The organism is Bariatricus sp. SGI.019 (assembly GCF_050315235.1).
GTDB lineage: Bacteria > Bacillota > Clostridia > Lachnospirales > Lachnospiraceae > JAFBIX01.
In genome coordinates, this window is sequence record NZ_JBNPOQ010000004.1 from 1 (window position 1) to 115343 (window position 115343).

A 115343-nucleotide genomic window follows, 5' to 3' on the forward strand; every position below is an offset into this window, starting at 1 on the left:
GAAGAAGTGTTGTAAAATCAGAAAAATGGCTTGACAAACCCAATTTCAAATGATAATTTAATAATCAGTGATAGCATGTTACTTGTTTTTTTGAAAAACGAGGCATTAACTATACATAAATGTAAAAGATATTTATGTGTGTTAGTGCCTTTTTTTATACCATTTTTTATGGAATCTACTCTCTTACTGATGCACATAGATGTCTGAACGCAAAAAGGAAAAGGAGAAAAAAGATGAAAGACAAAATTTTTGGTGTGCTGCAGCGCGTGGGAAGATCCTTTATGCTCCCGATTGCTATCCTGCCTGTAGCCGGACTGTTACTGGGAATCGGTGGTTCCTTCAGTAACGCAACGATGCTCGCAACATATGGATTGGACGGAATCCTGGGTGAGGGAACCGTATTTAACGCCATTTTTCTGGTTATGAAGGATGCGGGAAATATTGTTTTTACGAATCTTCCGATTATATTTGCCATGGGTGTGGCGATTGGTATGGCGAAGAAAGAGAAGGAAGTTGCTGCTCTTGCGGCTGTTATCGCTTTCTTCATCATGCATGCATCCATTGGTGCGATGATTGAGATTGGCGGCGGAGCAGAGACCTTGCTGAATGGAGCGACAACATCTGTATGTGGAATTACATCTCTTCAGATGGGAGTGTTCGGAGGTATGCTCGTAGGACTTGGAGTGGCAGCTCTCCACAATCGTTATTACAAGATTGAATTGCCGCAGGTTCTTTCGTTCTTCGGCGGTACAAGATTTGTTCCGATCGTGTGTTCTTTGGTGTACACTGGAGTTGGTATCGCAATGTATTTTATATGGCCTGTTGTGCAGAGCGGAATCTACGCAATCGGTGATGTGGTATTGAATTCTGGGTATTTTGGAACCTGGGTCTACGGATTGATGGAACGTCTGTTGATTCCGTTCGGTCTGCACCATGTGTTCTATCTTCCGTTCTGGCAGACGGCATTAGGCGGCACACTAGAAGTTGCAGGACAGACGATTGAGGGTGCACAGAACATTTTCTTTGCACAGCTTGCAGATCCTGCGGTAGAGCACTTTGCAGTGTCTGCGACAAGATTTATGTCTGGTAAGTTCCCACTTATGATCTTTGGACTTCCAGGAGCAGCTTTGGCGATGTACAAAACAGCGAAACCGGAAAAGCGCAAAGAAGTAGGCGGCCTTCTGCTGTCGGCAGCATTGACATCCATGTTGACAGGAATTACGGAACCATTGGAATTCACCTTCCTGTTCGTAGCACCTCTTCTATATGGAATTCACTGTGTGTTTGCAGGACTTGCGTATATGTTGATGCATGTCTTTAATGTCGGAGTGGGAATGACATTTTCGGGCGGACTGATTGATATGTTCTTGTTCGGTATTCTACAGGGGAATGCAAAGACCAATTGGATATGGATCGTAATCGTGGGAATTGGATACTTTATTGTATATTACTTCCTCTTTGGTTTTCTGATTCGAAAGTTGGATCTAAAAACACCGGGAAGAGATGACAGTGAAGAAGTGAAGTTATATCGAAGAAGTGATGTGGAAGCAAGAAAGAAAGGGGAAGGTTCAGCGGCAGGAACTACTGTGGATGAATTGTCACAGACAATTTGTCAGGGCCTTGGAGGCAAGAAAAATATCTCAGATGTGGACTGTTGTGCTACCCGACTTCGCTGTACGGTCTATAAAGCGGAACTGGTGAATGATGCGCTCTTGAAATCAACAGGAGCGTCTGGAGTCGTTCATAAAGGAAACGGAGTACAGATTATCTATGGACCGAGAGTTACAGTTATTAAGTCTAATCTGGAAGATTATCTTGAGACAGCACCAGATGAAGAATATGTGGCTGATGTTCAGGAAGAGACGGTAAAAGAGAACCAGAATGAAGAAAAAGAACAGAAAGTTGTGACGACGATCACTATCTCCAGCCCGGTAACGGGTGTTGCAGCTGATCTTGGGACAGCACCGGATGAGGCTTTTGCCGGAAGAATGATGGGCGATGGTGCGGTTGTGACACCGAAGGATGCATATGTGTGCGCACCGGAAGACGGAGAGGTGTGTTTTGTATTCGAGACGAAGCATGCGATTGGATTCCAGACAGATTCTGGAATTGGTCTTCTGATTCATATGGGAATTGATACCGTTAAATTAGAAGGAAATGGATTTGAAGTGTTAGTCGAGAACGGACAAAAGGTGAAAAAGGGTGAGCCGATGCTTAAGATGGATCTGGATTACCTGCAGGCAAATGCACCATCTATGGCATCACCGGTACTTTGTACGGAACTGGAGGAAAATCAGAAGATCCGCCTGTTGAAGGAAGGCGAAATTCAGGCGGGTGAACCGCTTTTTGCAGTGGACTTCTGCGAATAAAGAGAAAGTGTGAGTGGGGAAAAGTATGTACAGGATAAAAAAGGTGTTGAATCATAACACGATCATAGGAATTCAGACCGAGAATCATCAAGAATATCTTATCATGGGCAAGGGAATCGGTTTTGGGAAAAAGGTGAGTGAAAGAGTGGAGGCAAGAGAAGAAGATGCCATCTATTCTCTTCAGGCATCCACAGACCGTGGAGATGCACGTGAACTGGTGAAAGAGATCTCGCCGGAGTGTCTGGAGATTGCGAATGAGGTTCTGGATGAGGCAGAGAAAATATTTGGAAAGATTGACAGAAGTATACTTTTCCCCATGGCAGACCACATTGAGTTTGCAATAAAGAGAATGAAAAACGGTGAGCAGATCAGCAATCCGTTAACGGAAGATATCCGAATTCTGTTCCATATGGAATTCAAGGCTGCAAGCTGTATTGCACCGATCCTGGCAAGAAAAATGAATCTTCGGATCGATGAAGATGAGGTGGGCTACATTGCACTTCATATTCATTCGGCGATTGAAGATGAGAAAGTGTCGCAGGCTATGCAGATGGCTCGCGCAGTCCGGGAATGTATTTCGCTGGTGGAAGAAGAGATTGGAAGGCCAATCGATGTCATGTCGCTGTCTTACAATCGTCTGATGAATCATATACGATATATGGTTGCAAGGGCAATCAGTGGAGAGCAGCTTAAGGTGAACATGAATGATTACATGGGAATTAAGTTTCCACAGGCTTTCCGGACAGCGAAGGTTATCTGCGAGCGGGTTGGAAAAAGTCTGAAGTGTAATCTAAGTGAAGTAGAGATTGGATATCTGGCTATGCATATTGAAAGAGTAACAAGTGATGAACGAGAAAGTTCTGATAATAAATAGGAAAGAATAAAAACAAAAAGGAGATTAAAATTATGAAGACATTTAATTACGTTATTACAGATGAAGTGGGAATCCATGCAAGACCGGCAGGAATGTTGGTAAAAGAAGCAAAGAAATATGAATCACAGATTATGATCAAAAAAGGAGACAAGCAGGCCGATGTCAGAAAACTGATGATGTTGATGGGCATGGGGGTAAAATGTGGCGAAGAAGTCACTGTAGAAGTTAACGGCGCAGATGAAGAAGAGGCATGCGCAGCAATGGAAGCATTTTTCAGGGCAAACTTATAATCAGAAAAGACCAGAGGTAGCAGAGATGGAAGTTTATCAGGGAAAATCAATATTGAAAGGCATTGCCATAGGCAAGCTCTTCTTCTACCAGAAGGGAGAACAGTCCGTAAAGAGAGAGAAGATCCAGGATACTGCAGCAGAGCTCCGGAGATATGAAGCGGCACGGGAAGAAGCGATCGCACAGCTGAATGTTCTGTATGAGAAAGCAGTCAAAGAGGTAGGAGAGGTCAATGCAGCTGTCTTCGAGGTTCATGCCATGATGCTGGAAGATGATGACTATGTAGATTCTATAGTAAATATCATCGAAACACAGCAGGTCAATGCAGAATTCGCGGTTGCGACGACTGGGGATAACTTTGCTGCAATGTTTGCAGAGATGGATGATGATTATTTTAAAGCCAGAGCAGTGGATGTCAAGGATATATCCGAACGGCTTGTGAATGTCCTGAGTGGGAGAAATGATGGTGGGGATCTGGGAGCAGAACCTGTCATCGTTGTGGCGGATGACCTGGCACCAAGTGAGACGGTGCAGATGGACAAGGAGAAGCTGTTGGCATTCGTTACCCGCTATGGTTCTTCTAATTCGCACACGGCAATTCTTGCAAGAACCATGAATATCCCGGCGCTGATCGGAGTAGAGATTCAGGAAGACTGGAATGGAAAACTGGCAGTAGTGGATGGCTATGAAGGAAAACTATACATTGAGCCGGAAGAAGAAGTGCTTACAAAGATGCAGCAGAAGCAAAGAGAAGATCTGGAAGCCAGAGAATTGTTAGAGAAGCTCCGGGGAAAAGAAGATGTAACCCTGGATGGAAAGAAGATTCGTCTGTATGCGAACATTGGAAGTGTGAAGGATGTTGCTGGGGTGTTGGCCAATGATGCGGCCGGTATCGGCCTATTTCGAAGTGAGTTTTTGTATCTGGAAGCTGACGATTATCCGGATGAAGAGGCACAGTTCCAGGCATATAAGACGGTTGCAGAAAATATGGCGGGCAAAAAAGTGATTGTCCGGACGCTTGATATCGGTGCGGATAAACAAGTGGATTACTTCCATATGGAAGAAGAAGAGAATCCGGCTATGGGCTATCGTGCGATCCGCATCTGTCTGGATCGACCGGAAATATTCAAGACTCAGCTGCGAGCCCTTCTTCGTGCAAGCGCATATGGCAATATTGCAATTATGTATCCGATGATTATCTCCGTCGATGAAGTGAGGCAGATCAAGGCGATTGTAGAAGAGATTAAGCAAGAACTGGATGCAAAAGAAATTCGTTACGGAGAAGTTGAGCAGGGGATTATGATAGAGACGCCGGCAGCGGTCATGATCAGTGATCTGCTGGCACAGGAAGTTGACTTCTTCAGTATCGGAACGAACGATCTGACACAATACACACTTGCGATCGACCGCCAGAATATGAAACTTGATAATATCTACGATGCACACCATCCGGCAGTGCTTCGTATGATTCAGACAACCATAGATAATGGACACCAGCATGGCTGCTGGGTAGGTATCTGCGGAGAACTTGGCGCAGATATGACATTGACAGAGACGTTCCTGAAGATGGGAATCGATGAACTGTCCGTATCACCATCATTCGTATTACCGATCCGTAAATTAATCCGGCAGATACGTCTGTAGCAGGGAGGAGGGGCGGGGTTTTTAAAAACCTCCGCCCCTTTTTTGAAAAAATAAAAAAAGTGATTGACAAGCTCGAAAAGTTTATGATATAGTAAAAAATGCGCTATTGTGGAAAGTTATACCGTGATATCGTTCGGAATCTAGTTAAAATATAAATGAGGAGTGAAACGTCAATATGGAGAAAAACAGAATTCGTCCTATCAAAAGTGGAAAAAGTTCACGCATGAGTTATTCCAGACAAAAAGAAGTTCTTCAGATGCCTAACTTGATCGAAGTCCAGAAGGATTCCTATCAGTGGTTCCTGGATGAAGGGTTGAATGAAGTATTTGATGATATTTCCCCGATTACTGATTACAGTGGTCATTTAAGCCTGGAATTTGTTGATTTCACTTTGTGTGAAAAAGACGTGAAGTACACAATCGAAGAGTGTAAAGAGCGTGATGCGACTTACGCGGCACCATTAAAAGTAAGAGTAAGACTTCATAACAAAGAGACAGACGAAATCAACGAGCATGAAATCTTCATGGGAGATCTGCCGTTGATGACCAGTACAGGTACGTTTGTAATTAATGGAGCAGAACGTGTTATCGTAAGCCAGTTAGTGCGTTCCCCAGGTATCTATTATGCAATTGCACATGATAAAGTAGGTAAGAAACTGTATTCATCTACTGTTATCCCGAACCGTGGTGCATGGCTGGAGTATGAGACGGATTCCAATGACGTTTTTTATGTACGTGTAGATAGAACAAGAAAAGTACCGATCACCGTGTTGATTCGTGCGCTGGGAATTGGTACAAATCCAGAGATTGTTGAACTCTTTGGAGAGGAGCCGAAGATCCTTGCAAGTTTTGAGAAGGATGCGGCTACAAACTATCAGGAAGGTCTTCTGGAATTATATAAGAAGATCCGTCCAGGCGAACCGTTGGCAGTGGACAGTGCAGAGAGTCTGATTACCAGTATGTTCTTTGATCCTAGACGTTATGACCTTGCAAAAGTAGGAAGATATAAATTCAATAAAAAGCTGGCTCTTAAGAACCGTATCTCTGGTCAGGTGCTGGCAGAGGATGCTGTGAGTCCAATTACAGGAGAAGTAATTGCAGAAGCCGGAACTAAGATTACCAGAGAACTGGCAGATCAGATTCAGAATGCAGCCATTCCATATGTATGGATCGAAAGACCGGAAGAAGAGAGAAATATTAAGGTTCTTTCTAATATGATGGTTGATCTTGCAGCAATCGTAGATATTGATCCGAAGGAAGTCGGAGTTACCGAACAGGTATATTATCCGGTTCTGGCAGGTATCTTGGAAGAGACCGCCGGTGATGTTGATGAGCTGAAAGATGCGATTAAGAGAGATATCCATGATCTGATTCCAAAGCATATCACAAAAGAAGATATCCTGGCATCTATCAACTACAATATTCATCTGGAATATGGTCTTGGAAATGATGACGATATCGACCACCTTGGCAACAGACGTATCCGTTCCGTAGGTGAGTTGTTACAGAATCAGTACAGAATAGGTCTTTCCAGACTGGAAAGAGTTGTCCGTGAAAGAATGACAACCCAGGATCTGGAAGGTATCTCACCACAGTCACTGATCAATATTAAGCCTGTTACAGCTGCTGTGAAGGAGTTCTTTGGTTCTTCTCAGTTGTCACAGTTCATGGATCAGAACAACCCACTGGGTGAGTTGACCCATAAGAGACGTCTGTCTGCTCTTGGTCCAGGTGGTCTGTCAAGAGACCGTGCCGGATTCGAGGTTCGAGACGTTCACTATTCACATTATGGAAGAATGTGCCCGATTGAGACACCTGAAGGTCCGAACATTGGTCTGATCAACTCTCTTGCCTGCTATGCGAGAATCAACCAGTACGGATTTATTGAGGCACCATATCGTAAGATTAATCATGATGATCCGGCCAATCCGGTCGTAACAGAAGAAGTTGTCTATATGACAGCTGATGAAGAAGATAACTATCATGTAGCACAGGCCAACGAGCCGTTAGATGCAGAAGGACATTTCATCCATAAGAATGTATCCGGTCGTTACCGTGAAGAGACACAGGAATATGAAAGAAGAATGTTCGATTACATGGACGTATCTCCAAAGATGGTGTTCTCTGTTGCTACAGCATTGATTCCTTTCCTGGAAAATGATGATGCGAACCGTGCGCTGATGGGATCCAACATGCAGCGTCAGGCAGTGCCTCTTATGATGACAGAAGCACCAGTTGTAGGTACCGGTATGGAAGAGAAGTCTGCGGTTGACTCCGGTGTATGTGTTGTTGCAGAAGCAGGCGGCGTTGTAGAACGCTCTACTTCTACAGAGATCACCGTTCGTCAGGACGATGGAAGTCTTAAGAAGTATAAATTAACCAAGTTCCTCAGAAGTAACCAGAGCAACTGTTATAACCAGAGACCGATTGTATTCAAGGGTGAACGGGTAGAAGCCGGTGATGTAATTGCTGACGGACCATCTACATCTAATGGTGAGATGGCTCTTGGTAAGAACCCTCTGATCGGATTCATGACCTGGGAAGGTTATAATTACGAGGATGCGGTATTATTAAGTGAAAGATTAGTACAGGAAGATGTCTATACATCTATCCACATTGAAGAATATGAAGCAGAAGCACGTGATACCAAGTTGGGACCAGAAGAGATCACTCGAGACATTCCGGGTGTTGGTGATGATGCCCTGAAGAATCTGGATGAGAGAGGTATCATCCGTATTGGTGCAGAAGTACGTGCCGGAGATATTCTGGTTGGTAAAGTAACTCCGAAGGGAGAGACAGAACTGACTGCAGAAGAGAGACTGCTCCGCGCAATCTTCGGTGAAAAAGCACGTGAAGTAAGAGACACTTCCCTGAAAGTGCCACACGGAGAATATGGTATCGTTGTTGATGCAAAGGTATTTACAAGAGATAATGGTGACGAACTGTCTCCGGGAGTGAACCAGTCTGTTCGTATCTATATTGCACAGAAGAGAAAGATCTCTGTTGGTGATAAGATGGCCGGACGTCATGGTAACAAGGGTGTCGTTTCCCGAGTACTCCCTGTAGAGGATATGCCGTTTTTGCCAAACGGACGTCCTCTGGATATCGTGCTGAACCCATTGGGTGTGCCTTCACGTATGAATATCGGACAGGTATTGGAGATCCACCTGTCTCTGGCAGCAAAAGCATTAGGATTTAACATTGCAACACCGGTATTTGATGGTGCAGATGAAAATGATATTATGGATACACTTGACCTGGCAAATGATTATGTAAATTTAAGCTGGGAAGAGTTCGAGGCAAAGCATAAGGAAGAATTGCTTCCAGAAGTGCTTCAGTATCTGTCCGACAATAGAGATCACAGAAAATTATGGAAAGGTGTTCCGATTTCCAGAGATGGAAAGGTTCGTCTGCGTGACGGAAGAACCGGAGAATATTTTGACAGCCCGGTAACTATCGGACACATGCATTATCTGAAACTGCATCACCTGGTTGATGATAAGATCCATGCACGTTCAACCGGTCCTTACTCACTGGTTACACAGCAGCCGTTAGGTGGTAAGGCACAGTTCGGTGGACAGCGTTTCGGTGAGATGGAGGTATGGGCACTGGAGGCCTATGGTGCATCTTACACATTGCAGGAAATCCTGACTGTGAAGTCAGATGATGTTGTCGGCCGTGTGAAGACTTACGAGGCAATCATTAAGGGTGAGAATATCCCAGAGCCAGGAATTCCAGAATCCTTCAAGGTATTGTTGAAAGAATTACAGTCTCTTGGATTGGATGTACGTGTACTGCGTGATGACAATACAGAAGTAGAGATCATGGAAACTGCCGATATGGGTGAAACTGATTTCCGCTCATTAATTGAAGGAGACAGAAGGTACCATCAGGATGATGATCTTGGGGCACATGGTTACACAGAACAGGAATTCCAGGGTGAAGAACTGGTAGATGTGGAAGAAGAGCCTGAAGATGATGACTTCGATATGGAATTTGAAGAAACTGATGACTATGGATATGACGATATGTCAGATAATGAATAGGAAGGGGTGCCAGTATGCCAGAAAACAATAAGGAACAAACATATCAGCCAATGACTTTTGATGCAATCAAAATCGGTTTGGCATCGCCTGAGAAGATTCTGGAATGGTCAAGGGGAGAAGTTACAAAGCCTGAGACAATTAATTATAGAACCTTAAAGCCAGAAAAAGACGGCTTATTCTGTGAAAGAATATTTGGACCTAGCAAAGACTGGGAATGCCACTGTGGTAAGTATAAGAAGATCCGCTATAAAGGTGTAGTCTGCGACCGCTGTGGTGTTGAGGTCACCAAAGCAAGTGTGCGTCGTGAGCGTATGGGGCATATCGCCCTTGCTGCTCCGGTATCACACATCTGGTACTTCAAAGGAATTCCAAGCCGTATGGGTCTGATTCTTGACCTGTCTCCGAGAACTTTGGAGAAGGTACTGTATTTTGCTTCTTATATCGTATTAGATAAAGGGGAGACAGATCTTCAGTATAAACAGGTGTTGTCTGAGCAGGAATATCAGGAAGCGAGAGAAAAATGGGGCAGTGCATTCCGTGTAGGTATGGGTGCGGAATCCATCAAAGAGCTCCTGGAAGCAATTGACCTGGATAAGGAATACAAAGAATTATCTGAAGGACTGAAAGGTGCAACTGGACAGAAGCGTGCAAGAATCGTAAAACGTCTGGAGGTCGTAGAAGCTTTCCGTGAGTCTGGAAATAAGCCGGAGTGGATGATCATGACAGCAATTCCGGTCATCCCACCAGATCTTAGACCAATGGTTCAGCTGGATGGCGGACGTTTCGCTACCTCTGACCTGAATGATCTGTACCGTAGAATTATTAATAGAAATAACCGTCTGAAACGCCTGCTTGAATTAGGCGCACCAGATATTATCGTTAGAAATGAGAAGAGAATGCTGCAGGAAGCTGTAGATGCTCTGATCGATAACGGACGTCGTGGACGTCCGGTTACAGGACCTGGTAACAGAGCTCTGAAGTCCTTGTCAGACATGCTGAAAGGTAAGTCCGGACGTTTCCGTCAGAACCTTTTGGGTAAACGTGTTGACTATTCTGGACGTTCTGTTATCGTCGTAGGACCAGAACTGAAGATTTATCAGTGTGGTCTTCCAAAAGAAATGGCAATTGAGCTGTTCAAACCATTCGTCATGAAAGAACTGGTTCAGAACGGAACTGCTCATAACATTAAGAATGCCAAGAAGATGGTAGAAAGAGTACAGCCAGAGGTGTGGGATGTACTGGAAGATGTTATCAAAGAACATCCGGTTATGCTGAACCGTGCCCCCACACTGCACAGACTTGGTATTCAGGCATTCGAGCCAATCCTTGTAGAAGGTAAGGCGATTAAGCTTCATCCATTGGTATGTACTGCATACAATGCCGACTTCGACGGAGACCAGATGGCTGTCCATCTTCCGTTATCTGTAGAAGCACAGGCAGAATGCCGTTTCTTACTGCTGTCACCAAACAACCTGTTGAAACCATCTGATGGTGGACCGGTTGCCGTTCCTTCACAGGATATGGTACTTGGTATCTATTATCTGACACAGGAAAGACCTGGGGCAAAAGGAGAAGGAAAAGCATTTAAGAGTGTGAATGAAGCAATCCTTGCTTATGAAAATGATGCCCTGACGCTTCACTCACGTATCAAAGTACGTGTATCTAAGACAATGCCAGATGGAACTGTGAAGACAGGAACCATTGAATCTACACTGGGAAGATTTATCTTTAACGAAATCATTCCTCAGGATCTTGGATTTGTAGACCGTGAAGTAGAAGGCAATGAATTACTGCTGGAGATTGATTTCCACGTAGGTAAGAAGCAGTTAAAACAGATCCTTGAAAAAGTTATTAACACCCATGGATCCACTGCAACCGCAGAAGTTCTGGATGCAGTAAAATCCATCGGTTACAAATATTCCACCAGAGCGGCTATGACCGTATCTATCTCAGATATGACGGTACCTCCGCAGAAGCCAGAGATGATTCAGAAGGCACAGGATACCGTGGATAAGATCACAAAGAACTTCAAGCGTGGTCTGATCACAGAAGAGGAACGTTACAAAGAAGTTGTTGAGACATGGAAGGCAACGGATGATGCTCTTACAGAAGCACTGTTGTCTGGACTTGATAAATACAACAATATCTTCATGATGGCCGATTCCGGAGCCCGTGGTTCTGACAAGCAGATCAAACAGCTGGCCGGTATGCGTGGTCTGATGGCTGATACAACCGGTCGTACCATTGAGTTGCCTATTAAGTCAAACTTCCGTGAAGGTCTGGATGTATTGGAGTACTTCATGTCTGCTCATGGTGCTCGTAAAGGTCTGTCCGATACAGCGCTTCGTACCGCCGATTCCGGATACTTGACCAGACGTCTGGTTGACGTATCACAGGAACTGATCATTCACGAAATGGATTGTGTGGAAAAGGGTGCTGAGATTCCAGGAATGTATGTAAAAGCGTTCATGGATGGTAATGAAGAGATTGAAAGCTTACAGGAGCGTATTACCGGACGTTATCTGTGTGAAAATATCGTAGATAAAGATGGCAACATTCTTGTAAAAGCGAACCATATGGTAACACCAAAGCGTGCAGAGCTGATCATGAAGAAAGGTGTGGATGAGAACGGGGAACCACTGAAGAAGATCAAGATCCGTACGATTCTGACCTGTAGATCTCACAATGGTGTTTGTGCAAAATGTTACGGTGCTAACATGGCAACCGGTGAGCCGGTGCAGGTTGGTGAAGCAGTAGGTATTATTGCGGCACAGTCTATCGGTGAGCCTGGTACACAGTTGACCATGCGTACATTCCATACGGGTGGTGTAGCCGGTGATGATATCACACAGGGTCTTCCTCGTGTCGAAGAGCTTTTCGAGGCAAGAAAGCCGAAGGGTCTTGCAATCATCACAGAATTTGCAGGAAGAGCCACCATTAATGATACAAAGAAGAAACGTGAAATTATTGTAACCAATAACGAGACCGGAGAGTCAAAAGCATACTTGATTCCTTACGGATCAAGAATCAAGATTCAGGATGGTGTAGAGTTAGAGGCCGGAGATGAATTGACGGAAGGTAGTGTGAACCCACATGATATCCTTAAGATCAAGGGTCTGAGAGCTGTACAGGATTACATGATTCAGGAAGTGCAGCGTGTATACCGTCTGCAGGGTGTTGATATTAACGATAAGCATATCGAGGTCATTGTACGTCAGATGCTGAAGAAGGTTCGTGTGGAAGAAGCTGGTGATACAGAATTCCTGCCAGGAACTAATGTAGATAGACTGGAATTTGAAGATGTGAACGCGGCATTAATTGCAGAAGGTAAAGAGCCGGCAACAGGAGAGCAGATTATGCTTGGTATTACAAAAGCATCACTTGCAACGAACTCCTTCCTGTCAGCTGCATCCTTCCAGGAAACAACGAAGGTACTGACAGAGGCAGCAATTAAGGGTAAGATCGATCCGCTGGTTGGTCTGAAGGAGAACGTAATCATCGGTAAGCATATCCCGGCTGGTACAGGTATGAGAAAATATCGCGATATCAAGCTCGATACAGAGATGTCCATGGATGATGAAATCATGTTAGATGAAGACATGGATGATATGGAAGAAATGATTGATTTCGTAGAAGAATAAAAGATAAAAAGCGAGAAGCCATAAGGTTTCTCGCTTTTTTTGTGGAATATCGATGAGCCAAATACCGATCCTATTTCGTTATTGATAAATCTTATCGTTAACAATATTGACAATCGGTATCAATAAGAATATAATTCCAATGTAAATGATAATCAGTATCAAATCAAGAGGGATGAAATATGAGCCAGGAAGAAAAGGTTGAAGAAGTAATCAGCCAGTTGAAAGAAAAAGGTTATCGAATTACAGATCAGAGAAAGATGTTGCTTCGTATTATTTTGGCAAACGAATGTTCCTCCTGCAAAGAGATATATTTCGCCGCAAAGAAAATTGATGACAAGGTGGGTATTGCTACCGTCTATCGGACAATACAATTGCTGGAGGATATGGAACTGATTCATAAAGAAATGGTAGTGCGGATATAAGAGCCAAATAAGGAAGAAGGAGTGATTATGATGCCACTGACAATGTTAGGTTCAGGCGAAACCGCTTCGATTAAAAGAATCGGCGGACATGACGAAGTGAAAAAATTTCTGGAAAATCTGGGATTTGTGACAGGGGAACAGGTGAAGATTGTGTCGAGTAATGGAGGCAACATAATCGTTCAGGTAAAGGACTCCAGAGTTGCGGTAAGTAAAGGGATTGCGAATAAGATTATGATATAGGAGGAGAAGAGAGGATGCAGACATTAAGAGATGTGAAATGTGACCAGAACGTAAAGGTCGTGAAACTGCATGGTGAAGGAGCAACAAGACGCAGGATCATGGATATGGGAATCACAAAAGGAACAGGAATTTATGTCAGAAAGGTTGCGCCATTGGGGGATCCGGTGGAGGTGACTGTTCGAGGATATGAACTTTCCCTTAGAAAAGCAGACGCAGAGATGATTGAAGTAGAATAGATGAGTCGTACAGGAGGAATGAAAATGGGAGTAAGAATTGCACTTGCCGGTAATCCGAACAGTGGAAAAACAACATTATTTAATGCACTTACAGGCTCTAATCAGTTTGTGGGTAATTGGCCAGGAGTAACCGTAGAGAAAAAAGAAGGTAAGTTAAGGGATAACAAAGATGTCACCGTCATGGATCTGCCGGGAATATATTCCCTGTCACCGTATACACTGGAAGAAGTAGTGGCAAGAAACTATCTGATTACAGAACGCCCGGATGTGATATTAAACATTGTAGATGGAACCAACCTGGAACGTAATTTATATCTGACTACACAGTTGATGGAGCTTGGAATTCCAGTAGTGATGGCAATCAATATGATGGATGTGGTGAAAAAATCTGGTGACCAGATCAACACGAAGGAGCTTTCTGAAAAACTGGGATGTGAAATTGTAAGCATATCTGCTTTAAAAGGAGAAGGTGTAAAAGAAGCCGCAGCGAAAGCAGTAAAACTTGCAGAAAAGAAAGCATCTGCACCAGTCCATGAATTTGCAGCGGAAGTAGAATCCGTGTTAGATGAGATTGAAACCGTGCTGACGAATGTGCCGGAAGAGCAGAAGCGTTTCTATGCGATCAAACTTTTTGAGCGTGATGACAAGATTCAGGAACAGTTAAAACAGGCGCCTGATGTTGAAAATATTGTTGCAGCAGCTGAGAAAGCATTTGACGATGATGCAGAAAGTATCATTACAAATGAGCGTTATGCATACATATCTTCTGTGATAGGTGACTGTCTGAAGAAGGCAAATAAAGAGAAGTTGACGACATCTGATAAGATTGACAGAGTCGTTACGAACCGTTGGCTTGCACTTCCTATTTTTGCTGTCGTTATGTGGATTGTGTATTATGTATCCGTTACAACAGTAGGAACTTTCGTGACGGATTGGACCAATGATGTGCTGTTTGGTGAGATCATTCCGCCGGCAATCGAAAGCTTCCTTGTAAGCATTAACTGTGCAGACTGGCTGCAGGGATTGATCCTGGATGGTATTGTAGCCGGGGTTGGAGCAGTGCTTGGATTCGTACCACAGATGCTTGTATTGTTCATCTTCCTGGCATTCCTGGAATCTTGCGGATATATGGCTCGTATAGCGTTTATCATGGACAGAATTTTCCGTAAATTTGGTTTATCCGGTAAGTCCTTCATCCCAATGCTGATTGGTACCGGATGTGGAGTTCCTGGAATTATGGCCTCTCGTACAATTGAAAATGAGCGCGACAGAAGAATGACGATCATGACGACAACTTTCATCCCGTGCGGAGCAAAATTACCGATTATTGCATTGATTGCAGGTGCATTGTTTGATGGAGCATCCTGGGTTGCGCCAAGTGCATATTTTGTGGGAATCGCTGCAATTATCTGCTCTGGAATCATTCTGAAGAAGACAAAGATGTTCGCGAGAGATCCGGCACCGTTTGTAATGGAGCTTCCTGCATATCATCTTCCAACTGTAGGAAATGTCCTTAGAAGCATGTGGGAAAGAGGCTGGTCATTTATCAAGAAAGCAGGTACCATCATCTTACTGTCTACGATCTTCGTATGGTTTACTTCAAACTTCGGCATTGTAGACGGACACTTTGGTATGGTAGATGATTTGAGCCAGGGATTTTTGGCAAATATCGGAAAAATCTTTGCATGGATATTCATTCCGCTTGGATGGGGAGACTGGAAAGCAGCCGTTGCGGCAATTACTGGTCTGGTAGCAAAGGAAAATGTCGTGGGTACATTCGGTATCCTCTATGGATTCGCTGAAGTAGCAGAAGATGGTTCTGAGATCTGGGGCACTCTGGCAGCAAGTATGACAACGATCGCAGCATATTCCTTCCTGGTATTCAACCTGCTGTGTGCACCTTGCTTTGCGGCAATCGGAGCGATCAAGCGTGAGATGAACAGTGCAAAATGGACCTGGTTTGCAATCGGATATCAGTGTGTATTTGCTTATGCAGTGTCATTGTGTATCTATCAGTTTGGCTCTCTCTTCACTGGTGGAGGAGTTGGAATTGGAACGATTGCAGCGGTTCTGGTAGTTATCGGATTCCTCTATCTGTTGTTCAGACCGTATAAAGAGAGCACTTCACTGAATATGAACATATCCAGCGTCAAGGCAAGAAAAGCAAAGGCATAATAAGAGGATTATTTAGATAGAAAGAAGGAGATTCTATGGCATTAGCAGTAAGCAGTATCGTGTCAACAACAATTGTAGGAGCTGTATTATTAGTAATTGTTGCGCTGATTATCAGAAGTATGTGGAAAAAGAAAAAATCAGGCGGAGGATGTGGCTGTGGGTGTAGCGGCTGTTCTGGACAGTGCCAGGGGAAAGATCTGGAGAAGGATAAGTTATAAGTGAATTATATCTTAAGAATAGACAGATGAAGCAGGATTATTATGATCCTGCTCCATCTGTCTGTTCAGTTAAAGTTTGGTTAGCATTCAGATGAATACAAAGACGTGTATCTCCCGGTGAGCTTTCAACAGATATTCCATATTCTATTCCTTCATATAATCGAATTTTATTATGAATATTGATAATTCCAATTCCTTCGGATCCATTAAATGAGGCATTGATATCCGCCGGGGCGTCTTGTGTCAGTATCTTATTCAATTCTATTAATATATTTTCATCAAATCCAATTCCATTGTCTTGCAGAAGAATATAAAGTTCTGAGCCTTTACGGTAAGCAGATATCTTAATCATTCCATTGTTCTCGATAGAATCCAATCCGTGAAAAATAGCATTTTCTACAAGTGGCTGAAGAATCATCTTAGGAATCAGACATTGCTTTGTATCATCATGAATATCCAGACTGTAGGAGATACGATCTTGAAACCGTACCTGAATCATATAGAGATATTTATCAATAATTGTCAATTCATCATTCAGAGGGACCAGAAATGCTCCTTTAATAGAGTAGCGAAAAAGATCTGCCATATTAGTACATATTTGTGCAACCTCGGGTATGCCATGGATTAAAGAGATGCCTCGCATACATTGAAGCATATTATATAAAAAATGTGGATTAATCTGGCTTTGATAGGCATAAATCTGAGTCTGCTTTTTACTGATCTCCATTTCATAAAGCCGGGCCTGCGAAGTGATATTTTTTTGATTCAGTGAAGCGATTCTTGTAAGAAGAGCATTAATATGGGAAGCAATAGAGCCGATCTCATTATTCAGTTTTGTGTGAAGCTGAAGTTCGTGCTGCATATAATCGGTAGACTCGATTGCTTCGTTCAATTGATGAATCGGTTTGATAATTATATGGTGAACGGCAATTGAAAGATAAAGGATGCAGAAAAAGAGCAAAAATGCCAAGGCAATCAATAATTCGGATTGTTCGTCTTTGAATAGATGTAATTGCTCATTATAAATGGTGCCGGTAACAGACAGATTCGTATTCGGTATGTTTTCGATTTCATAAAAAAGTTCTTGGGTTGTAGCCTTAGAGAAGGAACTTTCGGGACTATTTGAATATAATATATTGCCTGTTGTGTCATCTGTGATATTTAGAGACATATCTGTTGTCGAGTTCACAAGCTGGTTCAAAGTATCTGTTTTACAGATAATAGCAATATTACCAAGATGTTTTCCAAAATCTTTTGAAAAAGTTGTCATATATATTGGGCTGAAATAGATCATATAAGGCGTATTTGTGACAGGTTGGATATAGAACTCAAAATAACTTTCGGTGTTTCTTTGTTCATCCATAAAATGTTCAACCGTAAAATCTTCCATATCAGCAGGAATATAACTGACCATACTTGTTGGAGAGTTCTTGTCCCAGACTATGATATCTACAAGACCAGGCGTATAGGAGTGTGCCATGCCGATCAAGGTGGAGAATGATTGCCGCTGTAATTGATGCGTATCTGTAGATGCACTTAACAGATAAGACTGGGTTTCTTCTTGCGAAGCAAATATAGTGGAAGTTTTTTTCATGCTGGTAGTCATGGAAACAATATTTATCTTGACATTCTCAATTGTTGAAGAGCAATATCCCTTTAAATTCTCAGTTTGTTCATCTAGCATCTGAAACATCGTATAGCTGCTGAATGCCAAAATGATAAGAAGATTCCGTATCTTTTCAATTGTGGTTTTACCTCTTACAGTGCCTGGGTTAGTGGCAACCGGAATTTTTTCTTTTATTAATGGGTGGAACGAATATCTATTTGCAAGTACTTTTATGAAAAGTTATGAGAACTGGACATTGCCTGTTGGTATTGCCAGTTTTCAAGGACAGTATACGACGAATTGGGGAACGCTTATGGCGGGTGCAGTTCTGATTACAATACCAGTTGTAATTTTGTTCTTGCTTTTGCAGAAGCATCTGGTAAGTGGAATGACTGCCGGTGCCGTAAAACAATAATGATAATGAAAGAAGGAAAAGAATATGGAGATTAAGCAGGTTCGAATGGGAATTGTTGGGGCTGGAACATGGGGCGAGACACACGCTTCAATCTATGCAGAGCATTTGTTCGCAGATCCAGTCGCTATCTGTGATATGAATGAACAACGGGCAAGGGAGATTGCAGAAAAATATGGTATTAGAAAAGTATATACAGATTATCATGATCTGGCAGCTGATGAAGAAGTAGATGCAGTTGCGATTGTAACCCCGGATTTTGCACATGCAGATATTGCTGTGGCAATGGCAGATGCAAAAAAGAATATTTTGATAGAAAAACCATTGGCAACGACAAGGGAAGACATTGCAAGAATCTGTGAGGCAGTGGAGAGAAATCAGGTACGCTGTATGGTGGATCTGCATAACCGCTGGAATCCTCCGTTCAATACGGCAAAACAAGAGATCTCTTCGGGTAAGTTAGGAAAGCCGTATACTGCCTATATTCGGCATAGTGATGTGAAGTGGGTAGCTACAGATATGCTTTCGTGGGCATCAAAATCATCTATTTTATGGTTCCTTGGAAGTCATAGCCTGGATTCGCTTAGGTGGCTGCTCGATTCAGAAGCAAAAAGAGTATACTCCGTAAAAAAAGAAGGAATTTTGAAAGAACTGGGAGTGGATACTCCAGATGTGTATTTAACAACGATTGAATTTGAAAATGGTGCAATCGCACATATGGAAAATGGATGGGTTACACCAAATGGAAATCGGAATATCAATGATTTTCGATGTAGTGTAATGTGTACAGAGGGAATGATCAGTTTGGATCTTTCCAGTCATAATCTGATAGAAGAAGTGACTGAAGAAAAGGCAAGTGTACCTGATATATTGGTGTCTAATATGGTCTTTGACAGGTGTAAAGGTTTATCGTATGAAAGCATCCGAGATTTTGTTGATCGTTTAGTAGATGGAAGAGAATTTCGTGTGACATTAGAAGATGCAAGAAAGACCGCATTGGCTATTATCGCTATACATGAATCAGCAGATACAGGAGTGCCGGTTGATATCGAATATTAACTTGATTATCTCACAATATAGTTTGTTTTTTGCTTTGTAAAGAAGGGGAGAGTTCATCTTCTCTTCTTTGCAGTTGCGATGTGTTTATTATAGAAGGAATATGTTAAAATAGATATCAGAAAGGGGTGGCCTACATGATTGACGGACATATTCATTATGCCAAAAGTATTGGTTTGGATAGATTACAGCATGTAATCCAAAAGTATCATTTCTCAGCAATTGCACTCCAGTGTATTCCAGGAGGAAATGGAATGGCTGTTGAGCAGGATGCATTTGAATTCAGGAAGAGCTGCAAAATTCCGGTGTATATATTTGGAGGCCTGGATCGGAGAATATATAGTCTACATCCTGATCGGATGCAGGAGGCGCTTCTTCAGGAAGCGGACAGGCTTATGAAGATCGGGTGTGTTGGAATCAAGATGCTGGAGGGAAAACCGAATGTTCGAAAGCAATATCCGATTCCAGATTTTGACAGTGCATTGTGGGAAGATTATTGGGAGTATCTGGAAGAAAAACAGGTACCTGTGTATATGCATGTGAATGATCCGGAGGAGTTCTGGAATCCGTTAGAAGTGTCAGAGTTTGCGAAAAAGGCTGGGTGGTTTTATGATTCCACTTATATCAATAATGAAGAACAGTATCGACAGATTTTGCAAGTGTTGGAAAATCATCCGAAGCTTCGCATTTTATTTCCACATTTTTTCTTCCTGTCTAAGCAGCTTGACCGACTTTCGGAGATATTAGACCGGTATCAGAATGTTTACATAGACATTACACCAGGAATAGAATTGTATTATAATCTGTCAGCACAGCAAGAGAAGGCAAAGCGATTTTTTGACAGATATCAGGAGCGGATTTGCTTTGGTACGGATATTGGCGCACGTGCAGTGATAAAAAAAGAACCCACATTTCTTTCTATAGAAGAGTGTGAATCCAGAATGCATCTGATTACGGGATTTCTTGAGACAAAAGGACCATATATTTTGAAACCGGATGGATATTATGTGGCGGGAAATGAGGAACGGCAGATGTGCGGATTAGGATTACAGGAAGAAATCCTTGACAAAATATATGAGAAGAATTTTTTGAGATTTGCAGCAAAATGATGATAATGTAGAAGATAAATTGACTTTTTTTGTACAACAGTCTATAATAGTCTCTAGTAGAAATCGGCAGAGATGGTCTGCCGGTTTCCTAACGTTTAATATTTAATATTAGAAAGGTTGGGGAAAATAATGGACCAAAACAAAGTGGCAAGAGTATTAAAATCAATGGAGGAACATGAGATCCCACAGATGATCGTATCAGATCCAGTGGCTATTTTCTATCTTACTGGAAAATGGATTATCCCAGGAGAAAGATTATTAGCATTATATCTGAATGTAAATGGCAATCATAAACTGGTAATTAATAAGCTATTCCCACAGGAGAAGGATCTTGGAGTAGATCTTGTATGGTATGATGACATCGAAGACGGTGTTGAGATCTTAAGCAGATTTGTAGAAAAAGATAAAGTTATGGGTATCGACAAGACATGGCCGGCAAGATTCTTGATTCGTCTGCAGGAGCTGGGCGGAGGAAGCAAGTTTGTAAATGGTTCTCCGATCATCGACTATATCCGTATGGTAAAAGATGAAAAAGAACAGGAATTGATGAGAGAATCTTCCAGACTGAATGATATCGCTATGGAAAGATTAATCCCATGGGTTGTAAAAGGATTAACAGAAAGAGAACTGAATGCTAAGATTCGTGAGATTTATAAAGATCTTGGATGTGAGGATGTATCCTTTGATCCAATCACAGCATACGCAAAAGGTGCTGCAGATCCACATCATGTAACAGATGATTCCAAGGGAAAACGCGGTGATTGTGTAATCCTTGATATCGGAGCATTCAAAGACAACTATGCATCTGATATGACAAGAACAGTATTCATCGGTGAAGTATCTGACCGTGCAAGAGAAATCTACGATATCGTTGTAGAAGCTAACAGACGTGGTATCGAAGCTGCAAAACCAGGCAACAGAATGTGCGATGTTGACCTCGCTGCAAGAAATTACATAGAAGAAAAAGGTTACGGACAGTACTTTACACACAGAACCGGACACTCCATCGGTCTTGAAGATCATGAATTCGGTGATGTATCTTCTGTAAATGAAGATATCATCCAGGTTGGACAGTGCTTCTCTGTAGAACCAGGTATCTATATCGCAGAAGAAGGTATCGGTGTTCGTATCGAAGATCTTGTTATCATTACAGAAGATGGATGCGAAGTATTGAACAGCTTCACAAAAGATCTGATCGTAGTACCAGAAGAGTAGAATATCAGAGAGTATTATTAAAGAGCAGTCACTTGGTTGACTGCTCTTTTTGAAGTTATAGAGATAAAATTGTGAATTACACTTAATATAATCCTGCAACTTTGCATCCCAGTAATACAAGAACGAGCAGGATACTTGGCTTGGCAATCTTACTTCCATTTTTCATAACAAGACCGGCTCCGATATATCCGCCCAACATATTGCAGACGGCAGCAGCAAGACCGAGTGGAATCAGGACTTGTCCGTTGAATAAAAATACAACCAGCGAAGTAATATTTGTCGTCAGGTTGATGACCTTAGCCTGCGCGTTGGCTGTCTTAATACTTAATTTTGCAAATATTGTAAATGCAATGATCAGAAATGTTCCGGTTCCGGGGCCATAGAAACCATCATAACAACCAATGATAAAAGCAGCGAGTGTAGCTGTCAGGTAAGTACGTCGATCCAGTGTAATCTCGTCAGATCCTTCATCGTTGAACAGCTTCTTATTCAACACCAGGAAAGCGGATATGGGAAGAATGATAATTAACACATAAGATAATATTTTCTCCGGGATCATCAGGGAAAGATGAGAACCGATGAATGAACCGATAATTGCTGCAGCCACAGAAGGTATGGATAATCTCAGATTGATCAGACGATTGCGGGCAAATCGAAAAGTAGCAAGCGCCGTCCCAAAAGGAGAAGACATTTTATTAGTAGCCACTGCGGTGTGAGGAGGCAGCCCTGCAATCAGATAAGCTGGCAGAGAGATTAATCCCCCACCGCCGCCGATAGCATCCACAAGGCCTGCAAGGAATACGAGAGGACAGACGATTGCAAAAGTGTATATTGACAATTCCATGATAGGTTCCTTTCTATTGTAAAAATCTTACAAATCATTATTTTATAGTAAGAACACAGTAGAATCAAGCAGATATTATAGTCGTGAAAAAGTTCACATTTTATCAGGGTTATGTTACAATAACATACAAGCGAATTTTTTGAAACACAAGATCAGGAGGATAGGAATATGAACAGGGAACAAGCACATGATATCTTAATGAAATATATGAAAGGTGAGAATTATATTACCCATTCGTATGCGGTGGAAGCAATTATGAAGGGACTGGCGAAACGCCTTGCACCGGATGAAGTAGAATATTGGGGAATCGTAGGTCTTCTTCATGATCTGGATGAAGAGCAATGCGACTGGCAGCACGATCTGAGCGTGCATGGACCAACATCTGTAGAGATTCTGAAAAAAGAGGGAATTGATGATAAGGTATTGTTTGATGCAATCTGTGCACACAATCCAAAGAGTGGAGTAAAAGCAAAGACGAATCTTCAGTACGCAGTTCTGGCGGCAGACCCAATGAGTGGATTTGTGAAAGCTGTCGCACAGATTTATCCGGATAAGAAGATTGCAAGTGTAAAGCACAAATCCGTAATGAAGCGTTTTAATGAAATGCGGTTTGCAAAGGGTGCTAACAGAGATTATATGGAAGCGATTGAGTTTACCGGACTTAGTCTTGATGATTTAATTGACGTTGCGTTAGAAGAGATGGGCGCAATTGCAGATGTATTGGGATTATAATCAGAAATCCATGAAAAAAGTGATATTTACATTGCTGGTAATTCTGTGGATGGCTGTAATCTTTTCTTTTTCTGCAAAACCAGCGGATCAGTCTGAAGAGATGAGCCAGTCTGTAGGGCGTAAGATTGGTGAGCTGTTTGAACCAGGCTTTGAAAAGTGGCCGGAATCCGAACAAATGGCTTATGCAGAACGGATTGACTATCCGGTCCGCAAATGTGCCCATGCTACAGAATATATCATTCTGGGAATTCTACTTATGGCAGTGGGTGAGAGTTATCGTATTGGCAAGAAGTTACGGCTGGCTTTCGTGATTGGCGCAGCCTATGCTTGCAGTGATGAGGTCCATCAGTTGTTTGTGCCCGGACGAAGCGGACAGGTCACAGATGTGTTGATTGACTGCGCAGGATTGTTGGTCGGAATTATATTTGTACTGATGATTCAGCACATATACAATATATAACAAGAAACAAAAAACAATAGTGAAAAAATGTAAAAACCCTTGACAATAAGGGAAATTCGTAATAAACTGATTGAGCGTGCATTGGAATGCATAGTATTTTTTTGCGCGTAAATATTTACACATTAAGCAACTTATTATAATCGTAGGAGGTGAAAGAGAATGCCAACATTTAACCAGTTAGTAAAGAAAGGACGTCAGACATCTGTAAAGAAGTCTACAGCTCCAGCGCTTCAGAAAGGGTATAACTCTTTAAGAAAGAAGAGTATCGATGCATCTGCTCCTCAGAAGAGAGGCGTATGTACAGCAGTTAAGACAGCTACACCAAAGAAGCCTAACTCAGCACTTAGAAAGATCGCCAGAGTACGTCTTTCTAACGGTATCGAAGTAACAAGCTACATCCCGGGTGAAGGACACAACCTTCAGGAGCATAGCGTTGTTCTTATCCGTGGAGGAAGAGTAAAAGACCTTCCAGGTACAAGATATCATATCGTTAGAGGTACACTTGATACAGCAGGTGTTGCCAAGAGAAGACAGGCACGTTCTAAATACGGTGCTAAGAGACCAAAAGACGCTAAAAAATAATGCCTGAACAGTTAGTGAATGCGAGTGATAAACGAAGCATGAACTTAATGTGAGGGTAGTTCTTCGGAATGTAATGACGAGGAACTTCAGTATCTAATGTAGTCACAAACAGAACTATGATTAAGTAAGTTGCAGGTATATAGATTGTATGCCCAGCACTACACAGTATCATTAGAAAGACACATGTGAGTACCGATGAATTAATCAGAATGTTTAAGGAGGGAAGAACCGTGCCACGTAAAGGACATACTCAGAAAAGAGACGTATTAGCAGATCCATTATACAACAGCAAAGTGGTAACAAAACTTATCAATAACGTTATGTTAGACGGTAAGAAAGGTGTAGCACAGAAGATCGTATATGGAGCTTTTGAAAGAATCGCAGAGAAATCCGACAAGCCGGCAATCGAAGTATTCGAAGAGGCTATGAACAACATCATGCCAGTACTTGAAGTAAAGGCAAGACGTATCGGAGGAGCGAACTACCAGGTACCAATCGAAGTCAGAGCTGACAGAAGACAGACTTTAGCACTTCGCTGGCTGACATTGTATTCTCGTAAAAGAGGAGAGAAGACAATGGAAGAAAGATTGGCAAATGAAATCCTTGATGCAGCTAACAACACTGGCGCATCAGTGAAGAAGAAAGAAGACATGCACAAGATGGCTGAAGCAAATAAAGCATTTGCTCACTATAGATTCTAGGAGGCAACAATGGCTGGAAGAGAATATCCATTAGAGAGAACTAGAAATATCGGTATTATGGCACATATTGATGCTGGTAAGACCACACTGACAGAGCGTATTCTTTACTATACCGGTGTTAACTATAAGATTGGTGATACTCATGAAGGTACTGCTACCATGGACTGGATGGAACAGGAGCAGGAGAGAGGTATCACAATTACTTCTGCAGCTACAACATGTCACTGGACACTGGAAGAAAACTGCAAGCCAAAACCGGGTGCATTAGAGCATCGTATCAATATCATTGATACCCCAGGACACGTTGACTTTACTGTTGAGGTTGAACGTTCACTTCGTGTACTGGATGGTGCAGTTGGTGTGTTCTGTGCTAAAGGTGGTGTTGAGCCGCAGTCAGAAAACGTATGGCGTCAGGCTGACACATACAACGTACCTAGAATGGCATTCATCAATAAGATGGACATTTTGGGTGCAGATTTCTACAATGCCGTTGAGCAGATTAAGACAAGACTTGGAAAGAATGCAATCTGTCTGCAGCTGCCAATCGGTAAAGAGGATGACTTTAAAGGAATCATTGATTTGATGGAAATGAAAGCTTACATCTATAATGATGACAAGGGTGATGACATTTCTATCGTAGATATTCCGGAAGATATGCAGGATGATGCAGAACTCTATCGTTCAGAGCTGGTAGAGAAGATCTGTGATCTGGATGATGATCTGATGATGGAATACCTTGAAGGTAATGAACCATCTGTTGAAGATATGAAGAGAGTACTGAGAAAAGCAACTTGTGAATGTACAGCAGTTCCGGTATGCTGTGGTTCTGCTTACAGAAACAAAGGTGTACAGAAGATGCTGGATGCAGTTATCGAGTATATGCCTGCTCCAACAGATATTCCACCAATTCAGGGTGTTGATGAGGATGGAAATGAAATCGTAAGACATTCTTCTGATGAAGAACCTTTCTCAGCTCTTGCATTCAAGATTATGACAGACCCATTCGTTGGTAAGCTGGCATACTTCAGAGTTTACTCTGGTACAATGAACTCCGGTTCTTATGTACTGAATGCAACAAAAGGTAAAAAAGAACGTGTTGGACGTATCCTTCAGATGCATGCCAACAAGAGAGCCGAACTGGACAAAGTATATTCCGGTGATATCGCTGCAGCAATCGGATTTAAGTTCACTACAACAGGTGATACGCTTTGCGATGAGCAGCATCCAGTAATTCTGGAGTCTATGGAATTCCCAGAGCCGGTTATCGAGCTCGCTATCGAGCCAAAGACAAAAGCTTCCCAGGGTAAACTTGGAGAATCTCTTGCAAAACTGGCAGAAGAAGACCCGACATTCCGTGCACATACAGATCAGGAAACAGGTCAGACGATCATCGCTGGTATGGGTGAGCTTCATCTGGAAATCATCGTTGACAGACTTCTTCGTGAGTTCAAGGTAGAAGCTAACGTAGGTGCTCCTCAGGTTGCTTACAAAGAAGCATTTACAAAACCAGTTGACGTTGACAGCAAATACGCAAAACAGTCAGGTGGACGTGGACAGTACGGACACTGTAAAGTTAAATTTGAACCAATGGATGTTAACGGTGAGGAGACATTCAAGTTCGAGTCTACAGTCGTAGGTGGAGCTATTCCGAAGGAATATATCCCAGCTGTAGGAGAAGGTATTGAAGAGGCTATGCAGTCTGGTATCCTTGGAGGATTCCCGGTTGTTGGTGTTAAGGCTAACGTATACGATGGTTCTTACCACGAAGTCGATTCAAGTGAAATGGCATTCCACATTGCAGGTTCTCTTGCATTCAAGGATGCTATGAAGAAGGCATCTCCGGTACTTCTTGAGCCTATTATGAAGGTTGAAGTAACAATGCCGGAAGAGTACATGGGTGATGTTATTGGTGATATCAACTCACGTCGTGGACGTATTGAAGGTATGGACGATCTTGGCGGTGGTAAGATTGTTCGTGGATACGTTCCATTGTCAGAAATGTTTGGATACTCTACAGATCTTCGTTCCAGAACACAGGGACGTGGAAACTACTCAATGTTCTTCGAGAAATATGAGCCAGTTCCGAAATCTGTACAGGAAAAAGTATTATCAACCAAAAATGATTAATTAAATGTTAAAAAGGCTTGAAAAACCGTATGATTTGAAATATAATCAGAGATAGCCGAGCAAACGTAAATTATTAAATATGCCTTTGAAGGCGCTATAATAAGGAGGATATTCAAAATGGCAAAAGCTAAATTTGAAAGAACAAAACCACATTGTAATATCGGTACCATTGGTCACGTTGACCATGGTAAAACAACTCTGACAGCTGCTATCACAAAAGTTCTGTCTGAGAGAGTAGAAGGAAACGCTGCTGTAGCATTCGATAACATCGATAAAGCTCCAGAAGAAAGAGAACGTGGAATCACAATTTCTACAGCTCACGTTGAGTATGAGACAGCTAATCGTCACTATGCACACGTTGACTGCCCAGGACATGCTGACTACGTTAAGAACATGATCACAGGTGCTGCACAGATGGATGGAGCTATCCTTGTTGTAGCTGCTACTGATGGTGTTATGGCTCAGACAAGAGAGCACATCCTGCTTTCTCGTCAGGTAGGTGTTCCTTACATCGTTGTATTCATGAACAAATGTGATATGGTTGACGATGAAGAACTTCTTGAATTAGTAGAAATGGAAATCCGTGAACTGTTAGATGAGTATGAATTCCCAGGAGATGATACTCCGATTATCCAGGGTTCTGCTCTGAAAGCTCTTGAAGATCCATCTGGAGAATGGGGCGACAAGATCATGGAACTTATGGATGCTGTAGACAGCTACATTCCAGATCCACAGCGTGCAACAGATCAGCCATTCCTTATGCCTGTAGAGGACGTATTCTCTATCACAGGACGTGGAACAGTTGCTACTGGTAGAGTAGAGCGTGGTGTTCTTCATGTATCTGACGAAGTAGAAATCGTTGGTATTCACGAAGAGACAAGAAAGACTGTTGTAACAGGTGTTGAGATGTTCCGTAAGCTTCTTGATGAGGCTCAGGCTGGTGATAACATCGGTGCACTTCTTCGTGGTATTCAGAGAACTGAAATCGAAAGAGGACAGGTTCTTGTTAAACCAGGTTCAGTAACATGCCATAGAAAATTCACAGCTCAGGTTTACGTTCTGACAAAAGATGAAGGTGGACGTCATACTCCATTCTTCAACAACTACCGTCCACAGTTCTACTTCAGAACAACAGACGTAACAGGTGTCTGCAACCTTCCAGAAGGTGTAGAGATGTGTATGCCTGGTGATAACGTAGAGATGACAATCGAACTGATTCACCCAGTTGCTATGGAGCAGGGACTTCGTTTCGCTATCCGTGAAGGTGGACGTACTGTTGGTTCAGGTCGTGTTGCTACAGTTATCGAGTAATACAATCTGAATATAGATTTGTTATCGCAAGATAACGTTGTGTCCAAACGTAAGATACCCGTAGAACTTCGGTTCTACGGGTTTTTCTGTTGCCTGGAAATATATAAAAGGGCAGAAAAGAATAACGAACAGTATAGAAAAACGGTTGCCGGGAAAGAGTCCTGACAACCGTTTGTGATAACAGAATGATAACAAAATTTTGAAAGTTGATTGACAAATTTGAAATCAATGCTATACTACCACTATAATTAAGTTAGCAATAGGTTCTGGTTCGATTCCAGATATCGCCACCATATTAGGAATTCTTTTGAGTTCTATGATTTCGGGAATAGTATATGACATCGAAAAGTGCATTTACAAGAAAGGAATTGATATTATGAAAAAAGAAATCTTATTAGTAGGTTTGGGTATTTGCGGCGATATGGTGTAATGGTAGCATGGAATAATAAGCAATTCCCCCAGACCACCAAAAATAAAGAGCTCTTCGTGAGCTCTTTTTCTTATGCACAAAATTAAGTCAGATCATATGTCTTGATGTCATTGCCTTCAGTGCCCTTCTTAACGATAGTATGGCAACCTATCGTAGTTCCCATAGCACGCAGTTTCCATTCTTCCTGGGTAGCGTTGAGCTTATCCAGTTCTTCCTGTCTTTTATCTTCATCTTCAATAGCTAATATTTCAGCTTTTTCCTTTTCATAGACACTTTTAAATTGACACCATTTCCTGAAAAAGTCCTGCATTGTAGGATTATCAAAAGTCAGTGAAATCTTCTGCTCAGGTGTCTCGGCAAGTGAGAGGTTCACTGAATTATCAATAGAAAACAACAGAGAGAGTACATCTCCGACTGTTTCAATATTAAAATCCAGAAAAACACTTACATTTAATCCCAGCGCAGTTGCTATCTTTTCTAACTGATCCGGTTTTGGATTTCGGATTCCAAGTTCATATTTTCTGATCGTACCTACGTTAATGCCGGACAGCTCGGCTAACTGTATCTGACTGTATCCTCTGAATTCCCGGTATGCCCGGATTTTTTTACCTACCATAACATGCTGCCTCCTTAATAATATTTGTGCTTCTATTCTAGCACAAAAGTGAATGATACAAAAGAGTGAGATTTAACAAATTGCTGATACGCAAGCAATATGCATGGAATTGAAAAAATAAATTCGCAAATGTTTATTGACAAATTCACAAAAGTGAATTATTATAAGAGAACAACGTAAGAGTCACAAAAGTGACTGGAAAGGAGGACGCTATGAGAACTAATTATATGATGAATGTTGATGATGTCATGGAAGAATTAGGTGTGAAACGCAGTAAAGCATATTCTATTCTGAAGCAGCTCAATGATGAACTGGCAAAGGAAGGATATGTAGCAGTTCGTGGAAAGATTCCACGTCCCTACTGGGAAACAAAATTTTATGGATGCTCTCAGAGAGCAGTATGAAGGAGGAGTTAAGATGTCAGCTTACAAGGACAAAACACAGGGAACCTGGTATGTGAGTTTCCGTTATATTGACTGGACAGGAAAGAAAACGCAGAAGCTGAAAAGAGGGTTCAAGACAAAGAGAGAAGCATTGAATTATGAAAAGGAATTCATGAGAAAGACTGCAGCGGATATGAAAATGGAGATGGGAAGTTTCATTGAAGTTTATTTTGAAGATAAGAGAAAAGAACTCAAAGAAAATTCAATCCGAAATAAGCAGCACATGATGGAGAAGCATATTGTTCCATATTTTGGAACAAGAAAAATGAATGAGATTACACCGGCTGATGTAATCCAGTGGCAGAATACCATTCAAGAAAAAGATTACAGCAAGACTTATGAACGCATGATTCAGAACCAGTTGAATGCATTGTTTAATCATGCACAGAAAATTTACAATCTGAAGGAAAATCCATGTAAGAAAGTAAAAAAGATGGGAAAATCGGATGCAAATAAGCTGGAATTCTGGACGAAGGCAGAATACGACAGATTTATTGCCGGGATTGAGCCGGGGAGTGAAGATTATCTGATATTTGAAATTCTTTTCTGGACAGGAATCAGGGAAGGAGAACTTCTGGCATTGAGTCTTTCGGACTTTGATATGAGCGGAAATCTCCTGCATATCAATAAAACTTATAATCGGATTAGGAAAAGAGATGTGATTGATACTCCAAAAACAGAAAATTCTGTACGTACCATTGATATTCCCAATTTTCTTAAGGAAGAGGTACAGGAGTATTCGAAGAAGCATTATGGATTTCCGGAAGATCAGCGGTTGTTTCCGATTGTAGCAAGAACACTGCAGAAACGACTCAAGAAATATGAAGCATTGACTGGTGTAAAATCAATCAGAGTGCATGACATCCGGCACAGTCATGTGGCATATCTGATCTACCAGGGCGTAGAACCACTGATTATCAAGGAAAGACTGGGGCACAAGGATATTCAGATGACATTGAACACTTATGGACATCTTTACCCGTCACAGCAGAAAAAAGTAGCTGAGATGCTGGACAATAAACGTTAATACGGAGGAAAAAGCAAATGAAAACAAAGAAAGTAGTCGGAAAAATATTTGATGCAATTAATTACAGTAAGAAGTTGAAGATAAGTTCCATTTTACCGGATCAGGATTCAGATTATGTGATTCTTCTTGAATTAGAGGATGGAAGCAAATTTGAAATCATCATTATTCCTACAAGGAGATTTGTGTAAGGAGTGGAGCTATGGCTACTGACAGACAAAAAGAAAAAGCCCAGACAAAATATCTGAGCAAGTTCTCTGATAATCAGATTCACTGATATATCATCTTGGCAGATTCAGTATATCACGAATTGAAAGATACAACAATTCCCGAATATCTGTTCATCAGAGACTTGCCTGGAGGGGCAGGAGGTAGAAGTGACATTATTTGAACAGGTAAAAGAATGTGTGACAGCCAGACAGGCTGCGGAGCATTACGGGATTAAAGTAAAAAGAAATGGAATGGCGTGTTGTCCGTTTCATAAAGACCGACACCCAAGTATGAAGGCCGATAAAATATATCACTGCTTTGCATGTGGAGTGGGCGGTGATGCGATAGATTTTACAGCAAGGTTATTTGGAATATCACAGTATGAAGCTGCGAAAAAGATGATAGAAGATTTTGGACTGGATATAAAAATCGAAGACAGAAACAAATACAAAAGGATGCACCAAAGCAGGAATACTTTGATATCAAAGAAACCTAAAGTTGTGATGATCAAAGAAAAACTGGAGCAGTGGTTGAAACATGCAACAGACGTGCTGATCAGATATCTGAAATGGATTCAGTTCTGGAAAGAGATTTACAAACCAGAACCAGATGAAGAGTGGCACGAATTATTTACGGAGGCATTGGCAAATGAAAGAAAGATAAATGACTATCTGGACGTGCTGATGTTTGGAACAGGAGAAGAGATTGTAGAGTTTTTCAAGATGAAGAGAAGGGAGGTTGAAAAAATTGAAGAAAGAATTAACGAATATCAGCGAGAAGTCCTTGATGGAATTAGAAGATATTGTGAACGAGGAAATGCTTACAACAGAAGATGTCAATAATATGCTGGAGCACACCGATAAAGGAAGAACAAAGCAGACAATCAGAAATTGTGTAACCGTATTACAAAAAGATCCAGTGCTGAAAAAAGCGATTAAACGAAATGAGCTTTCCGGAAGAATGGACATTGTAAAAGAGGTGCCCTGGGAACGGAGAAATAACAGTCCTACGGTTACAGATACTGATGAAAATAATCTGAAAATGTATCTGGAAGAAAATTATGAACTGACAAGTGAGCGTGTGATCAAAGCAGGAGTAGATATTGTTTCCAATGAAAATAAATATCACCCAATCAGAGATTATCTGGAAAGTCTGGTCTGGGACGGGGTTCCAAGAATAGAAAATATGCTTCCGCATTTTCTGGGAGCAGAAAAGAGCAAATACACAATCGGAGTAATGAAAATGCACATGCTGGCAGCGATTTCAAGAATTTATGAACCGGGAATAAAATATGACATTATGCTGTGCCTGGTGGGAAGTCAGGGAGCCGGAAAGTCTACGTTTTTCAAATATCTGGCGATAAAAGAAGAATGGTTCAGTGACAATCTGGATCATCTGGACGATGAAAATATTTATAGAAAACTGCAGAACCACTGGATTATCGAAATGGGAGAAATGAAGGCAACTATCACAGCAAAGAATATCGAACAGATAAAATCGTTTCTGAGCAGACAGAAAGAAACTTATAAAGTGCCTTATGAAGTTCACCCGGAAGACAGACCGAGACAGTGTGTATTTTGCGGAACATCAAATGATCTGAATTTCCTTCCTCTGGACAGAACCGGAAACAGACGATTTGCTCCGGTGATGACAGATATGTCAAAAGCAGAAGTTCATATTCTGGATAATGAAACAGAGAGCAAAGCTTATATTGAACAGGCCTGGGCAGAGGCAATGGTACTGTATCGACAGGGAAAAGTGTTCTTAGGATTTACAAAGGAAATTGAAGAAGAGGCAAAGCGTCTGCAGAAAGAATTTATGCCGGAGGATACCAATGCCGGAATCATACAGGCATTTCTTGATGACTGTGATGACGATTATGTATGTACAAGAATTCTGTTCGATGAAGCGTTACATCGAACCGGAGAAATGAAACAGTGGGAAGGTAAAGAAATTGCCAATATTATGAACAATGCGATTGTAGGCTGGAAACCACATGGTACACATCGGTTCGGAAAGGAATATGGAATACAGCGGTCATGGAAACGTATGGAAGATTCTGTGAAGAAAGATAAAGACGGATTTATGGAAGTACCGGAACAGTTGGAAATACCGTTTGAGTAAAGATTATTGTAAACGATGTAAACGGAACTTGATGGAAAAACTTAAAAAGTTAACTTTTAAAATCTTTTAAGCTCCGTTTACAAATTACGTTTACAGACAGGAAAGGAGCAGAAAATAATGAAACAGGGAAGATTAGGATACAACAGCAGCAATGGAAGATATGGATTATTATCATCAGATTTATGGATTGATACAGGATTTCACTGTGGAGAAGGACTGGAAGTGCTGGTAGATGATGAATGGGTACAGACCAGAATGGAGATGAATCTAGCAAGAGAATGGTATCTGGTTGGGACACCTTATTGTGGAGATCTGGAATATGTGCAGGCGAGGATACCAGAATAAACAGATCTACGATTCACTTCGGTCGATGTAGAACAGACGTCCATAAGGACGTTATGCCCCCGGCAGGGCGCAAGGGGACTTTTGATGGACGGTACGGCTGTCGAAAGTGCTTTTGCGTTACTTTTGACAAAAGTAACAAAAGAGGGGCTTGTCCCCGATACTTCTCGAACTACTAATGTTCGAGAAGGTTCCTAAATATCGTATCCGGCGAAAATTTCTTAAATATCGCCATAACTGGCGTAAATAAAAATTATGTGCCATGTCTGGCACTCGAGTAGAAAAGAGGTGAGAAAATTTATGATGAAACGGACAATCAGTGGCATGATCGGAGCCGGTTCACTGGCTCATAACAGACGGGATTTTGTAGCAGAAAATGTAGATCCGGACAGAGTGCAATTGAACATTTGTTATAAGAATGAGAATCTGAAAGAAGTTTATAAGGAACTGTTTGACGATGCTACGGAGAGATACAATGTCGGGAAAAGAAAGGACCGGCAGATTGCAAATTATTATGAAAAAATCCGACAGAGCAAACAGGAAAAGTTGTTCCATGAAGTGATATTCCAGATTGGAAATCGAGAGGATATGGCAGTGGGAACAACAGAAGGAAATCTGGCTGTAAAGATATTGGACGAATATATGAAAGATTTCCAGAAGCGGAATCCGACACTTCGGGTATTTAGTTGCTATCTGCATCAGGACGAAGCTACTCCACATCTGCATATCGATTTTGTCCCTTATGTGACCAACTGGAAGGGAAAAGGAATGGATACTAGAGTTTCACTGAAGCAGGCATTAAAAAGTCTTGGATTTCAAGGCGGAAATAAGCATGATACAGAACTGAATCAGTGGATAAATCATGAAAAAGAAGTGCTGGCAGAAATCGCAATGCAACGTGGAATTGAATGGGAACAGAAAGGTACACATGAAGAGCATCTGGACGTTTATAATTTCAAGAAAAAGGAACGTAAAAAGGAAGTGCAGGAACTGGAGCAGGAAAAAGAAAATCTGACAGCAGAGAACGAAGGATTGATTTCTCAGATTGCGGACGCAAGGGCAGATATTAAACTACTGGAAGAAGAAAAAATTCAGTTCCAGAAAGATAAAGAAATAGCAGAAAAACGTGCCGAGAACGCAGAAACGGAATTGAAAAAACTGGAGGACAGAAGAGAATTCCTGCAACCGGTGATGGATAATGTCAGTAAGGAAATAAAAGAATATGGAATGATCAAAACATTTTTGCCGGAAGCTACAGCATTGGAACGTGCGGTAACTTATCGGGATAAGAAAATAAAACCCTTGTTCATTGAAATGAAGAATAAAATTGGTGCGATGGCTGCACAGGTTAAAGAACTTACCAGAGAAAGAGATAAGTGGAAAAGTAAGTTTCAGAAGAAAAAGCAGGAGCACGAGAACACTAAAAAGGAACTGGCAGAAGTTCAGAAGGATTATCAGAAATTATCCGGTGAGAAAGAAATTCTGCAGGGAATTGCAGACAGATATAACCGACTTTTACGCATGTTGGGGAAAGATATGGTAGAACGACTGGTGCAGGACGATATCCGGATGCAGGCGGAACTTGAAGCGAAAAAGCAGAAAGAACAAATGCCGAAAAAAATAAGTGATCGCATACCATGGGCGAAAGAACAAAGTGAAGAATACAATGCACAGATAAAAAAGAACAAAGCAAAATACAGAGGAATGGAGTTGTAAGAATATGAAGAAACAGATTTATGATGAAAAGAACGGACTGAGCTACACATTGCATGGAGATTATTATCTGCCGGATCTGGAAATCAATGAGGAAGAACCTACATATGGGAAATATGGAATAATGCGAAAACAGTTTCTGAAGGAACACAGGAGTGCAAGGTATCAGTATCTGGTACTTACCGGGAAATTGACGGAGCATTTGAATCAGGTCGATAAAGAAGCGAGAGAAAAAGTTGAAATGCTGGTGGAACAGATGGCTGAGCAGTGGGGCGTGACAGAAAAACTGAAGATGCAGGATCAGATGGAATGGGTTAGGAAAATGAATAATATTCGTAGCAGAGCAGTAGAGATTATAGATGTAGAATTGATTTGTGTTTAGGAGGACAAAGCGGCAGATATAATGTTAAAAGTAGTTGCGTGCGCACGCATATTGTATTATAATACTGGTGGTTAGGAGGAATATATCTATGAAACTATTAAAATGGCTTTCAGTAACAGACCGATTTTACAAAATCTATTTGGATAAACAGCTTGCCCCCTTTGGAATCAACAACAGCCAATATATGTTTTTGATTAAAATCTGTCGTTCGCCTGGCATTTTACAGGATTCTTTAATGGATATGTTTTATGTTCATCCGAGCAATATTGTACGGACAGTTGCGGCATTAGAAAAGCAGGGAATGATTATGCGTTCCCCAAATGATAAGGATAAGCGGACGTGTAAGCTGTATCCTACGGAACGTGCGCTGTCTGTAATTGATGAGATACAGACGGTATGTGAAAAGACAGAAGCTCTTTTATTGCAGGGTATGAGCGAATCCGAGCAGAACCTTTTTATGGATTTCTTAATACAGGCGGGCAGAAATATCACATCGGAACTCCATATAGAGAGAAAGGGGGAGGAGTTCAATGACTGAAAATCCTCTGGGCTATGAAAAAATTCCAAAGCTGTTGAAAAATTTTGCTCTTCCCAGTATTGTGGCGTCTCTTGTCGGCTCAATCTACAATATTGTGGATCAGATTTTTATTGGTCAAGGGGTCGGTTATTTGGGAAATGCAGCAACCAATGTTGCCTACCCGTTTTCTACCATCTGCCTTGCCATTGCACTACTGGTCGGAATTGGCAGTTCTTCCCGTGTTTCCCTCTGTCTTGGATGCAAAGAGCCGAAAGCTGCCGCCAAAGCAGCGGGAAATGGTATTGTTCTGATGGGAATTTTCGGAATTATTTATTTGCTGGTTGGAGAAACTTTTCTGCCTTTGCTCCTAAAGGCATTTGGGGCAACGACAGCTGTATTTCCATATGCAAAGCAGTATGCCAGCATAACATTGATTGGAATGCCGTTTCTCATTGTAACGAATGGTATGAGCAATTTGATTCGAGCAGATGGAAAACCAAAGTATTCAATGGTCTGCATGGTTGTGGGAGCTATTATCAATACCATTCTTGACCCCATTTTTATTTTTGTTTGCGATTGGGGAATTGCCGGCGGAGCTTGGGCAACGGTTATTGGGCAAATTTTTTCTTTCACACTCGCACTCCGTTATCTATGGCGTTTCCAAACAATCCATTTTGAAAAAAAGTCGTTTTTATTGGACATTAAAGAAAGCCTGAAAATTTGCAGCATGGGGATAAGCAGCTGCTCAAATCAGATTGCAATTACCGTGATTCAAATCATTCAGTACAATTCGTTGACTTATTACGGCGCATTAACAAAATATGGAACGGATATTCCCTTGGCAGCTTGCGGAATTGTTATGAAAACAAATGCCATAATCCTTGCGATTGTTACAGGAATCTCGCAAGGGATGCAGCCGATTATCGGTTTCAACTATGGAGCAAGGCAATATCATCGGGTACGGGAGGCTTACATGCTTGCAATAAAGTGGAATCTTGTTGTTTCCACTATTGCTTTTATCGCATTTCAATTTTTCCCGCGATCTATCATTTCACTATTCGGAGACGGGGACGAGCTGTATTTTGAATTTGCTGTTTTGTTCATGCGTACCTATATTTTCATGGTGTTGGTAAATGGTGTGCAGTTGCTTTCTTCCGACTTTTTTACCGCAATAGGAAAAGCGTTAAAAGGTGCTCTGTTGGCATTAACAAGGCAGACCTTTTTCTTGATTCCGCTTACCCTGCTGCTCCCGCTTCGTTTCGGAATTATGGGAGTATTGCTAGCGGGGCCTGTTGCTGATTTTTCAGCGTTTATGCTATCTGTTGTACTGGTGGGTATAGAATTAAAAAAACAAAAAAATGACATGTAAACAACAGCCCTATGTGAAAACATTCTTTTTCCGCCGTTAAGTAATCAAGAAGCAAAAACTTAAAAACCGTTGCGATAAATTTTATAAATTTAGTAGGATAATATTTAGAAGTAAGGATTGAGAAAAATATGGAAACTATAAAATGGGTTCTATGTCCTATCTGTGGAAATAAAACCCGAACGATAATGCAAGAAGATACCGAATTAAAGAACTTTCCACTCTACTGTCCGAAGTGTAAACAGCAAACACTTAACTGATCTTGCAAAACGGAGAAAAACAGTAATTATAGCAACACATAATGCTAATATTGCAGTTGGCACACTTCCGTATATTAGTATACTAAGAACTCATGAGAATGGAGTATATAAAACGTATATTGGTAATCCTTTTTATGATGAACTTAGAAATATAAATGATGAAACAGACACTAAAAACTGGACTCAAGAAAGTATGCATACTCTTGAGGGCGGTAAAAATGCATTTTATGATAGGAAGGATATTTATGAATCAGGAAAGCAAAGTGATTAATGTACATTTGGAGAAAAGAGAAAATAAAGATTATTTAGTATTTGGCTTTGAAGAAGCTGCAGAAGTATGTCTTAATGATGATGAGAGTCAAAATAATTTGAAAAGTATATTTGTAAAGTTACTTACGGAGATTACAAAGTATCCAATTGAATTACAGTTTTTGGAAAAACCAGAATATAAAACAGGATTATATATAGATGTGTGTAAAGAATATATAAAAGATTTAAATAAAGAGATTACGAATGTAAGAAAAAATATGCCAGAAAAACTAAAAATACAGTGATAACACCATGATAACAAAAATTCCGGAAAACCACACGGACACAACGGAAAATCCGGATTTTTCCACACAAATCACATAAAAAATCACTATTCGTATACCACAATACACCGGTCTGATATCGTGAAGGTGGTAGAACAGTTGGATCAGGCCGTGTTGCTACAATCATCGAGTAATCATAGCTTGTTATCATAATTGATAAGTAATTTAACCCCAGAAGTTTCGACTTCTGGGGTTTTTTATCAAAGGGAGAATAATTTTGGATATAAATACTATTTTATTTGATTTGGATGGAACTTTACTTCCGATGGATCAGGAGAAGTTCGTAAATGGATATTTTAAGATGCTTGCTGCAAAACTTGCTCCTTATGGCTATGAACCACAACAGTTGATCAATGCGATCTTAGCAGGAATAAAAGCTATGATTAAAAATGATGGTAGCCAATTGAATGAAGATGCTTTCTGGAAGAGATTTGTTGAAATATATGGGGATAAGGTCCTTGCAGACAAGCCTGTTTTTGAAGACTTCTATAAGAATGAATTTCAGGATGCCCGTTCATTTTGCGGATTTAATCCAAAAGCTGCAGAGACCGTCCGTTTGTTGAAAGATAAGGGATACCGAGTGGTACTTGCTACCAATCCGCTGTTTCCATCCATAGCAACAGAAAGCAGAATTCGATGGGCAGGGCTTGAACCGTCAGAGTTTGATCTATACACTACTTATGAAAATACATCCTATTGCAAACCAAATCTGGATTATTATCGTGATATTTTGAAGCGAATCAATTGTAGACCAGAGGAGTGTCTTATGGTAGGAAATGATGTGGGAGAGGACATGGTCGTAGAGGCACTGGGAATGCAAGCCTTTTTGCTTACAGATTGCCTGATCAATACACAGAAGAAGGATATTACGGCTTATCCCCACGGAAGTTTTGAACAATTACTTAGCATGCTTTGATTTTTATAGTTAATGAAAGCGACTGATGTTTATCGCATCAGCCGCTTTTGAGTTTATAACATCAACCCCATAACATACAGATCGAAATATTCGCCATTGATCAGGGTAGTATTCTTTAAACGTCCCTCAATTTCAAAACCGAATCTTTCGTATAATTTTACAGCCACTTCGTTATCACAGCGTGTGTCTAACTGAATTCTGGTGGTAATTCCATTTCCTTTACAGAAATCAATCAACTGACGGATAATTTCGCTTCCGATTCCTTTTGCCTGGTATTTCTTCGCAACAACGATGCCAAGTTCTCCTTGATGACGGGCCTTTATCTTATTTCCTGAATGAATGGTTCCAATTTCGGCGATTTCATCCCCATCCATTGCAAGAATCATGATGCTGGCTGGCTGTTCTTTTGTAGACAGAATGTCTTCTTTCTGACCAGCCTCATCCATAGGATATTCATCCTTTTCAAAACTCAAGAATGTCGTTTCTCCACCAACGTAATTGTAGAAATCTACAATCTTTTTTGCATCCTCAAGCTCTGTTCCCGATATACAATGTGTAATGTACTTTCCATATGTTTTCCCTCCTAATGCATATTGCTTCCTAACAAGATTATAGGATATTTTCTGGAAAGCTGCAATTGAATTCATATAGGATAGAAGATATAATTATGAATAGAATAAAGAGGTGCAAATTGTATGGATAAATGTAACATTAGGGGAGAAATAAATCCGGAAATTCTTATAATTGGAGCTGCGATTCTGGATATACTTGTACGACCGGTTGGTGTGGACGTTTTCCGCGTAGGATCTTATAATGCAGAAGATATTCGGATGTCTGTAGGGGCAGATGCACTAAATGAAGCGACCATCCTGGCTAAAATGGGTAAAAGTGTGGGCCTGGAGACTGTAATTGGAAAAGATAAAGCGGGAAAGTTGATACTAGATCATTGTCGGGAACAGGGAATTCTGTTAAGAGCTGATAGTGTAAGGGAAGGATTATCGACAGGAATTAATGTGGTTCTGGTGGAAGAGGATGGAAGACGTAGCTTTTTGACGAATCCTCATGGAAGTCTTCGGAAGCTTCGGTTGGAAGATATTACTGTGCCGTTTCCAGAAAGTGCGAAGATTGTATGTTTTGCCAGTTTATTTGTTTTCCCAGAAATAAGAACGAGAGAATTAGAGATTTTATTTGCACAAGTGAAAAAGCAGAATAAGATTCTATGCGTAGATATGACAAAATGCAAGAATCATGAGACGGCAGAAGAGATGGAATCAGCGCTTAGATATGTGGATTATCTATTTCCAAACGATGAAGAAGCGCTGCTTCTGACTGGGCAAAAATCAGTAGAAGAATCGGCAGAGGTGCTTTTGAACATTGGAGTAAAACATGTAGTTATTAAATGCGGTGCAAGAGGATGTTATATCAGAACAGTGCAGGAGAAAATGTGGATTCCAGCAGCAGAAGGCGTGAAATGTGTGGATACCACAGGCGCAGGAGACAGTTTTGCGGCTGGATTTATCTATGCTCTTTCCGAAGGACAGAATCTGAAAGACTGTGCACAGTATGCTAATATATGTGGTGGTAAAGCAGTAGAAGTTATGGGATCCACCGAATGGATATAAGAAAGGAGGCGTGCAAATTGGAATATACACATGAAATTATTATGCCTAATGATGATATCCCTTTTAAAATGTTCCTATTCGAAGGAAAAGATGGTAATTACGTGCGCCAGAAACATTGGCATAGATCTGTAGAGATATTCGCACTGTTTGAAGGAGAACTGGAATTCTACATTAACGAAATTCGTTATCCCCTGCAGCCCGGAGAATTCATGCTGGTCAATTCCAATGAGATTCACTCTATCCTGTCACCGAAAAAGAACCAGACAGTCGTTCTTCAGATACCACTTGCTACCTTTGAGAAATATTACACCGATGAACGCTTCATATATTTCTCCCATAGCTCCAGACTTCAGGATGAAGAAGTCATGCGGTTGATTCGAGAAATGTATCTTGCCTATCAAGAGAAAAAATGCGGGTATGGGCTAAAAGTACAGAGCCAGTTCTATATGCTGGTCTATCTTCTGGTGACAAAATACCGAAAAACAGAAGTGAATGAAGACTTAATACGTCACAATAAAAACCTTAACAAACTATCCGCAATCACAAGTTATATGAAAGAAAACTATAAAAAAGAATTATCACTGGAAAGCCTGGCAAAAACCTTCGGATATTCTCCGACATATCTGTCAAGAATGTTTCAGAAATACGCCAAGACCAATTATAAGACATGCCTGGACAATATCAGGCTAGAACACGCGACAAAGGATTTGATGAATACAGAGATCACAATCGGAGAGATTGCATTCAACAACGGATTCGCTAACAGCAAAGCATTCGCAAAAGTATTTCAGGCGAAATACGGCATGCTGCCAAGTGAGTTTAGAAAGTGTAAAATGGGGACGTAGTACTTTTACAAAGTACTACGTCCCCATTTTACACTTTCTACCTCAAAAAGGACAAGAATTTGCCATAAACAGGCTAATTATTTGGTTGTAAGATCAAAAAAAAGTTGATAAAATGACATTAAGAAACATGAGGAAAATAAACAAAGAAAAGAGGAGAGATAGTATGGAGATTCGGAAGGTAACAGATGCATCTTTTGGTGTCTATGGAAAGGTACTGGAGGGGTATGATTTTTCTGGGCTTTTGAAGGAAATGGAACATACTCCATGTCCGATGGACGAAGTAATCTATATTCCGTCTGTGGAAGGCCTGGAAGCGCTGGCTGTGGCAAAGGATCTGACTGAGAGCGAATATGGCGGATTGCCAATTCAGATTGGGTACTGCAATGGCAATAATAAGAAGTTGAATGCAGTTGAATATCATCGCTCTTCAGAAGTAGATATTGCTGTAAATGATTTGATTCTTTTGCTTGGAAGACAGCAGGATATTGAAGCTGATTTTACATATGACACTGCAAAGATTGAGGCGTTCTATGTGCCGGCAGGTACAGCAGTTGAATTATATGCAACAACTCTTCATTATGCACCATGTTCAGCAGGAGAAGACGGATTCCGCTGTGTAGTTGTATTGCCAAAGGATACGAATCTTGAATTGAATTTCACGCCTGGCAAAGATGGAGAAGATAAGTTGATCACTGCAAGAAATAAGTGGCTCATCGCCCATGAAGATGCCAAGATTGAAGGTGCCTTCAACGGATTAAAAGGCGAGAACATCACACTGTAGAAGATTATCAGAGAATAAAAGCAGAAACAAAAAAATTAAAAAATAAAAAAGGTAAAGGAGCGTAATTATTATGAATAACATGCCAGAATTAAAAATCGGAGTTGTAGCAGTAAGCCGTGACTGTTTCCCAGAGAGTCTTTCTGTAACAAGAAGACAGAATTTGATGAAAGCTTATACAGAAAAATATGGTTCAGAAGGAATCTATGAGTGCCCAATCTGTATCGTAGAGAGTGAAATTCACATGGTACAGGCTTTAGAAGATATCAAAGCAGCAGGATGTAACGCATTAGTTGTATATCTTGGAAACTTCGGACCAGAGATCTCTGAGACATTACTTGCAAAACATTTTGACGGACCAAAGATGTTCATTGCAGCAGCAGAGGAATCCGGAAATAACCTGGTTCAGGGACGTGGAGATGCATACTGCGGAATGCTGAATGCAAGTTATAACTTACAGCTTCGTAATATCAAAGCATACATCCCAGAATATCCGGTAGGAGATGCTGAGGATTGTGCAGATATGATTCATGAATTTGTACCAATTGCAAAAGCAATCGTAGGTTTAAGCAATCTTAAGATCATCAGCTTTGGACCAAGACCGCTGAACTTCTTAGCATGTAATGCTCCAATCAAACAGCTTTACAACCTGGGCGTTGAGATTGAAGAGAACTCTGAGCTTGATCTGTTCGAAGCATTTAATAAACATGCCGGAGACGAGAGAATCCCTGCAGTTGTAAAAGAGATGGAAGAAGAACTTGGCGCTGGAAATAAGAAACCGGAAATACTTGCAAAACTTGCTCAGTATGAGCTGACATTGAAAGATTGGGTTGAGGATCACAGAGGATATCGCAAATATGTTGCAATTGCTGGAAAATGCTGGCCTGCATTCCAGACACAGTTTGGATTCGTTCCATGCTATGTAAACAGCCGTCTGACTGCACAGGGAATTCCAGTGTCTTGCGAAGTTGACATTTATGGTGCATTAAGTGAGTTCATCGGAACTGTAGTAAGTAATGATACTGTAACACTTCTTGATATCAACAACAGTGTACCAAAGGATATGTACGAAGAAGATATCAAAGGAAAATATGACTACACACTTCAGGATACATTTATGGGATTCCACTGTGGAAATACAGCATCCAGCAAATTATCTTTCTGCGAAATGAAGTACCAGATGATCATGGCAAGAGCACTTCCAGAAGAAGTAACACAGGGAACTCTGGAAGGAGATATCAAGCCAGGAGATATTACATTCTTCCGTCTGCAGAGCACAGCAGATAATAAACTCCGTGCTTACATTGCTCATGGTGAAGTGCTTCCAGTTGCAACACGTTCTTTCGGAGCAATTGGTGTATTCGCAATTCCAGAGATGGGAAGATTCTACCGTCACGTACTGATCGAAGGAGGATTCCCACATCACGGAGCAGTTGCATTTGGACATTTCGGAAAAGCATTATTTGAAGTATTCAAATATATCGGTGTTCCAGTAGAAGAGATTGGATACAATCAGCCAGCAGGCGTAAGATACCCAACAGAGAATCCTTGGAGATAATCACAGAAGGATATAGGAGGAAATCGTATGTTGTATATCGGAGTAGATCTCGGAACGTCAGCAGTGAAACTGTTGCTGATGGATGGAGATGGAAATATTAAGAAAATTGTTTCAAAAGAATATCCGTTATTCTTCCCACATCCAGGCTGGTCAGAGCAGAAACCAGAGGACTGGTTTGCACAGTCTATGGAAGGAATCAAAGAACTGACTGCAGAATGCAATAAAGAAGAAGTTGCAGGAATCAGTTTTGGCGGACAGATGCACGGATTGGTAGCATTGGACGAGGATGACAATGTCATCCGTCCGGCTATTCTGTGGAATGACGGAAGAACAGGTGAAGAGACGAATTACCTGAACGAAGTGATCGGTAAGGATAAGCTGTCTGATTATACCGCCAATATTGCATTTGCAGGATTCACAGCTCCGAAGATCCTCTGGATGAAGAAACATGAACCGGAGAATTTTGCAAAGATCAGTAAGATCATGCTTCCGAAAGATTATCTTGCATATAAGCTGTCAGGTTCCTTTTGCACGGATGTATCAGATGCATCAGGTATGCTTCTTATGGATGTGAAGAATCGTTGCTGGTCGAAAGAAATGATTGATATCTGCGGCATCACAGAAGAGCAACTTCCAAAATTATATGAAAGTTATGAAGTCGTAGGAACCCTGAAACCTGAGATTGCAGCAGAGTTAGGATTTTCCACAGATGTAAAGGTTATTGCCGGAGCAGGAGATAATGCAGCGGCAGCAGTAGGTACTGGAACTGTTGGAGATGGAATGTGTAATATTTCTCTTGGAACCTCCGGAACTATCTTTATTTCCAGCAAGAACTTTGGTGTAGATGAGAATAACGCTTTACATTCATTTGCCCATGCAGATGGTAACTATCACCTTATGGGATGTATGTTAAGTGCTGCATCCTGCAATAAATGGTGGAATGAAGAGATCCTGAAGACAAAGGATTTCGCAGCAGAGCAGGCAGGAATTACAAAATTGGGTGAAAACAATGTATTCTATCTTCCATACCTGATGGGAGAGCGTTCTCCACACAACAATCCAGATGCAAGAGCAATGTTTATCGGAATGTCTATGGACACCACCAGAGAAGATATGACCCAGGCAGTGCTGGAAGGTGTTGCCTTCGGTCTTCGCGATTCTCTGGAAGTTGCAAGAAGTCTTGGCATTAAGATTGAACGTACCAAGATCTGCGGCGGCGGTGCAAAGAGCCCTCTCTGGAAGAAGATGATCGCCAATATCATGAATCTGAAAGTGGATGTCATCGAAAGTGAAGAAGGTCCGGCACTCGGAGGTGCTATGCTGGCAGCAGTAGGCTGCGGCGAATATCCAGATGTAGAGACTATTGCTAAGAAGATTGTAAAAGTAGTGGATACAGTAGAGCCAGAACCGGAATTAGTTGCAAAATACGAAGAACGTTATCAGAAGTTCAGAAAGATTTATCCAACTGTAAAAGAACTGTATTAAGTAAAAAGGGGACGTAGTATTTTTCAAAAATACTACGTCCCCTTTTTGCCTTTTTTGTTTCCTTCAGAGTAACATTATGTTAGAATAGTAGAAGTGTAAAATGAACTGAAAAAAGGAAATGTGATGAGGAGGAAACATGATGGAAAGTAGGAAGATCATCCAGATCGAAGACAAGGTACCGGTTCAATTATTAATACCCCTTAGTATTCAGCATATGTTTGCAATGTTTGGGGCATCTGTACTGGTACCATTTTTATTTGGCATCAATCCGGCAATTGTATTGTTCATGAATGGTGTGGGTACGTTGTTATTCATTGCCATTACAAAAGGAAAAGCGCCGGCATATCTGGGATCAAGTTTTGCATTCCTTGCGCCTGCAGGAATTGTTATCAGTGAGATGGGATATCAGTATGCATTGGGAGGCTTTGTTGTTGTAGGTTTTTGTGGATGTATTCTGGCGTTGATCATCTATAAATTCGGCTCTGATTGGATTGATATTGTACTTCCACCGGCGGCTATGGGACCGGTAGTAGCGTTGATCGGTCTGGAATTATCAAGCAGTGCGGCCAGCAATGCGGGGTTATTAGATGAAAAGATCAGTTCCGGTAATGTTATTGTATTTATGGTAACCTTGGGAGTAGCAATCTTTGGAAATATTTTATTCCGGGGGTTTTTATCGGTTATTCCGATTCTGATTGCGGTTATCGCAGGTTATGTAGCGGCGCTTTGCTGTGGAATGGTAGATTTTACCGAAGTAGCAAATGCAGCTCTTTTTGAACTTCCGAATTTCCAGACTCCGAAATTCAACTTAGAAGCAATTCTGATCATCCTGCCGGTTATTCTGGTTATTGCATCAGAACATATTGGACATCAGGTGGTGACTAGTAAGATTGTCGGAAAAGACTTGCTAAAGGATCCAGGACTTCACCGCTCCCTTCTGGGGGACAACCTCTCTACAATGATCTCAGGTCTGATCGGTTCTGTACCGACTACGACATATGGAGAAAATATTGGAGTTATGGCAGTTACTAAGGTATACAGTGTAAGAGTCATAGCAGGTGCAGCTGTATTGTCCATTGTCTGTTCATTTGTAGGTAAATTATCGGCACTGATCCAGACTATTCCGGGACCGGTAATTGGAGGAATCTCTTTCTTACTGTATGGTATGATCGGAGCATCCGGTATTCGTATCCTGGTAGATTCTCAGGTAGATTATGGAAAATCCAGAAATCTGATCCTTACATCGGTTGTATTTGTAACAGGCCTTTCTGGAATAGCCGTACAGTTTGGAAATGTACAGCTGACAGGTATGGTACTGGCATGTGTAGTAGGTATGATTTTGAGTCTTGTGTTCTATATTTTGGATAAGTTAAAATTGACGAACGATAGAGATGATTAAAAAAGAATAAGGTAAAATCTGTGGAGGAGCATATGCTCCTCCCTTTTCATTTCCCAATATGTCAATACTGACATCCATTTAATCTTTTGATTATCAAAAAAATTACAGAGTGCGCTCCAAAAGTATTGCAATTTGTCGAAAGAAGTGGTAATATGAATACTGTTTTGAAAGAAGAATTTAGCAGAGTAAAGTGATATAAGGCCAAAGGAGACCGATATATATGACAGGTGAAGATCTATTAGAGAGATTACTGAAATCTTATCAGTCAAGCTATGATATAGAAAAAGCCTATGATATCAATGGGGATATATATGATGCACATGCGAGCTTCAATGTGACCAGCGCAAAATATGTCCTTGTTAAGAAGGCAGAATTGTGGCGGGCGAATTGTTTTGAACATGTGTTTTTCCGGGTTCTTGACCAATTGAACGTTGAAGATATAGAGAGATATCGTGAGCAAGTTATTTCTTACATAGAACCACAATTAGTACGTGGCGGAAAAAAATGTCCGGAAAAAGATCATATGTATACTTATATGACAGGAATTTTCATCGCAGAGGATGGGGTTACAGACGAAGTCAAGAAGATGGTGAAACGATTCAGTTATGTGAAGAATTATCGCTTTACGATTCGAGGTTACAGTGAAGTGAGGCTGCTCGTCTTCGATCTGAAGAATAAAAAAATCTTTGGCAATCGTGCTGCCAAGGATCTGGTAAAAGGCTATAGTAAGGCTGGAGTCATCTGACCTTATTGGCATATAGACAAAACCATTACAGTCATAATAAAGGAATGAGGAGGAATTAAAATGAATGGTATTGCAGTATTAGTAATTGGCATTGCAATCCTTGTCGTTGCTTATCTTACATACGGCAAATGGCTTGCAAAACAATGGGGAATCGATCCATCAAGAGAAACGCCTTCACACACAGAAGAAGACGGCGTGGATTACGTTCCGGCAAAAGCACCTGTATTAATGGGACATCATTTCTCATCTATCGCAGGAGCAGGTCCTATCAATGGACCTATTCAGGCAGCAGTATTCGGATGGGTTCCGGTACTTCTGTGGGTATTGATCGGAGGTATATTCTTCGGTGCAGTTCATGACTTTGGTGCATTATTCGCATCTATCCGTCACAAAGGTCAGTCAATCGGTGAAGTTATTGCCGACACAATGGGTTCTAAAGCAAAGAAGTTATTTATTATCTTCTCTTACCTTACACTGATCCTGGTAGTAGCTGCTTTTGGCTCTATCGTAGCAAATACATTTATGGCAACTTATACAGAGAGCGGAGCTGTTGATTATGCGGCAAGTGCAGCAAATGCAACAACTGCTATGATCTCTATTCTGTTTATCCTGATCGCGATCGCATTTGGTTTTCTGGTATACCGTCGTAATGCCGGACTTGGATTATCTACAATCATTGGTGTAGCAGCAATCGTTATCTGTATGGCAATCGGATTAAACTGGCATCCAATCTACTTAAGCAACAAAGCATGGATGATTATTGTAGGTATCTATATTCTTGCTGCATCTGTTGCACCAGTATGGATTCTGCTTCAGCCACGTGATTATCTGAGCTCATTCTTGCTTTACTTCATGATGATAGTTGCAGTTGTTGGTATCATCGGCTGTGGTCTGACTGGCGGCGCGCATATGGATATTCCGGCATTCACAGGATTTGTAGATACCGTTGCTCCGACAGGAAGCTCTCTGGGATATATGTTCCCGGCATTGTTCGTAACAATCGCCTGTGGTGCAATCTCCGGTTTCCACTCACTGGTTGGATCTGGTACAACAGCAAAGCAGCTGAACAACGAGAAAGATGCACAGCCAATTGCATACGGTGGTATGTTGATCGAATGTGCACTTGCAATCATTTCTCTGTGTGCAGTAGGTTATATCTGGGCTAATTATGCATCAGGTGAGACCGTTACTCCTACCGTAGTATTTGCAACAGGTATCTCTAAGATGCTTGGTTCTATTCCAGGACTTGCAGGAACAGAAAAGATTGCTTACACACTGTTAGTCCTTACTGTATCTGTATTCTGTCTGACATCCCTGGATACAGCAACGCGTCTTGCTCGTTATATGTTCCAGGAATTCTGGCTTGAGCCTGGACAGACCTACAAAGATGTAACTGGATATAAGAAAGTTCTTACAAACCCATTCGTAGCAACACTGATTACAGTTGTACTTGGAATTGGTCTTGGACTTACAGGATATGCAAATATCTGGCCTCTGTTCGGTGCTTCTAACCAGCTGCTTGCAGCACTTGGATTACTTGCAGTTGCAACATGGCTTGGAAAAGCAGGAAAGAACAACAAGATGTTCTTGTTCCCAATGGCATTTATGCTTATCGTAACACTTACTTCTCTGTTCTTCACATTGAAGTCTAACTTCGCTGGTATTGCAGCAGGAGTAGAAGGCGTTACTTGGTGCTATGTACGTGCAATCCTTGCTGCATTGTTAATGATTCTTGCAGTGATTCTTGCAGTAGATGGTATTAAGACAATGGCTAACCAGAAAAAAGAAGCTTAATTGAAGATATAAAGAAAATAAAACTCTATGCAGATTGATAAAATCATTCGCATAGAGTTTTTTTAATAAGTGGAATTATTGATTTCCGTGTATGAGTTTGTCTAATAAACCGTACAACACTTTTTCCACAGAATCAGTAGTATATGTTGCAAAATTAGATATTCCCGGTGCTCCGGTGTTCATTGCATAACTGATACCGGCAAACTGTAACATCTCAGCGTCATTATATTGATCTCCGAACGTCATACATTCTTCTGGTTTTACATTAAAGTGGCGGGCAAGTTCTGCAAGTGCGGATCCCTTGTTGGCATTTGGAGCAATGAAATCAATCCAAGTATAACCAGAAGTAACAACCTTAATTTCGTCAGAAAATAAATCTCGGCAATATGTCCAGATATCATCTGTTCCATTATAGTCACAGACGGCAATTTTTAGAAAAGGTTCCTGAATCTGAGATAAGTCATCAACGACGCATGTATTATAACATAAGCCGTTTTTGACGTGATCGATAAATGCAGTTGATGTTGATTCGACATAACAAGTAGATTCACAGGAAAGAAGACAGTGGCAATTGCCGTATTCTTTTATTGCCCGAAAGATTCGTAGTCCAAGTTCTCTATCGATTAATCCTCTGGAAATAACCTTGCCATCAGAGATACATAAAGAACCATTTTCTGCAATATAGGAAATATCGTCCTGAACCGGAGAGAAGATATTTCGTAAATTATAGTATTGTCGGCCGCTGGCAGCAATAAAATGTATATCCATTTCTTTTAATTGGCGTATAATGTCATAGATATTAGGATTCAGATTCTGACTCTCCTCTTTTAATAGGGTTCCATCTACGTCACTGGCAATTAGTTTGATCATATTATTCTCTCCTTGTAAAGTAAAACTGTTATTTTAGAACCATTTTTATTATATCTATGTCGCTGAAAAAATCAATGCTTTTCTATTTACAGGAAAAAATGGCTGTGTTATAGTATCACTACTTAAGATATTTCTCAGATATCTAGTTATTTCTCGCCGTAAGGCATCTTATTTTCGGAACTTTAGATCAAAGAATTTCCAATGAAAATTAAAAAACAAGTAGGAGGATGTTTATGAGTAAAACAACAGGACAAGTAGGCGTATTCGGGGATTTAAAGACCCGAGAACAGGTGATGCACGAAATCAGAAATAACCATACAGTATATGCAGAATTTCTTGATTTAAATGAAGATTTTCAAGAACATTTTGTGCAATTTTGTATGGGTATCAGAGGAGTAATGATGACTTACGATTCTTTTTTTAAAAAGATATTTGATGTAGAGACACATCCAGAGCGGTTATCAGATTTTATAAGTTGTATTGTGGGGAAAAAACTCAGAGTAAAAAGAGCGCTTCCCAAAGAACATTGTAGAATATCAGAAAAAGGTTCTCTCTTAATAATGGATATTCTTGCAGAGACAGATGAAGGAGAATTAGTAAATGTAGAAATTCAGAAAATCGGATATCTCTTTCCAGGACAGAGAGCAGCATGTTATGCAGCAGATATGATTATGCGCCAGTATGAACATGAAAAAAGTATCCGGGGCGAGAAATTCGACTATCGTGATATGAAAAAATCTTATACGATCGTTATCATGGAACATAGCAGTAAAGAATTCAAAGAATATAAAAATGATTATGTTCATCATGGGACCTGGAAATTCGATACTGGTTTACAACTGGAGTTGTTATCAGAATTTTATTTTGTATCGCTTGATATTTTTTTAGATATAGAAGATAATAAAAAGAAAGAAGATAAGATGAGTGAGTTAGAGACATGGCTATATTTTATTGGATCAGATAAGCCAGAACATATTCGAAAAGTATTAGCCAGTGATCTAAAGTTCAAAGAAATGTATCGAGAGATTGTATACTTTCGATATCACCCAAAGGAGGCGATACGGATGTTTTCAGAGGCGTTGAAAGTGCTAGATGAAAATACGACAAAGTACATGATTGAGGAAATGAGACAGGAGTTGGAAGACAATCTGCAAGAGCTGCTGAATGTTCAACAGAAATTGATGGAGACAAATGAAGAACTAACGGAGAAAAATAAAGAGTTAACAGAAAAAGGTAAGGAACTGATAGAAAAGGATAAGGAACTGACAGAAAAGGATAAGGAACTGGAAGAAAAGAACCGCGAAATTGAGAAACTACGCCAATTGTTATTAGAGAAAGAATAGATATAATACGACAGAGAGGCTGCACATCAATGGATGTGACAGCCTCTTTGCCGACTTTGTGTGCAGAAAAGTCATGACATCTTTTCTGCATGGAGGATACACTATTAACTATTATAAGCGTTTAAAAAGATAGATTTAATATCTGTGACAGATGCCTCTTTCGGATTATCAGAGATACAAGTATCATTGGTAGCATTCAAGGATAATGTAATCGTATCTTCTGGCCTAAAACCGAGAGATTTTAGTGATGGAATTCCAATATCAGAAGAAAGCTCTTTGATGAATTGGATTGCCTTTTCGGAGGCCTGATCACAGGTCAGATTTACAGTGTCGACTCCTAATGCTGCTGCGATAGCAGTATATCGTTCTTTACATTCTGAAGAATTGTATTCCATAACGTAAGGAAGTAAAACTGCATGATGATTATAAAGGTCAGAAACTGTTAATTGTTCGTGCGGTTGACCTAAATGGAGAATTATATGGTAATGAAATGGTTGTTTGCGATGGAGCAGATGCAGATGCGGGAATTGGGGACTATGTTTTGATTATTCAAGAAGGAGGTTCCGCGAGACTTGCGGCGCGTTGTGATCATTTGGGACCTATAGATCGAACTGTAGTTGCGATTATCGATACAATTGAAACTACAGAAGGTGTTTTGAATAAATAATCTTTGGGTGGAGGTAACAAAGTGAGTTTCATAGAACAAGTGAAGGCACGTGCAGCGAAAAAAAATTGCTTGATTGTTCTTCCGGAAAGTTATGACGAAAGAGTAACAGAAGCAGCTGTAAAGATTGCACAGGAAGGAATCGCACGAATTCTATTATTATCTGATAATGGAAGAAAGATGCCGAACCAGGAAAAAATTGAGCAATCCAATATAGAAGTGTTGGATTATAAAAACAGTGCAGATTTTCCGGTGTTTGTAGAAGCGTTGTGCGAACTGAGGAAGAAAAAGGGAATGACAAGAGAAAAAGCAGAGGAACTTTTAAAAGATCCCCTGTATTATGGAGCAATGCTTGTACGAGAGAAGAGGGTAGACGGAATGGTGGCAGGTGCATGTCATTCAACCGGAGATACCTTGCGCCCTGCACTTCAGATTGTGAAAACTGCAGACGGAATCAAGACAGTATCCGCGTATTTCCTTATGGTGGTTCCCGATTGTAAATATGGCAATGATGGTGTGTTCCTGTTTGCTGATTCTGGTCTGGTAGAATTCCCAGATGAGGAACAGCTTATGGATATCGCAGTGTCATCGGCAAAAAGTTTTGAACAGATTACAGAACAGGAGCCAATTGTGGCAATGTTGTCCTATTCTACCAAAGGAAGTGCCAAGAACAAGAGATTAGAACCAATCATTTCCGCCGCTAAAAGGGTAAAAGAAAAATATCCGAATCTTAAGATAGATGGTGAATTACAGCTGGATGCAGCCGTAGATGAAAAAGTCGGACAGATGAAGAGTAAGGGAAGCAATGTGGCAGGCAATGCAAATGTCCTTGTATTCCCTGACTTAAATAGCGGGAATATTGGTTATAAATTAGTACAACGATTGGCAAAGGCCGAAGCCTATGGACCAATCACACAAGGCCTTCGAAGACCGGTGAACGACCTGTCAAGAGGGTGCGTCGCAGAAGACATTGTTGGGGTAGTAGCAATTACATGTCTTCAGGCGGATAAATAAAAAGGGACACGGTAAATTGAATCTGGGACGGGGGTTTTTTCGTTTTCCCCCGTCCCAGATTCAATTTGCCGTGTCCCTTTTTTCAAAACCGTTGATATTCCTTAGGACAGCTATTATAATATAGAAAGAAAATAAAAAGATTGGAGACAATGCAATGAAAATTGGAATTGGTAATGATCATTCAGCAGTGGAAATGAAACAGGAAGTAGTAAAATATCTGCAGAAGTTGGGATATGAAGTTGTGAATTATGGAACGGATACTACAGAGAGTTGTCATTATCCGATATATGGAGAGAAAGTGGCGAGAGCTGTGGTTGCAGGGGAAGTGGATCTTGGAATATTGATCTGTGGAACCGGAGTGGGAATTTCACTTGCGGCGAATAAGGTGAAGGGTATTCGTGCGGTTGTATGTAGCGAGCCATATTCTGCAAAATTGTCCAGACAGCATAATAATACGAACATTCTGGCGTTCGGTGCAAGAGTGATCGGTGTCGAGATGGCGAAGATGATTATTGATGAGTGGTTGAATGCAGAATTCCAGGGTGGACGCCATCAGGACAGAGTCAATATGATTATGGCTATTGAAGAAAAATAGCAGACAGGTGAGATGTTGATATGGACGGAATAATATTTGATCTGGATGGAACGTTGTGGGATTCTACGGAAGAAGTAGTAAAGTCATGGAAAAGAGCGGTCTGTGAACAAACCAATCTGGATGTCACGCTGGAAGTAGAGACGTTGGTAAGAGAATTTGGTAAACCGATGGATGTGGTCATTAAGAATACTTTTCCAGAGTTAAGTGACGAGGAGAGAGCAAGCCTTACAGTACAATTGTTTCGATATGAGAATGAGTGGATGAAGAAAGCACCTTGTAAGTTATATCCTCATATGAAGGAGACGATTCAGAAGCTTTCGAAGAAGTATCCCCTGTTTATTGTAAGTAATTGTCAGGCAGGGTATATTGAAGCCTTCTTGGAAAATACAGGACTACAGGAGTATTTTGCCGACCACCTGTGTCCTGATGATACGGGAAGATTAAAGGCTGATAATATTAAGATCATTATGGAGCGAAATGGCATCGAAGAAGCCGTATACGTGGGAGATACACAAGGAGATGCGGATGCCTGTAAGGAAGCAGGGGTTCCTATGGTGTATGCGGCATATGGGTTTGGCAACGTAGAAGATGAATGTGTGACAATTCAACAGTTTGACCAGCTATTAGACTTATATGAATAACAAAAATTGAGTGCGCAAAGAGTGTACTTGAGATAATAACAAGAAGAGAGGTAAAACAACAATGAGTTATGAAAGACTGAATGAGAAAGTCCTTGAATTGAAGGATGAGATGTTGGACAGCATCCGCGAGAGCGTTGCAATCTGCAGCGTGAAAGGGGAGCCGGAGCCGGATGCACCTTACGGAAGGAAAGTAAAACAGGCCTTGGATCATGCTTTGGCGCTTGGAGAAAAGCTGGGATTCAAGACGGGAAATATTGATAATCGAGTAGGTTATGTTGAGTATGGTGAAGGCGAAGAGATGGTCGGTGTTCTGGGGCATCTGGATGTCGTTCCGCTTGGGGAAGGGTGGAACCATGATCCGCTTGGATGCGAAGTACAGGATGGAAAGATGTACGGACGCGGTGTGCAGGATGATAAAGGTCCAACGATTGGAGCATTTTATGCGTTGAAAGCAATTAAGGATCTGGGACTTCCGCTTGACAGAAGAATCCGTGTGCTGTTCGGATGTGATGAAGAGTGCGGTTCTTCCTGTGTAGAACATTATATCAAGGTTGGCGGAGAACTTCCTACTATTGGATTTACACCGGACGCACAGTTCCCTGCAATTTTCTGTGAGAAAGGTCAGACTTTCTGGTATATTTCTAAAAAAATCGAAGAAGCATCTGCAATTAAAGTATTGTCTATTGAAGGTGGTGTGGCAAAGAATGTTGTAACACCGAAGTGTACGCTTGTTGCAGAAGGTGATCTCGTTGTAGAGGAAAAAGATTATATCCAGGTCGAGAAAAAAGACGGAAAAACAATCGTAACTGCAGAAGGTCTCAGCGCTCACGGAAGTACACCGGAACTCGGTAAAAATGCAGCGGTTCGTCTGTTTGATGCGTTGAAAGGAAATCATTTTGGCGGAGATCTTCAGAAGATGATTGATTTTATCATGGAAAAAGTCGGCTGGGAGACGAATGGCGCTGCTCTTGGAATTGCATCTGAAGATGAGGAGACCGGCAATACGACTGTAAATCTTGGAATGATTAAGTATGACGGGCAGGAGCTTCAGTTTACACTGGATATCCGTTATCCAAAGAACATCTCAGAGGAGACTGTTGTTGCAAATGTGACGAAAAATATCGAAGCTTATGGGCTTGAAGTGGAAAATGAACTTCACAGTCTGTTATATGTTCCGAAGGATTCCGAGTTGGTTCAGAAGCTGACAAAGGTATATTGTGAGGAAACTGGAGATACTGATGCACAGCCAATCGCAATCGGAGGAGGAACCTATGCAAAATCATTTGATAATATGGTGGCATTTGGACCGATCTTTCCAGGCGAAGAAGAAGTCATCCATGCACCAAATGAGTTTGCAGTGATTGATAATCTGGTACGTTCTATCCAGATTACGGCAGCAGCTATGTACGAACTTGCCCAGAAATAATACTTATATAGAAGAGGAGAAAATGAAATGAACGAGAGAATTCGCAGAGTATTGGAGAAAATGGAACAGAAAGGACTGCCCCAGCTGATCGTATCGGATCCACTAAGTATCCGTTTTCTGACAGGAATTATGGTAAACCCGGGAGAGAGACTGTATGCGCTGTTACTTAGAACGAATGGAAAGCATACGTTATTCCTGAACTATCTGTATTATGTATCAAACACAGGATTTGAGGAAGTATGGTTCAGTGATATGGATGACCAGATTGGCGTTCTCATGGAGCATATTGATACAGAAAATACGCTTGGCATTGATAAGACATGGCCGGCTCGTTTCCTGATTCCGCTTCAGGAGCGCTGTCCAAACATGAAGACGGTATGGGGATCTGATTGTGTAGATGATGTCCGTGCAGTAAAGAACGAAGAAGAGATTGCAATTATGAAAGAAGCGTCTGTGATTAATGATTCTGTTATGGAAAAAGCAGCAGCATTTATCAAAGAAGGAATGACAGAGAAGGAAATCGCAGATTATATTGATTCTGAATTCTTTGCAGCTGGAGCAAGCGGAGTAAGCTTTGATACGATCGTATGCTTTGGCCCAAATGCCGCAGACCAGCATCATACACCGAGTGATACCAGAACTCTGAAAGCCGGAGAATGTGTGCTGATCGATATGGGTTGTGTATGGAAGGGCTACTGTTCAGATATGACAAGAACATTCTACTGCAAATCTGTTGACGATGAACAGGCAGCAATTCATGATCTGGTGCGCACTGCAGTTGAGAAGGCTGAGGCAGTGATCAAACCGGGCGTTCGTTTCTGTGATATCGATGCGCAGGCAAGAGATCTGATCGATGAGGCTGGATACAGCGAATACTGGAAGATTCGTCTTGGACACTTTATCGGACAGGAAGACCATGAGTACGGAGATGTAAGCCCAATTAATAAAAATGTTGCAGAGCCGGGAATGATCTTCTCTATTGAGCCAGGAATCTACATTGAAGGAAAATACGGTGTACGTGTAGAAGATCTTGTACTGGTAACAGAAGATGGACATGAACTTCTGAATGCAGTTGATAAGAAGTACAGAATCGTAGGATAATACATATTTAACATATTTTAATTTAAGGCATATCTTAACATGAAGAATATTATTTCGGAGTGTAAAGATATGCCTTATTCAATTATGTTAGATGCAGGCCATGGCGGACGTGATTTTGGGGCTGTATACAATGGGCGTCGGGAAAAAGATGATAATCTACGTCTGGTACTGGCAATCGGAGAGATTCTGCAGAATAATGATATTGATGTAGAGTACACGCGAACAACGGATGTCTATGAGACTCCATATGAAAAAGCAATGGAGGCTAATAATGCAGGAGTGGATTTCTTTATTTCGATTCATCGAAATTCATTTCCAACAGATAATGAAGTGTCAGGAGTGGAAAGCCTGGTATACAGTCTTACAGGATTGAAATATCAGATGGCGCAGGAGATCAATGAACAATTAGAGACGATAGGATTTGTGAATCTCGGAGTCAAGGCGCGGCCGAATCTGGTCGTGCTTCGTAAGACAGAGATGCCGGCAGTACTGGTGGAAGTAGGATTTATTAATTCAGATATAGATAATCGGCTGTTTGATGAGAATTTCGAAGAAATCGCACAGGCAATTGCATCCGGCATTTTGGATACACTGAATTTTGCAGGTGTGATACAGGAGAATAATTACCGTGTCCAGGTGGGAGCATTTCGCAATCGTACTTATGCAGAAAGATTATTAGATGAACTGATGGAGCAGGAATTCCCGGCTTATATTAACGATTCTGGACCATATTATCGTGTCCAGGTGGGTGGATATGAGAACTTGAATGAAGCTGCCGATATGGAGCGTCGCCTGAAGCGGGCTGGGTATCCGACAGTAATTGTAAAATGAGTTAGACCAGAATAGATTTTACACAAATTTTTCACGAATATTTTTGGAACTTAACATTTTTTTCTTATAATGCACTTGAAAGAGAAGTAGATAGTGAGCTTTTAGGAGGATTCGTGATGAGAGAATTATGGAACGTTGTTAATAAAATATTTGGTGAAGATTCTGCGATAGGTGCATTTCTGGCGGTCAATATTATCTGCTGGACCATAGGAACATTGGTGTTGGGGCTGGTATTTTGTGTGATAACAGGAACGGTTGTAGGCACATGTATTACCAGACTTATGTGCGCGGCAATTTATGCAGGAATTATTATGGGACTTTTCGGGGGAATATTTTTCTTAATGCGTAGGCAGTCATAATTTAAATTGAGATTTTTCATTCATAAATATAGTTGTGATAGTAAAAAGGGCTGGTTTTGAGTAGAATTCAAGGCTGGCTTTTTTTGACGTAACAAAGAGACTATGTTAAGATATTTCTGAAAAGAAAAGAATCCGCGGAAGCGGTGGAGGAGATAGATATGGCAGGAAAATTAGAATTTAGAGCAAAGTTAAGCGGTGTGTTAGAGTTGGCCAAGAGCAAGGGCGGAAAGATCGCGCTGGAAGATGTGGAAAAGTATTTTGAAGATGATCAGCTCTCACAGGAACAGATGGATCTGGTGTGTGAATATCTGATGTCCCAGAAGATGGTGGTGTTAGGATATGTGAAAAAGGGAGGAACCATAAAAGAGAAGGAAGAAGAGCCAGTCGCTTTGAGTAAAGAAGAACAGGCATATATCGAAGATTATCTGAGAGATATTGATCAGCTTCGAGATAACAATATGGAAGAAGTACGTATGGCTTATTATCTTCCGAAGGTGATTGAGGAAGCAATAGAGATGCATCATCCAGATATCTTCATAGGTGACATGATTCAGGAAGGAAGTATCAGCCTTATGCTGGCCTTAAACGCGACTGGAGAAGGAAAAGAAGATGAAGCAAAGGTTATGGAAGAAGTACGTGCCGGAATACAGACGCTGATAGAATCACAGACAGAGACCAAGCGCCAGGATAAGAAGATGGTAGAACGGGTGTCCGAACTGGAAGAAACCATTCAGAATATGAAAGAAGAATTCGGAAGAGAAGTCAGTGCGGAAGAAGTTGCCGAACGGCTTGGAGTTACAGAAGAAGAATTAGGAGATATCCTGAAATTAGCAGGAGAAGACTCATAGGGGACACGGTAATTTTAATTTGGGACGGAGGAAAATGAAAAAACCCCCGTCCCAAATTAGCCTTTTGGAAGTGAGAAGATGAATTCGGTTCCCACTCCTTCTGTGCTTATAACATTGATGTTTTCGCCATGTGCCTGGATTGCCTCCTTGACGATGGCGAGTCCGAGCCCTGTCCCTTTTTTGTCTTTGCCGCGGGAGAGGTCGGATTTGTAAAAGCGCTCCCAGATCTTGTTCAGGGAATTCCTTGGAATTCCAATACCGTCGTCTTTGACGGAGGTATAGATCTTGTCTCCCCGCCGGGTAGTCTCGATGGTAATAGAGGAATCTGGGTCGCTGAATTTTATGGCGTTGTCAATCAGATTATAGAGAACCTGTTGAATTTTGCGTTTATCTGCGTATACATTCAGATGTTTGGTGGCAAATAATAATTCTATGGATATTTTTTTCTGTGTGCAGGTGCCTTCGAAGGAGGCGGCCACGTTTTTAATCATCTCGTGGATGTCGAATATCTCTTTATTGAGAAGCAGATTCTTAGTGTCAAATTCGTTCAGGGTCAGGAGATCCTGGGTCAGATCAGTCAGTCGCTCTGTCTCAAATAATATAATCTTCAGATATTTTTCGTGTAACTCCTGTGGAATTGTACCGTCGACCATGGCTTCTACATATCCTTTGATAGAGGTTAGAGGAGAACGGAAGTCGTGGGAAACATTTGCCACGAATTTCTTCTGGTAATCTTCCATATCCTTTAATTGTGAGGACATATAGTTCAATGATGCAGAGAGGTAACCCATCTCGTCTTCGGTGTTTACCGGAATCTCATATTCCAGATTGCCAGAGGCATATTGCTTGGCGGCTTCTGTTACCTTGCGAAGCGGTCGGTATACGAAGAACTGGAACGCGAGAAGTATCATGAATGAGAGCAAATATATCACAATCATTGTAATCGTAGTCGCGCGAAGCAGAATGTGCTGAAATTCATTCAGGTCGGATACGTATTTATGAATGAGCAGATATCCTTTTGGAGAGTAGTTATACACGACAGGGGCAATGACGGTGATAACATCTTCGTCAAAATAACCGTGGTAATCGCCAGTCTGTGATTGGGAACTTCCACTTTCGGCCGGATTAAAATCTTCGATGACAGAAGGAGACATTGGGTAGTCGTAAGGCTGCGCAGAGAAAAGAACATTCCCTTCTTTATCAACAAACCATACGGCTGCATCAAGCTGTGTCTCGATTCCGGATAGTTGAAGTGCTACTTCAGAACCATCCAGTTCATTGGAAAAATAAGAGGACAGATAATTGTTGGCAATCAGGTTTGCTTCTGTATACATCGTTGAAGTCAGGTAATTCTGCATAGGAGTTTCCATCAGGCTGGAAGTCAGAGTAGCTACGGTAAAGAGACTGAGAAACCCGAATATAATATAAACAATGATGAATTTTAGATATAATGTGCTGCGCATAGGGCTCCTTTCTCACCTGTGAAAATGCAATTATTTTACTTCAAATTTATAACCGATTCCCCAGACCGTGCTAAGGCTCCAGGAAGGATGATCTTTGATCTTTTCACGGAGACGCTTAATATGAACGTCAACAGTTCGGGTGTCACCAATATATTCATATCCCCAGATCTGGTCTAACAATTGTTCGCGTGTGAAGACCTGATTCGGCGAGGCTGCCAGGAAATACAGTAATTCCAGTTCTTTTGGCGGCATGTCGACTGTTACACCGTCTACTAATACAGAATAATTGGTCAGATTAATCGTAATACCTGGGTATTCTACACATTTTCCCTTATCTTCTTTTGGAGAATCTGCTTTTTGAATCGGTTGATAACGGCGTAAGACTGCTTTGACACGGGCTACCATTTCTTTGGAATCAAAAGGCTTCATAATGTAATCATCTGCTCCAAGTTCCAGACCAAGTACTTTGTCGAAGACTTCACCTTTGGCAGACAGCATGATGATTGGAACATTAGATTTTGTGCGGATTTCACGGCAAACCTGATAGCCGTCAATGCCAGGAAGCATAAGATCCAGCAGAATCAGATTGGGCTGATAAGTTTCATAGGCGATCAGTGCCTTTTCTCCGTCATGCACCATCATAGTATCAAAACATTCTTTTGTAAGATATAGAGAAATCAATTCAGCGATATTTTCATCATCGTCTACGATCAATATTTTTTGTTTGTTCACTTTATCACTCCTCCTCAGGAATTATTCCAGTCATTTATTTTAGTTCCACAATTGTAACACCGGCATCTCCTTCACCGAATGCACCGAGCCGGAAAGACTTTACATGCTTTTGGCGCCGCAGATAGGTGTGAATACCAGCTCTTAATGCGCCGGTTCCTTTCCCGTGAACAACTCGCACGGATGAAAGATGAGCCAGATAAGCATCATCCAGATATTTATCCAGTTCAGCAACTGCTTCATCTACTGTTTTGCCGAGAAGATTAATCTCTGGACTTACGGAAAGAGATTTACCCATCTTCATCTTGCCTTTGCTGGTCTGATGCATCTTTTTGGCTGAGTAAGAAGGTGCTTCTTCGATGATCTCCAGATCGGAAATAGGAACCTGTGAGCGAAGAATTCCCATCTGTACTGTAACATTTCCCTTCGAATCGGGCAGCGAAGTGACCGTCCCGTTTAGATTCATACTTAAGACTTTGACGGATTCCCCAAGCTTGAAGTCACTTGGCTTATGCTGCTTGCGTGGCTTTGGGGTCTCCCGCTTCATGCCGGAACGTGTAGAATCCATTTTCTTGCGGAGACGTTCACGTTCTTTTTCCATCTCAGCAACGGAGATATTCTCTTTGCCGAATTTGCGGAAATTACGCATGGTCTCGTCTGCAGTTTCTTTGGCGTCGGCTAATATTGCATGAGCTTTTTCATTTGCCTCTCGAAGAATACGTTCTTTTTGTTCTTCCAGTTTTTCTTGCTTTTGCTTTGCCTCCGTCTTTAAACGTTCCAATTCACGCTTGTAAGCAGCAATCTCTTCTTGCTCTTTTTGAATGGTCCGTTTACTGGTCTCCAGATCGGTCAGAAGATCTTCGAAGGATTCATCCTGCTCGGTCAGATGTGTCTTAGCTTCCTGGATGATATAGTCCGGAAGGCCAAGCTTTCCGGCGATGGCAAATGCATTGCTCTTGCCGGGAATTCCGATCAAGAGGCGGTATGTCGGGCGTAAAGTCTCCAAGTCAAATTCACAGCAGGCATTTTCTACTCCAGGTGTAGACAGGGCAAATACTTTCAATTCACTATAGTGAGTCGTTGCCATGGTACGGATACCACGCTGATGTAGATGATTTAAAATGGCGATTGCCAGGGCAGCACCTTCGGTAGGATCTGTACCGGCACCTAATTCGTCGAATAGTACCAGGGAATGTTCATCTACATGTTTCAAAAAAGATACGATATTGGTCATATGGGATGAGAAGGTACTCAGGCTCTGCTCAATACTCTGCTCGTCGCCGATATCTGCGTATACGTTATCAAAAACAGCCAGTTCCGAACGGTCCAGTGCTGGAATATGAAGTCCAGCCTGACCCATCAATGTAAATAGACCTACCGTTTTTAAAGAAACGGTTTTTCCTCCGGTGTTCGGACCAGTGACAATCAAGAGGTCGAATTCGTCGCCCAATGTAATGGTGATCGGTACAACCTTCTTTTTATCCAGAAGTGGATGGCGACCTTCGCGGATGTGAATGCGTCCCTCGGTGTTGAACCGGGGCATGGAAGCGTTCATATCCAGAGCCAGACTGCCCCTTGCAAAGATAAAATCCAGTTCACTGAGTACAGAGTAGTCGGTGCGAATGGTCTCAATATATTCGGCAGCATCTACACTTAGACGTGCCAGGATGACTTGAATCTCTTCCTGTTCCTTTCCATAGAGTTCTTTTAAATCGTTGTTCAGCTTCACGACTGCCATTGGCTCGATGAAGAGTGTAGAGCCGGTAGCCGACTGATCGTGGATCAGACCGGATACCTGACTGCGGTACTCTGCTTTTACAGGGATGCAGTAGCGGTCTCCACGCATGGTAATGATTGCATCTTGCAGATAAGTGCGAAGAGAGCCGTTGACCAGTCCGGTTAAGGTTGCGTGGACTTTGTCGTTGATCTGGTTGATTGAACGGCGGATATGCTTCAAAGTACTGCTGGCATCATCGCTGATCTCGTCTTCTTCCAGAATGCAGCGGCGAATCTCTGTTGTTAAGATAGAAACAGGCTCTAATTGCTGGAAAAATGTGTCCAGACAATCTTCCAAATCGTCTGCATTCTCATGGCGACCATAAGATTTGGCCCTTCCGGCAGCTTCCAGAAGCTTGCAGATACGAAGCAACTCGCCGCTTCCAAGAGCAGCACCGATCTCCAGACGCTTCAGGGAATCATTGACAGGATTACATCCACTAAAGGAAAGGCGGCCCTTCTTAACAATTCGCGTAAATGCGGCGGCTGTCTGCTCCTGAGCCGTCTGTATATCTGACAGTGAGGTCATAGGTTTCAGTCTCCGGCAGCGCTCTTTGCCGCTGAAAGAAGAAGCCTGCTCTGTTAATAATTCAATTATTTTATTGTATTCTAGTTTTGTTAAAGTTTTCTTATTCATCTTATTCACCTAGACCTATTCTACCTTATTTGCGCAACAAAGAAAAGGATAAATATTGAACATTCGCTATTCTTACGCTATACTATAAGAAGGATTGTAAAGGAGTAAATGCGTCTATGGAGGAGCAGAAAGATCCCAAAGAAGAGAATCAGGAGTATTCATTTCTTCAGGAAACCATCAAAGAGAAGCAGGGTGGTATTCGAAAATTCTTTTTCCGTGCAGCCGGGTGGGGACTGGTATTCGGAGTCTGTGCCAGTCTTAGCTTTTTTGCGCTTAAACCGATGTTAGACGAACGATTTCAGGACAATCCGCAAGAAGTAACCATTCCACAGGATGAAGATGAGGTGGAAGGGGAAGAAGAAAATCAGGATCAAGAACAGACGGAACCGGTGATTCTGAATGATGACAGTTATCGACAGATGCAGCAAGAATTAAAGGCTGCTTCTGTAAAAGCAGGAAAGTCCATGGTAGAGATTGTTGGATGGACAGAAGGTCAGGGAGAAGCGAAAGAGGCATCAGGAAATAATATCTCTGGCCTTATAGTCGCAGACAACGGAAGAGAGCTTCTGGTATTGGGAAAAAAGATCCCTGAAGAAGAAGCAGAAAAATTACAGATTGTATTTTGTGATGGACAGAGTTATCCTGCGAGTCTGAAGAAAAGTGACAGTATACTTGGGTTTGGAATCTATGCGGTGAATCGTGCAGATATTCTGGATACTACCTGGACACAGATTGAGACCGCCACATTGGGAAGTTCTAATGTAGTGAAGAATGGAGATGTGGTAATCGCAGCAGGAAGGCCTTTTGGGGTAAATGAAGCTGTAGGATATGGCCTGGTGGTTTCTAATGAAGATAGAGCAGAACTGACAGATGGACATTATCAGCTGCTTCGCACAGATATTACTGGAATTGAAAATGGCAGTGGTTTTGTGGTAAATCGAGATGGTGCAGTTGTTGCAGTGATTGATCAGAATATGGCAGAAGAAGGCAATGAAAAATTGATCACAGGATATGGTATTTCTGATATTAAGAATATTATTGAATGCCTGTCCAATGGAAAATCTGTTCCTTACATTGGAATCCGGGGCGGCGATGTTACAAATGAAATAGAAGAGGCGGGCGTTCCTCAGGGAATCTATGTAAAAGAAGTAGAAGTAGAATCTCCGGCGATGGCGGCAGGAATCCAGAGTGGAGATGTCATTACCTGTATCGAAGATATCCAGATCACATCCTATGACATTTACCACAGTGTACTGATGCGTAAGTCAGAGGGAGATAAGATTATTATTAAAGGGCTTCGCCAGGGCGCAGATGGCTATGTTGATATAGAATTTAATGTGACTGTCGGAAGCAAAAAATAAAAATGACAACGAATTAGAAAGAGGCAGACAATATGAGATATATTAATACCCTTCATGAAGGGGAGATTATCCGGAATGTATACCTATGCAAGGGAAAACGTTCCGCAGAGACAAGAAACGGCAAACCATACGACAATCTGATTCTGCAGGACAAGACAGGAACCCTGGATGGCAAAGTCTGGGATCCTAATTCCGGCGGAATCGCAGATTATGACGAGATGGATTTTATTGAAGTATATGGAGAAGTTATCAGCTATAATAACAACCTTCAATTGAACATTAAGCAGATCCGAAAAGCTCTGGAAGATGAATATGTAGCAGCCGATTATATGCCGACGACTGAGAAAAGCACAGATAAGATGTACCAGGAATTACTGGGGTATGTGAAACAGATTCAAAATCAGTATCTTAAACAGATGGTGGAATACTATTTTGTAAAAGATGAAAAATTCATCAAAAGATTTAAAGCACATTCAGCGGCTAAGAGTGTCCATCATGGATTCTCGGGCGGATTACTGGAACATACACTTAGCGTAGTGAAATTCTGTGAATACATGGTAGGGGCCTACCCAATCCTGAACCGCGATCTATTATATGCGGCGGCCATTTGCCACGATATCGGCAAGACCAAAGAATTGTCCTCCTTCCCCGAAAATGACTACACAGATGATGGACAATTACTGGGGCATATCGTCATCGGCGTAGAGATGGTCGGCGATGCAATCCGCTCCATCCCAGGCTTCCCCGAAAAGCTCGCAAGCGAACTCAAACACTGCATCATCGCACACCACGGCGAACTCGAATATGGTTCCCCGAAAAAACCGGCACTGGCAGAAGCATTGGCACTCAACTTCGCAGACTGCACAGACGCCAAGATGCAGACATTGACAGAAATATTCAAAGACAAAAACAGCAACGACTGGTTAGGGTACAATCGGTTGTTCGAATCCAACTTAAGAAAAACAACAATGGGGACGTAGTATTGTTGCAAAGTACTACGTCCCCAATTAACTTTTGCCCTGTACCCAAATGATAAAATGAGGTATGTTTATGCAAAAAAATGATATGGTGACGGTTACAATTGAAGATATGGGAACATCGGGTGAGGGCATCGGCAAGGTGGATGGATACGCGTTGTTTATCAAGGATGCAATCATTGGTGATGTTGTGGAAGCTAAGATCATGAAGGCGAAGAAGAATTATGGATATGCAAGATTGATGAATATTCTTACGCCTTCGGAATATCGTGTAAAAAATCCGCCATGTTCTATGGCGAGGAAATGTGGCGGATGCCAGATTCAGGAGATGGAATATGGGCGTCAATTGCAGTTTAAGATGGATAAGGTGAGGGGGAATCTCATGCGTATTGGCGAGGTGCCGGAGGAGTTGCTGGATTGTGTGATGGAACCGATTGTGGGGATGGATGAACCATTTCACTATCGGAATAAAGCTCAGTTCCCGGTTGGAACGGATAAAGAGGGCAATATCGTTACGGGGTTCTATGCAGGGAGAACGCACAGTATTATCCCGAATACAGACTGCTCCCTCGGCGTGCCGGTCAATGAGAAGATCTTGAAATGTATTCTTGCATTTATGGAAGAATACGGTATCCGTGCGTATGACGAGGAAAAGAACAGTGGACTGGTTCGCCATGTCCTGATCCGATATGGATTTACGACAAAGGAGATCATGGTCTGTCTTGTTATCAATGGAAATAATCTTCCGTGTGGGGAGATTCTGGCAGAACGTCTGGCACAGATTCCTGGAATGACTAGTATTACTTTAAGCATCAATAAAGACAAGACGAATGTAATTATGGGCAATCAGATTAAGCCTTTGTGGGGACAGACTTATATTACCGATTATATTGGAAATGTAAAGTATCAGATATCTCCCTTATCTTTTTATCAGGTGAATCCTGTACAGACGGAGAAATTATATGGACTGGCACTGGAGTATGCAGATCTTCATGGAAATGAGACGGTATGGGATCTCTATTGTGGAATCGGAACTATCTCTCTCTTCCTAGCACAGAAGGCAAAAAAAGTCTATGGCGTAGAGATTGTGCCGCAGGCTATTGATGATGCGAAAAACAACGCTAAAATCAACGGAATTACGAATGCAAAATTCTATGTCGGGAAAGCAGAGGAAGTCCTGCCGGAGTATTATGCGGCTTATGAGCGAGAACATGGCGGCAAGACGGCACATGCAGATGTGATTGTGGTGGATCCGCCGAGGAAAGGCTGCGAAGAGAGTCTTCTGCAGACAATTGTAGATATGCAGCCGGAGCGGATCGTGTATGTAAGCTGCGATTCCGCAACATTGGCAAGGGATGTGAAGTATCTGAGGGGATGTGGGTATGAATTGGAGCGAGTAAGGGCTGTAGATCAATTCCCTCAGACGGTTCATGTGGAGTGTGTTTGTCTCTTACAGAAAAATTGAAGGACTTCTTTCTTGGACACATTATAAAATTTTGATACCAATAAGCTGGAATCTAATAAGAATCTTGTAATTGCTGAGTTTCTAGGTTTATCATTGAATACAAACTTTACGGAAACAGATGAAGATATTGCCAGATATTCTGTGTTACATGAAAATGGGCAGTTGTTTGCGATAAAAAAAATAATATATCTGTCATCTGAGCAAGAACTGCGAGAGAAAATTGAAATGCAAAAAGCGATGTTTTATCTTCAGCAGAAGGAAAAGGAGTAGGGCATATGGAGGTTTCAAAAAAGATTGGAAACTGTATAGAGAAAAGCTTCCTGAATGGCAGGAAGCATATATTGAGAGACTTGTGTCCACATATGTTGAGTATTTAACTAGTGATGAATCTGCGTCCAAAAAGTTTTGGGAAATGGAGAAGCGCATTAAGAGAGACAAGAAATATCCAGGGGTCCTGATTGAAGTGAGTAAACGGGACATGCCATTTGATCTGATTCGCCTTCTGCATGAAGGTGTAATAACTGTCGGAGATTTAGATGATTTTTCTGATGAATTAAAAGAGACTATAAGATTTTTGAAAGATAGGTTGGGCTAATGAATCCCCCAATATTGATGTGGGGAAAGAAGATAAGGGTTTTGATTATAGAATTAATGCTGGAAATAAACAACAGAAATGCGTACCTTTTTTATCATATCATAAGGATACAAATAATTATCCGAGAAGCTAGGTGTTAATCCATATTCTCGGATTTTTGTATTTCTGACCATAAAGAAGTATGAATATTATTATAATGAAAATTTTCCGTATATATGAGGAAATAGAAAAGTTGAGGAAAGAATTAAAATTTTATATTCTAAATACATGAAAGAAAATCGCGATTTGAATCTAAGAAAAATGGTCATACAGAAAGGAAAAAGAGGTATGGAAACGAAAGTTAAAAAAGGTTATGGAAAAGGCTGGGCGCTGATTCTTTATGGTTTTCTTGCATATTTTACTGCTACAGCTGTAGGTAGTGCGATGAATGCAGCATCTGGAACATTATCAGAGTTGAGAGGATGGAATGCAGCAATGTTGACCAGTTTTATTTCTCTTGGCGCAATCGCAAATGTAGTTGCCGGATTTGTATTTGGTAAGTTATCTACAAAGACATCCGCTAAAAAGTTAAGTATTATTTGTGGTATTATCTGGATCGCAGGCGTTGTTGGAATGGGTGTAACAACAAACCTTTGGTTGTTTGCAGTTTGCCTGATTGTTGCAAATGGTATTTCATGTGCACTTGGTTATCAGTTGGCACCGGTTATGATTGCAAGATGGTTTCCGAAGAGAAAAGGTATTATTATGGGAATTGTAACAATGGGTATTCCGCTTTGTTCCGGTGTTGCTACGATGATGTATCAGGCTGGTTATGCAGCTATGGGATCTCTCGGTGGTTTTGTTCCGTTTATCGCAGTATTTGTTGTAGCATTGATTATTCTGGTTATATTTCTTGCAGATAATCCGGCTGAAAAAGGATTTGTTCCGGATAATGGAATGCATATTGAAGGGGAAGAAGAAAAAGGATTTAATAAAGAAAGTATCTGGACAACAAAAAAACTTCTTGCGACTCCTCAGGTTTGGATTCACGGTGTGACATTGGGATTACAGCTTTTGTTTGCCAGCGGATTGATGGTACAGTTATTCCCAAGACTTCTTGAGATTGGATTCGATCCGGCAACAGCAGGAATGATGATGCTTGCATCCGGTCTTCTTGCTTTGCCTGGTTCTTATCTTTGTGGTGTACTTGACTCTAAGATCGGAGCAAGAAAAGCCGCTTATACATCTTATGTATTTGGAATTCTTGCAATGGTTCTGAACTTGACAGGTAATACTGTTTGTGTATGGCTTTCACTGGTATGTATCGGTATGGTTGTAGGTGGTGCAGCAAACTGGCCGGCATCTCTGTGTATCGAAGAATTTGGTGACAGCTTTGCAAATGGATATGGTATTATTCAGCCAATGATTCAAACAGTTGGAGCAGTTGGACCTGCATTCTTTGCTATCTTCTATGGAATGACAGGAAGCTACAGAATTCCGTATATCTGTGGTGCGGTGCTGATGTTAGTAGGATTGATCGCATTTGCACTTCTTGCAAAACCGGGATTTGTAAAAGCTGAAGAAGAGAAGTGCAGAAAATAAAGGGACAGGATTATGAACGCTTATAAAGTATTTACGGTAAACCCTGGTTCCACCTCTACAAAGATTGCACTGTTCGAGGGAGAGAAAAAGCTGTATTCTGCAAATGTCAGTCATGATGCTGAAGTGCTGGCACAATATAAGTCACTGGGAGAGCAGCTTACATACAGAAAAGAAACGATTGAAAATTTACTGAAGGAAAATCAGGTGGATCTGGAAGGCCTGGATGCATGTGTGGGGCGAGGTGGCGGTTTGCTCGCCATGGATGGCGGTACTTACGAGATTGACGAACTTGTGTTGGAACACTCTATCCGTGCAGCCAATGGAGTAATCCACCCGGCATGTCTGGGACCGAGCATTGCCCATGAGTTTGCAGAGACGTATGGTGCGAAGGCCTATGTAGTGAATCCACCGGATGTCGATGAACTTCAGGATCTGGCGCGGTTGACCGGTATCAAAGGAGTATATCGGGGAGTACATCTTCACGCATTAAATCTGAAGGAAACAGCGATTCGTCATGCAGAAACGATGGGAAAGAAGTACGAAGAATGCAATTTTGTAGTCTGTCATATCGGTGGAGGAATCTCTGTATCTGCTCATCGAAAAGGCAAGATGGTGGATGGATTTGATATTGTGGGAGGAGAAGGACCAATGGCTCCGACCAGATGCGGAAGTATTGCAGTTGCGGATCTTTTGAAATACTGTGCGGATAAAGATATCAAAACAGTGAAACAGCTTTGCACAAGAAACGGTGGGTTTGTCAATCACCTTGGAATCTCTGACGCAATTGAGCTTACGAAGCGGGCGGAAAACGGAGATCGGTATGCGGAGATGCTGTGGAATACCATGATCTATCAGATTGAAAAATGTATCGGCTCCATGGCAACCGTATTGCATGGTAAGGTAGAAGGCATTCTGCTTGGCGGAGGAATGGTGTATAATGAAGGGCTGGTTGCCCAGATCAAAGATACCTGCGAATGGATCGCACCTGTCAGTGCGTATCCGGGTGAGTTTGAGATGGAGGCTATGGCTTCCGGTGCAGCCCGTGTACTGGATGGAAAAGAAACTGTAAAAAAATATACAGGAGTCTGCAATTTCCAGGGATTTGATTTTGAAAAATAAATAGTGATTCATTGCAGAAGCGGGTGCCTCTAAAAAGAGAACCCGCTTTACTGCGTTGTGAGTTGTTTTTTATGTTTCCGAAAAGAAATCGATAATTTCGGTCTTTGTTTTTAACATCTGAAGGACTTCCATATCAATCGTATCATTGTAGAATGTATGTAAAAGTCGGAATAACAAAGAAGTATCATCCGGATGGAAGGCCGCCATAATGATAATTCGGATTTTATGAGAATTCCATATAATTCTGTGATCCAGAGTGGTGATTGATAGTTTCGTCTCTGTGGAAGGTATCAGAGAATGAAGGAACAGAATTCCGGGGTCGATGGCTCGAGTGGAAATGGATTCTCTTCTTAAAATGTCTGATAGATATTGAGGTTCTACCAGACGATTCTGTATAAAGTCAGATGCCATAAATTCAATAATGGAAAATCGGTCTGACAGAGATTCTTTTTCGTGCCAGAAAGCATGTTCTAATAATTCATTCACTGCTGTTTTTGGGGAAGAGCACATCTTTCCAATCTGCTTTTCCTGGATATATGATGACAGAGTCAGGTAGTCTTTTGGTGCCAAGAAATTGCTGATTTGTATCGTGTCTATTCCGGGATGATCCGTAATTGTTTTTCGAACGGTCGACAGAACAAGGTCGGTGTTTTGAAAGTCAAAGGCTGTTTTTGTATTAACAGGCAAAAGTGCAGTAATATCAAGATATTTATCAAATGCTCCCAGAACTTTCCTTTTTAATGCCCATGCGGCAGAAAGATTCAGATGACAGCATATAACAGTTTTCAGCTTTGCTTCCGGATGCGTCTCATATAAGAACTCCAAAGCACCGGAAATACAGTGGGCAAGATACAGAAGTTCCGTCTGGTTCATATAATATCCAAGATATTCCAGTGCCAGATCCTGAAACAGGTATGCAATTTCAAATTCTGTAAGAAGATTCTTTTTGGTAATGTTGGGATTCCCCTGCGTATTAAAAATATGTACCGGTGTCTGAAGGTAACGGAGGTATGACAGCAGCGTGATATAAAAATCATCATCGTCCGCAAAATCCAGATGAAAAACTTCCTGTATTTTTTTGAGATACGCATCGGCCATATTCAAAGTTCTTGGACCAAAATGCCGGGATAGGGAAGCTGAATCCGTGTTTGAGATATCAGGCAAATGCCCGGAAGCAATCCGCTGATAGATGTCATCTCGTTCCTCCTGATTAAATGCGCAGTGCAGCTGTCCTTCCAGTGCATCTAAAATGCTTGTGGCTGCAAGATTTGCCTGTGTATCCGGTTTGGGAACAGGAGAGGTACTGGGCAGAGGATGTCCGGAGCGGATACGGTGGTACATGATGGCAAGGGAGAGATTCAGAGAAACCAGAGTCGGATCCTCCATTGCAATGTTGTATTTGCTCAGGTGAAGAGGCACTTCATCCATAATATACTCCAGAATATCTTTATTTAAAAAATTATATCCATAATAGGTATTTCCGCTGGTATTGTAATTCCAGTCTTCGTGAAACAGGTGATTGAGAATATCACGCCGTTTTTTTTCGTTTTCTTCAAAAGAAAGATTGTCTTTTTTCTGTTCCAGTTTTATATAGGGCTCCGATAATACATATTTCATTTTTAAATGATGAAGGTCGTGTTCCAGCGTGGTATGGCTGACGAACATTTCGTCTTCCAGGTCGTACATGTTCAGTGGTTCATCTGTCAGGCACAGTCGGAATGCCAGATACCTGACACGGTCTTCTTTTGTAAAAAAAGCAGTATCTATCTGATTCATTTCCTGTATTTTTTCCGGGTTTTCAGCAGCATAGAGATAGCCTTTGCTCCGCTCAGACAGTATCTCTGCCTGATAAGGCCGGATATTGCGGTTGATTTCTACAACGTCGCTCCTGATAGTGCGCGGAGACACATTGAGCTGTTTTGCCAGTTCGCTTCCGGTAATATAGGTGGTCTGTTCCTGCATCATGTGAAGGAGCTTGCGTTGGCGAAGGGTTAAATTCAGTTTGTCCATAGCCGTAATCCTTTCTTGAAAAGTATAGATATATATTATCAAAAAGCATTGCCGTTTTAAAGAGGAAAAACCCAATTTGAGACAGAAGGGTCTGGAGATTAATATATAGATATAAAAAACAGGAGGTCATGAAAGATGAAATACGAAAATACCAGAAAAATAGTTTTAGATGCAATTTTGGACGCAGTTGATATGGGATTAATTCACGGCACATCAGGAAATATTGCCATGAGAGATGATAAAGAGGATGTAGTAGCGATCACACCAAGCGGAATTCCATACAAAGGAATGACAGCGGACCAGATTGCGATCGTAGATCTGAACGGTAAATGGCTGGACGGACCGTTCAAACCTTCATCAGAAGTTCCGATGCATACGGCAGCTATGAGAGCAAGAAAAGACATCAGAGCGACGGTACATACACACGGTATGTTTGCAACGATCGCAGCCATGAGTGGAGAACTCCTTCCAACGACTCCTCCGCAGGCAGAGTTCGTACCGGTTGGAATCGTTCCGTTTACAATGCCGGGAAGCGATGATGTGGCAGAAAAAGTGGTAGAAGCTCTTGGAGCAGAAGGAAGAGCAGTGTTGATCAAGAATCACGGAATGTTCTGCTGCGGGAAAGATATGAAAGCAGCTATGTCAGCTACGATTTACACAGAGGAAATGGCTCAGACCGCATACTACGCTAAGATCGCAGGTGTGTTCCAGCCAATGCCAGAAGAAGCAGTTAGGAAAATGAAAGAGTTGATCGCAGCAGACCAGGCAGTATAGGAGGAGCGGTATGAGTTTTAACTTTTTTGTAAAAAGCAATATAACGTTCGGAAGAGGTGCCGTAGAGAAACTTCCGGAGATTCTTGCAGGATATGGCTTGAAAAATATCATGGTTGTCTATGATCAGGGAGTAAAGGCAGCCGGCATCGCAGAGAAAGTGATGGAACAGGTGGAAAAAGCCGGTGTGAAAGCTACCATCTTTGACGGAGTCATTCCGAATCCTACCAATGAAGTGGTGGAAGAGGCAGCAGCGATTGCAAAAGAAGCACAGGTTGACGGTTTTGTGGCAGCAGGAGGCGGAAGCAGTATTGACCTGGCCAAAGCAATCAATGTTCTGATGACAAATCCCGGAACTATCGGTGAATATGGTGGAATGGGAATGGTGAAAAACCCATGTCTTCCATTGATCGCTATTCCTACGACGGCAGGAACTTCCAGTGAGATTACCAATGTAAGTGCACTGATCGATACAGAGAAAGTGATTAAATATGTTGTAATTGACAATAATATTGTGGCTTCAGACGTTATCGCTGACCCGGATTTTACAAGAACCGTTCCGGCAGGTGTTACTGCAGCAACAGGTATGGATGCAATTACACATGCGGTAGAGAGCTATATTTCCAACATGGCGACTCCGCTGACGGAGTACAATTCTCTGAAAGGGCTGGAGATTCTTCATAAAAATCTGGCAAAAGTTGTAAAAGACGGTTCTGATATGGACGCAAGAGAACAGATGATGCTTGGCTGTATTATCACAGGGTTTGGTTTCTCCAATGCGAACCTGGGACTGGTACACGGAATCGCTCATACATTGAGTGCACATTTTGGTCTTGCACACGGTATGGCAAATGCAACCGTGCTTCCATATGTTATGGAATATAATGCAGACAGTTGTCCGGAAAAAATGGTTGATCTGGCAAGAGCAATCAATCTTCCGGTAAGCGGTAACCTGGATGAGGATAAGCTTCTGCTTGCAAAAGAGTTGAAGAATCTGACTGCAGAACTTGGAATCAAGACCCTGTCAGAGCAGGGAATTGAAAAGAAAGACTTCGATATGCTGGCCGAGGATGTATTAAAAGAGCCTGTGTTGGGATTTAATCCACGTCAGAACATTACAAAAGAAGATATTCTTTCCATTCTGGAAAAGGCATTTTAGTGATAGAAGGGACAACAGCAAAGTGAGTAAAGGAAAGAAGATTAAAATAATTATTTCAATCGTGGCAATTTCATTCATTCAGGGATTACAGTACTGTGTCTCACCGGTACTGGGGCAGATACAGGAAAATTACCCGGATGTAAATATCAGTCTGATACAGATGCTGATTACGGCACCCGCACTGATGTCTATGATCGTCGCGGTATTGTCAGGATGGCTGGTCGTAAAGATCAGTAAGAAGAAACTGCTTATCTTTGGAAGTCTTGTGGCTGGCGTCACCGGTTTCCTCCCGTTCCTGTCGGATAGTTTTGGACTCCTGTTCTTTGCGCGGACATTTTACGGAGTGGGACTGGGACTGGCAACGGCTTTAAATACGGCAGTGGTGGCAGAATTCTTTGAAGGAGACGAGAGAGTATCTGTTATGGGAATTCAGGCTGCCAGTGTGGGAGCAGGCATGGTTGTGGTAACGACCGTAGGCGGAATGCTGGGAGCAGGCGGTTTCCGAAATGCATACCTGATTAATGTGATTGGATTTATTTCTATGCTATTGATTTCATTCTGCCTCCCGGATACCGGAAAAGCGAAAGTAAGCAGTACGGAAAAGATTAGGCTTAACAAAGAAGTATTCAAAATATCTGCGCTGGGAATGATTGAATTTTTATTTTTGATTACTTTTACAACGAATATTGCAATGCACTTAAGTGGAAGCCTTGCGGGAGATACCGCGGCATCAGGAAATCTGACCGGTATCTTCTCCGGTTCCCAGATTGTGGTGGGACTGATTCTTGGAATGATCACGAAGGTGACAAAGAAATATACACTTCCGGTTGCAATGCTGAGTTTCAGCGCAGGTGCTTTGCTGCTGGTTCTGTTCCCGTCTAATTTTGTGATGCTTTTGATTGGTGCGGTTTTCTGTGGCTTCTCTCAGGGAATGTTCATTCCACAGGCAATGGTAGATGTTGCAGGAGCTGTAAAGCCGGTGGCAACCGCGATGGCATCCGCATGTTTTACATGCGCAATGTGTTTTGGACAGCTCGTTTCTCCGACTGTCCTGAATACGGTTTCAAAGATTGTTTTTGGAGATATCACAACAACGAATGTATATCTGATTTCCGCAGTTGGAATGACGGTGGTTGCAGTATTTACATTTATCATGAAAGCAAGAAAGGAAAAGTAGAGATGAAAAAGAAATTAGCACTTTGTACTCCAATTCCGGAAAAACAGATGGAGTTTATTAAGGAACAGTGTGATATTACAATCTGTGGGGAGTTAAAGCACGGAAAAGGTAATGTTACAGAAGAGATGACAAAAGAAGAATGTATGGGACATGAGCTGGTAGTACTCGGGGATGAGTATGCAGGTGCAGATACGATTAAGGCATGGGCCGAGTCCGGTATGAAGTTCATGGGTGTGGCAAAAGGTACACCGGCAACTGTTGATTACGATGCAATCAGTGAAGCCGGTCTGGAGTTATCCTACACACCGGGAAGAAACCGTGTTGCAGTAGCAGAGTTCAACATTGGTCTGATGATCGCAGCAGCAAGAAATCTGACACTGAGCTGTACAGGTCTTTCTAAGGGGGAGCATGTGGGTGAGCCTATGGAAGATATCTATGATGTACCGGATGTAAAGAATGTAACATTTGGTCCGTTAGACGAGAACCATCCATTTGTAGACTACGGCATTGGTTTTGAATTGTATGGAAAGAAACTGGGTATCGCAGGATATGGTGCAATCGGACGAGAGGTTGCAGTAAGGGCGATGGCATTTGGAATGGAGATTCTTGCATACGATCCATATATGCCTGCAGAAAGAATTGAGTCTGACGGAGCAAAAGCAGTTGACCTTGATACCATGCTTGCAGAGAGTGACATGATCAGTATTCACCTTCCGGTTCTTCCATCTACAAAGGGTATCGTCAATAAGGACTGGTTCTCCAAAATGAAACCGACTGCATATGTAATCAATACTGCACGTGCAGCAGTCATTGATCAGAAAGATTTTGTAGAAGCACTTATGAATAAGACCATTGCAGGGGCTGCAATCGATGTGTACTGGAAAGAACCGGTACCGGCCAATCATCCGCTTTTATCCATGAGAAATGTGGTATGTACACCACATATGGCAGGACTCACTACAGATGTAGATAACTGGTCCGGAACCATGATGGGAGAGGAAGTAACCGCTTATCTGAAAGGTGAACCAAGAAAATATATCTGGAAGGTAAGAAAATAATAGATGCATAATCAGTGGGCTGTCTGAACAGCCCATTTTCAAAAGGAGAAAGTTTATGGGAGCAAAATGTTGTAAAGGAAAAGAAAAATATCCACATCTTTTTTCCCCGATCAGAATCGGGAACATTCGTTTGAAGAACCGTATTATTGCCGCTCCGACTAGCCCGAGCATGATTACAACGGAAGGTCATTTTACACCGGAAATGATTACTTATCTGGAAGAAAAGGCAAAAGGCGGGGTGGCAGTCGTAACATATGGAGAATCCATTGTACATTCATCTACAGGAAAATCACATAACAAACAGCTTCAGCTGGATTCCTTTGGTGTTAAACAGGGAATGGCGGAGGCCGCACGTGCCATTCATAATGCAGGGGCATATTCGAATATTCAGCTGTCCCACGGTGGAAAATACGGCGGACTGGTCAGCGTAGGCGGAGATCAGGATGGTTGTGAGGTGGCATATGGACCAAGCCACGAGATGACACCTGCAGGAGAGGTGCAGGAGATGCCGAGAGAACTGATCTTTGAAATCATTGATTCTTATAGAAAAGGTGCAAAACTGTGTAAAGACTGCGGGTTCGATATGGTACAGGTACACGCGGCACATGGATGGCTGTTTTCTCAGTTCCTGTCACCGGTTATGAATCAGAGAACAGACGAATTCGGTGGTTCATTAGAGAACCGCGCAAGATTCCTTATGATGGCACTGGATGCAGTCAGAGAGGGAGTCGGACCGAGATTCCCGATTGAGATCCGTATCTCCGGTGATGATCTGACGGAAATCGGCCTGGGTATGGAAGATTGCGTGAAGGTTGCACAGATGGTAGAGAATAAAGTAGACCTTTATAACGTATCCTGTGGAAATCATGAAGATCCGGATATGTTCTGCCGTACTCATCCGTCTGCATTCTATAAGAGAGGTGTCAATGTATACCTGGCTGCAGAAATCAAAAAGCATGTAAGCAAACCGGTTGCCTGTGTTGGCTCTTTAAATGACCCGGCACAGATGGAAGAAATCATCGCAACAGGACAGGCAGATATTGTGGAGATCGGAAGAGCACTTCTGGCAGATCCGTATCTGGCAAAGAAAGCCCTGGAAGGCAATGCGGATGATATTACACCTTGCTTAAGATGTTATGAATGCTTCGGAGAGACTTCTAAGAGTGAGACGGTAAAATGTACTGTTAACCCGACCATGGGACAGCAGCTTCCGGAAAAGAACAGAACAGCAGCACCGGAACGTCTGAAGAAAGTCCTGATCGCAGGAGGAGGTCCTGCAGGTATGGAAGCAGCCATCACTGCGGCAAACAGAGGTCATGATGTTACTCTGGTAGAAAAGAATGATAAACTGGGCGGTAATCTTTACCCGGCAGGAGCACCATATTTCAAAGAAGATATTATCAAACTGTGTAAAGTTATGGTGAAGAGAGTGGAAGAAGCAGGTGTGAAGGTAGTTCTGAATACAGAAGTGACACCTGAGTATGTAGAATGCTTCAATCCGGATGCATTATTTGTTGCAATCGGTTCCAATGAACTTCGTCCGCCGATCAAAGGCATGGATCTTCCACATGTTATTATGGCGATTGACGCGGAGCTTCATCCGGAAAAACTGGGAAGAAAAGTTGCCATCATGGGTGGAGGTCTCGTTGGAGGCGAGGCAGCAGTATCTTTCCATCATGAAGGAAAAGAATGCGCTATCATCGAGATGAAGAGTAAGGTTGCCGAGGAAGTAAATTCCTTCTATAGAGGAGGACTTATGCCTGAGATTGAAAAATCAGCAACATGCTATGTAAATACAAAAGTAAAAGAGATCATTCCGACAGGAGTTCTCTGTGAGAAAGATGGCGAGGAGTTTATTGTTGAGGCAGATTCTGTTGTATGTGCTCTTGGATTCAGAGCTCCGTATGACAAGGTAGATGCTTTGTGTGATAAGGTTGATGAGTACTATATTATAGGAGACTGCAAGAACGTCGGACAGATCTATCACGCAACAAATGAAGCTTACTACGCAGCAATGAGGTTGTAATATGAATCAGAAAAGACAGATAAAACTGACAAAAAAGCGATGGTTCATCCTGCTCGCCAGCTGCTTGATTAATCTGTGTATTGGTTCTTTATATGCCTGGAGTGTATTTGCTGTTCCTGTGGCAGAGCATATTAGCTCTGCTACAGGAACAAATTTAAATACATCCAATCTGGCAATCGTATTTACAATTGCAAATTCAGTTGGTCCGGTTACACTTATCTCCGGTGGATTTACCAATGACAGACTGGGACCGAAGTGGGTCATATTTGCGGGAGGACTCCTGTTTGGTGCAGGAATGATTCTCTCGGGGATGGCATCCGGTCTTCCGATGCTGATGATTGGATATGGTCTTGGATGCGGACTGGCAATGGGGTTGGTGTACGGATGCACCATCAGCAATTCTGTGAAATTTTTTCCGGATAAACGTGGTTTGATCGGAGGAATCGCAACGGCTTCCTATGGAATCAGTTCTGTGCTGATCCCGCCTGTGGCCAATGCACTGATTCGTAGAGTTGGAGTCATGAGTACATTTAAAATTCTGGGAGTTGCTTTTATTATCGTTATCTGTGGCGGGGCTTTTCTGATTGAAAAGTGCCCGGAAGATTTTGTTCCGGTCGGATATCAGCCGGAAGTTTCAAGTGGAAAAGCTGCCGAAAAACAGGTAAGAGACAAGGAATGGAAAGAAATGCTGGCAGACCCGGTGTTTTATATTATGATTCTGATGCTCACCTGCGGAGCGGTATTTGGGCTTATGACAATCTCTCAGGCATCTCCGATTGCCCAGGAGATGATCGGTATGTCGGTTACTGCTGCTACAACGGCAGTTTCCGTGCTGGCGTTATTCAATGCTGCAGGACGTGTGGCAGCAGGATATCTTTCGGATAAAATCGGAAGGATTCAGACACTGACGATTATGTTGATTGCTGCAATGGCAGGATTGTTCCTGCTCTACAGTGCAGGAGAAGGAGACGTAGTAAAATATTATGCCGGCGTTTCAGTTGTAGGTTTATGCTTCGGTGCATTTATGGGCGTGTTCCCGGGATTTACAGCTGACCAGTTCGGTGCTAAGAACAATAGTGTAAATTATGGAATCATGTTTATTGGATTTGCATTTGCAGGTTATCTTGGACCTACGATTATGAGTGCCCTCCATGAAAGAATGAACAGTTACAGTCCGGCCTTTTTATTTGCAATGGGGCTGGCTGTACTGGGAATTCTGTTATCACTATTATATAGAAAAATGAGTATCAGACGGGAAGTCTGAACACAATACAGAAAGGAGAAAAAAGATGGATAAGTTAAATATACTTCTGGTGACAGGGTTAGTGACCGCGGAACATCAGGGACGCGTTATGAAGGAAAAGCTTCGTGATCTGCTAGAGGCAACCGGACGTTTTAATGTAGTGATTGTGGAAGAATTCCGCAACATTACTCCGGAATTTCTTGAACCGTATGATGCGATTCTGATTAACTATGACGGAAAAACATGGCCGACAGAGCATGCACGCCGCTTCGGTGAGCAGACAGAAGCTGCAGTTTACGATTTTGTTGCAAAGGGAAAGGGAATCATCTTCTATCATTCCAGTATCTGGGTTGATCCGGATTGGCCGGATGAATGGAGAAAACTTTTGGGCGGATATTGTGCAATGGATAAAGGATGCCGCCGTTGCCCGAAAGATGATCATTTTGTTGAGGTTATGGATGAAAATCATCCGATTACAAAGGATATTGACAAAAAATGGATGAATGTATTTGATGACTTGTTCACACAGGTAATTATTCATCCGGAGGCCAATGTACACGTGCTTTGTTCTATTTACGATGATGTGGAAAATTATAAAGTGCCCGGATTTCCTCCGGCACATCATCCGGTAGATATTCCGGACGGTGATCTGAATAAGATGGAGGGAGTGAATCAGTACACACCGGTAATCTGGACCAATCAATATGGGGAAGGTCGTGTGTTCGTTACTTCTATCGGACATTGGGAAGCACTGGATCGGTTCAATTTCATCACGATGCTTGTCCGTGGAGCTGAATGGGCTGCATCCGGGGAAGTTACACTGGGCAGGCCGAACCGCAGCGGTGATAATCGTCTGAAGTTATTCCCATACTATTAAGGAATATTATAACTAAAATAAATCGCAGCAGACGCAAAGTTCATTTGCGTCTGTTTTTTATTGTATACCGGAAAACGGAAGCACTGTTCCTTAGAGGATTAATAATCTAAGGAACAGCGCTTCTGAAAAAGAGGGATACTATATATTTTGGAAATTTCTCAGGTCAGCGTCCAGATTTTTATACATGCTGATGTAGAAAGGATACATTTTATCATATACCTCAGCCCACTCTTCATTGGGTTCAATCACTTCTTTTACCTGAATCAGTCTGGACATTGCTTCTGTCAGGTCCGGGAATACGCCTACGGCATTACCGGCGATCAGAGCATCTCCGAAAGGCACATCTCCGGATCTCTCATCCAGAATGTAAATCGGCATGCGAAGCATGGAGGCTTTAATCTGTGACCAGGTGCGGCTCTTTGCACCACCGCCGGTAATGCGAAGAGAAGTTGCCTGTCCACCGGCATCCTTAATTGTCTCCATGACATGGCGTAATGCAAATGCAGTTCCTTCGAAAATGGAACGAATTATTTCTTCGCGGGTGGTGTCACGGGAGATTCCGATGAACATACCCTTTGCATGAGAATTCCAAAGCGGAGCCCTTTCTCCGTAAAGGTACGGGAAGAAGATTAATCCGTTGCTTCCCGGAATCACATCTGCTGCAAGGCGGTTCAGGTGTTCGAATACGCTGATGTTGTTCGATTCGGCATATTCTTTTTCCGGTTGTCCAAGCGTATCCAGATACCACTTCAGAGATGCGCCACTGGCACTGATCGGTGCATCGAAAATAAAAGGCATTCCAACAATGGAGCCTGGTTTTGCGACCAGTGGAAGCGTGGTGGGTGTTTGGTGCATACTTCCGGCAAAGACGAGGGAAGAGGTTCCTGAGGACTCTCCGGCATCTCCAATCCGGCTTAATCCAATCGCATACATAGATGCAATTGCGTCACTTGCTCCGGCTACAACCGGAATACCACTTACCAGTCCGGTTTCTTTTGCTGCTTCTTCGGTTACCGTGCCAATGATTTCATTAATCTGCCGGGGCTTCGGAAGAAGCCGGTTCAAATCGGCTCCGATTACACGGCTGATCTCTTCAGACCATTGTAAGCTAGTCATATCCAGACACTGGGATTTACCGGCCTGGTCGATATCCATTGTCATTTTGCCGGTCAGTTTATAATTGATATAGGAACTTGCCTGCAATATCTTATAAGTTTTTGCAAAAAGTTCCGGTTCATTTTCTTTATACCACAATATTTTATTTGGAAGAAATCCCGTGTCAGGCTGCCCGCCTATAATAGATACGTATCGGTCAAAACCAATCCGGTCAATAATATATTCCAACTGTTTGCCGGAACGTCCATCCATCCAGATGATGGCATTTCTAAGGGGAGTACCTTCTGCATCTACAGGAAGCATGGTGACTGTCTGAGAACTGACGGATATGCCTCGAATTCGCTTTACAATTTCACTTCCGGATTTTTGAGTCACTTCCTGAAGGATCTCAACTGTATTTTTCCACCAGAGATTGGAATCCTGTTCGGCATTGTTAGGTTCGGGAACGATAAGGGTGTTGGCTCTCGATGCTGATGCGGCTACATTGCCGTATTCATCCATGATCATTGCTTTCACATTGGTTGTCCCCAAATCCATACCAAGGAGATAATTATCTGCAATATTCATATTCTTTTCCTCCGTAATACTTCTTTGAATCATATAGTAGCAAAGTAGAACAGGCTGCTCAAAATCAGATTTGCCGTTATAAAGCGGAAATAAAAGAATTGTGAATATGCGGGAGAAAATTTATACTAACGGTGACAACAGGAGAATAAGGTGTTCTGTTTTAAACAGGAGCATTATTTTAATATTTCATGTATAAGGACAAGGAGGACAAATAATGAACAGAGAGGAACTTATGGCAAAGATTATCGAATTTGCAGCTATGGCTTTTAATAAAGATGCTGCAGCAATTAATGAGAACACAAACATTGCGGAAGAGCTTGGAGTTGCATCTTCCCAGCGTGTAGCAATGAGTGCTTCTATTGAGAATGACTTTGATGTAATGATTCCGGTTGCAAGATTTGGAAAATTCGAGACAATCGGAGATCTTGTTGATTTTGTAATGGATGAGATGTAAGGAGGACAACATGTTACACAACGTAAAACTTGGAAAAAATATGAGAAGTGTTTCCATCGTTGGAATTGGTGCAACACCTTTCTTCAATGGAGTACAAAACGAGACTTACAAAGGTCTTACAAATGGTGAGCTTTTTGGATATGCAGCACTGGACGCAATGAAGGATGCAGGAATCGAGCCAAGGGACGTACAGTATTTCTTCCATGGATCTGCAAACCCACATGTCCTGAATAACTGTATTACTCCGAACCTTCAGGTAGCAGACTGGTTTGGTATGAGAGGAAAAGGTTCTCTCTCTCACTCAGAAGGATGCTGTACCGGTTATATTGCGCTGGAGGAAGCAGTATTTGCGGTTGCCAGCGGTGCTTATGATATTGTTCTTACCGGATGTAGTGAACAGGGAACAGGTATGCCGGACGGCAATACTCCGGACCACATGCGTGTACCGTTGACTTCCGAAGTATTATTCCCGGATCTGGATTCTATTTTTGACCGTGCATACGGACGATATCTTGGCGGTGGCCCGGGTATGAATCATGATGATTGGATTAACTACTATGCAAAAGAAAACGGACTGACACCGGATCAGATTGATGATGTTCTGGCACATCAGGCATATCATTTCCGCCGTGCAGCAACACTTTGCCCGCGTGCAATTCGCCGTACACCATTTGAAGAGATGGCAAAAGAAGCAGGATATGATGATGTATGGGAATACATGAAATCCAGCCATAATCCGAAGATGACACAGTACTTAAGAACAGCAAGTGACTCCTGCGTAGCTGACGGGGCAGCAGCATGTATCGTAGTTCCGACAGAGATCGCACACAAATTTACAGACAAGCCAATCGAAGTGCTTGGTGTGGGTGCATCTGTATTAGACGCAATCGTTCCGCATCTTGAGAAGAAAGCAACTGCCGAAGCTGCACGCCAGGTGTTTGAACAGACAGGACTTACTGCTGATGATATGGATCTTTTATATGTAAATGACTTTATCGGATCTTCTGCATTCCTTGCAGCTGAGGAAATCGGATACCTTCCAAAGGGAGAAGGATGGAAATATGTGCTTGATGGAAGAATCGCATTTGACGGTGATAAACCTATGAACACAAATGGCGGCAGAACTTCTTACGGACACGCATTTGGAGCTTCCGGTATGGCAGATGTATTCGAGGCAGTTACACAGATGCGTGGAGAGGCCGGAGAACGTCAGGTTAAGAAACTTCCAAAATACACTTTCCTCAGAGGATTTGGCGGTGCGCAGAACGTTCGTGCAATCATTCTGAAGAGAAATTATTAAAAAGGAAAAAGTGGATTCGTAAATGAGGAGGTTTAACAATGAGTGCTGAGACAATGAAAGCAGAAGAAATATGGAATCCGGAACATATTGTTGAAAAATTCTGGAATGGATTAAAAGAAGGTGTTGTATATGCAAGAAAGTGTAAGGAGTGCGGAGCAATTGAGTTCCCGCCACATATCGCATGCAACAGCTGTGGATATCATGAAACAGAGTGGACAACTCTTACAGGTAAAGGTGAATTAAAGAGTTTTGTATTTACCGGTGTTTTAAATGCAAGACTGGAGCTGGAAGACCGTGGACTTAAGTATGTCTGCGGAGAAGTCCAGCTGGATGAAGGTCCGTCAATTAATGCGGTAATCCTTGGTGTGAATAAGAAAAAAGCCCGTGAGATCGATGGAAAACTTCCGGTACGTGTACGCCCGGTATTCTATGATATGGGAAGATACACAACCCTGTTCTTTGAACTGGATGAAGAATAAATTGTTGAGTGATCATAGTATGTATGGAGGAAAAACTCATGAATGTACTTGAGCAGATTTATGCGAAGGCAAAAGAAAATCCGCAGAAGGTAGCATTTCCGGAGGCTGCAAATGAGAAAATGATGCAGGCAGCTTATGAGACTGGAAAAGAAGGATACATCATTCCGTTACTTGTGGGCAATGCAGAAGAACTGAAAAAGCTTGCCAAAGAAAGAGGATACGACCCATCTGTATTTACTTTTGTGGATATCCATGATGAAGAGTATACGAATAAAATCATCAGTGAATATGTGAAACAGCCGGGAACCATTTTCAAAGAGAAGGCGCTTGGAAGGCGTATGCAGGATCCATTGTATTATGCAATGGCTATGCAGAGAGTTGGCGAAGCAGATGTTACATTTGCAGGAATCGACAATACAACAGGTGACGTGCTTTTGGCAGGTCAGATGATTATTGGCATGAAACCGGGAATCAGTACAATTTCCAGTATCGGACTTGCTGATATTCCGGGATATGAAGGAAGTGAAGGTTCTCTTCTGGCGGTAGGTGACAGTGCAGTCTGCACGAATCCAAGTGCCGAGCAGCTGGCCAGTATTGCCATCTCTGCGTGTGATACCGTGCAGGAGCTTCTGGGATGGGAACCAAGATGTGCAATGGTTTGCTATTCTACACTTGGCAGCGGTCAGGGCGAACTGATTGACAAGGTTACAGAGGCGTTAAAGATTGCAAATGAGCTTCGTCCGGATCTGGCGATCGATGGAGAATTCCAGCTGGATGCAGCAATCGTCCCTGCAGTTGCAGAGAAGAAAGTAAAGCGTGAAAGCAAAGTTGCCGGAAAAGCTAATGTATTGATCTGGCCGGATCTGAATGTTGGAAATACAGCAGTGAAGCTGATTCAGCAATTTGGTCATGCGAATGCATACGGACCAATGCTCCAGGGATTTAACAGTATTGTATGTGATTGTTCCAGAGGAGCACCGGTATCTGAGATTAAAGGAAATGTCGTTATCTCTGCAGTTCGTGCAGCTGAGAGCAAGAAACGAGCTTAATGGGCTCTCCGTTATCTTCATAGCAGACGGACAAAATCTGTCCATGTGACAATTGCGTCTGATAGCAGGAAACGGAGGAGTCTGAACAGATGACAGACAATTCATCCTTATCGTTAATAAAGGAAAAAGAGAAATCTGTAAGGTTGGTATCGACACCAATTCCGATTTTTTTCACATATGCTTCTTTCAATGTCCATAGGCGATAAAACCATTCCTGTTTTTGGGGAATGTCATCACCGTTGGAGTGAAGGAAGCATTTTTCCCTTTCAGATAATGCGCGGTTAATCAAAACTTCGGGGAAATATCCAGGGCATTCAGCGTCAATGCCAATTGGTCTGTTGTGGAATGCGCATGCGACCAGTTGATTACAGTGAGTGATGTTGAAACAGATTTCTGGATAATCCGGAAGATAGGGTTTGCCGTTGATATCTGGTGTTAGAATTGTATTGATTTCATCGCGCGTCAGAGGAATCTGAAAGAGATCTCGAATCCCTTGAATAAGAAGTGTTCGCCCAAGTTCGTGTTCCTGCCTGTTGACGTCAGAGATGGAATCAGAGATTGGTGTATAGTATGAGTAGTAGATGGCAGGCATGTGTTTTCCTCCTTTGGATGTTGGTTCTGTGTGTATTATAGACCTTTGGAAGAAAAAAATATAGTAGTATAATTTTTAGATGTGAAATGGCGGTGAATTGACATGTATTTGCAAAGAGATTATGGAAAACTTTTTTATGAAATTTACGGGGAAGGAGAGCCGTTATTACTTATTCATGGTGTGATCGTTGATGCAGAATTATATGAACAGACTGCGAAAATATTATCTCGATATTATCAGGTAATCTGTTATGATCGAAGAGGATATTCGAGAAGTAAATGTGAAGAATGTCCGGAATTTCATATGGAGGATCAGGCAGAGGATATTCTGGGACTTCTGGATGCCCTGGGTATTGAGAAAGTTACGATAGCAGGGGCAAGTGCAGGAGCAGTCATAGGACAGTACTTCCTGCAGGAATATCCTGAAAGAGTCAGACACTTAATTATGTATGAACCTGCAATGATAGGGCATATGCTAAGGGAAGATATTGAATTTCGAAATTGGGTAACGGAGACATCACATTTGATTGAAAGAAAGAAATACAATATGGTGTTGCTTCGTTTTTCTGAGCATATAGGTTCGCCGGATCCGAGAAGTCCGAAGAAATCAGAGAAAGTATCTCTTCGCGAATTGGATAATGTTGAATATGCATTTACAAAGGAAGTCCCGGGCTTACTTCAGTATCAGCCTGATTTAGAGAAGATGCATGAAAAGGCAGACAGGATTACACTGGCAGTCGGAGAAAGAAGTGGGAATACCGTATATGTGCAAGAGACATACCGTCTGGCAGAGCAGATAGAAAAGCATGTTGTCATATATCCGGGAGGTCACAATCTTCCGTATGATCTGCCTCTGGAGTTCGCAATCTGTGTTCTGGGAACTTTAAAAATAACAGCGGATTAAGGTTCGTACTTATATCTTCATGAATAGAATGTCATTGCATATTGGCATTGATCTGGAGCTGGAGTATTATATTTACGCAGTCGTGATTTCCCCTGCCAGCTCGAATCCTTTCTTTGCCGCAATCACAGCAATAATCTCATTGATGACGGCTGCAGCTGCGATGGTTCCTTTCACGATGACTGCAAGTTCGGGCTCGGAGACAGCCAGGACGGAGCAGATAATTCCGGTGAAGACCAGAGATACTCCGGAATGGGGCAACAAGGATCGGATGGAACCAGTCGACCAGATTCTGAAGCTGCTTTTCTGGGATCATATTAGAGAATACGGCAGAGAAAGATACACCCATCAGCATATAGTTTAAAGTAATATTCGTAAATACTGTTGTATTGCAGAAGAGGCCGATTGCAGCTGTGGCGGTGATGCCAAGTAAAAGGCTGATCAGGGTTCCTGCTTTTCCGGGATTCTTCTTCAGGAAAAGTCCGGCAATCCATCCAGTGGCAATTCCGATGATGATTGGTAAGAAGATCATGACTGGAATCATATACAGTGGAACAGAACCACCGGAGACCGCACGGGCGATGAAGGAATTGACGGTGAAGAAGACGGCAATTCCAACGATATCATCCAGGACTGCCATTGGAAGCAATGTGTCTGTTACAGCTCCGTGTGTGTGGAATTCCTGTACGATAGAAAGTGCAGGTGCAGGAGCTGTTGCAAGGGCGATGCCTCCGAATGCAAATGCCAGATAGACGGGTACTCCGGAGAGCGAGAATACAATGGCAAACAGGAAGGAGACAAAAGCAAATGTTCCGAGGGACTGTGTCAGAGTTGTGACAATCAATGCTTTTCCGTATGCTTTGATTTTTGCCCAGATCAGTTCGGTTCCAAGCATCAGCCCAAAAGCGCACTGCATCCAGGTAATGATTAATTTATACCATTCGGAATTCATGACTTCCTGTGGCAGAAGACCGGCGGCATTTGGACCGAGAAGCATTCCAGTGATCAGCCATCCTAAGATAGAGGGCATTCGAAGTTTTGTAATTAATTTTCCAGCAAGAAACGCAACTGCCAGTGTGCAGATCCATCTTAATATATAGAGAGATAAGTTCATTTCCATTCCTCCTGTCATTTCTATGATTGATTATTATCTAATATCTAATACGCCGTATAGCAGAATATCCAACTGACGACGGCATGTTTCTTCGTGTTCTCGAAGAATATCATCTTGTTCATAAGTCCCATGAGAATCTATTTTGTAGTGCAGGTTAAAGTAATCCATATACATTCGGAAATCATCTGCCACCAGATCCACAGAAAGACCCGGGCGCAGGGGCTCACTTTTGAGGAGCTCCGTAAGTACTGCAATATTCAGCGAATCAAAAGGCTGACGTATCTGGGCAATCTGAGGCCTGAGCTTTTCTGGAGAACGAAAAGAGGCATCAATAAAGATCCCGAGCTGTTCTGGGTTGTCTGAGAAGAACCGAAGTCTGGCATTAAAATATTCCTGAAAACGTTCGCTAGCTGTGCCGGTCAGATTATCTGCTGTAGATTGCAGGAAAGAGGTAAATCTGCGAAAGCAAGCTTCCACGCAGAACAGGTACAGCTCATCTTTATCCTTAAAATGATGATAAATAATTCCTTTGGAGATGCCTTTTTTTGCCCAGACAGTATTTAGGGATGCGCCTTCATAGCCTTTTTGGGAAAACTCTTCTGTAGCAGCATCCAGAATTCGCTGCCTGGATAAGGCGCTTTTTTCTTCGCGTTTCATATATCCTGACCTCCTGTTAGGCTTAATATTCAAGCATATTGAGAATGTTATTTACTAATGGGTTTAAAAACAAACCAATAAGTCTGTTTTATAGAATATCACAAACAGACCAGATGGTCAATATGATTGACCGAGTAGTGAAAAGAGAATTTGCTATTTTACAGAAGACCTGAATAGGTGTATTGTTATGATATCAGTGAAAATCAACGTAACGTTTTCATCAGCATCGGGAGGATAGATTTATGTCGGAGACAGGAGAAATGTTAATTCAGGGAGCGATAGATCTGCATGTGCACACAGCTCCGGATCTTGTACCAAGAAAGTATACCGACATCCAGCTGGCAAAGAAGTATCAGGCAGCAGGAATGGATGGATTTGTCTGTAAATGTCATCAAGGGGATACTGCAGCAAGGGCAGCTACTGTATCGGAAGAGTTCCCTTCGATAAAGGTTTATGGAGGAATTGTGCTGAATCACGCAGTCGGAGGATTGAATGAAGCTGCGGTCTATGCCTGTGGAAAGATGGGCGGTCGGATTGTCTGGTTCCCGACGGTTGATGCGTATCAGGACGCAGATTATCAGAGGTCGCACCAGAAAGGACATCTGGGTGTAGAGAATGAGCAACGGAATTGTCGTGAGAAGATTCGGATCCTAAATGAGAGTCAGGAATTGATACCGGAAGTATATCCGGTATTGCAACAGATTCGGGAGCAGGATATGATTCTTGCAACGGGGCATCTTGCGCCATTTGAAAGTCTTGCTCTGTTAAGAGCAGCATCGAATATGGGAATTCGCAGATCCATTGTAAGTCATGTATCTTTCCCTGTTACGAGGGCAGAGTTAGAACTGCAGAGAGAATATCTGGCTTGTGGTGCCATGCTGGAGCATTGTTACTATACGCCTTATTATCATCTCTGTGACTGGGAAGAGATTCTGGAAAGTATCCGTCATGCAGGCGCGGGGCATATACTCTTGTCTTCGGATCTGGGCCAGATACAAAGCCCGGATCCGGAAGAAGGAATGAAGCAGTTTGTTGAAAAACTGCATGAATCTGGTATCTCTGCCGGGGATATCCGGCAGATGATTGTGGCAAATCCCAGAGAACTGTTGGAATAATCCAGTTGATGCTTGGATGAATTCAGTGGATTAGTAATTTCCAGAATGGTTGCGGCTTTTATCAATGCGATTGTGTTGAACTAGCAAGCCAGGTGAATAACTAAATTGAGGATAACAATAGGGGCATCGGTCAAAAAACGGATGCCCTGGTTTTTGAGAATTGTCTGAAATTAATATATTTTTTATAAAGTTAAGTGAACTTTTCGTTTTGCTTTTCAGGATTTGTGATATGTAATATCTAGAAGATATTTTGATTGATTTTGAAGGGTTAAGGTGAAGAGATTATCATGAGCAAAGTAATAGGAATCGACTTGGGAACTACCAATAGTTGTGTGGCTGTCATTGAGAATGGACAGCCCGTCATTATTCCGAACAGTTCGGGAAGCCGGACAACACCGAGCGTGGTCGCATTTGCCAAAAATGGAGAGTGGCTTGTAGGGGATACGGCCAGGCGGCAGGCGGCTACGAATCCGGATCGTACTATCAGTTCTGTGAAAAGACACATGGGAACCGACTGGTGCACAAAGATAGACGGAATGGTCTATAAGCCACAGACAATCAGTGCGATGGTACTGATGCAGCTGAAAAAAGATGCGGAAGCATTTCTGGGAGAAGAGGTTGCAGGGGCAGTCATTACGGTTCCTGCGTATTTTAATGATATTCAAAGGCAGGCTACCAAGGACGCAGGGAAGATTGCTGGGCTAGATGTGAAGCGAATCATCAATGAGCCTACCAGTGCAGCCCTGTCTTATGGATTGAATCATGGTGAGGCACAGAAGGTCATGGTCTACGATCTGGGCGGCGGAACCTTTGATGTCTCTATCATTGAGATTGGTGACGGAATCATCGAAGTCCTTGCCACGGCAGGAGATAATCATCTGGGTGGAGATGATTTTGATGAAAGGATTACCCGTTGGCTGGCCGAAGAATTCAAGCGGCAGAATCGGATTGACTTGAGCAGAGATTTTGCGGCAATGCAGAGGATCCGTGAAGCGGCAGAGCAGGCAAAGAAAGAACTGTCAACAGCGGAGATTACGAATATTGTACTGCCTTATCTGACCCAGGCAAAGGGAGAGCCGGTCCATCTGGAGATGCCACTTTCACGTGCGAAATTCCAGGAACTGGTCGGTGACCTGATTGAATGTACTGCAGGACCGGTACAGAATGCTCTGAGGGATGCGAAGATCTCTGCATCGGATCTTAGCCGTGTCCTGCTGGTGGGAGGTTCGACAAGAATCCCGGCAGTGCAGGAGAAGGTGCGGCTCCTCACTGGAAAGGAACCTTCGAAAAATATCAACCCGGATGAATGTGTCGCTATGGGTGCGGCTATTCTCGGAAGTACTTTGCAGGGGAATTCTCTGGTAGCAGCAGGCACAGGAAAAGATCTGCTCCTTCTGGATGTTACGCCGCTTAGCCTTTCCATAGAAACGGTAGGAGGTGTGGCAACAAAGCTGGTAGAACGGAATTCTACTCTGCCGACCCGTTATTCCCGTATCTTTTCAACGGCAGCACCGTACCAGAGAGATGTAGAGATTCATGTCCTTCAGGGAGAACGTCCGATGGCAAAGGATAATAAATCCATCGGAAAATTCCGTCTGAAGGGAATCCGCCGCGCTCCGGCCGGAGTTCCTCAGATTGAAGTAACATTTGATATTGATGCCAACGGTATCCTGAAGGTATCTGCGAAGGATCTGGACACCGGTAAGGAACAGTCCATTACCATCACGGCAGACGACCGTATGTCAGATGCTGAGATTGAGCAGGCAATGCGCGATGCACAGCAATATGCAGGACAGGATAACCTGCGAAAGGAAGCCCTTGAACTGTCAGGAGATGCCCAGAAGCTTCTGGGAGAGACTCAAAGAGCGTTGAAAGCCGGAGGTAAGCAGATTGAGAAAGCACAGAAGAAGCAGATAAAGGGTGACATGAACGCACTTTCCAAATTATTGTCAAATCTTAGAGTGGACAAAGTAACAGAAACAGAAGTGGTCAATATTCGCCAGGCTAAAGAGAACCTGGAACGCTCCAGCGCAGGCATTCTGCATTATGGAAATTGATCCTGGCGAGAGACTTTTCATTCCCGATGATTTCTGCTATGATGAAGGTGTCTATGGAGACGATCTGAAAGACACGGAACCGTAATCTTAGCAGAAGGAGTGGATGTCTGTGAACAGAAGAAAATTGCAGGTTCTTCAATTGGCAGAGAAGTTGGAGGGTGAGAGCCGACTTGGTATGGAACGAAGATACTATCAGCATGGAGTAACAACGATTTTTCAGCATAGTATCAATGTTGCCTGTGTAAGCTGTAAGATTGCAGAAAAATATCATCTCGATGTAGATTACTATGCCCTGATCAGAGGTGCATTGCTGCATGATTATTTCTTATATGACTGGCATGTAAAGGACAGAAGTCATCGGTTTCATGGATTTACACATCCCAGGAGAGCCCTGGAAAATGCAGACAAGGAATTTCAGCTTACGGAAACAGAAAGAAATATGATCTACTGTCATATGTTTCCTCTGACTCCAATACCACCTAGTACTAAAGAAGCTTGGATCGTGTGTGCCGCTGATAAGATCTGTGCGCTTAGTGAGACGATGATGCCTCTGTTATGTAGATTAAAGGTATATAAAACATTATAGTAAGGATAAGGTTTTACAATGGATTTACAGAGATTAACAATCGGACAGATGGCACAATTGAATCATATATCTGAGCAGACCCTGCGCTTGTATGACAGGGAGGGGCTGCTCAAAGCACAGGAGGTGGATCCGGAAAGCGGATATCGTTATTATCACATCCTGCAGTCGGCAAGAATCGACCTGATCCAGAATATGAAACGGTACGGACTGACATTAAAGCAGATCAAGGATATGCTGGAAAATGATGATGCGGATGTGATCCGGCAGAAACTGGAGATGCAGTCGAAGGACATTGAAGAGCGTCTTCAGCAGCTGACCAGGGTAAAGAGCTCCCTGAACCGGGTACTGGATAACTATAAGCGATACGAAGCGCTGCCGAAGAACGGACAGATATTCCTGGAGTATCAGTCAGAAAGGCAGATCTACAGGTGTGAATGTGAACAGGATTTTTTTGAGCAGGATGAGGCAGGATATGAGTATATGCTGCGCCAGTTAAAACAGCATCTTGTAAGCCACGATATTCCGCTGTCATTATTCTGCAATATCGGAACGATTATCCGTAAAGAGGATCTGAAGTTTGGGAGGCTTACCTCTAAGGAAGTGTTTCTGTTTGTGGATGAACGTATAGATATAAAAGATTGCGAAAGGGTTCCGGCTGCGACTTATGTATGTATGTGTTCCAGTGATTTTTCCCAGGAAGCGGAAAACGCAAGGACATTGCTCGCATATATAGAAGATATGGGATATCAGATCGTCGGAGATTATCTTTGCGAGGCAATCATAGATTTCCCGGTTCTGGAAGAAAAAAAGCGACACATATTCAGTAAGATTCAGATTCCGGTTATTTTATAGCTGAATTTTTAATGAAAAAGTATTGACTTTATACCAACAATAACCACTATGATAATAATATAACAAAGGAACGAAAAATGAGATTATCATAGGAGGTATCAGTATGAATCGTAAAGTTAAGTATGTACAGTATGGATGTGGAAGAATGAGCCGCTGGCTTATGCGCTATGCGATGGAAAAGGGATGTGAACTGCTGGCAGCATTCGATATGAATCCGGCAGTGTTTGGCAAGGATGTCAGTGAGATCATTGGAAATGGATATCCAGCTGTTGGAGTAAGCGTTTCTCCGGCAGCAGATGCTGATCGAATCATTGGAGAGTTAAAGCCGGATGTATGCATCATTGCCACCCGCAGCACGGTGGCAGAGCTGGAAGATATCTTTACCATCTGTGCAAAGCACGGGGTAAATGCAATTACAACCTGTGAAGAAGCATTATATCCGTGGAATTCTTCACCTGCATTGACGAAGAAGCTGGATGCACTTGCAAAAGAAGGTGGATGTACACTTACAGGTGTTGGCTACTGTGACCTTTTCTGGGGCACCATGGTCACGAATCTGATGGGTTCTTCTTTCCAGGTAAAGAAGATTGTAGGCAGCAGCTGGTATGATGTAGAAGATTATGGAATAGCACTGGCAGAGGGCCATGGAGCAGGACTTCCTCTGGATGAGTTTGAAGAGAAGATTGCAACTTGTAATAAGTGGTCATCTGAGGAGATTAAGGAAAAGGTTGAAAGTGGAGAATACGTTCCGTCGTATATGTGGAACCAGAATGGATGGCTTGCAAGCAAGCTTGGACTTACCATTACTTCTCAGACGCAGAAATGTGTTCCATGCACATGGCCGACAGACCTGGAATCTAAGACACTGGGCGCTACGATCAAAGCCGGTGATGCGACAGGAATGCGTGCGATTGTAACGACAGAGACAGCAGAGGGAATTACTCTGGAGACGGAATGTGTCGGCAAGGTATATGCACCGGAAGAATATGATAAGAATGAATGGACGTTGTATGGAGAACCGAATACAACAAGTATCGTCAATCGTCCGGCGACCGTTGAACTTACCTGTGCAACACTGGTCAACCGCATTGCACAGCTGATCGATGCACCGGCAGGTTATGTTACAACAGATCAGTTCCCATATAACGAATATATGCTGAGACCAATCAATGAGTATGTAAAGACAAAGTAAATACAGAATGAAATAAAGGGTCGTTGCACCATAGATGATATTCATCCATAGTGCAATGGCCTTTTTTTATGTAGATATCATGATGATTTACACTTCCTTTTTGGTTATCAGGAAATGCTTGAAAATCCGGCAATTCCAAAAGCTGCAGGACCGCCATGGGTTGTAATAACGCCCTGTGCCTGAATCCAGTGTATTTCTTTAAATCCGCATGCTTTGGCCGTCTCTTCGGCAGCGGCACGTATCTCATCCTGCAGGCCGATCGTATATACATCCACAGAACGTCGCGCTCCAGACGGTAGCTGTCGGAATAGTCTTCAATAAGTTGTCGGACTACTTTTTTCATCTTTCCCCGGTACTTTTTCGTGGCTACGAGTTTGCCATCCAGGATTTCAATACATGGATGAATGTTTAAGATGCGGCTTCCAAGACAGACAGCGTTGCTGACACGGCCGCCGGCACGCAGGAATTCCAGATTATCTGGAAGGAAACACATTTTTGCCCGTGAAAGAAGTTCTCTGGCAGCATCTGCAGCCTCTTCAATAGTCATCTCGGGATGTTCCTTGAGAAGCTTAGCGACAGCAGTCACGACAGCAGCTTGTCCGATGGATACTTGCTTGGTATCGATTGCAGTGACGTAATCACGGTCTTGCGCAGCAATGAGTGCACTTTGATAGGAACAAGTGGTCACTGCAGAATATGCAAGATATAGAATCTGAGAGTCTGGATATTGCTCGTGAATCTCATCAAAAGTTGTAATAAAATCTTCCGGTGAACATCCGCTGGTTCTGGGAAGCTTACGAGTATCATGGTAGTAATCGCAGATTTTCTCAACAGGAAATGATCCGTCATCGAGGGTCTCTGTGTCAAAAGAGACGTGCATCGGAACAATTTTGATATTATATTGAGAGGCAAGTTCTGGTGTCAGATCAGAACCGGTCTCTGCAACAAGAATGATTGGATTCATTGGGAATCTCCTCTCGGGTGTATAATATTAATGCTTTAAAATAATACAATCAATAACATGATACATAGTTTTTACAACTAGGTCAAGAGTCTGCGAATATTATGACAAATAAATTGGAATGGTTCAGTCATAATTGTTTTTATGTTATAATAATCAGAGGAATGTATGTCCAAAGTAACTGATAGGAGAGTAAATTTGCAGATGAGAAAGGATTCCAGACTTGAAGATTGTACTTTGTGTCCTAGGCAATGTCATGTGAATCGTGTAATGGGACAAAAAGGTTATTGTAAAGAAACGGCAGATGTTGTTGTGGCAAGGGCAGCCCTGCATATGTGGGAAGAGGCCTGTATCTCAGGGAAAGATGGATCAGGAACAGTTTTTTTCGCTGGATGTAATATGGGATGCGTTTTTTGTCAGAATTATCATATTGCAAGAAATGAGGTCGGAAAGAAGATCAGTGTGGAACGTCTGGCAGAGATATTTCTGGAGCTTCAGGGGCAAGGTGCGAATAATATTAACCTGGTGACACCAACGCATTATGTTCCACAGATCATAGATGCTTTAGATCTGGCAAAAGAGCGAGGGCTTAGACTTCCCGTAGTGTATAATACCAGTGGATACGAGAAAGTAGAGACACTTCAGATGTTGAAAGGGTACGTGGATATCTACTTGCCTGATTTTAAGTATATGGAGCCGGAACTGGCACAGGAATATTCTCATGCATTGGATTATCCTGAATATGCCAAAGAAGCGTTACAAGAGATGGTGAGACAGGTAGGAAGCCCTGATGTGGATGAGATTACCGGATTGATGAAAAAGGGTGTGATAGTTCGGCATCTGGTGCTTCCGGGGCATGTTAGAGATTCAAAAAAAGTAATCCGATATTTATATGAAACGTATGGAGATCAGATTATGATCAGTATCATGAATCAGTATACCCCAATGCCTCAAGTGGCAGAAGATTCCCTTTTAAAGCGAAAGGTTACAAAACGTGAATATGAAAAAGTAGTGGATTATGCACTCGAGATCGGTGTTGAATACGGATTTATACAGGAAGGTGAAGTGGCGTCGGACAGCTTTATCCCTGAATTTGATGAGACGGGCGTATAATCATACAGGCGAAAAACCAGAGATGATTTTTCGCCTGTTATTCTATTCTATAAAAACTCTGTTTATGAATTTTAACGCATGAACTGATTGATGACATGCAGAACTCCATCTTCATCATTGGATTTGGTAATGTAATCTGCAATTTCCAATACATCCGGTTGTGCATTTGCCATGGCAACGCCAAGACCTGCAACTTCAATCATAGTCAGGTCATTGTAGCCATCGCCGCAGCAGATCATCTCATCTGTAGTTAGACCGATACTCGTCAGTAGCCGCAGCAGAGAGTGCGCTTTATCAATTCCACGTGGCATAATTTCCAAAAAGAAAGGGTCCGAGCAATAGATACTCAGATAGGAGTGGAAATAATCGCATACTTCATCCTTGACTCTTTGAATTATGGAAGGTTCTCCCGTGATCAGAATCTTATTCGTTGGTTCTGTAATGTGTGAAGGAAAATCTTCAACCCTTTCAATCGGCATATGATTAATGTGTGATTCTAGTTCACTGTATTGATTCGGTCTGATACCAGAGAGTAAACGATCTGGAGTGTAGCCGATAATATCTATTCCGGCATATTTTTTTGCAATATGGAATATTGGCTCCGCAACGTTATCGGGTAAGACTTTATTGTAGACTATTTCCTTGCTGCGGCAATCCGTAATACGACCTCCATTAAAAGACAGAATATAGCTGCCGTAATCTGCCAGATGAAGCTGTTCTGCCAGTGGAAGAACGCCATTTGTAGGGCGTCCGCTGGCAAGAACTACTTTTTTTCCGGCTTTTTGTATCTCAATCAATGCATCTAAGGTTGGTTTTGTAATCTCTTTTTTGGAATTGGTTAGTGTGCCATCTAAGTCCAATGCAAGAATCTGATAACTCATAATAGTACTCCTGCTATATGTTTTTTAAGGCATCTACAATCTCAGGGAAATTCATGCCATGGGATGCCTTTACAAGAATGTTGTCACCATCTTTTATGATGTCCCTGATTGCATTCAAAAAGTCTGCTTTCGTAGCAAACCATAATCCTTCTGTGGAAGAAGCAGTTTTTAAAGCGCCATCGATCAGTTCTTTCGAAAGGTCTCCGATTCCACACACCAGATCGATTCCGTGAGAAGCTGCATATTCTCCGACTTCACGGTGAAGTTCTCCTGCTTTCTCGCCTAGCTCACCCATATCACCAAGCACAGCAATCTTGCGGCCAATGGCCATATCCAATACATCAATGGATGCTTTCATGGATATCGGGTTAGCATTGTAACAGTCGTCCAGAATAATCATCCGGTCTGTCTTGATGATATTATTGCGCCCTGGGATAGAAGGAAGACCTTCAATTCCGGCTTTGATTTCTTCCGGAGTAAGTCCTAATGTATATCCAACGGCAGTTCCGGCAAGAGCATTGAAGATCATATGCTTTCCGGGAAGCGGAACGATACATTCAAAAGAAGTATCGTCTGGGAGATGAATTGTACAAGAAGTTCCTCGTAATCCCAATGGCTGAATCTGGTCAGCATAGAATTGATTATCCTCATCAAGACCAAAGAATATAGGTGCTACCCCCTTGATTGGTCCTACTCGAGACAGGAGATCGTCATCTCCATTGAGAATGATCGTACCGCCATCTTTCATGTCCTGAATCATCTGTGATTTTTCCTGAAGGATTCCTTCTCTTGTCTTGAAGAATTCCAGATGTGCGACTCCGATATTGGTAATCACGCAGATATCCGGGCTTGCAACAGAAGAAAGACGGCGCATCTCTCCAAAGTGATTGACTCCCATTTCCAGAATTGCTACCTGATGACTTTCATTCATCTCGAAAATTGTGATAGGAAGTCCCCACTCATTGTTAAAATTGCCAATCGTTTTGTGAACGTTGTACTTTTGAGCTACAACAGAAGCAATCATTTCTTTTGTGCTGGTCTTTCCCACACTTCCGGTGATACCAATTACTTTTACATCAAAAGAATCACGGTATAACTTGGCAATGTCCAGTAGTGCCTGTCCGGTAGATTCAACCAGTATATAAGGATAGTCTGTGTCTCCAAGATCTTCATGGGAAACGACACAAAGTGCCCCCTTTTCGATGGTATCAGGAATGAATTTATGAGCATTGACTCTTTCACCATCAATAGCAACGAACAGATAATTGGGCTGAACTTTACGGCTGTCAATCACAACACCGTCTACTTCCTGATCTAGAATGGAAGTATCTCCGTGATAAGTTCCCTGACAAGCTTTGGTAATATTTCTTAAAGTGAGGTTTTTCATAGTGCATCTCCTCGTTTCTAGTTGTTATAACGTGCTTTGAAAGATTCTTCGATGATCTTCATACACAAGTCACTATATTCGATGCCGGCAGCTTTGGCAGCTTTTGGTAGAAGGCTGGCAGGAGTCATTCCCGGAAGACCATTCATCTCAAGACAATAGAATTTACCATCTGCATCATCGATAATAAAATCAGCACGGGCATATACATCCATACGTAGTGCTTCGAATGCTTTTTCGCCGGCACGCTGTATCTGTGCCTGTGTATCCTCATCAATAGATATCGGTGGACAGATCTCTTGAGCACCACCGGTCTGATATTTATTTTCATAATTGAAGACACCATCTTTTGGAATGATTTCGACTAACGGGAGAGCTTTGCCGGCAAGAATTCCACAGGCAAATTCACGCCCCTTGATATAAGGTTCAACGATGACTTCATCCTCATGAGCAACATCAAAAGACTGATGAATTGCATCGAGATATTCTTCTTCTGTATGAACGATGTATACACCGATGCTGGAACCATTGGAACATGGTTTTATCACCAGTGGAAGATAATATCCTAACTTATCCAAAGGCGTATCTTTGGTCTTTGGAGTAAGAGAGGTCCCGCGAGGGGTCGGAACTTTGGCAGTCTTGTAGATCTCTTTGGTGAGCAGTTTATCCATAGATACAGCACATCCAAGGGAGTTCGGGCCAGTATATTTGATGCCCAGAATATCAAAAGTTGCCTGCAATTTTCCATTTTCCCCAACAGAACCGTGAAGTCCCATAAATGTGATGTCTGCCATGCGGCATAACTCAATGACGTTTGGACCAAGATAACAATCAGACTGGTCAGGACGTGATTTTCTTAAAGCTTCCAGATCAGGAGCAGTGGTCTTGATACCTTCTGCAATTTCAAGACCTGCTCCAGGAAGATCAAAGACTTCCTCGAGTTTCTGAGGATCATAAGGATATCCAAAATATACATCCAGTAAGAATGCCTGATGTCCTTGTTCTCTTAAAGTTTTGCAGATCCCTGCACCAGATATTAATGATACATCGCGTTCAGGACTAAGTCCGCCTGCTAATACAATAATCTTCATAAAAATTGGTCTCCTTTTTTACTGTCATTTTTATTCTGTCATATTCATTTGATCCAATAAAGATTTCTTGACTTCATAGAGTCGCGGAGATAAATCCACGTAAACTCTGTGAGGGTAAAAGAGACGTTTTGTCTCTTCCCAAAGTGTCTTTTTCTCCCGTTTACAATATTCTGCAATCTCCTTCACAGAAGGTGACTTATAGACACATTCACCATTCTTAAAGACTGGAACAAGAATCTCTCTCAGGGTGTAGGAACCGCCAGGAAGTTTCGTCTTTTTCCAAGTCTCAATTGGATCGAACAAAAGCATATCTTCATTGGTGTCGAAGGTCTCTCCGACAAAGCAGATGAGATCAGCCTTTACTTTTCCAGTTGTTTTATCATAGATTCGATAGATTGTCTTGTTACCAGGATTAGTAATTTTTTCCGTATTTTCTGAGATTTTAATCTTTGGTACAAATTCGCCTTCTTCATTCTGAATCGCAGCGAGTTTGTATACACCGCCAAAAGAAGGATTGTCTTTGGAGGTAATCAGGTTCGTACCGACACCCCAGGAGTTAATAGCGGCTCCCTGCATCTTCAGATCGTGCAGCAGATACTCGTCCAGATCATTGGAAGCACAGATGGTTGCGTCCGTGAATCCTGCAGCATCCAGCATCTTGCGTGCTTCTTTCGATAAGTAGGCCAAGTCACCACTGTCCAGGCGAATGCCATATTTCTTAAAAGGCTTACCTGCATCACGGAATTCCCGGAATACGCGAATTGCATTCGGAACACCGGATTTTAAGGTATCATAAGTATCTACCAGCAGTGTACAATTATCTGGATACATCTCTGCATAAGTTTTAAAAGCAGTGTACTCATCTGGAAAGCTCATGATCCAGCTGTGAGCATGAGTTCCCATGACTGGAACGTCAAAAAGCTTTCCTGCCAGAACATTGGAAGTTCCGACACATCCGCCAATGATTGCGGCTCTTGCACCATACAGACCAGCATCTGGTCCTTGCGCTCTTCGCAGTCCAAATTCCATGATCCCGTCACCGTTTGCAGCGAATACAACACGGGATGCCTTTGTAGCAATCAGAGACTGGTGATTAATGATATTCAGAATAGCAGTCTCCACAAGCTGAGCTTCCATGATAGGTGCAACGACTTTTAACAGAGGTTCCTTTGGAAATACAACTGTTCCCTCAGGAATTGCATAGATATCGCCGCTGAAATGAAAACCGCTTAAGTAGTGGAGAAAGTCTTCGCTGAATATTCCAAGACCTCTCAGATAATCTACATCATCATAAGTGAAGTTCAGATTTTTTACGTAATCAATGACCTGATCTAATCCGGCACAAACAGAATAACCATTGTTGCAAGGGTTCTGGCGGAAAAATACGTCAAAGATAACTTTTTCATTTTGCCCTTTTGCATAATATCCCTGCATCATTGTAAGTTCATACAGGTCTGTCAGCAAAGTTAGATCTTGTCTGTTCATTCTTTTTCATACTCCTTTTTTTCAAACCGTTATGAATAATATATTCCGCTATATTATAGCACCAGATGAAGAAAATGTAAAAGAAAAAGTAGTCCTTGTGGAAATTGCGGATTCATACTATAATGGTAGACAAGTATTAATATGAACGAAGATATAAGGAGAAGTCAAATATGACCCCAGTTTATGAAGTAAGAACCAAACATACCGATCAAGTGTTAAAAGATTTCATTACATTTCGCGAAGCGGCAAGGAACATCCATATTACTTTTCGACTTGTAGTGCTTTCCATCTGCAGTCTGACACTTGCAGCATTAGGAAAAGGAACGGTACTGACCTATATTTTTGCCGTAATTGCCGTGATTATATTAGCTTTTACGGCAGTAAGAAAGAGAATCGCATTTTCTAAGCTGGCAAAGGCGGATGTCAATTATCAAAAGAAGAGTGAGATTCATTTTATCTTTGGGGAGAGTGAATTCCGGGTAGATAATCCAGATGCAGGAGATGAGCAGAGGATTAAGTATGGAGAAGTCGAATTCATGTATGCAGATGATAATTATTTTTATATTAATGTAAATAATGATGATCTTCATATGATTCCAAAGGGCGATTTTACTTTGGGAGATGCAGAAGGGTTTTACGATTTCTTTATGCACAAGACTGGGAAGATCTTCCAGCCACTGAAGTTGTCATGGAAGATGAAAGCCGATATATTTAAACAGGCATTGGCAGAGACCCGCGAAGAGAACAGTAAAAAATACGGAAAGTAGATGAACCAAAAAACCAGACGCTATACAAGCGCCTGGTTTTTATTAATTGTTTCCTGGATAATATTCTGACAATATTCTCCGATATGCTTTTTGGTTTCTTTATCCATATCTTTCATATAGATTGGTTTGCCATATTCTAACACTACATGTGTCTTCCGAATAAATGGGAGATGAGCCTCAAAGATAGAGACAGTGTTGTTCAGACTCATCGGAACAATGGCACAGCCAGATTTTTCTGCAATTTTAAAAGAACCATTGTGGAATGGAAGCATGCTTAGTTCCTCGCCATCATTGCGAGTCCCCTCTGGAAAGATGCAGATAGAGATTCCGTTTTTTTCATAGTCAATAGCTTGAAGAATTGTCTTCAGACCTTCCTTTGGATTCTCCCGATCCAGAAAGAGGCAATATAAGCGTTTCATCCAGTCGCGCAGAAGCGGGTAACGGAGCATCTCTTTTTTGGCAACATATCCGGTCAGGCGCCTGCATCGGGAATAGGTAAGAAGAATATCGAAATAACTTCTGTGGTTCCCGATAAAAAGTACGGGCTCATCCGGTACGTTTTCTTCCCCGATTACGGTTACTTCTACACCGGAGATCTTTAGAATTACATTAAATGCCCATTGAACCAGACGAAGGCTCTGGTAGTCACTCAAGTTTTTGTTGAACTTTCCAATGATCCATTCAATGCCCAGTACCGGGATTCCCAAAAATAAATACAGGAATAAAAATAATACTACAAGTAGAAACCTTATCATCTGTATGAACCTCCCAATTTGATGCGTGTTTCATTAATATCTTCCATATAAATGTGTCATTTCTTTCAGGTCATCTGCTAATTCCTGACTCAGTACCCCTTCTTTATACCGCCAACTCCAGTTGCCGGACGCTTTACCTGGTGTATTCATTCGGGCGGATGAGCCATATCCAAGAACATCCTGCATTGGAAAGATTGCATAGCGTGCAATGCTTCCAAGCGCTGTGCGGATCAGATCATGGCTGATATAAGCAACATCTCTATTCCGTGTGTATTGACATACTTTTTTCTGACAGTCCGGATTCAGAGTCAGATACCACCCAAGCGTAGTGTCGTTGTCGTGGGTTCCGGTGTAGCAGACACAGTCAGGAGAAGTGAACTGATGCGGAAGGTAAGAACCCTCTCCCAGAGAATCAAAGGCAAATTGAAGTACTTTCATTCCAGGGAAATGGAATGCATCTCGAAGTGCTTCTACTTCTTCAGTTATAATTCCCAGATCTTCTGCAATAATTGGAAGATCATCACCTAAAGCCTCTTGGATTGCATGGAATAATTCATATCCTGGTGCAAGGATCCATTCTCCGTTGATAGCCGTCTCTTCTCCATAAGGAACCGCCCAGAAAGCCTGAAAACCACGGAAATGGTCAATTCTTAAGATGTCCAGAGAATGAAGCTGATGACGGATCCTAGATATCCACCAGGTAAAACCGTCTTCTAAATGAGCATCCCAGGCATATAGCGGATTGCCCCACAGTTGACCGGTCGCGGAGAAATAATCCGGCGGAACTCCGGCGACCTTCAATGGATAGCCGTTAGAGTCCAGCTGAAACAAGTGCTGATTCGCCCATACATCGGCACTGTCCATGGATACAAAGATCGGAATGTCCCCAATAATCTGAATATCACGTTCATTGGCATAAGACTTCAGTGACAGCCATTCTTTAAAAAATAAAAACTGTAAAAATTGATAATACTGTATCTGATGATGCAAAGTGCTTTGAAGGTGTTGTCTGAATTCCTCGGTCGGAATTCGGTATTCTTCTGCCCAGTCCAGCCAGCATGCTCCGTTGTGTACGTCTTTACAGGCCATAAACAGTGCATAGTCATTCAGCCATTCATTCTGTTCTTCTATAAATTGTTTAAAGTCAGAGAGAAACTGTTCATCGTGAAAAGTTCCATCTGTAAAATGTTCATAAGCAATTCTGAATAATTGCTGCTTCCATGGAATGACACTTCCATAATCAATGTGCTCAGGATCTGAGACCGGACAATCTGTCAGATCTGCCTCTGTGATCAGTCCAAGTTTTAACAGATGAGAAGGGGCGATTAAAAGCGGCTGTCCGGCAAATGCTGAAAAACTCTGATAAGGAGAGTCTCCATATCCGGTAGGTGTTAATGGAAGAATCTGCCACAGATGCTGCCCTCCTTCTGCAAGAAAATCTACAAACTCATAGGCAACTTCTCCCAGATCTCCAATTCCGTAAGGAGAAGGAAAAGAAGTGGGATGCAGCAAGATTCCAGATAGTCTTTTGTTGTTTTTCATAGTTGTTCTCCTTCGATAGTGTTCCATATTAATACTCACTATTATACTATAAAATTGGAATTTTTTCTAGCGTTGTTGTGTATGATGTTAGAGAAGATATGCTGTTAAGAGGGCATTATGAAAAAAATATGTAAGATACTTCTGCTGTCACTGGGATTGTTGGTTCTGACGGCATGTTCTGTAAAAAAAACGGAAGAAGAGAGACTCCGAGATGTTGAGTTTACTGTGCTTGATCACGACGAGATACCAGAAGAATTTCTGGCTGAGATTGAAGCATCAAAAGAAGAACCGATGATGCTGACTTATGGGGATAAAGGATACCTGTATGCAGCTAGAGGTTATGGAGTTCAGGATACCACTGGATATAGTGTGAAGGTAGAGCAGTGTTATGAGACTGAGAATGGAATCCGTGTAGTGACCAGTCTTCTCGGACCAGAAAAAGAAGAAAAGATTCTAAAGAAGAAGACATGTCCTTATGTAGTGATAAAAATGGAATATACGGATAAAGAAGTAGAATTCAGATAGGAGGCTTGACCATGGAATATGTGACAAAACAAATGCAGACATACCAGACAGGAAAATCAATTACAGATCAATTCTATATTGATGATGATTATAATGTACCAGATGCAAAGGGTGATGTGAAGCGAGTGATACTAGGGGAAGGAACCTTACATGTAGAAGACATGAAGGTAGTGGAAAATTATATAAGGGCATCCGGCAAACTGAATTTTAAGGTACTGTATGTGACGGACGAGGGAGAAAATCGGCTTTCATGCCTTGAAGGAAGAATACCATTTGAAGAAATGATCTATCTTGAGCAGGAGCCGATCGGGAATCTATTTGTCCAATCTTCGAGTGTGGATCTGACAGTTACGGTTATTCATTCCAGAAAGCTGAATCTGAAAACACTGGCAGAACTTACCATCTGTTCGGAAGGAAAGAAAGAAAATGAGCTTACCGTAGATATAGAGAGTGATACTCCACTGTATAAAAGATATGAGAATCGGGAGCTTCTTCGGGCATTCCTGACGAAAAAAGATACATACCGTATTAAGGAAGAGGCCGCATTAAGTGGAACAAAGGAAAATATCGGCACACTGCTCTGGACAGAACTTTCCAGCAGAAAATTAGATACTCGACTTGAGACAGATGAATTGAAGATGCAAGGAGAACTACTGCTGTTTTGCCTTTATGAGACTGTGGATGGGAAGACAGACTGGGTGGAACAGGCTATCCCCTATGAAGGACGAATTGAATGTTATGGAGCAGAAGATTCCATGTATCATCAGATATATCCAGAATTGACGGATGTGAATATTGATGTTCGTATGGATGAAGATGGAGAGATGAGGCTGATTGGAGTAGAAGCGACATTGGAAGTGCGACTGATTGTCTATGAAGAGGAAAAAATGGACATTCTTACGGATACATATTCCCTGGAGAAGACTTGTGTGCCAAAACTGTCAGAAGAGATCTTCGAACGCCTTCTGATGCAGAACCATTCGAAATGTAAAGTGACCGAGCAACTCTCGCTCCCAGAGATCAAAGATAATATCCTTCAGATCTGCCATAGCAACGCCAGAATTCAAGTAGAGCATACGGAGGTAACAGAAGGAGGAATTCAGATTGAAGGTGTGCTTCATATCTGTTTTCTGTATGTCAAAACAGATGATGAGATTCCATTTGATACATGGCAGGGTATGATTCCGTTTTCATATCTTCTGGAGAGCAATGAGACTTCCGAAGATATGACCTATGGACTCACCTATGCGGTGGAACAACTTTCCGTTAGCCTTTTGGGAACTGATGAGATTGAGATTAAGGCAGTGCTTGCATTCAACAGCTTCTTGAAGAGCCCGGTAATGATTCAGAATATAGAAGAAATAGAGTTTCAACCTATTGATATGGAAGAAATGGAGAAACGCCCGGGAATTACAGGCTATACAGTCCGTGACGGGGATATTCTGTGGGATCTGGCGAAACGTTATCATACAACAGTGCAAGGAATTATGGAAGTCAATGATTTGGAGACTGAGGAGATAAAATCAGGGGATAAGATATTGATTTTTAAAGAAAATATGAGTATACTATAAGAACACTGTATACAAGATACAAGGAGAAAACATATGGATAAATTAGAGTTAAAGGCACTGGGAAAGATTAATCTGGGGCTTGATGTTCTGGGGCGGAGAGATAATGGATATCATGATGTAAGGATGGTTATGCAGACGGTCTATCTCTATGATCAGATTAAGATAGAAAGGACGAAAGAGCCAGGGATTCAATTGTCGACCAATCTTTTTTATCTCCCGGTAAATGAGAATAATCTTGCATATCAGGCAGCAAACTTATTAATGGAAGAATTTCAGATTTCAGAGGGTGTGAAGATTACGCTGGATAAGCATATTCCGGTTGCAGCAGGAATGGCCGGCGGCAGTTCCAATGCAGCGACAGTTTTATTCGGGATCAATCAGATGTTTTCTCTGGGATTATCGCAGAAAGAGTTGATGGAACGTGGTGTGACGCTGGGAGCAGATGTTCCCTACTGTATTATGCGGGGAACCGTGCTGGCGGAAGGAATCGGAGAAATCCTGACCCCGCTTCCAGATATGCCGAAATGTTATATATTGATTGCAAAACCACCGATTAGTGTATCTACAAAGATGGTATATGAGAAGTTAGATGCTCATGAGATTCAGGAACATCCAGATATCGATGGAATTCTTCATGGACTGGAGAATCAGGATTTGCAGCAGATCGCTTCTTGTATGGGAAATGTGTTAGAGAAAGTGACCATAGAAGAATATCCGGTCATAGAAGAAATCAAGAGTGTGATGAAGGATAATGGTGCGTTGAATGCTATGATGAGTGGAAGTGGCCCGACTGTTTTTGGAATATACGATGATAAGCAACGGGCGAAAAATGCAGCATCTAAGATAAAAGAATTACAATTGGCAAAGCAGGTGTATGTGACGAATATACACAATGCAAGGAGGAAATAGAAGATGGATACGAATTTTCAAGTCAATATGAATGAATATCTCCCGTTAAGGGATGTTGTGTTCAATACGTTACGGCAGGCAATTCTGCGGGGTGAGTTAAAGCCGGGAGAACGCTTGATGGAGATTCAGCTTGCGAATAAACTTGGAGTCAGCCGTACTCCGATTCGAGAAGCAATCCGTAAGCTGGAGCTGGAAGGCCTGGTGCTCATGATTCCAAGAAAAGGAGCAGAAGTTGCAGATATCACGGAAAAGAGTCTCCGGGATGTATTGGAAGTGCGCAAAGCTCTGGAAGAACTGGCTGTTCAGTTGACTTGTGATAAGATAACTAAGGAGCAGATCAGAGAATTAGAGCAGGCAGCAGAACAATTTAAGAAGACTCTTAAGAGCAATGATATAACAGAAATAGCGGAGGCAGATGTACGTTTCCACGATATCATATATCTTGCTACGGATAATCAGAAATTAATACTGTTGTTGAATAATCTTAGAGAACAGATGTATCGGTATCGAATTGAGTATCTGAAGAGAGCCGATAAATATTCCCAGCTGCTTGCGGAACATGAAGAGATTATCCGCCGTATTGAGAAGAAACAGAAGAAAGAAGCGGCAGAGATCGTATGTAAACACATTGACAACCAGGTTGCAGCGGTAATGGATCTGATTCGCACAAAAAATAATTAATATCTGAATAAATGAAGATTCATATGTTAACACTTCTGATAACATAGAAGGAGGTCTGATACATATGAATCTTCACAGAGAATTTTATCCGAAATATAGAATCAAGCAGTGGATCTGTACAATATTGGGAATCTGTATTGCATTCATTATAACCGTTACATTTTCCTGTCATAGAATGGAGCAGGTGAATGCTAAGGTATCTCAGACACAGGAACAGCTTGCGAAAGAAGTGTTCCGTTTTCATGTATTGGCGAACAGTGACAGTGAAGAAGATCAGAAGGTGAAATTGCAAGTCAGAGATGCGGTGTTGGAATATATGAAAGAGAGTATGTCTGATAAGACGGAAGGAGAAATGAGTGCACAGAAAACAAAGGAGTGGGCGCAGCAACATCTGACAGAATTGGAAGAGGTTGCCGATAAAGTACTTGAAAAAGAAGGATATGATTACCTTGCAAAGGCAGAGGTGACAACATGCTATTTCCCAGATAAGCGTTATGGCGATGTCCTCTTTCCGGAAGGGTGGTATGAGGCTCTTCGCATCAGATTGGGCGAGGCAGAAGGTCATAACTGGTGGTGCGTTCTATATCCTAATTTATGTTTTACCAATGCAACATGTGCAGTAGTCAGTGAAGATGGGAAAAAAGAATTAAAGAAGGCGCTGACGGCTGAGGAATATGAGATGGTCACGGCCACTTCAGACTTTAAGATAAAATGGTTTTTCTTCGGAGATGCCTCAGAAGAAAAATAGAAGAAACACGGAGGCAGTTATATGACTGAGTTTTTAGTAAGACATTTTGTAAAGAATTACGAAGAGACGGAAAAGGTGTCTGTCCGTACCGCCTATGGTGTGTTGGCGAGTGTGGTAGGCATCTTTTGTAATGTTTTTTTATTTGCGGTGAAATGGATGATCGGATTCTTCCTGCATAGTATCGCAGTTATGGCGGATGCATTTAATAATCTGTCAGATGCAGGGTCCTCGATCATCGGACTGGTCGGGGTGAAGATGGCCAGTAAGCCAGCAGATGAAGACCATCCTTTTGGACATGGAAGAATCGAATATATTGCGGCATTGATTGTTGCATTTTTGGTACTTCAGGTTGGATTTACATTTTTTAAGGATTCGATTGGAAAGATACGCGAACCAGAAGAGTTAAAATTTCAGCTGGTATCGATTATTATCCTGATCTTGTCCATTGGGGTAAAATTATGGATGGGGTATTTTAATAGAACATTAGGCAACAAGATCAATTCCAAAGTTATGTTGGCAACGGCGGCAGATGCCATGGGAGATGTTATCACCACATCTGCGACCATTCTGGCGATTCTGTTTTGGAAAGTTACGGGCATTAATATTGACGGCTTTGTGGGAATTGGCGTGTCATTGGTTGTTATGTGGGCCGGAGTTGGAATTGCGAGAGATACATTGGAACCATTGATCGGAGAAGCGGTAGATCCGGAAGAATATGAGAGAATTACGAATTTCGTAGAGGGTTATGATGAAATTGTCGGAAGTCATGATCTGATCGTACATAATTATGGACCGGGGAGAAGTATGGCATCTATTCATGCAGAAGTACCGAACGATGTGGATATTGAAGTGTCGCATGAGATTATTGACCGGATTGAGAGAGATGCAATCAAGAATCTGGGAATCTTTCTGGTCATCCATATGGATCCGATTGAGACAAAGGATACGTATGTATTACAAGTCCGGGAGCAGGTAGAACAGACGCTGGAAGCTTTGGATCCTGCGGTTTCTATTCATGATTTCCGTATGGTTGATGGAAAAGAACAGGTGAATCTGATCTTCGACATGGTTGTACCATTTGAATATGACAAGAAGAAGCAGGATGAATTGCGTATGACATTGATTAAGCTTCTGCAGATTGTTGATCACAGATATCAGTGTGTCATTACGTTGGAAAGGAGTTATGTAGCCAGTGCAAAAGAATCATAAGTATACATTTGAAAGCAGAATCCGATTCAGTGAAGTAGATCATACGAAGCGGATTACATTGCCGGGAATTATTAATTATTTTCAGGATTGCAGTACCTTTCATTCGGAGAGTCTCGGGGTAGGGATTGATTACTGTGCAAAACATAAACGAGCATGGATTCTATCGGCCTGGCAAGTGATTGTAGAGCGTTATCCGATGATGGGAGAGCCAGTAAGTGTCAGCACCTGGGCGACCGAGTTTCAGGGGCTGTATGGGATTCGTAATTTTTGTATGCAGGATGCAGGAAAGCAGAATGTGGCATATGCGAATTCTGTATGGGTGTACATGGATATGGAGAAAGGCAGGCCTGTAAAGCCGGATGAACAAGAAATCGCACTCTATGGATCAGAGGAGCCATTAGAAATGGAATATGCGCCGAGGAAGATCAATCTTCCGAAAGAGACAATAGAGAATACACCATTTCCGGTAAGAAAATATCATATTGATACCAATGAGCATGTGAACAACTGTCAGTATGTGCAGATGGCACTGGAAGTACTGAAGGAACCAATGGAAGTTCGGCAGCTCAGAGTAGAATATAAGAAGTCTGCGGTATATGGAGATGTAATCTGTCCAAGGACAGCTTATGAAGAAGATCGTACCGTGATTGAATTATGCAATGAAAAAGGGAAACCTTATGCAGTAGTGGAATTAAAATAAAATACGGAAGGAATCAGTCTTTGATGGAAAAGGTGGATGTAATAGATAATTATTTGACCAGGCAAAAGCGACGAGTCTTATATCCTCAAATGGGAGGAATGGGGCTCCAGTTAGTACCCTATACAATGTATCAGATCTTTGAAGATGGGGATAAACAGAAGGGAATATTGACCCGGTGAAAACGATGCTTCAGGGTACACCTGAAGAAGTCCGAAGAAAAACCGAAGAGTTGCTGGACAGTATGGAGGGGCATAAAAACTTTATGCCGTCTTTCGGATGTGATTGTCCAATCAATACTCCAATAGAGAACCTGAATATGGTAATAGACATTGTGAAAGGTTGGAAGATAAAGGAATGAGAACAACAGATACAATTGAGGAGTTTATGGAACGTATACACCTGCCTTCGGGTGCAGTTGATGAAGTATTGCGGTTTCAGATGACAGAAGAGGAGCTGGCAGAGTGGGAGAAACGGTTCCAAAATGACAGAGATGATTTTTTTTCACAGTTGGAACTGCGAGAAGATCAGAAATTAAGAACATTATATCTATATATTAGATTTGCACTGAAGATGAAACCTGTTTTTTTAGAAAATAATATTTCAGAAAAAATATATTATGATACATTTTATGACCTGACTATCTGGTGTAAGTGGTGTAAAAAATATTATGGTATCTATGGAATGGTCGAGGCAAGATGGTATGAGCGATTATATGAGATGAAAGTATTCCGTCTGGGAAGACTTGAATTTGAAAAGATTATTCTGGAAGAAGATATCCAGTATTCTGGCGGCGTTGTGAAAAAGGGAGAAAAGGTGATAGGAGTCCATATTCCGGAAGGTGGACCACTTTTGCCGGAAGCGTGTGATGAATCTTTTGCACTTGCGGAAAAATTCTTCCCGGAAGAATACAAATTATATACTTGTTCTTCATGGCTGACATCTCCGGCATTATATGAATTGTTGGATGAAACGAGTAACATCCTGAAGTTCCAGAAAAGATTTGAGATCCTGGATATTCAATATATGTTCCCATTAGCAGAACAAAGGGTATATGGAATCATAAAGGAAGATAAAAACGAGTATTCGGAAGATACTCGTTTACAGAAAAATCTGAAAAAATTTTTACTTGAAGGAAAAAAAGTAGGAATAGCATTGGGAGTTATGAAAAGGAGCAATTAGCTCCTTTTTGCTATTTCTGCATTTACCCTGTTTCTGAGAGATATGAGGTAGAAATCGGATTTAGGGAATGTAGTGAAAGTTAACGGCTCACTCAGTTCGTCTTCAATCAGATGAAGTACGAATTCTTTATCTGTAAGAGACTCTAATAATTTCAAAGCGCGGTAGTCGCATAGAGCTTCGTAATGTACCATCATACGGATCGATTCTTTTGGCAGTCCGTCAGAACCAGGATATACAAGAAATGCATCCCCGGAAGGAAATGCGTGACCGGCATCTGTGACCGCATAAGGGTCAAGACACATCGTTGAATAGTGGTCGTAATAAAAGTTATATCCCCAATGAAGAATTCCGATAATATCGTACTTATAGATCTGAATACCATAGATTCGATTCCGGGCAGAAGGCATAGACATAAAGCGATTGCTTACATCAACACATTGTGCGGTACAATAATATACCCACATATCAGTCAGACCATTCTGGAAGAACAGGTCAATCTCATCATTGCCAGGAACTGGTTTGTCAACGAGTCCGTGTTTATAAAATTCATAGCTGGATAAGGCATCCTTTTTACCAGCACATTAATTGGATTTATTTTTGCAAAGTATGAATTTAAATATAAAAAGGTTTTATTTGTGCTTCTTTTATCAACAATGATGGTGCCAGGACAGGTGACAATGATTCCGCAGTATCTTATGATACAGAAAATGGGGCTTTTTAATACATTGTGGGCTTTGATCGTCCCTAATCTCATCAGTGCGTTTGGTATCTACTTAAGCAGGCAGTTTATTGCAGATATTCCTGACAGCCTTTGTGAAGCAGCGAAAATAGATGGGGCAAATTCATGGAGAATATATTGGCATGTGATTCTGTCTAATATAAAACCAGCAATAGGAGCTCTTGGGATTTTTACTGCATTAGGTATATGGAATGATTACCTGAGTCCATTAATTATGCTGAATGATATTGATAAGATGACATTACCGTTGGCTTTAGCGATCTTTTCAAATCAGTATTCGACAGATATTACAACAACAATGGCCGCAGCTGCAATGATCATGTGTCCAATAATAATAGTTTTTTTATTGTTCCAAAAACAATTCGTGCAAAGTGTTGCATTAAGTGGAATGAAATAAAAAACAGCTTTCTGCTTGAAATTGAGAAGAGCAGAAAGCTGTTTTTTGTTCTATAAAACTGAAAAATTAAGATATTGATTTTTGGACAAAACAAAAGTATACTATAATAACACTGTATACAAGATGCAAGGAGGCAGTCATGGCATTAACAGATAATCTGGGGAAAAAAGTAAGATTGATGGTAGTAAAGGAAGTAGAATTTGGTGTGTATCTTGGAAATAGCCAGGAGAAGGTACTTCTTCCCAAAAAGCAGGTTCCGCGCGGAATAGAAATCGGTGATCCGGTCGAAGTATTTTTATACAAAGACTCGTCCGACCGATTGATCGCAACAACCAGTGAACCAAAGATTACATTGGGGGAACTTACCGTGCTTCGTGTAGTAGATACTGGAAGGATTGGAGCATTTCTTGACTGGGGATTGGAGAAAGATCTTTTATTGCCGTTCAGGGAGCAGACTGCAAAGATAAAGAAAGGGGACGAAGTGCTTGTTGCCCTTTATATTGATAAGTCAGGAAGACTGTGTGCGACTATGAAGGTCTACGATAGACTGCAGAGTGATTCGCCATATCAGAAGGATGATCAAGTGGAAGGAACAGTCTATGAGATCAGTGATAATTTTGGTGTATTTGTGGCAGTAGATAATCGTTATTCCGCATTGATTCCGAAGCGAGAAGCTTTTGGAAAGCTGAGAGTCGGAGACCATGTACATGCAAGAGTCGTGAAGGTGAAGGAAGATGGGAAGCTTGACTTAAGTGTGCGTGAGAAAGCATTTCTTCAGATGGATGCAGATGCAGATTTGATCATGAAACGCATGGAAGCTTATGGTGGCAGCCTGCCATTTACAGATAAGGCGGAACCGGAATTAATCAAGAAAGAATTCGGGTTAAGTAAAAATGCATTCAAGCGTGCAGTGGGACGTTTACTAAAAGAAGGAAAGATACAAATTAGCGAAAAACATATTGAAATTCGAAAGAAATAGGTTATAATAGGGGCGAAGGAATATAACGTAAAAAGGAGATAGTGAGATGAAAGTACAGAATATTACAAACATTGAAAAGTTTTTTAATGCAGTTGATGAGTGTAAGGGAAGAGTAGAATTAGTAACTGGCGAAGGTGACAGATTGAATTTAAAATCTAAGCTGTCTCAGTACGTATCCATGGCAAATATCTTTTCAAATGGCGAGATTCCGGAATTAGAGCTTATTGCATATGAGAAGGAAGATATTGATAGATTAGTGAAATTCATGGTTGATGGTGAGTAGAATCTTACGTGAATGCAGACAGAAGGTGTTCCTTTCGGAAGGGGCACCTTTTACTTATATATAGAAATATTTTTGAAGTGCGTAATACAAAAGAGCAGGAAAAGGAGTAGGTATGAGTTTTGCACATCTTCATGTCCATACAGAATATAGTCTGCTGGACGGTTCGAATAAAATAAAAGAATGCGTATCCCGTGTGAAAGAGCTGGGGATGAACAGTGTGGCTATCACG

Annotated in this window: 111 protein-coding genes and 1 pseudogene (1 of these 112 running past the window's edge); 90 read left to right on the forward strand and 22 right to left on the reverse strand. The window is 41.9% G+C overall.

The genetic code is table 11. The features are described from left to right. The first annotated feature begins 233 nt into the window (after positions 1-233). The 11 genes from ACQRD1_RS03250 to ACQRD1_RS03300 all read left to right on the forward strand — a co-directional run bounded on the left by ACQRD1_RS03250 (position 234) and on the right by ACQRD1_RS03300 (position 16152). Entirely contained in the window at positions 234-2369 is a 2136-nt protein-coding gene (locus ACQRD1_RS03250) for a glucose PTS transporter subunit IIA (protein ID WP_427786914.1), read from the forward strand. Positions 2370-2394: 25 nt separating this feature from the next. Continuing rightward, positions 2395-3243, forward strand: coding sequence for a PRD domain-containing protein (locus ACQRD1_RS03255; protein ID WP_427786915.1), 849 nt, complete (start codon positions 2395-2397; stop codon positions 3241-3243). A gap of 32 nt (positions 3244-3275) precedes the next feature. Then, the gene (locus ACQRD1_RS03260) at positions 3276-3533 is read left to right on the forward strand and encodes an HPr family phosphocarrier protein (protein ID WP_235231586.1); all 258 of its coding nucleotides are present in this window, start codon (positions 3276-3278) and stop codon (positions 3531-3533) included. Between the two features lie 25 nt (positions 3534-3558). Then, positions 3559-5175: a phosphoenolpyruvate--protein phosphotransferase gene (gene ptsP, locus ACQRD1_RS03265; RefSeq protein WP_427786916.1), complete on the forward strand. Its 1617-nt coding sequence runs from the start codon at positions 3559-3561 to the stop codon at positions 5173-5175. Positions 5176-5350: 175 nt separating this feature from the next. Beyond that, positions 5351-9220 carry a DNA-directed RNA polymerase subunit beta gene (locus tag ACQRD1_RS03270; protein ID WP_235231588.1) on the forward strand — a complete coding sequence of 1290 codons (3870 nt, stop codon included), beginning with the start codon at positions 5351-5353 and terminating at the stop codon, positions 9218-9220. A 14-nt stretch (positions 9221-9234) separates the two neighbouring features. Beyond that, positions 9235-12861, forward strand: a complete 3627-nt coding sequence (gene rpoC, locus ACQRD1_RS03275; protein ID WP_235231589.1) for a DNA-directed RNA polymerase subunit beta' — start codon at positions 9235-9237, stop codon at positions 12859-12861. 179 nt (positions 12862-13040) lie between these two features. Further along, the gene (locus ACQRD1_RS03280) at positions 13041-13283 is read left to right on the forward strand and encodes a Fur family transcriptional regulator (protein ID WP_235231590.1); all 243 of its coding nucleotides are present in this window, start codon (positions 13041-13043) and stop codon (positions 13281-13283) included. A gap of 27 nt (positions 13284-13310) precedes the next feature. Beyond that, positions 13311-13523, forward strand: coding sequence for a FeoA family protein (locus ACQRD1_RS03285; protein ID WP_235231591.1), 213 nt, complete (start codon positions 13311-13313; stop codon positions 13521-13523). A 14-nt stretch (positions 13524-13537) separates the two neighbouring features. Continuing rightward, positions 13538-13759 (forward strand): FeoA family protein, encoded by a 222-nt coding sequence (locus ACQRD1_RS03290; RefSeq protein WP_235231592.1) that lies wholly within the window; start codon positions 13538-13540, stop codon positions 13757-13759. A 24-nt stretch (positions 13760-13783) separates the two neighbouring features. Then, positions 13784-15934 carry a ferrous iron transport protein B gene (gene feoB / locus ACQRD1_RS03295; protein WP_427786917.1) on the forward strand — a complete coding sequence of 717 codons (2151 nt, stop codon included), beginning with the start codon at positions 13784-13786 and terminating at the stop codon, positions 15932-15934. Positions 15935-15969: 35 nt separating this feature from the next. Beyond that, positions 15970-16152 carry a FeoB-associated Cys-rich membrane protein gene (locus ACQRD1_RS03300; protein WP_235231594.1) on the forward strand — a complete coding sequence of 61 codons (183 nt, stop codon included), beginning with the start codon at positions 15970-15972 and terminating at the stop codon, positions 16150-16152. A gap of 40 nt (positions 16153-16192) precedes the next feature. On the opposite strand, the gene ACQRD1_RS03305 is transcribed toward ACQRD1_RS03300, so the two are convergent. Next, entirely contained in the window at positions 16193-17845 is a 1653-nt protein-coding gene (locus ACQRD1_RS03305; RefSeq protein ID WP_427786918.1) for a sensor histidine kinase, read from the reverse strand. Between the two features lie 22 nt (positions 17846-17867). Here ACQRD1_RS03305 and ACQRD1_RS03310 point away from each other — a divergent pair, with 22 nt between their 5' ends. From ACQRD1_RS03310 to ACQRD1_RS03325, 4 genes are all read left to right on the forward strand, one after another. Next, a complete protein-coding gene (locus tag ACQRD1_RS03310) occupies positions 17868-18173 on the forward strand; it encodes a carbohydrate ABC transporter permease (protein ID WP_235231597.1) in 306 nt (101 codons plus the stop codon). Between the two features lie 24 nt (positions 18174-18197). Continuing rightward, positions 18198-19229 carry a Gfo/Idh/MocA family protein gene (locus ACQRD1_RS03315; RefSeq protein WP_235231598.1) on the forward strand — a complete coding sequence of 344 codons (1032 nt, stop codon included), beginning with the start codon at positions 18198-18200 and terminating at the stop codon, positions 19227-19229. 134 nt (positions 19230-19363) lie between these two features. Continuing rightward, complete coding sequence (locus ACQRD1_RS03320) at positions 19364-20335, forward strand: amidohydrolase family protein (protein WP_347375324.1); 972 nt, start codon at positions 19364-19366, stop codon at positions 20333-20335. 129 nt (positions 20336-20464) lie between these two features. Further along, positions 20465-21550 (forward strand): M24 family metallopeptidase, encoded by a 1086-nt coding sequence (locus ACQRD1_RS03325; RefSeq protein WP_235231602.1) that lies wholly within the window; start codon positions 20465-20467, stop codon positions 21548-21550. Between the two features lie 82 nt (positions 21551-21632). On the opposite strand, the gene ACQRD1_RS03330 is transcribed toward ACQRD1_RS03325, so the two are convergent. Then, positions 21633-22394: a sulfite exporter TauE/SafE family protein gene (locus tag ACQRD1_RS03330; RefSeq protein ID WP_347375326.1), complete on the reverse strand. Its 762-nt coding sequence runs from the start codon at positions 22392-22394 to the stop codon at positions 21633-21635. 168 nt (positions 22395-22562) lie between these two features. Between ACQRD1_RS03330 and ACQRD1_RS03335 the strand changes: the two genes are divergently transcribed. From ACQRD1_RS03335 to tuf, 6 genes are all read left to right on the forward strand, one after another. Beyond that, on the forward strand, positions 22563-23126 hold the full coding sequence (locus tag ACQRD1_RS03335; protein WP_235231605.1) for an HD domain-containing protein: 564 nt from the start codon (positions 22563-22565) through the stop codon (positions 23124-23126). Continuing rightward, positions 23110-23586: a VanZ family protein gene (locus ACQRD1_RS03340; protein WP_347375463.1), complete on the forward strand. Its 477-nt coding sequence runs from the start codon at positions 23110-23112 to the stop codon at positions 23584-23586. The genes ACQRD1_RS03335 and ACQRD1_RS03340 overlap by 17 nt, the downstream gene beginning before the upstream one ends. Positions 23587-23745: 159 nt before the next feature. After that, positions 23746-24168 carry a 30S ribosomal protein S12 gene (gene rpsL / locus ACQRD1_RS03345; protein WP_235231607.1) on the forward strand — a complete coding sequence of 141 codons (423 nt, stop codon included), beginning with the start codon at positions 23746-23748 and terminating at the stop codon, positions 24166-24168. 230 nt (positions 24169-24398) lie between these two features. Then, positions 24399-24869 carry a 30S ribosomal protein S7 gene (gene rpsG, locus ACQRD1_RS03350; RefSeq protein ID WP_235231608.1) on the forward strand — a complete coding sequence of 157 codons (471 nt, stop codon included), beginning with the start codon at positions 24399-24401 and terminating at the stop codon, positions 24867-24869. A 9-nt stretch (positions 24870-24878) separates the two neighbouring features. Continuing rightward, on the forward strand, positions 24879-26996 hold the full coding sequence (fusA, locus tag ACQRD1_RS03355) for an elongation factor G (protein ID WP_235231609.1): 2118 nt from the start codon (positions 24879-24881) through the stop codon (positions 26994-26996). Between the two features lie 117 nt (positions 26997-27113). Next, positions 27114-28307 carry an elongation factor Tu gene (tuf, locus tag ACQRD1_RS03360; protein WP_427786919.1) on the forward strand — a complete coding sequence of 398 codons (1194 nt, stop codon included), beginning with the start codon at positions 27114-27116 and terminating at the stop codon, positions 28305-28307. A 512-nt stretch (positions 28308-28819) separates the two neighbouring features. Here the strand turns inward: tuf and ACQRD1_RS03365 are convergent. After that, positions 28820-29353: a helix-turn-helix domain-containing protein gene (locus ACQRD1_RS03365; RefSeq protein WP_075671347.1), complete on the reverse strand. Its 534-nt coding sequence runs from the start codon at positions 29351-29353 to the stop codon at positions 28820-28822. Positions 29354-29565: 212 nt separating this feature from the next. Between ACQRD1_RS03365 and ACQRD1_RS03370 the strand changes: the two genes are divergently transcribed. From ACQRD1_RS03370 to ACQRD1_RS03430, 13 genes are all read left to right on the forward strand, one after another. Beyond that, positions 29566-29757 carry a hypothetical protein gene (locus tag ACQRD1_RS03370; protein ID WP_016441025.1) on the forward strand — a complete coding sequence of 64 codons (192 nt, stop codon included), beginning with the start codon at positions 29566-29568 and terminating at the stop codon, positions 29755-29757. A 13-nt stretch (positions 29758-29770) separates the two neighbouring features. Then, positions 29771-30823, forward strand: a complete 1053-nt coding sequence (locus ACQRD1_RS03375; RefSeq protein ID WP_117606412.1) for a site-specific integrase — start codon at positions 29771-29773, stop codon at positions 30821-30823. A 17-nt stretch (positions 30824-30840) separates the two neighbouring features. Then, the gene (locus ACQRD1_RS03380) at positions 30841-31011 is read left to right on the forward strand and encodes a hypothetical protein (RefSeq protein WP_173821400.1); all 171 of its coding nucleotides are present in this window, start codon (positions 30841-30843) and stop codon (positions 31009-31011) included. 186 nt (positions 31012-31197) lie between these two features. Then, entirely contained in the window at positions 31198-31872 is a 675-nt protein-coding gene (locus ACQRD1_RS03385; protein WP_427786920.1) for a CHC2 zinc finger domain-containing protein, read from the forward strand. After that, entirely contained in the window at positions 31817-33154 is a 1338-nt protein-coding gene (locus ACQRD1_RS03390) for a VapE domain-containing protein (protein ID WP_427786933.1), read from the forward strand. Before ACQRD1_RS03385 ends, ACQRD1_RS03390 begins: the two co-directional genes overlap by 56 nt. Before the next feature lie 117 nt (positions 33155-33271). Next, the gene (locus ACQRD1_RS03395) at positions 33272-33499 is read left to right on the forward strand and encodes a DUF5348 domain-containing protein (RefSeq protein WP_055066584.1); all 228 of its coding nucleotides are present in this window, start codon (positions 33272-33274) and stop codon (positions 33497-33499) included. A 297-nt stretch (positions 33500-33796) separates the two neighbouring features. Continuing rightward, entirely contained in the window at positions 33797-35212 is a 1416-nt protein-coding gene (locus ACQRD1_RS03400; protein ID WP_427786921.1) for a plasmid recombination protein, read from the forward strand. Positions 35213-35216: 4 nt separating this feature from the next. Next, the gene (locus tag ACQRD1_RS03405) at positions 35217-35591 is read left to right on the forward strand and encodes a TnpV protein (protein ID WP_075671337.1); all 375 of its coding nucleotides are present in this window, start codon (positions 35217-35219) and stop codon (positions 35589-35591) included. A gap of 88 nt (positions 35592-35679) precedes the next feature. Continuing rightward, positions 35680-36129 carry a MarR family winged helix-turn-helix transcriptional regulator gene (locus ACQRD1_RS03410; RefSeq protein WP_427786922.1) on the forward strand — a complete coding sequence of 150 codons (450 nt, stop codon included), beginning with the start codon at positions 35680-35682 and terminating at the stop codon, positions 36127-36129. After that, positions 36122-37477, forward strand: a complete 1356-nt coding sequence (locus ACQRD1_RS03415) for an MATE family efflux transporter (protein ID WP_427786923.1) — start codon at positions 36122-36124, stop codon at positions 37475-37477. Before ACQRD1_RS03410 ends, ACQRD1_RS03415 begins: the two co-directional genes overlap by 8 nt. 128 nt (positions 37478-37605) lie before the next feature. After that, complete coding sequence (locus ACQRD1_RS03420; protein WP_080786855.1) at positions 37606-37734, forward strand: cysteine-rich KTR domain-containing protein; 129 nt, start codon at positions 37606-37608, stop codon at positions 37732-37734. Between the two features lie 245 nt (positions 37735-37979). Continuing rightward, positions 37980-38288, forward strand: a complete 309-nt coding sequence (locus ACQRD1_RS03425; protein WP_055298067.1) for a hypothetical protein — start codon at positions 37980-37982, stop codon at positions 38286-38288. A 256-nt stretch (positions 38289-38544) separates the two neighbouring features. Then, positions 38545-39243 carry an HAD family hydrolase gene (locus ACQRD1_RS03430; protein ID WP_235231615.1) on the forward strand — a complete coding sequence of 233 codons (699 nt, stop codon included), beginning with the start codon at positions 38545-38547 and terminating at the stop codon, positions 39241-39243. Between the two features lie 53 nt (positions 39244-39296). Here ACQRD1_RS03430 and ACQRD1_RS03435 read toward each other — a convergent pair whose 3' ends face one another. Next, positions 39297-39803, reverse strand: a complete 507-nt coding sequence (locus ACQRD1_RS03435; protein ID WP_328282585.1) for a GNAT family N-acetyltransferase — start codon at positions 39801-39803, stop codon at positions 39297-39299. A 135-nt stretch (positions 39804-39938) separates the two neighbouring features. Between ACQRD1_RS03435 and ACQRD1_RS03440 the strand changes: the two genes are divergently transcribed. The 8 genes from ACQRD1_RS03440 to ACQRD1_RS03475 all read left to right on the forward strand — a co-directional run bounded on the left by ACQRD1_RS03440 (position 39939) and on the right by ACQRD1_RS03475 (position 49469). Beyond that, positions 39939-40865, forward strand: coding sequence for a carbohydrate kinase family protein (locus ACQRD1_RS03440; protein ID WP_427786924.1), 927 nt, complete (start codon positions 39939-39941; stop codon positions 40863-40865). Between the two features lie 17 nt (positions 40866-40882). Further along, positions 40883-41710 carry an AraC family transcriptional regulator gene (locus ACQRD1_RS03445; RefSeq protein WP_235231617.1) on the forward strand — a complete coding sequence of 276 codons (828 nt, stop codon included), beginning with the start codon at positions 40883-40885 and terminating at the stop codon, positions 41708-41710. 163 nt (positions 41711-41873) lie between these two features. After that, on the forward strand, positions 41874-42491 hold the full coding sequence (locus ACQRD1_RS03450; RefSeq protein WP_427786925.1) for a DUF4867 family protein: 618 nt from the start codon (positions 41874-41876) through the stop codon (positions 42489-42491). Between the two features lie 70 nt (positions 42492-42561). Continuing rightward, complete coding sequence (locus tag ACQRD1_RS03455) at positions 42562-44046, forward strand: L-fucose/L-arabinose isomerase family protein (protein WP_427761073.1); 1485 nt, start codon at positions 42562-42564, stop codon at positions 44044-44046. 27 nt (positions 44047-44073) lie between these two features. After that, positions 44074-45531, forward strand: a complete 1458-nt coding sequence (xylB, locus tag ACQRD1_RS03460) for a xylulokinase (protein ID WP_235231620.1) — start codon at positions 44074-44076, stop codon at positions 45529-45531. Between the two features lie 139 nt (positions 45532-45670). Continuing rightward, positions 45671-46930, forward strand: coding sequence for a uracil permease (gene uraA / locus ACQRD1_RS03465; protein WP_347375465.1), 1260 nt, complete (start codon positions 45671-45673; stop codon positions 46928-46930). Positions 46931-47150: 220 nt separating this feature from the next. Then, positions 47151-47675: a hypothetical protein gene (locus tag ACQRD1_RS03470; RefSeq protein WP_347375336.1), complete on the forward strand. Its 525-nt coding sequence runs from the start codon at positions 47151-47153 to the stop codon at positions 47673-47675. Between the two features lie 60 nt (positions 47676-47735). Further along, positions 47736-49469: a carbon starvation CstA family protein gene (locus ACQRD1_RS03475; RefSeq protein ID WP_235231622.1), complete on the forward strand. Its 1734-nt coding sequence runs from the start codon at positions 47736-47738 to the stop codon at positions 49467-49469. Positions 49470-49544: 75 nt separating this feature from the next. Here the strand turns inward: ACQRD1_RS03475 and ACQRD1_RS03480 are convergent, their stop codons facing one another. After that, positions 49545-50339 (reverse strand): HAD family hydrolase, encoded by a 795-nt coding sequence (locus ACQRD1_RS03480; RefSeq protein ID WP_427786926.1) that lies wholly within the window; start codon positions 50337-50339, stop codon positions 49545-49547. Between the two features lie 233 nt (positions 50340-50572). Here ACQRD1_RS03480 and ACQRD1_RS03485 point away from each other — a divergent pair, with 233 nt between their 5' ends. Beyond that, positions 50573-51682 (forward strand): PD-(D/E)XK nuclease family transposase, encoded by a 1110-nt coding sequence (locus tag ACQRD1_RS03485; RefSeq protein WP_427786927.1) that lies wholly within the window; start codon positions 50573-50575, stop codon positions 51680-51682. A 104-nt stretch (positions 51683-51786) separates the two neighbouring features. Here the strand turns inward: ACQRD1_RS03485 and ACQRD1_RS03490 are convergent, their stop codons facing one another. After that, positions 51787-52077, reverse strand: a complete 291-nt coding sequence (locus ACQRD1_RS03490; RefSeq protein WP_427786928.1) for a hypothetical protein — start codon at positions 52075-52077, stop codon at positions 51787-51789. A gap of 17 nt (positions 52078-52094) precedes the next feature. On the opposite strand from ACQRD1_RS03490, the gene ACQRD1_RS03495 reads away from it, so the two are divergent. From ACQRD1_RS03495 to ACQRD1_RS03535, 9 genes are all read left to right on the forward strand, one after another. Next, the gene (locus ACQRD1_RS03495) at positions 52095-52349 is read left to right on the forward strand and encodes a EutN/CcmL family microcompartment protein (RefSeq protein WP_347375467.1); all 255 of its coding nucleotides are present in this window, start codon (positions 52095-52097) and stop codon (positions 52347-52349) included. Positions 52350-52370: 21 nt separating this feature from the next. Continuing rightward, positions 52371-53360 carry a phosphate acetyltransferase gene (gene pta / locus ACQRD1_RS03500; RefSeq protein WP_347375340.1) on the forward strand — a complete coding sequence of 330 codons (990 nt, stop codon included), beginning with the start codon at positions 52371-52373 and terminating at the stop codon, positions 53358-53360. A gap of 154 nt (positions 53361-53514) precedes the next feature. Further along, positions 53515-53955, forward strand: a complete 441-nt coding sequence (gene rpiB, locus ACQRD1_RS03505; RefSeq protein WP_427786929.1) for a ribose 5-phosphate isomerase B — start codon at positions 53515-53517, stop codon at positions 53953-53955. A 20-nt stretch (positions 53956-53975) separates the two neighbouring features. Beyond that, positions 53976-54596 (forward strand): HAD family hydrolase, encoded by a 621-nt coding sequence (locus ACQRD1_RS03510; protein ID WP_347375342.1) that lies wholly within the window; start codon positions 53976-53978, stop codon positions 54594-54596. A gap of 61 nt (positions 54597-54657) precedes the next feature. After that, a complete protein-coding gene (gene pepV / locus ACQRD1_RS03515; protein WP_427786930.1) occupies positions 54658-56022 on the forward strand; it encodes a dipeptidase PepV in 1365 nt (454 codons plus the stop codon). A gap of 27 nt (positions 56023-56049) precedes the next feature. Further along, positions 56050-57123 (forward strand): M24 family metallopeptidase, encoded by a 1074-nt coding sequence (locus tag ACQRD1_RS03520; protein ID WP_427786931.1) that lies wholly within the window; start codon positions 56050-56052, stop codon positions 57121-57123. Positions 57124-57192: 69 nt separating this feature from the next. Further along, on the forward strand, positions 57193-57954 hold the full coding sequence (locus tag ACQRD1_RS03525) for an N-acetylmuramoyl-L-alanine amidase (RefSeq protein WP_347375345.1): 762 nt from the start codon (positions 57193-57195) through the stop codon (positions 57952-57954). Between the two features lie 116 nt (positions 57955-58070). Further along, complete coding sequence (locus tag ACQRD1_RS03530; protein WP_235231661.1) at positions 58071-58313, forward strand: hypothetical protein; 243 nt, start codon at positions 58071-58073, stop codon at positions 58311-58313. A 158-nt stretch (positions 58314-58471) separates the two neighbouring features. Next, positions 58472-59161 carry a sigma-70 domain-containing protein gene (locus ACQRD1_RS03535; RefSeq protein WP_347375346.1) on the forward strand — a complete coding sequence of 230 codons (690 nt, stop codon included), beginning with the start codon at positions 58472-58474 and terminating at the stop codon, positions 59159-59161. A gap of 56 nt (positions 59162-59217) precedes the next feature. Here the strand turns inward: ACQRD1_RS03535 and ACQRD1_RS03540 are convergent, their stop codons facing one another. The 3 genes from ACQRD1_RS03540 to ACQRD1_RS03550 are packed head-to-tail and all read right to left on the reverse strand — an operon-like array spanning position 59218 to position 63766. Beyond that, positions 59218-60624 (reverse strand): sensor histidine kinase, encoded by a 1407-nt coding sequence (locus ACQRD1_RS03540; RefSeq protein WP_235231664.1) that lies wholly within the window; start codon positions 60622-60624, stop codon positions 59218-59220. 30 nt (positions 60625-60654) lie between these two features. Beyond that, a complete protein-coding gene (locus tag ACQRD1_RS03545) occupies positions 60655-61356 on the reverse strand; it encodes a response regulator (protein ID WP_235231666.1) in 702 nt (233 codons plus the stop codon). A 34-nt stretch (positions 61357-61390) separates the two neighbouring features. Then, positions 61391-63766 (reverse strand): endonuclease MutS2, encoded by a 2376-nt coding sequence (locus ACQRD1_RS03550; protein ID WP_235231668.1) that lies wholly within the window; start codon positions 63764-63766, stop codon positions 61391-61393. Between the two features lie 116 nt (positions 63767-63882). Between ACQRD1_RS03550 and ACQRD1_RS03555 the strand changes: the two genes are divergently transcribed. From ACQRD1_RS03555 to buk, 6 genes are all read left to right on the forward strand, one after another. Continuing rightward, positions 63883-65127: a S1C family serine protease gene (locus tag ACQRD1_RS03555; protein ID WP_235231670.1), complete on the forward strand. Its 1245-nt coding sequence runs from the start codon at positions 63883-63885 to the stop codon at positions 65125-65127. 32 nt (positions 65128-65159) lie between these two features. Continuing rightward, positions 65160-66107: a 3'-5' exoribonuclease YhaM family protein gene (locus ACQRD1_RS03560; protein ID WP_235231671.1), complete on the forward strand. Its 948-nt coding sequence runs from the start codon at positions 65160-65162 to the stop codon at positions 66105-66107. Positions 66108-66177: 70 nt separating this feature from the next. Next, positions 66178-67569, forward strand: a complete 1392-nt coding sequence (rlmD, locus tag ACQRD1_RS03565) for a 23S rRNA (uracil(1939)-C(5))-methyltransferase RlmD (RefSeq protein ID WP_235231672.1) — start codon at positions 66178-66180, stop codon at positions 67567-67569. Between the two features lie 412 nt (positions 67570-67981). Further along, on the forward strand, positions 67982-68164 hold the full coding sequence (locus tag ACQRD1_RS03570) for a hypothetical protein (protein ID WP_328282584.1): 183 nt from the start codon (positions 67982-67984) through the stop codon (positions 68162-68164). Positions 68165-68491: 327 nt separating this feature from the next. Then, positions 68492-69745 (forward strand): CynX/NimT family MFS transporter, encoded by a 1254-nt coding sequence (locus ACQRD1_RS03575; RefSeq protein WP_235232421.1) that lies wholly within the window; start codon positions 68492-68494, stop codon positions 69743-69745. 12 nt (positions 69746-69757) lie between these two features. Continuing rightward, on the forward strand, positions 69758-70864 hold the full coding sequence (gene buk, locus ACQRD1_RS03580; RefSeq protein ID WP_235232420.1) for a butyrate kinase: 1107 nt from the start codon (positions 69758-69760) through the stop codon (positions 70862-70864). Between the two features lie 69 nt (positions 70865-70933). Here buk and ACQRD1_RS03585 read toward each other — a convergent pair whose 3' ends face one another. Further along, entirely contained in the window at positions 70934-72874 is a 1941-nt protein-coding gene (locus tag ACQRD1_RS03585) for a BglG family transcription antiterminator (RefSeq protein WP_235232419.1), read from the reverse strand. Between the two features lie 135 nt (positions 72875-73009). Here ACQRD1_RS03585 and ACQRD1_RS03590 point away from each other — a divergent pair, with 135 nt between their 5' ends. The 7 genes from ACQRD1_RS03590 to ACQRD1_RS03620 are packed head-to-tail and all read left to right on the forward strand — an operon-like array spanning position 73010 to position 81185. Continuing rightward, positions 73010-73648, forward strand: coding sequence for a class II aldolase/adducin family protein (locus tag ACQRD1_RS03590; protein WP_235232418.1), 639 nt, complete (start codon positions 73010-73012; stop codon positions 73646-73648). A gap of 10 nt (positions 73649-73658) precedes the next feature. Beyond that, on the forward strand, positions 73659-74804 hold the full coding sequence (locus ACQRD1_RS03595) for an iron-containing alcohol dehydrogenase family protein (protein WP_235232417.1): 1146 nt from the start codon (positions 73659-73661) through the stop codon (positions 74802-74804). Positions 74805-74826: 22 nt separating this feature from the next. Further along, on the forward strand, positions 74827-75981 hold the full coding sequence (locus tag ACQRD1_RS03600) for an MFS transporter (RefSeq protein WP_235232416.1): 1155 nt from the start codon (positions 74827-74829) through the stop codon (positions 75979-75981). Between the two features lie 2 nt (positions 75982-75983). Continuing rightward, complete coding sequence (locus ACQRD1_RS03605) at positions 75984-77039, forward strand: NAD(P)-dependent oxidoreductase (protein ID WP_235232415.1); 1056 nt, start codon at positions 75984-75986, stop codon at positions 77037-77039. 55 nt (positions 77040-77094) lie between these two features. Beyond that, complete coding sequence (locus tag ACQRD1_RS03610; protein ID WP_235232414.1) at positions 77095-79065, forward strand: FAD-dependent oxidoreductase; 1971 nt, start codon at positions 77095-77097, stop codon at positions 79063-79065. Position 79066: 1 nt separating this feature from the next. Next, positions 79067-80329: an L-lactate MFS transporter gene (locus ACQRD1_RS03615; protein WP_235232413.1), complete on the forward strand. Its 1263-nt coding sequence runs from the start codon at positions 79067-79069 to the stop codon at positions 80327-80329. Positions 80330-80354: 25 nt separating this feature from the next. Beyond that, complete coding sequence (locus ACQRD1_RS03620; protein WP_235232412.1) at positions 80355-81185, forward strand: ThuA domain-containing protein; 831 nt, start codon at positions 80355-80357, stop codon at positions 81183-81185. 138 nt (positions 81186-81323) lie between these two features. Here the strand turns inward: ACQRD1_RS03620 and ACQRD1_RS03625 are convergent, their stop codons facing one another. Continuing rightward, positions 81324-82868: a xylulokinase gene (locus tag ACQRD1_RS03625; protein WP_235232411.1), complete on the reverse strand. Its 1545-nt coding sequence runs from the start codon at positions 82866-82868 to the stop codon at positions 81324-81326. Positions 82869-83082: 214 nt separating this feature from the next. On the opposite strand from ACQRD1_RS03625, the gene ACQRD1_RS03630 reads away from it, so the two are divergent. Genes ACQRD1_RS03630 through ACQRD1_RS03645 form a run of 4 tightly spaced genes read left to right on the forward strand, consistent with a single transcriptional unit; the run spans position 83083 to position 86150 of the window. After that, the gene (locus tag ACQRD1_RS03630; RefSeq protein ID WP_235232410.1) at positions 83083-83322 is read left to right on the forward strand and encodes an acyl carrier protein; all 240 of its coding nucleotides are present in this window, start codon (positions 83083-83085) and stop codon (positions 83320-83322) included. Between the two features lie 10 nt (positions 83323-83332). Further along, positions 83333-84622: a thiolase family protein gene (locus ACQRD1_RS03635; RefSeq protein ID WP_235232409.1), complete on the forward strand. Its 1290-nt coding sequence runs from the start codon at positions 83333-83335 to the stop codon at positions 84620-84622. Between the two features lie 38 nt (positions 84623-84660). Further along, entirely contained in the window at positions 84661-85101 is a 441-nt protein-coding gene (locus ACQRD1_RS03640) for a Zn-ribbon domain-containing OB-fold protein (protein ID WP_235232408.1), read from the forward strand. 38 nt (positions 85102-85139) lie between these two features. After that, complete coding sequence (locus ACQRD1_RS03645; protein ID WP_235232407.1) at positions 85140-86150, forward strand: phosphate acyltransferase; 1011 nt, start codon at positions 85140-85142, stop codon at positions 86148-86150. Here the strand turns inward: ACQRD1_RS03645 and ACQRD1_RS03650 are convergent. After that, complete coding sequence (locus ACQRD1_RS03650; RefSeq protein WP_235232406.1) at positions 86107-86742, reverse strand: 4'-phosphopantetheinyl transferase family protein; 636 nt, start codon at positions 86740-86742, stop codon at positions 86107-86109. The genes ACQRD1_RS03645 and ACQRD1_RS03650 overlap by 44 nt on opposite strands. Positions 86743-86844: 102 nt before the next feature. Here ACQRD1_RS03650 and ACQRD1_RS03655 point away from each other — a divergent pair, with 102 nt between their 5' ends. After that, on the forward strand, positions 86845-87645 hold the full coding sequence (locus ACQRD1_RS03655; RefSeq protein WP_235232405.1) for an alpha/beta fold hydrolase: 801 nt from the start codon (positions 86845-86847) through the stop codon (positions 87643-87645). A 136-nt stretch (positions 87646-87781) separates the two neighbouring features. Here ACQRD1_RS03655 and ACQRD1_RS03660 read toward each other — a convergent pair whose 3' ends face one another. Together ACQRD1_RS03660 and ACQRD1_RS03665 are read right to left on the reverse strand one after the other, a co-directional pair. Further along, positions 87782-88756, reverse strand: a complete 975-nt coding sequence (locus tag ACQRD1_RS03660) for a cation:proton antiporter (RefSeq protein ID WP_328282591.1) — start codon at positions 88754-88756, stop codon at positions 87782-87784. A gap of 33 nt (positions 88757-88789) precedes the next feature. Next, positions 88790-89413: a TetR/AcrR family transcriptional regulator gene (locus ACQRD1_RS03665; RefSeq protein ID WP_235232404.1), complete on the reverse strand. Its 624-nt coding sequence runs from the start codon at positions 89411-89413 to the stop codon at positions 88790-88792. Between the two features lie 242 nt (positions 89414-89655). On the opposite strand from ACQRD1_RS03665, the gene ACQRD1_RS03670 reads away from it, so the two are divergent. The 5 genes from ACQRD1_RS03670 (at position 89656) to ACQRD1_RS03690 (ending at position 95215) form a co-directional block, all read left to right on the forward strand. Next, positions 89656-90528 carry a DUF6282 family protein gene (locus ACQRD1_RS03670; protein WP_235232403.1) on the forward strand — a complete coding sequence of 291 codons (873 nt, stop codon included), beginning with the start codon at positions 89656-89658 and terminating at the stop codon, positions 90526-90528. Positions 90529-90815: 287 nt separating this feature from the next. After that, positions 90816-92585: a molecular chaperone DnaK gene (gene dnaK, locus ACQRD1_RS03675; protein WP_235232402.1), complete on the forward strand. Its 1770-nt coding sequence runs from the start codon at positions 90816-90818 to the stop codon at positions 92583-92585. Positions 92586-92688: 103 nt separating this feature from the next. Next, entirely contained in the window at positions 92689-93171 is a 483-nt protein-coding gene (locus ACQRD1_RS03680; protein ID WP_235232401.1) for an HD domain-containing protein, read from the forward strand. Between the two features lie 18 nt (positions 93172-93189). Beyond that, positions 93190-94023: a MerR family transcriptional regulator gene (locus tag ACQRD1_RS03685; RefSeq protein WP_235232400.1), complete on the forward strand. Its 834-nt coding sequence runs from the start codon at positions 93190-93192 to the stop codon at positions 94021-94023. A gap of 103 nt (positions 94024-94126) precedes the next feature. Then, positions 94127-95215 (forward strand): NAD(P)H-dependent amine dehydrogenase family protein, encoded by a 1089-nt coding sequence (locus ACQRD1_RS03690; protein ID WP_235232399.1) that lies wholly within the window; start codon positions 94127-94129, stop codon positions 95213-95215. On the opposite strand, the gene ACQRD1_RS03695 is transcribed toward ACQRD1_RS03690, so the two are convergent. Continuing rightward, a complete protein-coding gene (locus tag ACQRD1_RS03695; protein WP_235232398.1) occupies positions 95190-96179 on the reverse strand; it encodes a DegV family protein in 990 nt (329 codons plus the stop codon). The two genes, ACQRD1_RS03690 and ACQRD1_RS03695, sit on opposite strands and share 26 nt — an antisense overlap. 201 nt (positions 96180-96380) lie before the next feature. Between ACQRD1_RS03695 and ACQRD1_RS03700 the strand changes: the two genes are divergently transcribed. Then, positions 96381-97289, forward strand: coding sequence for a radical SAM protein (locus ACQRD1_RS03700; protein WP_235232425.1), 909 nt, complete (start codon positions 96381-96383; stop codon positions 97287-97289). A 71-nt stretch (positions 97290-97360) separates the two neighbouring features. Here the strand turns inward: ACQRD1_RS03700 and ACQRD1_RS03705 are convergent, their stop codons facing one another. From ACQRD1_RS03705 to ACQRD1_RS03720, 4 genes are read right to left on the reverse strand one after another with little or no spacing between them, the layout of a single operon-like run. Continuing rightward, positions 97361-98170: a Cof-type HAD-IIB family hydrolase gene (locus ACQRD1_RS03705; protein WP_235232397.1), complete on the reverse strand. Its 810-nt coding sequence runs from the start codon at positions 98168-98170 to the stop codon at positions 97361-97363. Positions 98171-98183: 13 nt separating this feature from the next. Beyond that, positions 98184-99557, reverse strand: coding sequence for a UDP-N-acetylmuramoyl-tripeptide--D-alanyl-D-alanine ligase (locus ACQRD1_RS03710; protein WP_427786932.1), 1374 nt, complete (start codon positions 99555-99557; stop codon positions 98184-98186). A 17-nt stretch (positions 99558-99574) separates the two neighbouring features. After that, positions 99575-100645 carry a D-alanine--D-alanine ligase family protein gene (locus ACQRD1_RS03715; RefSeq protein ID WP_235232395.1) on the reverse strand — a complete coding sequence of 357 codons (1071 nt, stop codon included), beginning with the start codon at positions 100643-100645 and terminating at the stop codon, positions 99575-99577. 30 nt (positions 100646-100675) lie between these two features. Further along, a complete protein-coding gene (locus ACQRD1_RS03720) occupies positions 100676-102130 on the reverse strand; it encodes a nicotinate phosphoribosyltransferase (protein WP_347375359.1) in 1455 nt (484 codons plus the stop codon). Positions 102131-102300: 170 nt separating this feature from the next. On the opposite strand from ACQRD1_RS03720, the gene ACQRD1_RS03725 reads away from it, so the two are divergent. Then, entirely contained in the window at positions 102301-102897 is a 597-nt protein-coding gene (locus ACQRD1_RS03725) for a YcxB family protein (protein ID WP_235232393.1), read from the forward strand. Between the two features lie 20 nt (positions 102898-102917). Here the strand turns inward: ACQRD1_RS03725 and ACQRD1_RS03730 are convergent, their stop codons facing one another. After that, positions 102918-103652: a lysophospholipid acyltransferase family protein gene (locus ACQRD1_RS03730; protein WP_235232392.1), complete on the reverse strand. Its 735-nt coding sequence runs from the start codon at positions 103650-103652 to the stop codon at positions 102918-102920. A 33-nt stretch (positions 103653-103685) separates the two neighbouring features. Continuing rightward, the gene (gene malQ, locus ACQRD1_RS03735) at positions 103686-105194 is read right to left on the reverse strand and encodes a 4-alpha-glucanotransferase (protein WP_235232391.1); all 1509 of its coding nucleotides are present in this window, start codon (positions 105192-105194) and stop codon (positions 103686-103688) included. Positions 105195-105311: 117 nt separating this feature from the next. On the opposite strand from malQ, the gene ACQRD1_RS03740 reads away from it, so the two are divergent. The 9 genes from ACQRD1_RS03740 (at position 105312) to ACQRD1_RS03780 (ending at position 112716) form a co-directional block, all read left to right on the forward strand. Continuing rightward, on the forward strand, positions 105312-105719 hold the full coding sequence (locus ACQRD1_RS03740; protein WP_235232390.1) for a protease complex subunit PrcB family protein: 408 nt from the start codon (positions 105312-105314) through the stop codon (positions 105717-105719). An 11-nt stretch (positions 105720-105730) separates the two neighbouring features. Next, positions 105731-107290, forward strand: a complete 1560-nt coding sequence (locus tag ACQRD1_RS03745; protein ID WP_235232389.1) for a DUF3794 and LysM peptidoglycan-binding domain-containing protein — start codon at positions 105731-105733, stop codon at positions 107288-107290. 33 nt (positions 107291-107323) lie between these two features. Further along, on the forward strand, positions 107324-108199 hold the full coding sequence (gene ispE / locus ACQRD1_RS03750) for a 4-(cytidine 5'-diphospho)-2-C-methyl-D-erythritol kinase (RefSeq protein WP_235232388.1): 876 nt from the start codon (positions 107324-107326) through the stop codon (positions 108197-108199). Between the two features lie 3 nt (positions 108200-108202). Further along, a complete protein-coding gene (locus tag ACQRD1_RS03755) occupies positions 108203-108880 on the forward strand; it encodes a GntR family transcriptional regulator (RefSeq protein WP_235232387.1) in 678 nt (225 codons plus the stop codon). Positions 108881-108944: 64 nt separating this feature from the next. Next, positions 108945-109628 (forward strand): stage II sporulation protein R, encoded by a 684-nt coding sequence (gene spoIIR / locus ACQRD1_RS03760; RefSeq protein ID WP_235232386.1) that lies wholly within the window; start codon positions 108945-108947, stop codon positions 109626-109628. Positions 109629-109649: 21 nt separating this feature from the next. Further along, positions 109650-110837, forward strand: a complete 1188-nt coding sequence (locus ACQRD1_RS03765; protein WP_235232385.1) for a cation diffusion facilitator family transporter — start codon at positions 109650-109652, stop codon at positions 110835-110837. Further along, a complete protein-coding gene (locus ACQRD1_RS03770) occupies positions 110821-111537 on the forward strand; it encodes an acyl-[acyl-carrier-protein] thioesterase (RefSeq protein WP_235232384.1) in 717 nt (238 codons plus the stop codon). The genes ACQRD1_RS03765 and ACQRD1_RS03770 overlap by 17 nt, the downstream gene beginning before the upstream one ends. A 166-nt stretch (positions 111538-111703) precedes the next feature. Next, positions 111704-111895, forward strand: a complete 192-nt coding sequence (locus ACQRD1_RS03775; RefSeq protein WP_328282594.1) for a uroporphyrinogen decarboxylase family protein — start codon at positions 111704-111706, stop codon at positions 111893-111895. Then, positions 111892-112716 carry an acyltransferase domain-containing protein gene (locus tag ACQRD1_RS03780; protein WP_235232383.1) on the forward strand — a complete coding sequence of 275 codons (825 nt, stop codon included), beginning with the start codon at positions 111892-111894 and terminating at the stop codon, positions 112714-112716. Before ACQRD1_RS03775 ends, ACQRD1_RS03780 begins: the two co-directional genes overlap by 4 nt. Here ACQRD1_RS03780 and ACQRD1_RS03785 read toward each other — a convergent pair. After that, positions 112713-113225: pseudogene (locus ACQRD1_RS03785) on the reverse strand (DUF4091 domain-containing protein); the annotation flags it as partial. The gene ACQRD1_RS03780 and the pseudogene ACQRD1_RS03785 sit on opposite strands and share 4 nt — an antisense overlap. 75 nt (positions 113226-113300) lie before the next feature. Between ACQRD1_RS03785 and ACQRD1_RS03790 the strand changes: the two are divergent. From ACQRD1_RS03790 to ACQRD1_RS03805, 4 genes are all read left to right on the forward strand, one after another. Next, the gene (locus ACQRD1_RS03790) at positions 113301-113852 is read left to right on the forward strand and encodes a carbohydrate ABC transporter permease (protein ID WP_347375468.1); all 552 of its coding nucleotides are present in this window, start codon (positions 113301-113303) and stop codon (positions 113850-113852) included. Positions 113853-113991: 139 nt separating this feature from the next. Further along, positions 113992-114831 (forward strand): CvfB family protein, encoded by an 840-nt coding sequence (locus ACQRD1_RS03795; protein WP_235232380.1) that lies wholly within the window; start codon positions 113992-113994, stop codon positions 114829-114831. Positions 114832-114877: 46 nt separating this feature from the next. Further along, positions 114878-115114 carry a polya polymerase gene (locus ACQRD1_RS03800; protein ID WP_235232379.1) on the forward strand — a complete coding sequence of 79 codons (237 nt, stop codon included), beginning with the start codon at positions 114878-114880 and terminating at the stop codon, positions 115112-115114. 112 nt (positions 115115-115226) lie between these two features. Then, a protein-coding gene (locus ACQRD1_RS03805; RefSeq protein WP_235232378.1) for a DNA polymerase III subunit alpha crosses the window boundary here: on the forward strand, positions 115227-115343 show its 5' portion. 3357 nt of this gene lie beyond the right edge of the window; the window shows 117 of its 3474 coding nt (coding positions 1-117); it begins with the start codon at positions 115227-115229; its stop codon lies off the right edge, out of view.

Coding starts and splice junctions, on each gene's coding strand:
- ACQRD1_RS03250 (WP_427786914.1), top strand. CDS start 234: ATGAAAGACAAAATTTTTGGTGTGCTGCAGCGCGTGGGAAGATCCTTT.
- ACQRD1_RS03255 (WP_427786915.1), top strand. CDS start 2,395: ATGTACAGGATAAAAAAGGTGTTGAATCATAACACGATCATAGGAATT.
- ACQRD1_RS03260 (WP_235231586.1), top strand. CDS start 3,276: ATGAAGACATTTAATTACGTTATTACAGATGAAGTGGGAATCCATGCA.
- ptsP (WP_427786916.1), top strand. CDS start 3,559: ATGGAAGTTTATCAGGGAAAATCAATATTGAAAGGCATTGCCATAGGC.
- ACQRD1_RS03270 (WP_235231588.1), top strand. CDS start 5,351: ATGGAGAAAAACAGAATTCGTCCTATCAAAAGTGGAAAAAGTTCACGC.
- rpoC (WP_235231589.1), top strand. CDS start 9,235: ATGCCAGAAAACAATAAGGAACAAACATATCAGCCAATGACTTTTGAT.
- ACQRD1_RS03280 (WP_235231590.1), top strand. CDS start 13,041: ATGAGCCAGGAAGAAAAGGTTGAAGAAGTAATCAGCCAGTTGAAAGAA.
- ACQRD1_RS03285 (WP_235231591.1), top strand. CDS start 13,311: ATGATGCCACTGACAATGTTAGGTTCAGGCGAAACCGCTTCGATTAAA.
- ACQRD1_RS03290 (WP_235231592.1), top strand. CDS start 13,538: ATGCAGACATTAAGAGATGTGAAATGTGACCAGAACGTAAAGGTCGTG.
- feoB (WP_427786917.1), top strand. CDS start 13,784: ATGGGAGTAAGAATTGCACTTGCCGGTAATCCGAACAGTGGAAAAACA.
- ACQRD1_RS03300 (WP_235231594.1), top strand. CDS start 15,970: ATGGCATTAGCAGTAAGCAGTATCGTGTCAACAACAATTGTAGGAGCT.
- ACQRD1_RS03305 (WP_427786918.1), bottom strand. CDS start 17,845: ATGTTTCAGATGCTAGATGAACAAACTGAGAATTTAAAGGGATATTGC.
- ACQRD1_RS03310 (WP_235231597.1), top strand. CDS start 17,868: ATGATAAGAAGATTCCGTATCTTTTCAATTGTGGTTTTACCTCTTACA.
- ACQRD1_RS03315 (WP_235231598.1), top strand. CDS start 18,198: ATGGAGATTAAGCAGGTTCGAATGGGAATTGTTGGGGCTGGAACATGG.
- ACQRD1_RS03320 (WP_347375324.1), top strand. CDS start 19,364: ATGATTGACGGACATATTCATTATGCCAAAAGTATTGGTTTGGATAGA.
- ACQRD1_RS03325 (WP_235231602.1), top strand. CDS start 20,465: ATGGACCAAAACAAAGTGGCAAGAGTATTAAAATCAATGGAGGAACAT.
- ACQRD1_RS03330 (WP_347375326.1), bottom strand. CDS start 22,394: ATGGAATTGTCAATATACACTTTTGCAATCGTCTGTCCTCTCGTATTC.
- ACQRD1_RS03335 (WP_235231605.1), top strand. CDS start 22,563: ATGAACAGGGAACAAGCACATGATATCTTAATGAAATATATGAAAGGT.
- ACQRD1_RS03340 (WP_347375463.1), top strand. CDS start 23,110: ATGTATTGGGATTATAATCAGAAATCCATGAAAAAAGTGATATTTACA.
- rpsL (WP_235231607.1), top strand. CDS start 23,746: ATGCCAACATTTAACCAGTTAGTAAAGAAAGGACGTCAGACATCTGTA.
- fusA (WP_235231609.1), top strand. CDS start 24,879: ATGGCTGGAAGAGAATATCCATTAGAGAGAACTAGAAATATCGGTATT.
- tuf (WP_427786919.1), top strand. CDS start 27,114: ATGGCAAAAGCTAAATTTGAAAGAACAAAACCACATTGTAATATCGGT.
- ACQRD1_RS03365 (WP_075671347.1), bottom strand. CDS start 29,353: ATGGTAGGTAAAAAAATCCGGGCATACCGGGAATTCAGAGGATACAGT.
- ACQRD1_RS03370 (WP_016441025.1), top strand. CDS start 29,566: ATGAGAACTAATTATATGATGAATGTTGATGATGTCATGGAAGAATTA.
- ACQRD1_RS03375 (WP_117606412.1), top strand. CDS start 29,771: ATGTCAGCTTACAAGGACAAAACACAGGGAACCTGGTATGTGAGTTTC.
- ACQRD1_RS03380 (WP_173821400.1), top strand. CDS start 30,841: ATGAAAACAAAGAAAGTAGTCGGAAAAATATTTGATGCAATTAATTAC.
- ACQRD1_RS03390 (WP_427786933.1), top strand. CDS start 31,817: ATGGAATTAGAAGATATTGTGAACGAGGAAATGCTTACAACAGAAGAT.
- ACQRD1_RS03395 (WP_055066584.1), top strand. CDS start 33,272: ATGAAACAGGGAAGATTAGGATACAACAGCAGCAATGGAAGATATGGA.
- ACQRD1_RS03400 (WP_427786921.1), top strand. CDS start 33,797: ATGATGAAACGGACAATCAGTGGCATGATCGGAGCCGGTTCACTGGCT.
- ACQRD1_RS03405 (WP_075671337.1), top strand. CDS start 35,217: ATGAAGAAACAGATTTATGATGAAAAGAACGGACTGAGCTACACATTG.
- ACQRD1_RS03410 (WP_427786922.1), top strand. CDS start 35,680: ATGAAACTATTAAAATGGCTTTCAGTAACAGACCGATTTTACAAAATC.
- ACQRD1_RS03415 (WP_427786923.1), top strand. CDS start 36,122: ATGACTGAAAATCCTCTGGGCTATGAAAAAATTCCAAAGCTGTTGAAA.
- ACQRD1_RS03420 (WP_080786855.1), top strand. CDS start 37,606: ATGGAAACTATAAAATGGGTTCTATGTCCTATCTGTGGAAATAAAACC.
- ACQRD1_RS03425 (WP_055298067.1), top strand. CDS start 37,980: ATGAATCAGGAAAGCAAAGTGATTAATGTACATTTGGAGAAAAGAGAA.
- ACQRD1_RS03440 (WP_427786924.1), top strand. CDS start 39,939: ATGGATAAATGTAACATTAGGGGAGAAATAAATCCGGAAATTCTTATA.
- ACQRD1_RS03450 (WP_427786925.1), top strand. CDS start 41,874: ATGGAGATTCGGAAGGTAACAGATGCATCTTTTGGTGTCTATGGAAAG.
- ACQRD1_RS03455 (WP_427761073.1), top strand. CDS start 42,562: ATGAATAACATGCCAGAATTAAAAATCGGAGTTGTAGCAGTAAGCCGT.
- xylB (WP_235231620.1), top strand. CDS start 44,074: ATGTTGTATATCGGAGTAGATCTCGGAACGTCAGCAGTGAAACTGTTG.
- uraA (WP_347375465.1), top strand. CDS start 45,671: ATGGAAAGTAGGAAGATCATCCAGATCGAAGACAAGGTACCGGTTCAA.
- ACQRD1_RS03470 (WP_347375336.1), top strand. CDS start 47,151: ATGACAGGTGAAGATCTATTAGAGAGATTACTGAAATCTTATCAGTCA.
- ACQRD1_RS03475 (WP_235231622.1), top strand. CDS start 47,736: ATGAATGGTATTGCAGTATTAGTAATTGGCATTGCAATCCTTGTCGTT.
- ACQRD1_RS03480 (WP_427786926.1), bottom strand. CDS start 50,339: ATGATCAAACTAATTGCCAGTGACGTAGATGGAACCCTATTAAAAGAG.
- ACQRD1_RS03485 (WP_427786927.1), top strand. CDS start 50,573: ATGAGTAAAACAACAGGACAAGTAGGCGTATTCGGGGATTTAAAGACC.
- ACQRD1_RS03490 (WP_427786928.1), bottom strand. CDS start 52,077: ATGGAATACAATTCTTCAGAATGTAAAGAACGATATACTGCTATCGCA.
- rpiB (WP_427786929.1), top strand. CDS start 53,515: ATGAAAATTGGAATTGGTAATGATCATTCAGCAGTGGAAATGAAACAG.
- ACQRD1_RS03510 (WP_347375342.1), top strand. CDS start 53,976: ATGGACGGAATAATATTTGATCTGGATGGAACGTTGTGGGATTCTACG.
- pepV (WP_427786930.1), top strand. CDS start 54,658: ATGAGTTATGAAAGACTGAATGAGAAAGTCCTTGAATTGAAGGATGAG.
- ACQRD1_RS03520 (WP_427786931.1), top strand. CDS start 56,050: ATGAACGAGAGAATTCGCAGAGTATTGGAGAAAATGGAACAGAAAGGA.
- ACQRD1_RS03525 (WP_347375345.1), top strand. CDS start 57,193: ATGCCTTATTCAATTATGTTAGATGCAGGCCATGGCGGACGTGATTTT.
- ACQRD1_RS03530 (WP_235231661.1), top strand. CDS start 58,071: ATGAGAGAATTATGGAACGTTGTTAATAAAATATTTGGTGAAGATTCT.
- ACQRD1_RS03535 (WP_347375346.1), top strand. CDS start 58,472: ATGGCAGGAAAATTAGAATTTAGAGCAAAGTTAAGCGGTGTGTTAGAG.
- ACQRD1_RS03540 (WP_235231664.1), bottom strand. CDS start 60,624: ATGCGCAGCACATTATATCTAAAATTCATCATTGTTTATATTATATTC.
- ACQRD1_RS03550 (WP_235231668.1), bottom strand. CDS start 63,766: ATGAATAAGAAAACTTTAACAAAACTAGAATACAATAAAATAATTGAA.
- ACQRD1_RS03555 (WP_235231670.1), top strand. CDS start 63,883: ATGGAGGAGCAGAAAGATCCCAAAGAAGAGAATCAGGAGTATTCATTT.
- ACQRD1_RS03560 (WP_235231671.1), top strand. CDS start 65,160: ATGAGATATATTAATACCCTTCATGAAGGGGAGATTATCCGGAATGTA.
- rlmD (WP_235231672.1), top strand. CDS start 66,178: ATGCAAAAAAATGATATGGTGACGGTTACAATTGAAGATATGGGAACA.
- ACQRD1_RS03570 (WP_328282584.1), top strand. CDS start 67,982: ATGGAGAAGCGCATTAAGAGAGACAAGAAATATCCAGGGGTCCTGATT.
- ACQRD1_RS03575 (WP_235232421.1), top strand. CDS start 68,492: ATGGAAACGAAAGTTAAAAAAGGTTATGGAAAAGGCTGGGCGCTGATT.
- buk (WP_235232420.1), top strand. CDS start 69,758: ATGAACGCTTATAAAGTATTTACGGTAAACCCTGGTTCCACCTCTACA.
- ACQRD1_RS03585 (WP_235232419.1), bottom strand. CDS start 72,874: ATGGACAAACTGAATTTAACCCTTCGCCAACGCAAGCTCCTTCACATG.
- ACQRD1_RS03590 (WP_235232418.1), top strand. CDS start 73,010: ATGAAATACGAAAATACCAGAAAAATAGTTTTAGATGCAATTTTGGAC.
- ACQRD1_RS03595 (WP_235232417.1), top strand. CDS start 73,659: ATGAGTTTTAACTTTTTTGTAAAAAGCAATATAACGTTCGGAAGAGGT.
- ACQRD1_RS03605 (WP_235232415.1), top strand. CDS start 75,984: ATGAAAAAGAAATTAGCACTTTGTACTCCAATTCCGGAAAAACAGATG.
- ACQRD1_RS03610 (WP_235232414.1), top strand. CDS start 77,095: ATGGGAGCAAAATGTTGTAAAGGAAAAGAAAAATATCCACATCTTTTT.
- ACQRD1_RS03615 (WP_235232413.1), top strand. CDS start 79,067: ATGAATCAGAAAAGACAGATAAAACTGACAAAAAAGCGATGGTTCATC.
- ACQRD1_RS03620 (WP_235232412.1), top strand. CDS start 80,355: ATGGATAAGTTAAATATACTTCTGGTGACAGGGTTAGTGACCGCGGAA.
- ACQRD1_RS03625 (WP_235232411.1), bottom strand. CDS start 82,868: ATGAATATTGCAGATAATTATCTCCTTGGTATGGATTTGGGGACAACC.
- ACQRD1_RS03630 (WP_235232410.1), top strand. CDS start 83,083: ATGAACAGAGAGGAACTTATGGCAAAGATTATCGAATTTGCAGCTATG.
- ACQRD1_RS03635 (WP_235232409.1), top strand. CDS start 83,333: ATGTTACACAACGTAAAACTTGGAAAAAATATGAGAAGTGTTTCCATC.
- ACQRD1_RS03640 (WP_235232408.1), top strand. CDS start 84,661: ATGAGTGCTGAGACAATGAAAGCAGAAGAAATATGGAATCCGGAACAT.
- ACQRD1_RS03645 (WP_235232407.1), top strand. CDS start 85,140: ATGAATGTACTTGAGCAGATTTATGCGAAGGCAAAAGAAAATCCGCAG.
- ACQRD1_RS03650 (WP_235232406.1), bottom strand. CDS start 86,742: ATGCCTGCCATCTACTACTCATACTATACACCAATCTCTGATTCCATC.
- ACQRD1_RS03655 (WP_235232405.1), top strand. CDS start 86,845: ATGTATTTGCAAAGAGATTATGGAAAACTTTTTTATGAAATTTACGGG.
- ACQRD1_RS03660 (WP_328282591.1), bottom strand. CDS start 88,756: ATGAACTTATCTCTCTATATATTAAGATGGATCTGCACACTGGCAGTT.
- ACQRD1_RS03665 (WP_235232404.1), bottom strand. CDS start 89,413: ATGAAACGCGAAGAAAAAAGCGCCTTATCCAGGCAGCGAATTCTGGAT.
- ACQRD1_RS03670 (WP_235232403.1), top strand. CDS start 89,656: ATGTCGGAGACAGGAGAAATGTTAATTCAGGGAGCGATAGATCTGCAT.
- dnaK (WP_235232402.1), top strand. CDS start 90,816: ATGAGCAAAGTAATAGGAATCGACTTGGGAACTACCAATAGTTGTGTG.
- ACQRD1_RS03680 (WP_235232401.1), top strand. CDS start 92,689: ATGTCTGTGAACAGAAGAAAATTGCAGGTTCTTCAATTGGCAGAGAAG.
- ACQRD1_RS03685 (WP_235232400.1), top strand. CDS start 93,190: ATGGATTTACAGAGATTAACAATCGGACAGATGGCACAATTGAATCAT.
- ACQRD1_RS03690 (WP_235232399.1), top strand. CDS start 94,127: ATGAATCGTAAAGTTAAGTATGTACAGTATGGATGTGGAAGAATGAGC.
- ACQRD1_RS03695 (WP_235232398.1), bottom strand. CDS start 96,179: ATGAATCCAATCATTCTTGTTGCAGAGACCGGTTCTGATCTGACACCA.
- ACQRD1_RS03700 (WP_235232425.1), top strand. CDS start 96,381: ATGAGAAAGGATTCCAGACTTGAAGATTGTACTTTGTGTCCTAGGCAA.
- ACQRD1_RS03705 (WP_235232397.1), bottom strand. CDS start 98,170: ATGAGTTATCAGATTCTTGCATTGGACTTAGATGGCACACTAACCAAT.
- ACQRD1_RS03710 (WP_427786932.1), bottom strand. CDS start 99,557: ATGAAAAACCTCACTTTAAGAAATATTACCAAAGCTTGTCAGGGAACT.
- ACQRD1_RS03715 (WP_235232395.1), bottom strand. CDS start 100,645: ATGAAGATTATTGTATTAGCAGGCGGACTTAGTCCTGAACGCGATGTA.
- ACQRD1_RS03720 (WP_347375359.1), bottom strand. CDS start 102,130: ATGAACAGACAAGATCTAACTTTGCTGACAGACCTGTATGAACTTACA.
- ACQRD1_RS03725 (WP_235232393.1), top strand. CDS start 102,301: ATGACCCCAGTTTATGAAGTAAGAACCAAACATACCGATCAAGTGTTA.
- ACQRD1_RS03730 (WP_235232392.1), bottom strand. CDS start 103,652: ATGATAAGGTTTCTACTTGTAGTATTATTTTTATTCCTGTATTTATTT.
- malQ (WP_235232391.1), bottom strand. CDS start 105,194: ATGAAAAACAACAAAAGACTATCTGGAATCTTGCTGCATCCCACTTCT.
- ACQRD1_RS03740 (WP_235232390.1), top strand. CDS start 105,312: ATGAAAAAAATATGTAAGATACTTCTGCTGTCACTGGGATTGTTGGTT.
- ACQRD1_RS03745 (WP_235232389.1), top strand. CDS start 105,731: ATGGAATATGTGACAAAACAAATGCAGACATACCAGACAGGAAAATCA.
- ispE (WP_235232388.1), top strand. CDS start 107,324: ATGGATAAATTAGAGTTAAAGGCACTGGGAAAGATTAATCTGGGGCTT.
- ACQRD1_RS03755 (WP_235232387.1), top strand. CDS start 108,203: ATGGATACGAATTTTCAAGTCAATATGAATGAATATCTCCCGTTAAGG.
- spoIIR (WP_235232386.1), top strand. CDS start 108,945: ATGAATCTTCACAGAGAATTTTATCCGAAATATAGAATCAAGCAGTGG.
- ACQRD1_RS03765 (WP_235232385.1), top strand. CDS start 109,650: ATGACTGAGTTTTTAGTAAGACATTTTGTAAAGAATTACGAAGAGACG.
- ACQRD1_RS03780 (WP_235232383.1), top strand. CDS start 111,892: ATGAGAACAACAGATACAATTGAGGAGTTTATGGAACGTATACACCTG.
- ACQRD1_RS03795 (WP_235232380.1), top strand. CDS start 113,992: ATGGCATTAACAGATAATCTGGGGAAAAAAGTAAGATTGATGGTAGTA.
- ACQRD1_RS03800 (WP_235232379.1), top strand. CDS start 114,878: ATGAAAGTACAGAATATTACAAACATTGAAAAGTTTTTTAATGCAGTT.